A 115,031-nucleotide genomic window follows, 5' to 3' on the forward strand; every position below is an offset into this window, starting at 1 on the left:
CAGTGGGGCGGAACCTCGGCGCGCAGGCGCGCATCGTTGGCGCTGCCGCCGCCCGACACGTCCTCCCTGCGGGCGCGGGCCTCGCTGAGGGCATCGATTCCACGGCGCCGCGCATTCTCGGCATCCTCCTCAGTCATCTCGCCACGCGCCACCCGCGCGGCGTCCTGAGGGGAGAGCAGGACCACTCGGCGCCTGCGAGGCCGGCCGGCCGCGGAGGCGCTCATCGCCCCCGCCGCACGGCGTTGCCGAGAACGGCGTCCACACCGGTCCCCCGGCGGGTGAGGGCGAGCGCATCGCGGAGCTCTACGAGCTCCTCCTCCTCGCTGCGCGCCAGCCCATCGGAGCGGATCCAGGCGACGAGGTCATCGAGCTCATCGTCGGAATAAGCCTGGAGGGGCAGCCCTTGCGCGATCGGAGGGCGAGCCGTGCGGCCCTGCGCCCGGGCGGCCCCCGCGGGCGCGCCTGGGACAATGGCGCTGGCGGGCGAGGCCTGCCGGGGAGCGGGCGCCGCCTCCGCCTCGCCGGCCACGGCGGCGCCCTGGCCTCCGGCATCATCGATGCGCTCGGGGAGCTCGGGAAGCTCGGGGTCCTCCGGGCGGGCCTGGGCGGCGGAGCGCTCATCGAGGATCTCAGCGATCATGATCTCGATGGTGCGGGCCTCGGCCTCCGGGTCGACGAAGACCCCGGCGGAGAAGGAGCGGTGGACCCGCCAGCCGCGGTGCTCGAGGCGCTCCACCCAGTGCCGGTCGCGGCGGCGCAGGCTCGGCTCGGCCACGTAGTCGTCGTCATCGGTCAGGACGGCGACGAACAGCTCCTCGGGGTAGTCGGGGTGGCCGATGGCCAAGGGGATGCGGGGGCCGCCGTCGGCGCCCCACTGGGGGACCACCACGAGCCCCTTGCGCCACAGGTGCCAGGCGAGATCCACCAGGAGGCGATCGGGCTCGCCGTTCTCCGCCGGGCCCACGGGGGTCCCTCCCCCGGCGGCGCGGGCGAGCACCTCGCGCAGCAGTTTGGCGCCGGGCGCCCGCAGCCGATCGGGATCGAGGTCCTCGGCCCCGATGGAGGAGATGACGGTCGTAGCGCCCCGGGAGGCGCACAGGGCCTCAACGAGAGCGACCATGCCGCCCTGCTCGCCAAGCTCACCGAAGGTGTGAATGGTGCGCCCGTGCGGGGTCTTCGCGAAGCCGACGGAGAGGATGACACGGTCGCGGCGCAGGGATCGGGCCTCACGCAGGTCGATGACCGTGAAGGGCTCCTTGACGCCGGCGGAGAAGAAGTCGTCCAGGGCTGGGTACTCGGAAGCCGCCACGGCCACCGCGCGGCGGATCTCGTCGGAGTGGCGGGTGTTGAGGGCGATGACTCCCAGGCTCTCGCCGGGGCGGGTGAGCGCGTGCTCGACAACGACGTCGACCACCTGATCCACCTCGTCAGGCACGGTCTCCACAGCACTCTTGCCGGGCGCCGGCATGCCGCGACCATCGACGCGGATGAGGGACAGGGTGGACTCGCCCGGCGGCCCCGGGATCACCTCGACGATGCCCTCATAACCGTTGGAGGCGAGGAAGGAGGCGATCCCGGCATCGAGCTGGTTGCGGCCCGTGGGGAGGGTCACCGAGGGCAGGAGCGGCCCGAGCTCAGCAGCGAGTCCCCTCTCCGCGCGGCGCGGATCCCCGATGACGAGGACCTGCTCGGCGCGCACGAGGGCCGGCAGGGCCTGGGCGACCGGCATGCTCGCGGAGGCGTCGAGGATCGCCAAGTCCACGACGGCGCTGGGAGCGAGCACCTGCGGCACGAGGGTCGGCGGGACGATCCAGATGGGGCGAGCCAGCCAGGCCACCGGATGGGCGTCGAGGATGTCGCGCAGAGGGACGCCGTCGTCCTTGGACAGGGCGATGTACAGGGAGCGGGCCTGCTGCTTGTCGGCCTCGACGGCGGCGCGCACCCGGTGGGCGCAGGCCTGCGCGACGGGGCCGGACAGGGAGGCGGACTGGGCGGCGTCGAGCCGGCGCAGGCTCTTGGAGAGCTCATCGAGGGCCTTGGCGTCCAGCCCTCCCATATCCGGGTCCTCCCGGAGAGCCTGGGCGAGGACGGAGGACCACCAGCAGTAGGTGAGCTCGTCGTCGAGCTCGTCATCGCTCACCTGGCGGGCGCGCAGGTCCGCAACGAGCGGGCCCATGCCCAGCTCGTCGATGGCGATGGTCGTCCGGTTGCGCTCGGGCTGGGCCTGCGCGGTTTCCGGATCATCGGCGAGGGCCCGCACACGGGCGGTCAGGTCCGCGAGAGGCGTGTCCACGAGCGCCGGGGAGCCGTCATGGCGGTCGAGGAGGGGCTGGAGCTCGGTGAGGGCGTTCATGGCGCGCTCACAGGTACGGCGCATCTCGTCCAAGCCCTGCGGAAGGGTGGGCCAGCCGCCGTCGGGATCGTGGCGGCGCCACTCCTCGCGACGTCGCTGCACCTTGACGAGCTCGGCGTGCAGGTCCTCGACGACGCGGCCGGGGCGCACGAGGTCCTTGGCCTGCCGGGTGAAGCGACGGCGCGCGGAGCCGCTCATGACGATGCTGCGCTCCTCGCGCCACCGCTTGGTGGCCGTGGCGATGACGAGATCGGCGGCGGAGCGCTCGAAGACCTCGGGGAGGAAGACGTCGAGGGAGTCGCGCACGCCGTCGAGCATGTCGAGCTGCTCGGACCACATGGCCAGCGTCGTGGCGCGCCGCAGCCCGGTGCAGGAGGAGACCTCGCGGCTGTGGGTCTCGACGGCGGGCAGCATGTCGTCGGCGAGGCGCCCCAGGCGCCCCAGGGCGTCTGTGACCTCGTCGAGATCGGTCAGCGCCAGGCCGCTCCAGGGCGAGGGCGCCTGGACCGGGTTGAGCATCCCGAGGGAGTGGGCGCGGTGGAGGATGCGGGAGGCGCGCTCGCGCCCGGCGTCGTCGAGGCGCTCGAGTCGTCCGGGGACGATCTTCGCGGTGGTGCGGGCCCTCGAGCGCGACGAGGTGAGCTCGGCGAGTGTCTGAAGGGCCTCGTAGGCTGAGACGTTCCAGGGCGCGCGCTGCGCGTGCAGCGCCGTCACATAGCGGGACAGGCGCTTGCGCACGGCGGTGAGGCGCTGGCGGACCCGCAGGATCTCGGGGACGTCGAGCTGGGGCGGCTGGGAGCCGAGCCCGGATTGGACGGCCTCGGCGGCATGACGGCGCCAGCTGGCGTCCTCAGTGAGATCGACGACGAGGTCCCCCAGGCCGAGGTCCTCCAGGGCCCGGGCGACGGCGTGGCCGTCCCCGCTCGTGGCCGGGACGTGGATGGCGGTGCGGCCGGTGGCAGCGGCATCAGCGAGGACGGCGGCCAGCGTGGCGGCCACATCCGATCCGGGGGGCGCGTCGAGGAGGAGGGAGGCGCCCAGGCTGACGGATTCGACGACGTCGAGCTGACCGGGGTCGAGATCGCCCACGCCGCGCTCGGCGTCGGGGGCGCGGTCATCGCGCCAGGGGGCGGGAAGGTCGACGGCGAGGGCCCGCCGAGCGGGCTCGACGCCGGCCAGCGCGGCCACGATCGCGGAGAGGCGCGCGCGGTCGACGACGGCGTCGAAGTCCTCGACGAGCGCCTGGCCCGGGTGGACGAAGGCGCCGACGACGAGCCGCTCGTGCAGTTCGAAGCCGGGCAGGTAGTCGCGGCAGGCGGCGGCGATGCGGGTCAGGGCGGCGCGCGGCGTGAATCCCTCCGCGGTCAGGGCGCCGCGGGCCAGGGCCTGGATGTCGGCTGTCGATCCGTAGCGTCGCAGGGCGCGTGAGAGAATCGGGTTGACCTCGATGGAGGGGTCGACGGCGATGGTCGCGTCCGCGGAGGCGCTGGACAGGCGGACCGGTCGCATGAGCACGGGGGCGTTGACAGTGCGGACGGTTCCCGGGGGGCCCGCCGGCCGTGAGGAGAGCGCGCTCTCCAGGGCCGAGGCGAGGACGGGGTCGGAGATCTCATGGCGGGGCGTCTCGGCATCACGGTCGGCGTCCAAGTCGCCGGACCCGCCTGGAGCACCGCTCTCGGCGCTCCCAGCGCCGTCGGCCGCCGCGGCACCGGTGCGCCGGGACTCGTCCCGGATGGTCTCAGTCCAGGTCGCGACCCCGATGGCGAGGTACACGGGGGCGACGCCGAACTGCCTGGCCAGGACGTCGGTGCGCCCGGCGACCTTGCGCACGGACGTGCGGGCGGCGGCCAGGGCGGTGGGCTCCCGGATGAGGCTGGACAGGGGGGTGGGGCGCCCGGCGTAGAGCTGGGCGAGTCCCGAGGGGTGGGCGGCGGTGAGGTCGACGGCGCCGTCGAGCAGGGAGACGTCGTCGAGACTGGCCACTCCCCCGAGGCCGACGAGCTCCTCTCTCCAGCCCGCGAGCGCGGCTTCCACGCGGGCCCGACTGGCGTCGTCGAGGTCCGTGGGGGACGCGGGGACGGGAGCCTCCGGCGTCATCGGCGCTGGCTGGGGGGTGATGGTGCTGGAGATGCGCGACTCGCGCCCGTCCCCGTTGGCGCGCCCCTCGGCGGTGCCCACACGATCGCCTGTTGCGTGGCCCGCGCGGTGCCGAGCGCGGCCGAAGGAGAAGAGTGAAGGCGCCATGCTCCGACAATATCCGCGCCCGGCGCGCTCCTGCCCGAGGCGCCCCGGGGTGGCGCCGCGTCAGCGCACGAGCAGGTGCTCGGCGATGGCGATGACGGAATGCGGACGCGGCTCGTGGTTGCGGACGCGCCCCCGGAGCACGTCGGCAAGTCCTGCGGCGGAAGGCAGGCTTTGAGCCAAGGAGATGCGGAAAAGCACGGATCGAGGCCGCGAGCGCTTCCGCGACTCGAGACCCCGATCCGTTACCCCTGGTAGAGCAGGGTTTCACGTGCCCCCGGCGCGATTCGAACGCGCGACACCCGCTTTAGGAGAGCGGTGCTCTATCCCCTGAGCTACGAGGGCGGGGCGCGGCAAGCCTACCAGCGTGCCGTGCCAACCGGGGACCGGCGTGCCCTGCTCGCTCAGGCGCGCTCCCAGGGGACATTCGAGCGGGTGACCGCCGAGTCGTCGTCCTTGGCGCGGGCGGGCACCACCATCACCGGGCAGGCCGCGTGCGAGAGCACCGCCTGGCTCGTCGAGCCCAGGAGGAGTCCCGCGAAGCCACCGCGGCCGCGCGAGCCGACGACAACGAGGTCGACGGCCGTGGAGAACTCGGCGAGGAGCTCAGCGGCATTGCCGTCCAGCGCGTGGCGGCTGACCGCCACCCCGGAGTGGCCCTCGAGGGCCTCGGCGACGGCGTGGTCGAGGCCGGCTCGCACGTCGGCGAGGACTTGCTGGCGGTCCACGGCGGCCGGCAGCCATGCGAGCGCCCCGCTGCCGGTGCTCATGGGCACGGCGGCCACTGCGGTGAGCTCGGCGTCCCAGGCCTCGGCCTCGCGCACGGCCCGGCGCACGGCCTTGTGGGCGGAGCCGGAGCCGTCCACGCCGACGACGATCCTCTTGACCGGGGTGAAGGCTGCGCCGGTGGTGTGGCGGGGAACGATAACGGTGGGGCACTTGGCATGTGCGGGGAGGGCGGAGGAGACGGTTCCGAGCAGGCGGTCGGCGAAACCGCCGCCACCACGGGTGCCGACGACGGCCAGGGCGGCATCGGCGGAGAGGTCCACGAGCACACCGGCGGGGTCGCCCGTCTCGAGCGAGCTGGTCACCGCGACGCCGGCCTGTTGGGCGCGGGCGACGGCCTCGTCGACGACCGCCTGGGCGCCGGCGCGTATCGCTCTGTCATCCAAGGCCGCATAGCCGCCGTCGAGCGAGGCGGCGGTGAAGGACGGAAGAGAGTAGGCGCACAGGATGTGGACCCTCCATCCCTCGCGCGCCGCGCGGGCGACCGCCCAGTCGACAGCGCCGAGAGACTCGGGCGATCCGTCGACGCCAACGAGGACGACTTTGTCTTCAGCCATGGTTCCCTGCCTTTTCCATCGGACGTCCCGGTCCTCCGGGGTCCGGCGAACCAGGTGCCCCCAGCATACCTGTGGCGCAGCACACGACGGGGAGGTTCAGCAGCCGTGGCACGCCAGGCGCGCCGAGGGGGGCGACCGCCGTGGCGGTCGCCCCCCCTCGAAGTGGTGGCCGAGATCCGAGCCAGCGTCAGCCGATCCGGATGAACGAGGTCGGGCTGCCCCAGATCTCGCGGTACACGACGCCGGTGGACTCGTTGCCGGCGTCGATCATCATGCCGTTGCCGGCGTAGATGCCGACGTGGTAGCCGTAGTAGACGATGTCACCGGGCCGGGCCTCGGCCATGGAGACGGCGGTGCCCGCAGCGGCCTGAGCGCCGGAGGTGCGGGGCAGGCTGATGCCGGCCCGGGCGTAGACGTACTGGACGAGGCCGGAGCAGTCGAAGCCCGAGGGCGAGGAGCCGCCGTAGACGTAGGGAGTGCCCACGTACTGCATGGCGATGGAGACGATGCTGGAGCCGGAGGCGGATGCGGCGGGAGCAGCGGGCCGTGCCTGGACGGCCGGGGCCGCCTGAGCGGTGGACTGCTGGGCCGGGGAGGCCTCCCGGGCCGCACCTCGCTCCGGCTGGGCGGCCGGCGCCTGGTCGGCTTCGGGGGAGGGAGCCTCGACGACGGGCTTGGGGGCCTCAGTGGCGACGGCCTCAGCGGCCTCGGAGGCGCGGTTGAAGGTGTCGGCCTGGACATCGGTCCCCACGACGATCGCAGCGTTGGTCGTCACGGCGGCGTGAGCGTCAAGGGCGAGGTAGTTGAGACCGGAGGGGTCGAGGGATCCCGCGGAGGCCTGGGCGGGCTCTGCGACCGAGGCGGTGGCGGCACTGGAGGCGACCATGGTCAGGGCCAGGCCGGAGGAGGCGGCCAGCGCGAGACCGCGGCGGGTGGCGGGCGCGACCTCGGCCAGGGGAGTCGCGGGACGCGTGGCGGCGCGGTGGCGCGCCTGGGAATGGGTAGTCATATTCCTCTCCTATGGCCGCCGAGGTTAGCTGTCGGGTTCGGGCTGGAGACGCCCTACCCGCGCCGAGCGGGACTCACCCCGAGGGCCGCGATCAGGGTCGCGACCCATGAAACGGTTCCCCCGTCCCCATCGCTGGTTGTTCGCCAGCCCGGGCCGGACGATGGGACTGGGCCCCGGCTCGGGCGCCGCGAGGGGGAAGCCCCGCGACACCTGAGAGGCTACCGGAGCGCTGACGGGCGAGTCACGGGAAGATCAACAACATGATCGTGACCTGCCGCACAGGAACATCCCTCTTTCCCTACCATTCCAAGGGATTCTGACCAGCTCAGGGGCACATTCAGGCACTCCGGCATGACCTGCTTCGCTGTGAGAGCGTCGCCGCATGAGACGTCTCGGCCCCACTCCCACGGGAGGAGCGGGGCCGAGACGGAGGATGTGAGCCGGGATGGCCCGGCAGGCAGGACCGCTCAGAAGCGGAGGTACGTGGCGCCACCGCGGACGGCCAAGTACTGCACGCCGACGCTCTCGGACTCGGCCGAGACCATCATGCCGCCACCGGCGTAGATCGCGACGTGGCCGGGCCACCAGAGGACGTCACCGGGCTGAGCCTCGGAGGCCGAGATGACGGTACCGGCCGACCGGAGAGCGCCGGAGGAGTGCGGAAGGCTGACGCCCGCGACGTTGGCGTAGACGTAGGAGACGAGGCCCGAGCAGTCGAAGGCGCTGGGGCCCCCGGCGCCGTAGACGTAGGCCTTGCCGACCTGGGCCATCGCCAGACCCACGATGGAGTTACCGGAGGTGGGGGCGGCCGGGGCGGCGGCCTCGGCGGCAGTGGCCTTAGCGGTCGCGGCCGGGGTGGCCTCGGCGGTGGCGGTCTCTTCAACGGCGGGGGCCTTGGTGGCCTCCGAAGCCGCCTCAGCGGTCGGGGTCGGAGCCGGGGCCGGGGCCTCGGCGGCGACGGCCTCGGCGGCGTGGTTGAAGCCGTCGACCTGGACGTCGCTGGCGACCTCGACGGCCGCGTTGGCGATAACGGCCTCCTGCGCGGGAGCAGCGAGAGCGGCGGTACCGACATTCTCACCGAGGGAGCCGGCGGACTCGTCGAGCTGGGCGGAGTCGCTCGCGGCGTTGGCGCCGGAGGCGATCATGGTGAGGGCCAGACCGGAGGTCGCGACGACGGCGAGGCCGCGACGTGCGGCCGGACCGGTGCTCGACAACGGGGTGATCGGTCGAGTGGCCTTGCGGTGGCGTGCCTTGACGCTGGAAGTCACTGGTATTTCTCCTGGAAGCCGTCGAGGTTAGCTGTCGGGTTCGGGCTGGAGACGCCCTACCCGCCGAGGCGGGATTCACCCCGAGGATTGAGTTGAGCGATGCTCGTCTCATCCGGGAAATGGTTCCCCCGTCCCTGCCGGTGATCTGGGTGGGAATCAGGAGTGAGAGGCGCCGACAGGGTTTGGCTCCGCCCATCTCTCCGCAACCGGGGCATCGGCTGCACCGCCGACACTAGTCGAAGTTCCGCGCAAGAGTGAAGCCTTGAGGGCCGCAGCCCCGTGTGGCATCCCTCTCCTAGGGGTCTCATAGGCGCATTCACCCCGGTCGGGCCCACTGATGGCCCGATCGACGACGGCCGGGGGCGATCAATGGCCCGGGCTCAGCGCGCGGGAGCGCCCTGCTCCAGGAAGAGGTGGCGGGCGACATCGGCCGGCAGCACGATCGGCATGCCCGTGGGCCCCACGATGCGCACGCCCCCGGCCGATCCGCGCAGCTCCACGCGGGCGCCCGCGCGGATCTCCGCGTCCTCCATCAGGCCCAGGAGCTCGGCGTCGGCCTGGATCGGCTCGCCGATCCGGCGCACGACGGCGGATCCGACGCCGTCGCGGGCCACGCGGTCGGCGCTCGCCTCGTCCTCCCCCGGCGCGGGGTGGTCGGCCCGCCTGCCGGGGATGGGATTGCCGAAGGGATCGGAGGCCACGTCCCCGAGGATCTCGGCGAGCCGGTCCTCGACCCTCTCGCTCATGACGTGCTCCCAGCGGCAGGCCTCGTCGTGGATGTAGCGCCGATCGACGCCGACGACGTCGAGCAGCAGCCTTTCAGCAAGGCGGTGCTTGCGGATCACCTCCGTGGCCCGGCGCCGACCCTCCTCGGTGAGCTCCAGCGAGCGGTCCTCCGTGACCCTGATGAGCCCATCGCGCTCCATGCGCGCCACCGTCTGGGAGACCGTGGGGCCCGAGTGGTCGAGACGATCGACAATCCGCGCGCGAAGAGGGGTGACGCCGTCCTCTTCCAACTCGTAGACGGTCTTGAGGTACATCTCGGTGGTGTCGATGAGCTCGCTCATATGCGCTCGCGCCTCCTGCGACGACGGTTTCCCGCCCACACGGGCGGCCAGGCCCTCGCGCCGCCCCTCTCGTCGGGCGCGGGGACTGGGAGAAGGATATCGGTCACTCGCGCGCGGACCCCGGAGCGCCGCCCGCCGGGGGCTGCTCGGGGACGCCCCCGGCGGCGGAGCGCTCGCGCGGACCCGTCATGCGCAGGTAGGGGCGTGTCGATGAGTGGGCCAGCTCCAGGCGCCAGCGGCGGCGCGTCCACACCAGCGCCGCCACCGAGACCAGGACGGCTGCCGCTCCCCCGACGAGCAGGGAGGCCCGAGGGCCCCAGGCGTCGGCGAGGCCTCCCATGATGGGGGCGCCGATCGGGGTCGTCCCCAGCTGGGCGATGATGTAGATGCTGATGACCCTGCCGCGCACCTCATCGGGCACGGAGAGCTGGATTGCCTGGTTCGCGCCGGTCAGAACGGTGAGCACGCACAGGCCCACCGGGATGGTCGCCACGGCGAAGGCGATATAGGTGGGCATGAGCGCCATCACGATGGTGAACAGCCCGAGGAAGAAGGAGCCCGTCACCACGGTGCGCACGCGGGGGGAGCGACGCCTGGCCGCCCACAGGGCGCCCGCGAGCGATCCGATTGCGAAGACCGAGGAGACCGTGCCGTAGGCGTCGGACTCCAGGTGGAAGACACTGCGCACCATGGCGGCCATCGTGAGCTGGAAGTTGAGGGAGAAGGTCGACACGACCGTGACGACGCCGATGATGACGAGGATGTCGGTGCGGTGCCGGACGCAGGCCAGGCCCTCGCGCAACTGGCCCTTGGAGCGAGGGACCCTGGCGACGGGCCGGAGCTCGTCACCGCGCATGAGGATGAGGGCGAGCGCGGGGAACAGGAAGCTAGCGGCGTTGATCTCGAAGACGACGCCCGCTCCGACCCAGGCGATGACGACGCCCGCCGACGCCGGGCCCAGGAGTCGGGCGGCGTTGAAGGAGGCGGCGTTGAGGCCCATCGCGTTGGCCCGCGAGCCAGCCGGGACCAGCTGCGCCACGAAGCTCTGGCGGGCCGGGGCGTCGTAGGCGGCCGCGGCGCCAGAGGCCAGGGCCGCGAGGTAGACGTGCCAGAGCCGGGCATGGCCGAAGATGACCGCCAGCCCCAGGACGAGGGAGACCAGCCCCATCGCCGACTGGGTGGCGATGAGGAAGCGCCGCTGATCGACGCGATCCGCGACGAGCCCGGCGTGGGCGGACAGGAGGAGGGCGGGGAGGAACTGAAGCGCGGTGGTGATGCCGGTGGCGGTGGCCGAGTCGTCGGTGAGGATGCGCAGGACGAGCCAGTCCTGGGCGACCCGCTGCATCCAAGTGCCCGTGTTGGCCACGAGGGCGGCGAAGAACCAGATCCGGTAGTTGTGGAATCGCAGGGAGGCGAAGGTACGGCCCTGCTCGGACCAGGCGGGGTCCTCCGCGAGCGCGGAGGACCCCGGGGTCGTGCTGGCAGTGCTGGCCGGCTCAGGCAAGGCCGAGGATCTCCTTGATGGGCGCCATCGTGAAGTAGACCGCGAACAGCGCCGCGGTCAGCCACATGAGCGGATGGACCCGGCGCGCACGGCCGACGGCGATCTCGACGAGCGCGTAGGTCAGGAAGCCCGCCCCGATGCCATTGGTGATCGAGTAGGAGAACGGCATCATGATGATGGTCACGAAGGCGGGGATGCCCAGCTCGGGCCGCTTCCAATCGATGTCTGCCACCTGGGTCATCATGAGGAAGCCGACGACGACGAGCGCGGGGGTGGCCGCCTCGTAGGGGACCATCGCGACGAGCGGCGACAGGAAGACCGAGGTGAGGAACAGGGCCCCGGTGACGACGTTCGCCAGGCCCGTGCGCGCGCCCTCTCCGACGCCCGCCGCGGACTCCACGTAAGAGGTGTTGGAGGACACTGCGCCGAGGCCGCCGACGATGGCACCCACGGAGTCCACCACGAGGATCTCGCGGGTGCGCGGAGGGTTGCCGTCCTCGTCGAGGAGGCCCCCCTCGGCGCCGATGGCCACCATCGTGCCCATCGTGTCGAAGAAGTCGGCGAGCATCATGGAGAAGACGAGCAGGACGATCGACACGGCGCCGGCCTTCTCGAAGGAGCCCAGCAGGGAGAAGTGGCCCAGGCCCGACAGGTCCGGCACGGAGACGGGGCTGCCGCTCAACGAGGGGACGCTCAGCGCCCAGCCCGTGGGGTTGGAGCCCTCCTCGAAGGCGCCCAGGCCCTGGACGGCCTCGATGATGACGGCCAGGAGCGTGGCGCTGACGATGCCGATGAGGATGGCGCCGCGGACCTTGCGAATGTGCAGGATGACGGTCAGGAACAGGCCGAGCAGGAAGACGATGACGGGCCAGCCCTTGAGGGAGCCGCCCAGGCCGAGCTCGAGGGGCGTGCCGCCGGCGCGCACGACCTTGGCGTCCACCAGCCCGATGAGGGCGATGAACAGGCCGATGCCCACGCTGATGGCGGTGCGCAGGAAGGGCGGGACGGCCCGGAAGACGGCCTCGCGGAAGCCGGTGAGGACGAGGATGAGGATGATGACGCCCTCGATGACGACGATGCCCATGGCGTCGGCGAAGGTCATGCCGTGATTGCCGACGATCGTGTAGGCGACCATCGCGTTGATGCCGAGCCCGGCGGCCATGGCCAGCGGGTAGTTGGCGACGACGCCCATGAGGATCGTCATGACCCCGGCGATGAGCGCGGTGCCGGCGGCGATCTTCGCCTTGGCGCTGGTCACATCGCCGTCGCCCGCGAGAGCGCTGCCGAGGATGAGCGGGTTCAGCACGAGGATGTAGCTCATCGTGAAGAAGGTGACGACGCCGCCGCGGAGCTCGCGGGCGACGGTCGAGCCGCGCTCGGTGATGCGGAAGAAGCGGTCGAGAGCCGGCAGGAAGGCGGAGGGGGCGGGGCGGGAGGGCGCGGTGCGCCCGGGCGAAGTGGTGCTCACGCTGCCCCATTGTCGCAGACCCCGGAGGCGGCCACGACACCGTGTCAGGAGCCGACGGCGGCGCGGGCGAACCATAATGGACCCATGAAGATCCTGCTCACGGCCACCTCCCACCTCGATCCATCGCCTCTGAGCGCCGACGGCCACGAGGTGGTCGTCTTCGATGAGACCGCTCCGGTCCCTCCCGAGCACCGCGATGCGGAGGCGATGATCCTGTGGGGAATGGGCGGCGCTCGGGCCTTCGCGACTCTGCGGGAGATGGCCGGTTACATGACGAGCCTGCGCTGGATCCAGACCCTCGCCGCCGGGCCGGACGCCATCCTCGCCGCGGGCTTGCCCGACTCCGTCGCGATCACCACGGGGCGGCACTTCCACGACGCGACGGTGGCCGAGCACACGCTGGCCCTCGCCCTGGCCTGCGCGCGATCCCTGCCCCGGGCGCTGGCGGCGCAGCACGAGCACCGGTGGGCCCATGAGCTCGGCGGGGCGAAGCCCTTGCACGATCCCGACCGCCTGACCACCCTCATCGGCGCCCGCGCGCTCATCTGGGGCTTCGGCGCGATCGGCCAGGCCACCGCGCGGCTGCTGAGTGCCGTCGGCGCCCACGTGCGCGGGGTGGCCCGCAGCGCGGGAACGCGGGCGGGCTACAAGGTGATCGCCGTGGACGACATCGACGCCGCCCTGCCCACCACTGACCTGCTCGTCATGATCCTGCCCGCCACGCCGTCCACGGCCGGGGCCCTCGATGCCCGGCGGCTGGCCCTGCTGCCGCGGCGCGCTATCGTGGTCAACACGGGACGGGGATCCACGGTGGACGCATCGGCCCTGAACGCCGCGCTGCACGAGGGGAGGATCGCCGCCGCCGGCCTGGACGTCACCGATCCGGAGCCGCTCCCGGCCGATTCCCCGCTCTGGGACGCCCCGAACCTCATCCTCACCCCGCATGGCGCGGGCGGACGACCCGTGGGCGCGATGGAGCGGATCGTGCGCAACGCCGGAATCGTGGCCGCCTCACCCGCGGGCGAGCCGATCGAGGGGCTGGCATGACGCCGTCGCCCGCGGCCCCCGCCCGGCGCCCCTCCGCCCGGCCGGTGCGCGTCCAGCGCCATGACCCCGCCCAGCGCCCGATGCTCGTCACCTGGGAGGCCACTCGCGCCTGCGCCCTGGCCTGCCGCCACTGCCGAGCCGAGGCCGTCCCACTGCGCAGCCCCCTCGAACTGGGCCTGGATGAGGCGAAGGCGCTCATGGACGAGGCGGCCGCCTTCGGCAGGCCCGCCGTCATCTTCATCATCACCGGGGGCGACTGCTTCGAGCGGCCAGACCTGGCCGAGCTGGCCGCCTACGGGACGGAACTGGGACTGCATGTGGCGCTCTCGCCGTCGGGGACGGACAAGCTCACCAAGGAGGCGCTCTCCGAGCTGCAGGAGGCAGGTGTCGGCGCCATCTCCCTGTCCATCGACGGCGCCACGGCCGCCACGCACGACGCCTTCCGGGGATTGGAGCGCACCTTCGACCGCACGATCGCCGGCTGGGAGGCCGCCCGCGAGCTGGGGATGAAGGTGCAGATCAACTCCGTGGTGGCGCGCCACAACGTCCATGAGCTGCCGGATATCGCCGCCCTGGTGCGCGAGCACGGGGCGATGACCTGGTCCGGATTCCTCCTGGTGCCCACGGGGCGCGGCATCGACTTGGGCGCTCTGGACGCCGATGAGGTGGAGGACGTGCTCGGCGCCTTCTACGACATGGGCGAGGCCGTCCCCGTGCGCACCACCGAGGGGCACCACTTCCGGCGCGTGTGCCTCCAGCGCCAGGTCCTCGCCGATCGGGGCGTCACCGACGAGGAGATGATGCGGATCATGGGGTACGGGCCCCTGTACCGCCAGTTGCGTGAGCGCATCGCCGAGCTCGGGCTCGACTCGGGGCCCCGGCGGCGGCGCCCGCCGATCACCGTGAGCTCGGGCAGCGGCTTCGTGTTCGTCTCCCACACCGGGGAGGTGACGCCCTCGGGCTTCCTGGAGAAGAGCGCAGGGAACGTGCGCGACTCCTCGCTAACTGAGATCTACCGCCGCTCCGAGGTGTTCACCGGCGTGCGCGACCCGGGTCTGCTGAAGGGCCGCTGCGGGGCCTGCGAGTACAAGGCCGTGTGCGGCGGCAGTCGGGCGCGCGCCTACAACATGACCGGCGATCTCCATGCGGAGGACGCCTCCTGCAACTACCGCCCCGGCAGCTTCCCCTTCCCCGACGACGTCGCCGCGCTCATGAGCGGGGTCGGCGGGGGCTCAGGCACGGGTGGGCATGAGGGCCTCGAGGTCGGCAAGGCTGGTCAGGGCGGTCACTGAGTCAGCCGCCTCATCCTCGGCATCGGGCCCGCCCGAGGGCCCGGCGGGCGCGACGGGCCCGGTGGAGCGCTCCGCGCCGAGCTCGGCGGCCAGACCCGCGACGGCGTCGCGCGCGGAGACGGCGCGATCCTCGCCGGTGCCGGCGGGCCCCGGCTCATCATCGCCCACGGGCGCCCGGGTCTCGGCCCCGGGTGCGACGCCGACGGGGCCCGGGGCTTGCGGGGCCTCGTCGGCGGCGGGCCCGGCCGCCTCCTCGGCGGATCGCTCGGCGACGGGCCCCGCCGTTCCCCCAGCCGGAGGGCCCTCCTCGGCCACCTCATCCAATGGGACACCACCGCGCAGGTCCCGGCCGTCGGAGGCGACGACCTCCATGCGGCCCTCGTCGACGCGGGAGGGCGCCACCGGCCACTCCGGCCCCTGGTCGGGCACATCGGTCTCGGAGTGGGCGCCGCAGCCGTGGTCGAGGGAGACGACGGCGCCGTCGTCGGGGGCCCACTCATTGGCGCAGATCCCGAAGGCCTGCCGGAAGGGCCCCGTCATGGGGATGAAGAAGCCGCATGTGGAGCACGTGGCGTGGGCCTTGCGGACGCCGTCGGCGTGGGGGCCGTGGTCGCCGTCGTACCAGCGCTGGGCGGCGCGCTGGACGCCCTCGGGGCTGAGGACCCGCGCGCGCCCGAGGTCCAGCTCATCGAGAGCGACCCTGTCCCCCTCCTCGTCGCCGGTGGCCTCCCAGCCGGGCTCGAGACGCTCGTCGGTCTCTCGCAGAGGGAGCCGGTCGGAGCGGCCGACATCCCCGGGGGCCAGGCGGTCCGCCCAGGGCACCCACACGGGGGCGAGGAGCGCGTCCTCGCCGGGCAGCAGCTCGAGCTCGACCACGGTGGCCGTCCGCGAGCGCGGCGAGCGGCTCATCGTGACGGCCCAGCGCCAGCCGCGGTAGCCGGCCAGGGTGCACTCGAAGAGATGGGTGACGAGGCGCTCGGCGTCCGCGCGGGCGGCCGTGTGGGCCCCGATGGTCTCGGGGATCGTGATCTCCATAAGGGCGGCCCGCGCGAGTTCGACGGCGGTCGCACTGGTCAGCGTGCGGTCCTTGGCGGCGAGAGCGGCCTGGGACGCCGTGGGCAGCGAGCCCCCGCGGACCAGGGCCGCGGTGGCGGGGTCGCTGGCGGTCCCGATGCTTCCCCGGGGGACCTCGGGGGCCTCGGGGCTCTGCGGAGTCGCGCTCATCTCGGGGGAGGTCGCACCGGCCACGGCGCTCTCGGTTCCAGTCACGCGCCCCAGTGTAGAGGGGGTGTCCACGCCCCGCCCGCCGGCGGGCCCGTCGCGGGGCGCCCTCCCAGGGACGTGGGCGCCGGTCAGTCCCGGCTGATCGGCTCCACGGAGACGATGCGGTGGATGGCGACGGTCACCTCGGTCTCGCGCACGACGTCGGCGAGCCTGACCCGCCCGGGCTCGACGGCGCGCACCCGCACCGTCCTCTCCTGGACCTCACCGTCGGGTCCCGCCAGACGCAGGCGCAGCAGGGAGCGGTTGGCCTGCCCCTGCCGCAGGACGGCCAGGGCGTGGACGGGGTCACTCGCGACAACGGTCGGCCCGGCGGCGGCGAGGGCCTCCTGGCCGGCGCGCATCCTGCCGACCATGACGGCGAGCTCCCGGTTGGTGGGGGCGCGGCGTCGGGAGGCGATGACGTGGCCCGGCCGGGTGGGCTCGGGCGCGGCGCCCCGGCCGCGCGCACCATCGGCACCGCCCGGGGCGAGAGCGGCGCCGTCGATGACGAGGCGGCCCTGCCCGTCCTCCATGACGGGCGCGAGCCCCGCGGCCCGCAGCTCGCGCAGGACCTGCCCGGCACTGGCGGTCGCGGTGATGATCCCGGGGGCGGCCTCGTTCAGGCCGAGGCCGGCCAGCCGGAACTCGGTGAGGAGGCCCGCAGCGGTGGCCGGGTCGGGGATGCGCAGGATCGAGGCGATGGGCCGCACGCGGATCGCCCCGTGGCGGCGGGCGGCGTCCTCGACAAGGGCCTCCAGCGCCCCCGGCAGGGGGACGGGACTGTAGGCGCCGAGCGCGTCGAGGAGCTCGGTGGCGCTCAAACCCGCGTCGAGGGCGCCGCGCACGGAGTCGGGGGTGAATCGGAGGGTGAGGGCGCCGCCGCGCGATTCGACAACGGCGCTGCGTTCGAGCAGGGCGGCGAGCGGCGCGACGGGACGGCCCGGAACGATCGCGGTGAGGTCGGACTGGACCAGCAGCATGGGCACCGGCTCGGGCAGGTCGGCGGCAAGCGCGTCCTCCAGGACGCCCAGGGAGGCCGGATCCGCATCGGCGCCCGGGAACGCGTGCTCGGCCAGGGCGCGGCCCGCGCGCGAGAGCGCTCCGGCACCTGTGATCCCCAGGAGCTCGGCCTCAGCGAGGATCGCGGTGATGGCACCCTCGGGGATGGGGCGGCGGGGGCGGGCCGCGGTGAGGGCCGCGCGCACGAAGCCGGGAGTGGCGGAGGCGCCGTCGGGCAGCGTGGCCAGGAGGTGCAGGATGCGGTGCCGCAGGGAGCGGGCCCAGGGGGCCTCGGCGGCGTCGCCGAGCACTGCTCTCAGGACGCCATCCTCACTGCGGCTGCCGACCAGCCACGGAGTGCGGGCGCTGGAGGCCCATGCGGTGGCGAGGGCGGCCCAGCGCTCGGGCAGGGGCGGGGCGTCGCCATGGGAGAGCCAGACCAGGGCGGGGGCTGCGGGGAGCCAGGCAGCCCCGTCGTCGTCGAGGCCGAGGAGGCCCGCGGCGGCGGCGATCTCGACAATGGTGGCGACCTGGGCAGGGGCCAGGCCGAGGGCCCCGGCTGTGCGGGCCAGGGGGCGCACGCCGACGCCGCCGGTGCGCAGGAGGGGGCCCGGCTCGCGCAACCACTCGCGCAGGAGCGCGGTGACGAGGCGGACGGCCTCCTCGGCGTGCTGGGCGGACTCGGCGGCGATGGTCCGGGGCTCGATGATGGTCAGCGAGTCGGGGCTGGGGCCGGTGAGGTCTTCGGCGGGCGGGGGCCAGGAGGCGGTGCCGGGCGCGAGGGCCTCGGCGAGGCCGGGGGCGGGCCGGTTCGAGATCGTCAGGGCGAGGCGGGAGAGCTGGGAGAGCCGGTCGGCGACGGTCTCGAGGGGCAGGGACAGTCGATCGGCGAGGAGTGCGGCGAGGTCGTCGGAGCCGGCAGTGCCGACGGGCCCTGCTTGCCCGAGGACGGGGATGACGAGGCCCTCGGCGACGGCGATGGCGGCCGCGTCGAGCTGGGCGAGGGCGAGATCGGTGCTGGTTCGCCCGGCGGCGCGGGCCGCGAGCGCGGTGAAGGAGGGCGACGACGGGGCGAGGAGGTCGGGGCGGGCCAGGAGGAGGTCGGCGATCTCGCGATCGGGCAGGGCGGTCAGGCGCGCGGCCAGGTCCTCCACCGTCGCCGGGACTGGTGCGCTCGCCGCGCGCCGCCGCGTCTCCTCACTGCTCATCCCACCAACGGTACAGCCCCGCGCCACCCCACCCCGCGTCCCCGACGTCTACAGGAATATTGACACGTATACACATGTATGTACCCGTATACACGCGTATCTGAACACACTATACTCACCTAGTAGGCCTACAGATTCGGAGGGCGTCATGGACCCCGTGCTCAACCCCTACGTTCCCGGAGCAGGCCGTCGTCCCGCCGCGCTCGTGGGACGCGATGACGTCATCGGCGTCTGGGACGTCATGCTGCGCCGCGCCGAGCGCGGGACGACGGACCAACCGCTCGTGCTCTACGGGCTGCGAGGAGTCGGCAAGACCGTCCTCCTCACCCGCCTGCGCCACGATGCGGACAAGCGCGAGTGGATCACGGTCCAGGTCGAGGCCGGAACCAGCAGGGGCCTTCGCGAGATCGTCGGCGAGGGGCTGTACGGCCCCCTGAGCGACCTCGCGCGCCCCGCCGCCGGCACGCGCCTGCTGCGCGCCCTCAAGACCGCCCTGTCCTTCAAGGCCTCCTACGACCAGACGGGCTCATGGTCCTTCGGCATCGACCTGAGCGGGCAGAGCGGCGGCGGCGCCGACTCGGGAGTGCTTGAGACCGATCTCAAGAAGATCCTCAAGGATGTCTCGCTCGCGGCCGCGGAAGAGGGCGGCGGGCTCGCGCTCCTCATCGATGAGGCGCAGGACCTCTCAGCCGAGGACCTCACCACGGTGGCGGCCGTCTCCCACGCCGCGGCCCAGGACGACTGGCCGGTGCTCTTCGCGCTCGCGGGTCTTCCCAGCCTCCCGCAGACGCTCTCAGAGGCGCGGTCCTACTCTGAGCGGTTCCGGTTCGTCAAGGTTGAGCGCCTCGACCCGGATGGCGCTGCCGCAGCGCTCGCCGATCCCGCCAAGGCGGAGGGCGTGACGTGGGACGACGACGCCTTGTCGCACGTCGTGGACCGCTCCGGGCGCTACCCGTACTTCATCCAGCAGTTCGGGCAGGAGGCGTGGGACGCCGCATCCGACAGGCGCATCGACCGCCGAGCGGCCGAGCTCGGCGTCGCCTCGGGTCTGACCCAGCTCGACAACGGGTTCTTCCGCGCCCGCTGGGACCGCACGACCCAGGCGGAGAAGCGCTACCTGCGGGCCATGTGCCCCGAGGGCGAGGACGGCATCGGCAGCGGCGAGGTCGCCAGCCGGCTGGACCGGACCATCCAGAGCCAGAGCGGGGTCCGCAACTCCCTCATCCGCAAGGGCATCGTGTACGCGCCCGACCACGGCGTCATCGCCTTCACCGTCCCGGGCATGGCCGGATTCATCTCCCGCCAGCACGGGGAGTAGCGGCCGGCGCCGCCGCCGTCGGTGAGCACTCGTCCCCTCTACGGCGCCGGCAGGGCGATACTCCCCCCATGCCCGCCACACCCGACCTGCCCGACGGACCCCTCATCGTCCAGAGCGACAAGACCGTCCTGCTGGAGGTCGCCCACCCGGCCGCCGACGAGGCCCGCCGCGCGATCGCCCCCTTCGCCGAGCTCGAGCGTGCCCCCGAGCACGTCCACACCTACCGCATCACGCCACTGGCGCTGTGGAACGCCCGCGCCGCCGGGCTGGACCCCGAGACGGTCGTCCACGTCCTCATCAGCTACTCGCGCTTCCCGGTCCCCCACTCCCTGCTCACCGAGGTCGCTGAGACGATGGGCCGCTACGGCCGCCTCCAGCTGCTGTCCGACCCGATGCACGGGCTCGTGCTGCACGCCATGGACGTGCCCGTGCTCGAGGAGGTCATGCGCTCCAAGCGCACTGCGGGCATGCTCGGCGAGCGCCTGTCCCCCGAGGACGTCGTCGTCCACCCCTCCGAGCGCGGCAGCCTCAAGCAGGCGCTCATCAAGCTGGGCTGGCCCGCCGAGGACCTCGCCGGCTACGTCGACGGCGAGAAGCACCCCATCACCCTGGCGGACGACCCGGCCGCGGCCGCCGCGCACGCCCCCGGCGCCTTCGCCCTGCGCCCCTACCAGGCGCAGGCGGTGGACGCCTTCTGGGCGGGCGGCAGCGGCGTCGTCGTCCTGCCCTGCGGAGCGGGTAAGACCCTCGTGGGCGCCGCCTGCATGGCGCGCAGCTCGACGACGACGCTCGTGCTCGTCACCAACGCGGTCTCGGCGCGCCAGTGGAAGGAGGAGCTCATCCGCTTCACCTCCCTCACCGCCGATGAGATCGGCGAGTACTCGGGCTCGCGCAAGGAGATCCGCCCGGTCACTATCGCCACCTACCAGGTGCTCACCACCCGCCGCAAGGGCGTCTACCCGCACCTCGACCTGCTCGACGCGCACGACTGGGGCCTCATCGTCTACGACGAGGTGCACCTGCTGCCCGCCCCGGTCTTCCGCATGACAGCGGACCTCCAGGCGCGCCGTCGTCTCGGGCTGACGGCGACGCTCGTGCGCGAGGACGGGCGTGAGGACGAGGTGTTCAGCCTCATCGGCCCCAAGCGCTACGACGCGCCCTGGAAGGACCTGGAGAACCAGGGGTGGATCGCGCCGGCCGTGTGCACCGAGGTGCGCCTGAGCCTCGACGCCGGCGAGAGGATGGTCTACGCGACGGCGGAGGCGCCCGACCGCTACCGGCTGGCCGCGACCGCGCCCGCCAAGGTCGGCGTCGTCGAGGCGGTCCTGGCGCGCCACCGCGGTGAGAGCGCGCTCGTCATCGGCCAGTACGTCGACCAGCTCGAGGAGATCGCCGAGCACCTGGGGGCTCCGCTCATCACGGGGGCGACGACGGTGCGCGAGCGCCAACGCCTCTACGACGCCTTCCGCGCCGGTCAGGTCACCACGCTCGTCGTGTCCAAGGTCGCGAACTTCTCCATCGACCTGCCCGGCGCCTCGGTGGCCGTGCAGGTCAGCGGCTCCTTCGGCTCGCGCCAGGAGGAGGCGCAGCGCCTGGGGCGCATCGTGCGGCCGAAGGAGGACGGCCGCCAGGCCCACTTCTACACGGTCGTCGCGCGCGATACGAAGGAACAGGAGTTCGCCGCCCACCGCCAGCGCTTCCTCGCCGAGCAGGGATATGCCTACGAGATCATCGAAGTCGACGACCTGTGAGAGAAGGGCCGGTCGGGGCGCGCAGGATGATGACCGGCATCGGGGTTCTTCGTCCAGATGCGCTCGATGATGGTCCCGGGTCCGGTGGGTCTCGGGGCTCGGCAGCGGCCGAGCCCTTGAGCCCATGAGCAGATCGCTCAGGCGTGGGCGAAACGAGTTGCCTCAGGCGCTCCGCAACGGCGACGATGGGCCGCGATGCTATCGACACCCCGCCCCGCGCGCCATCCCTGCGACGCCCGGCGCCCGACCATCCCGCTCCTCCTCGTCTTGCTCATCTCGGGCGCGGGAACCCTCGTCGCACCCACCGCCGATGCCCGGTCATCGGCACCGGCATCCACTGCCATCGGCGATCCCGCCGCGATGACGGCCGGGGCACCGACATCGGGCTCTCCGGCCACGGGGGCGGCCGCTCGCGTCGTCGACGGCGCGAGCATCCTGGACAACGCCGCAGCCGCCTCCGCCGTCGAGAGGGCCGCGAAGGATGGCATCACCCTGTCGATCCTCACGGCCACCGATGAGACGAGCAGGGCCGAGGCCCTGGCCAAGAAGGAGTGGAGCGCCAAGGGCATGGGCGCCTCGGACGCCCTGCTCGTCATCAACATGCCGGCCTCGGGATCAAACTCCTACTACCTGGCCACCGGCAGCGACATCCCGGCCTCCAAGCGCAGCGAGCTGGGCAGCGCCATCGGCTCCTACATGCGCTCCCACGACTTCGACGGCGCCGTCGCCGCTCTTCCGAGGCTCCTGGCCGAGGCCAAGGGCGGCAGCAGGAGCGGGGACGAGGGCTCATCGGGTATGTCGGCCACGGGCCTCGTGCTGCTGGCGGGTGGGGGCGCGGCCGCTGCGGGGGCGGCCGCCTACGCCATCTCGCGCCGCCGTAAGTCGGACCCCTCATCCACCCAGGAGGACACCGTGTTCTGGAATCGCAAGAAGAAGGCGCCTGAGCAGGCCGGCCCGGTGCCCCTGGACCAGCTCATCGCCCAGGCGGGCGCCGCCCTCGTAACCGCTGATGACGCGATGCGCGCCGCTGACGAGGAGCTGTCCTACGCCCAGGCGCAGTTCGGCCTGTCCGCGACCGACTCCTTCACCGAGGCGCTGGGCCAGGCCAAGGCCCACCTGAGCCGCTGCTTCGAGCTGCGCAAGATCCTCGACGACGATATCCCCGAGACCGAGCCCCAGCAGCGCCAGATGTACGGGGAGATCCTCGACCGCTGCCAGCGGGCCATGGGCGCGATCCAGGCGCAGAAGCAGCTCTTCGAGGAGCGGCGCGGCATCGAGTCCGCCCTGCCGACCTCCATGTCCGAGACCGCCCAGCGCGCTGACGAAACCGAGCAGGCCATCACCATGGCCAAGACGCTCCTGGTGACGCTGCGCGCCACCTACCCCGCCTCAGCCCTCACCTCGGTCTCCGAGGCGCCCGTGCGCGCCGAAAGGCTGCTGGCCGCGGGCCGCACCGCCCTGAAGCAGGCCGGGGCCAGCGCCGACGCCGGGCAGCAGTCCACCGCCGTCGAGCAGGTGCGCATCGCCCAGGGATCGATCGCCCAGGCCGGCGCCCTGGCGGCCCAGGTGGCCAGCGCCAATGAGCGCTTGAGCACGGCCTCGACCGACCTCGCGGCGGCGATCGCCTCCCTGTCCTCCGATCTCGTGGACGCCAAGCGCCTGGCCGACCAGGTGCCCAGTGCCACCCTCGCCCCGCTCGTGGCCGACGCCGAGGCCGCCATCGCCGAGGGCCGCGCCGCCTCCGGGAGGGCCAGCACCGACCCGTCCGCCCCGGTCAGCGGCGATCATGTGGTCGGCGACCCCCTGGCCGCGCTGGACCACCTCAGCCGCGCCGAGACCGCGATCGATGCCGCCCTCGCCCCGGCACGGGCGAGGGAGGAGAACGACTCGCGAGCCCGCAGCCAGTTGGGTTCGCGCCTGTCGCGCCTCAACTCGCAGGTGCAGTCCGTGACCGCCTACATCACCACGCACCGCGGCGCTGTCGGCTCGTCGGCCCGCACCGCCCTGTCCGAGGCGGCCCGCCACGCCTCGGCGGCCACTGCCATGCAGCCCACGGACCCGCAGGCGGCCCTGGCCGAGGTAGCCGCCGGCGAGCCGCTGGTGGCGCAAGCGCAGGCCCTGGCGGAGGCCGATGTGCGCGATGCCGGTGACGCCTGGGGCTCCTATTCCAACTACTCCGGGGGGTACGGCCACCGCGGCGGCGGCCTGGACCTCGGCTCGCTCGTGCTCGGGGGGATCCTCATGGGCGGGCTATTCGACGACGACCGTCCCCACCACATCGGCGGCTGGGGCGGCGGCGACTTCGGAGGTTTCGGTGGAGACTTCGGCGGCGGCGACTTCGGCGGCTCCGGCGGGGACTTCTGAGCCCCTCACCACTGTTCAACCCCATCACCTCAACCACCACCCGAAGGGAACTCCAACATGGCTGAGAAGCAGTCGATCCTGGGCCGTATCGCCCAACTGACCCGCGCGAACATCAACGCCCTCCTCGATCGCGCTGAGGACCCGGAGAAGATGCTCAACCAGCTCGTGCGCGACTACACGAACTCCATCGCCGAGGCCAAGCAGGCGGTCGCCCAGACCATCGGCAATCTGCGCCTGACGGAGAAGGACTACGAGGCCGACGTCGCCGAGGCCAGGGACTGGGGGGCCAAGGCCCTGGCAGCCTCCCGCAAGGCCGACGAGATGCGCGCCGCCGGTGACATCGCGGGCGCCGATAAGTGGGACTCCCTGGCCAAGGTGGCCATCACCAAGCAGATCACGGCGGAGAAGGAGGCCAAGGAGGCCGAGCCGATGATCGCCTCCCAGCGCCAGGTGGTCGAGCAGCTCAAGACGGGGCTGAACCAGATGGAGGTCAAGCTCGGCGAGCTGAAGTCCCGTCGCGACCAGCTCATCGCCCGCCAGAGGACCGCCGAGGCGCAGGTCAAGGTCCAGGGGGCGATCAGCTCGATCAACGTCATGGACCCCACTTCCGAGCTCTCCCGCTACGAGGAGCAGGTGCGCCGCGTCGAGGCGCAGGCCGCCGGGCAGATGGAGCTGGCGGGATCCTCCCTGGAGTCCCAGTTCGCCGAGTTGGAGGCCTCCGACACCCAGATCGAGGCCGAGGCCCGCCTGGCCGCGCTCAAGTCCGGCGGCAAGGGGGCGCTGCCCTCCGCGTCCGCCGCCCCCGCCCAGATCACCGACGGGGACGAAGCCATCAACGCCGCCTTCGAGGCCCTCAAGGCCCAGAGCAGGCCCGCCGCCCAGCGCGTCACCGACGAGGACGCCTCCTCGTACTGACGCGCCCGGCGCAGCGCAGGATGCGGCAGGATTCGATCCGCAGGGCCGGCATCGGGCCCGGCGGAAGCGCCTGAGGGCGCCCAGCGCCCGATGGCCCGGGCGACCGGCCCGCGGATCGAATCCCGCCGCCCCACCCGCCTCGCACTGCGCTTACCCCCGCGCCGCCCGGCTACGATAAGCGCATGAGCGCCCCTACCTATCTCCTCATTGATGGTGAGAACATCGACGCCACCCTCGGCATGAGCGTGCTCGGACGTCGCCCCGAGCCCGATGAGCGCCCCAGGTGGGACCGCGTCCTGTCCTTCTGCGACTCCTTGTCGGACACGACATCGTCGGACGGCCAGGGCGAGGACGCCCACGGTCTGTTCTTCCTCAACGCCACGAGCGGTCACATGCCGATGGGCTTCATCCAGGCGCTTATGGCGATGGACTACCGCCCGATCCCGCTGTCCGGCTCCGGCTCCGTCGATGAGAAGGTGGTGGACACCGGTATCCAGCGGACCCTCGATGCCTTGGCCGAGCGTCTCGCCGCCCAGCGCGAGGAGGATGCCTCCGCCCGCCTCCAAGTGCTCCTGGGCAGTCACGACGGCGACTACATCCCCCAGGTCGAGCGGCTCCTCGACGGCGGCGCTCAGGTCGGCGTCCTGTGCTTCCGGGAGTTCCTCAACTCCCATCTGGCCGCCCTGGAGACCAGGGGCCTGAGGATCCACGACCTGGAGTACGACGTCGACGCCTTCACCTCCGTGCTGCCGCGCATCCGGATCATCCCACTGCAGGAGTTCGACCCGCTGCAGTTCATCTGAGCGGCGGGCCCGGCGTCCCGAGGCGCTCCCGCCCCGCCATCCAGGATTCCCAGCGCCCGTTCAGGCAACTTCCAGGAATCTTGCGACAATGGGCGCATGGATCTCGACACGCGCACCGGCACGCCTCAGGCATCGACCGAGGCCAAGCTCCTCGTTGTCGACGACGAGCCGAACATCCGCGACCTGCTCGCCTCCTCCCTGCGCTTCGCGGGGTTCGAGGTCGTCACCGCCACCGATGGGAATCAGGCACTGCGCACCATCGAGTCCGACGATCCCGACCTCATCGTCCTGGACGTCATGCTCCCGGACATGGATGGATTCACGGTAGCCAGGCGCGTGCGGGAGAGGGACAACGCCACGCCAATCCTGTTCCTCACCGCCCGAGACGACATGGATGACAAGATCCAGGGCCTGACGGTGGGCGGGGACGACTACGTCACCAAGCCCTTCGGCCTGGAGGAGGTCGTCGCCCGAATCCGCGCCATCCTGCGCCGCACCCACGCCGTCGACGAAGGGGACGACGGCACGCTGCGCGTGGCCGACCTCATCCTCGACGAGGACGCGCACGAGGTCCACCGCGCCGGCGTCGAGGTGGAGCTGTCGCCCACCGAGTTCAAGCTGCTGCGCTACCTCATGATCAACGCGGGGCGCGTGGTCTCCAAGACCCAGATCCTCGACCACGTCTGGGAGTACGACTGGAGCGGGGACGCCGCGATCGTGGAGTCCTATATCTCCTACCTGCGCCGGAAGGTGGACCAGATCGAGGCGCTCGACGGCACCACAGTGGTGCCTCTCATCCAGACCCGTCGCGGCGTGGGCTACATGCTGCGCGAGCCCAAGGGTGAGTGATGCCGCCATCCCGGAGGCGGGACCGCTTCCGCCCCATCGTCGACTCCAGGCGCTACTGGCACTCCCAGCCGCTGCGCACGCGACTGGCGCTCATCACCACGGGCCTGCTCACCGTCGGACTCCTGGCCACCTCCCTGGTCACCACCCAGCTGCTGCAGACCCATCTCATGGGGCAGGTCGATGACCAGCTCAAGGTGACCTCCCGGACGATCGGAGACCGGGGCCTGGAGTACCTCCGGCAGGACGGCAGGAGCTCGCAGGCCCCCACCACCTACTACATGGAGGCGCAGTACGCGGGCGGCAAGATCGGCCGGATGGTCAATGAGAAGACAACGGCGGAATACGGGATCCCATCCCTGGGCACGCTCTCGCTGGGCGACGGCAACCCCTTCACCGTCGCCTCCTCGCTGCCGGGCCACTACTGGCGCGTCCTGCCCCTGGAGATCAAGGATCAGGACGGGAACTACACCGGCGTCGTGGCCATCGCTCTGCCGCTGCGCAATGTCCAGGAGACCGTGGAGCAGACCAGGCTCGTCGTCGCTGTGGCGGACGTCGTCGTCGTCCTCGTCGGCGCAGGACTGGCCACCTACCTCGTCCACCGCTCCTTCGGCCCGCTGCGGCAGATCGAGGGCGTGGCGGGCCGCATCTCCCGGGGCGACCTCTCCGCGCGCGTGCCGGTGACCGAACCGCCGATGACGGAGGTCGGCTCGTTGCAGCAGGCCCTCAACACGATGCTCCAGCAGAACGAGCATGCCTTCTCCGTACAGGTCACCGCGCAGGAGCGCATGACCCGCTTCGTCTCCGATGCCTCCCACGAGTTGCGCACACCGCTGTCGGCGATCCAGGGCTACGGCGAGCTCTACCGCATGGGCGGCGTGCCCGTGGAGCGCACGAGCGAGGTCATGGGGCGCATCGAGTCCGAGGCCACCCGGATGGGCCGCCTCGTCGAGGACCTCCTCCAGCTGGCCCGCATGGATGAGGGCCGCAAGATGGACACTGCCCCCGTCGATCTCACCGCCGTGTGCGCCGGAGCGCTCACGGACATGGTGGTCCTGGCCCCCGAGCGCGACTGCGCGCTGCTGAGGCTCGACGGTGCCCCCGCGGACCCCCAGCCGCTGACGGTCATGGGGGACCGCGACCGGCTCGCCCAGGTCGTCACCAACCTCCTGGGAAACGTAGTGCGTCACACGCCCGCGGGGACCCCGGTGGAGATCGCGCTGGGGCCGATCGGCGGCCGCTCGGCCATCATCGAGGTGCGCGATCATGGCCCGGGGATCGCCCCTGCGGACGCGAGCAAGGTGTTCCAGCGCTTCTACCGGGCGGACACCTCCCGTAACCGGGAGACCGGCGGATCGGGCCTCGGCCTGTCGATCGTCGCCGCGATCGTCCAGCGCCACCACGGGACGATCGGCATCACCCCCACCCCGGGCGGCGGCGCCACCGTGCGCATCGAGCTCCCTCTGGCCCACCCCGAGCAGGCCCCCGCGTCGGCGGGCGACGGGCCCTGGACCGCGTGAGGGCAGGCGCGGAACGAGGCACGGGGCGCCGCAGCAGGTCGGAGGCTCCAGCGCGGGCCCCGATGGGGAGCACTGCCCGGGGTGGCGGGTGGAACACGATCGCGCTTCGACTTTGCCGCCCCGCAGTCCTACGATGGCAACTGTTCTGTTATCTCCTGTGAGGCATCGGAGGCATGGCATGGCCGTCAGCGACGCGCCGCAGTGGCTGCTCCCCGCCTTCGTGCGCAGCCTCAAGGCCCTGGGCACGACGGCCGATCCGGAGCGGCTCCGCGCTGCCGGTCAGGCACTGATCGAGCGCTGGTCCACATCGGACCGCCGCTTCCACAACCTCAAGCACGTCATCGACATGCTCGCCCGCGTGGACGAGCTCGCGGACGAGTCCCACTACCCCGATGTCATGCGCATCGCGGCCTGGTACCACGGCTGCGTGTTCTCCGCGGAGACCAAGGAGACCTACCAGCGCAACGGCGGTGAGGACGAGGTCGCCTCGGCCGCCCTGGCCGCCAAGGAGCTCGCCGCCCTGGGTGTCCCGGGCGCCACGGTGGATCGGGTCTGCGCCCTCATCCTCAACCTCAAGAGTCATACGCTCCCGGCCAACGACATGGACGCCAGCGCCCTCAATGACGCGGACCTGGGAACTCTCGCCGTCGAGCCGCAGCTGTACAAGAAGTACCGGATGGCAGTGCGCGAGGAGTACGCCCATATCCCCGACGAGCGCTACTACGAGGCGCGCCTGGCGATCATCACCCGGCTCCTGGATCGCGACCGCCTCTTCTCCTCGCCTCTCGGTGAGCGCTGGGAGCTGCCCGCCCGGCAGAACCTGGCCGCCGAGAAAAGCAGGATCGAGTGCGCTCTGGCGAAGATGGCCGCTGGAGGGGCTCCGCCGAGCAACGACCTCCGCTCCCCCGGGACCGCCGACGGCGCCGCGCGTGGGATGAGGGCCGTCCCGGCTCCCACCGAGGCGGCCCCCGCGTCCACGACTCCGAGCGCTCCGGTGCCCTCGACGGCGGCCCCGGAGCGCATCCAGCCCACCGAGCCGATGGAGGCCCCGGCGCCTCCGTCCCCCACCCGGCCCGCCGCGCAGACGCGCCCCGAGGTCCTGCCCCCCTCGATCCCGCCGACGCCCCCAGCGGAATCGGGCTCCATCCCATCGGCGCCGTCCACGCCCTCGCCGCAGACGCCCGCGCGGGGGATCCCGCGCGCCCATGAGAGACAGCGCGAGCATGACGAGCACGCCACCTCGATGGAGACCTGCGCCGAGGACATCGACCGCCTCCTGTCGTCTCCCCGTGCCGCGGAGGGGCCTGAGCCGCGCGACCGCCAGGCGATGGTCCAGGCGGAGCGCGAGCGCATGGCCGAGCGCCTGCGTCTCAAGACCGAGGAGGCCAAGATCGCCCGCGAGGCCCGTACCGGTGAGTTCATGCCGATTCTCGATGAGGTCGTCGACGACGGGGCCGGGGACCTCTGAGCCACCGCACCCTTCTATCGTCGGCCCTCTACTGCTGCGACCCCGGGCCCCGCACCACAGGCACCGCTGCGCGCAGCGCTCGGGCAGGCCTGTGCGCGGACGACTGAGGGGTCTTCGGCGGGCGCCTACCGTGGAATCGACGGCGCCGCCCGGCGCTGCCCCCCCCCACGCAGGAAAGGCCCCCATCATGCCCGTCTTCTCCGTCGACACCCAGGCGGTCTCCGATACCGCCAGCCGGACCGCCACCCGCATCTCCACCATCCAGGCCGAGGTCGACGCCATGAACAGCGACATCGCCGCGCTGGAGACCACCTGGTCGGGCACTGCGTCCATGTCCATGAGCGCGGCGGCGGCAGCCTGGCACCTCACCCAGTTGCGGGTCCAGGACAGCCTCGACATGCTCCGCGCCGCCCTCGGCCTGTCGGCCGACTCCTACTCCCGCGCCGAGTCCGGCAACCAGGCTCTCTTCGTCCCCGAGTGAGCCGCTCCGCACGACGGTGGGCCGCCCCACTGAAAACCCAGTGGAACGGCCCGCCGTCGATGGGCCCAGGGACAAACGCCCCTGAGAAGTCCCCTTGAGGGGAGGAGCGGATCAGTACATGCCGCCCATCTCGTCGCCACCGGCGGCCGGGGCGGCCGGGGGCTCCGGCTTGTCCGCCACGACGGCCTCGGTGGTGAGGAAGAGACCCGCGATGGAGGCAGCGTTCTGCAGGGCGGAGCGAGTGACCTTGACCGGGTCGGCGATGCCGGCCCCGAGCAGGTTCACGTACTCGCCGGTGGCAGCGTTGAGGCCCTCACCGGTGGGCAGGTTGCGCACGCGATCCACCACGACGCCGCCCTCGTAGCCGGCGTTGACGGCGATCTGCTTGAGCGGGGCCTCCAGGGCGACCTTGACGATCGCGGCGCCGGTGGCCTCGTCGTCGGAGAGCTCGAGGCCCTCCAGGGCGGCGGAGGCCTGAATGAGGGCCACCCCACCACCAGCAACGATGCCCTCCTCCACGGCGGCCTTGGCATTGCGCACGGCGTCCTCGATGCGGTGCTTGCGCTCCTTGAGCTCCACCTCGGTGGCAGCACCGGACTTGAGGACGGCGACGCCGCCGGCCAGCTTGGCGAGGCGCTCGGAGAGCTTCTCGCGGTCGTAGTCGGAGTCGGACTTCTCGATCTCGCCGCGGATCTGGGCGACACGGGCCTCGATGGCCTCCTTGTCACCGGCGCCCTCGACGATCGTGGTCTCGTCCTTGGTAACGACGACCTTGCGGGCCTGGCCCAGGTCCTCGATGGTGGCGTTCTCCAGCTTGAGGCCGACGGTCTCGGAGATGACGGTGCCTCCGGTGAGGATCGCCATGTCCTGCAGCATCGCCTTGCGGCGGTCACCGAAGCCGGGGGCCTTGACGGCCACGGACTTGAAGGTGCCGCGAATGCGGTTGACGACGAGGGTGGCCAGGGCCTCGGCCTCGACGTCCTCGGCGACGATCGCCAGCGGCTTGCCGGCCTGCATGACCTTCTCCAGCAGCGGCAGGAGGTCCTTGACGTTGGAGATCTTGGACTCCACGAGCAGGACGTAGGCGTCCTCGAGGACGGCCTCCTGGCGGTCGGCGTCGGTGACGAAGTAGGGGGAGATGAAGCCCTTGTCGAAGCGCATGCCCTCGGTGACCTCGAGCTCGAGGCCGAAGGTGTTGGACTCCTCGACGGTGATGACGCCCTCGTGGCCGACCTTCTCCAGGGCCTCGGCGATGAACTCGCCGATCTGGGGGTCGGCGGCGGAGATGGAGGCGGTGGCCGCGATCTCGTCCTGGGTCTCGACGTCCTTGGCGTCGGCGAGGAGGCGCTCGACGACGGCGGCCACGGCCTTGTCGATGCCGCGGCGCAGGGCGATCGGGTTGGCACCGGCCGCGACGTTGCGCAGGCCCTCGCGCACGAGCGCCTGGGCGAGCACGGTGGCGGTGGTGGTGCCGTCGCCGGCGACATCGTCGGTCTTCTTGGCGACCTCCTTGACGAGCTCAGCGCCGATCTTCTCGTAGGGGTCCTCGAGCTCGATCTCCTTGGCGATGGTCACGCCGTCATTGGTGATCGTGGGGGCGCCCCACTTCTTGTCGAGCACGACGTTGCGGCCCTTGGGGCCGAGGGTGACCTTGACGGTGTCGGCGAGGACGTTGAGGCCGCGCTCCATGCCGCGGCGGGCCTCCTCCTCGAAAGCGATGATCTTGGGCATTGTGTTCCTCCACTGCGTGGTGGGTGGCTGGTCCGCGCCCGCGACGGACGGATCGACTCCGGGCGTTCACGTCACGCCCAGCGCCGGTCCTCACGTCCCAGCCGGGTCGATTGTCACTCGAAGGCTCCGAGTGCTAACGGCAATGCTGGCACTCTCGGTGCCCGAGTGCAAGACGCCCGCCGCGCCACGCGCCCGGCTTCCCCCGACGGCGAACCAGCCCCTCCAGTGGATGCGCCGGACGGGCATCCCGACGGCCCCGAGTCTGTCAGCCGGCGAGCTCGCCGGCCGCCAGCAGCACGAGCGCACAGGTCCATGCCAGGGGCGCGGGGCCGGCGGGCCGCCCATCCGACAGGACTTTCTCCGCCAGGGCGCCCGCCGCTGTGCGGTGCGATTCCAGCCAGGTCATGAGCTCCTCGGCCTCGGTCCGCTCTCCCAGTGCCGCTGCCGACCAGGCCAGGAGGGCTGTCTCCGGAGTCCAGGAGACGCCGTCGTCGCGCCAGCCCGAGCCCGGGGCGAGGCCGCCCGCCGCGCGGGTCATCCGCGCTCGGGCGCCGACGCGAACTCGCGCGCTGCCGGCAAGAGCCCGGGTGAAGGGCGGGCCGACGAGCGCGATCGCGGCGTCGACGTCGTCGTCGCGCACGTGGCGGCCCCAGCCGGGGTGGAAGGAGAACTCGATGGCGGCCCGCACCTCCTCCACCCGCCGGACAAGCGCCTCACGGCTCGAGATGACGGGGGACGGGCCGGTGGCGGGTGCGCCCGTCGGCGCGCCCTCCACCGGGCCGACGCGTTCAGCCAGGAGCGAGTCCGCGAGCGCGAGCGCCCCCTCCAGTCCCAGGAGGACGGGCGCGGCCAGGCCGAGGGTGGTCCGCCTCTCGGGCACCTCCCAGTAGTCGGGGCCGGCCGGGGGCAGATGTGAGGGCGTGGACGTGAGGGTCATCAGTCGGTCGGCGGCCCGGCCGGCGGGATCGGCCAGGTCTTCCAGGTCGGCCGGGTTGACCGGGCCGGCTCCGCCGGTCGGGTCGCCCCATCGCCCCGCGATGATCCGACCGAGCGCCCAGAGGAACCAGCCCGCTCCATCCTCTTGGCGGGGACGGCCATCCGGCACCTGGCCGACGGCGTTGTAGCGGGCCTCGAATCCGCCGTCGGGGAGCTGCAGCGCGGCGAGCCTGCGGAGGATGGATAGGGCCTCCGCCCTCAGGCCCACGGCGTCGAGGGCGACGGCCGAGAAGGAGGCGTCGCGCGGCCACACGTAACGCCATGCGCTCACGGGACCGGCGACGACGGCACCCACCGGGAAGCCCTCGGCCCGGGCGGATGGGACTGCCGCATCCGTGGCGGGCGCGGGCTCAACGGCGAGGGTGGGGCTCGTGAGGGCGAGGAGGTCGACCAGAGCGTCCGCGGCGAGGCCCTGCCACCGGCCCTGCGGAAGGCGGGCGCCGGAGGCGCGCCGCTGGAAGGAGGTACGGGCCGCGGCGCGTGCGGCGTCGTCGAGGGCCAGGGGATCGGCGGCCGAGGAGGGCACGCGAGTGCCGGGGAGGTAGTCGATGGAGGTCCCGGGGGCGAGCGGGAGGACGAGGCCGCCGGCCCCGACGGCGAGCCCCTCGCTGAGCAGGGTTGGCTCGGGGCGCGCGGTCAGGCGCGTGATCGCGGGGATGGCCGCGAGCGCGCCCCCGACGAGGAGGGGCAGGGAGATGGCGGTCCGGCGGCGCAGGGCCCCCGTGCCCGTGCCGCGCGACGGCGCCTCAATCGGGGCGGCGGGGTCGGGCGCGCGTCCGTCGCCCATCAGGCGCTCATCAGCGGTTGTTGCCCCTGCCGTTATCGATGCCGCCGTTGTGCGCCTCGGGAGTGGCGCCGTTGGGGCCATTCTCTGAGGTGGTGGCGGCGCCGCCCTCGGAGGCGCCCGGGTAGTCCTCGCGCAGGATGATGACGATCGGGTTGGACTGAGCCTGCCCCGGGTCCTCCACGGCCTCGCCGCCTCCGAGGGCGGCGACGACCGCCTGGGCCGTGGCGGCCTGCTCGGCCGAGTTGTAGTACACGGTGGTCTTCGTGGGCTGCTCGACGGTGTAGGCGCCCGGCGAGACATTGACCTGCGTGTATCCGGCGGCGGTCAGCCTCTCGCCAGTGCGGCCCGCCAGGCCCTGGATGGAGGTGCCGTTGTAGAGCGTGATGCCGGTGGACATGTCGGCCTCGCCCGTCGGCGCGGCGGAGGCGGAGGCGTCACCCGCGCCGTCGCTGGGGGTGGCGGAGCCCCCCGGGGCGGGTGCGCCGGTGTCGGCGGGGGTCGCCGTCGTCGTTCCCGCCGTGCTCGCGGAGTTGTTGCTGGAGTGGCCCAGGAGCTTGACGGCCCCCCAGGCCAGGATCGGGACCAGGATGAGCACAGCGAGAAGGGATACCCAGCTCCGCCAGGCGGGGAGCTCGGCACGGTGAACGCCGATCGGCGCGGGTCCAGCGCCCCTGCCGTCGTCGAACTCGTCGTCGGGGTAGTCGTAGTGGCTCACGCGGGCAGAATACCGGCCCGCCGCCCCCGGCGCAGCGGACACGACGAGGGCGTGGTTATATCTGCCCGCTGATCCATGGGCGCGAGCGGCCCGGCGGGCTCCGGAGCGGGTTGGCCGAAGCGTCCATGCCGGATCTCGCTCATGCAGACTCGACGGCGATAACGCTCTACGCTCGGGGCATGAGCGAGTCCCGTGAGCCCCAGCCACTCGACCGGATCATCGACCCCTCGTGGGCGCGCGCCCTGGCGCCCGTGGAGCCGACGATCCATGGGATCGGCGCGCGCCTGCGCCAGGAGATCGCCGAGGGGCGCGGCTACTTGCCGGCGGGCACGGATGTGCTTCGCGCCTTCACCTATCCGCTCGACGATGTGCGCGTCCTCATCGTGGGGCAGGACCCGTACCCGACGCCGGGCCACCCCATGGGGCTCAGCTTCTCCGTGGCGCCGGGCGTGCGCCCGCCCCGGAGCCTGGAGAACATCTTCACCGAGCTCGTGAGCGATCTCGGCGTGCCGCGGCCGACCTCCGGCGACCTCACCCCGTGGTCCTGCCAGGGGGTCATGCTGCTCAACAGGGTGCTGACGGTCCGGCCGGGCTCGCCGGCCTCGCACAAGGGATGGGGCTGGGAGCAGGTGACACAGCGGGCGATCGAGGCGCTGGTGGAGCGCGGCGGCCCGCTGGTGGCGATCCTGTGGGGTCGGCCCGCGCAGTCGCTGACCCCGATGCTGGGATCGACGCCGATCATCGCCTCGCCGCATCCCTCGCCGTTGAGCGCCTCCCGGGGGTTCTTCGGCTCGCGGCCGTTCTCGCGCGCCAACGCGCTGCTGGTCGAGCAGGGCGCCGCCCCCGTCGACTGGCGCCTCCCCTAATCATCGAGACCGGTCGAAAACGGCGACGAGACCGGTCGATATCAGGAGCGAGACCGGTCCGCCCATGGCGCCCCGCATCCCGCCCATCGCGGTCAGGACGGAACGCGGTGCAGATGCATGCGGCGGCCGGGGCCGATGCCGGGCAGGACATCGAGCATGCCTGCCTCCAGGCCGCGGTCCGCTACCCAGCCGGTGATCGTGTCGACGCCGAGATCGAGGAAGAGGGGGTGCATCGGCGTCGACGGCCCCACGAGGACCGTGTGCGCTCCCCCGCCGACGGCGAGCTCGATGAGCCGGGGCATCGTCTTGTTGACGAGGCTCGACGACGAGACGAGGACGGCGTCGCAATCCGCGAGCAAGTACTCGCAAGCGGTATCGGGGTAGTCACCGGGACGCGGGTCGCGCTCCAGGATGAGGACCTCCGCGGCGCGGGTCAGCGCTCCCCGGGCGAAGGGGAAGTGCCCGATGATGCCGATGCGGCCTCCGGCAAAGCGCTCGTTGTAGGGGTCGAAGACCTCTCTCCACCCCACTCCTTCCCCCGTCGGCGCGAAGCCATTGGCGACGGCGGTCTCCTGGCGGGAGTACCAGGAGTTGATCGCGGCGAGGCCCACGCTCGCCTCGGCCAGGTTCCAGGACTTCACCAGCGAGGCGACGTCACGGAGCAAGCGGCCCTCCGCTGGGGAGCCTGCGCTGAGCGCCGGGCGCGAGTGGGCGTCGATGGTATAACCCGCGCCGCAGCCGCCGCCGTCGTTGAAGACGCGCGTCCACTGCGGGCCGCGGTGGACGGCAGTCACGCGAGCGTCATCGGGGAGGTCGTCGATGAGCGCGTCGTAAATCTCCCAGGGGTTGGTCATGCGGGCTCTCTCCACCGGTCGGCCGATTATCAGGTGAACCTCACCATATCGACAGGCTCGTGCCGGGCACGAGGACGACCGCCTTGCGGGATCACCGCGTCACCATCCGATGCGGTGCCGCAACCGCCCGGCACTTCGATCGCTCCCGCCGCCCGGCCCCGAACCGGTCTCGCTCCTGTTTTCGACCGGTCTCGGCGCCTGATCAGGGGGCGGAGGGAAGCTCGAGCATTCCCCAGGCGGCGAGATCCCGGCACTGGGCCACGAGCTCACCGGTGAGCGCCTCGGCGTCGGCGTCCAGGAGCGCGGCGACGGCGCCCGCGATCTGAGCGATGGACAATTCGCCGTCGGCCACGCCGATGAGCGCGGCCAGGGCGGTACCCGCCTGGACGGAGCGCCCCAGTCCGCCGCCCTGGCGCAGGAGGATGACGCTGGGGTCGGCGCGCCCGGGCACGAGGTAGCGCTCCTCAGTCACGTCGGCGGCGACGATCGGCCTCAGGGCGGCGACGTCGTCGTCATCCAGGAGGGCCAGACGTCCGCGGACGGCGATCGACGCCGCGACATGCGCCCCCAGGGCCCCGGACGGGCTCGTGCTCACCTCCTCCAGGACGCGCCAGGGTCTGCGATGGGGACCCGCGGCGTCCGCGGCCTCGGGACGATGCGCGAGGAGGTAGCCGAAGCCGATCGCCTCGACGCCGCGCGCCTCGAAATCACCGATCCAGGCGCCCAGGGCGGCCTCGAAGGCATCCCGCTCGCGCTCAGGGGCCAGGCCGCCGTCGCGCAGCCACATGGTGGCGTACTCGACCGGGTCCTGGGCGTCGCGCTCGATGACCCAGGCGTCGACGTCGTCGGGGAACCACTCCCCCACGCTCGCCCGCCAGTCGGCACCGGCCCCGTGCTCCCAGTTGCCGAGCATGACCAGGGTGCCGCCGTCGGCCAGCCTCCCGGCGAGGCCCGGCACGAGGCGCGGCAGAACGGGCCCACCGGCGTCGCGGTACTCCATGAGCGGCAGACCGGCCTCCCGCACGGCGGGCGGGGTGAGGACGAAGGGCGGGTTGGAGACGATGAGGTCGTACCGGCGTCGACCGAGCGGCTCCAGGAAGGAGCCCGCGAGGAGCTCGAGGCGCTCGGGGACGATGCCGGCGAGCGCGGCGTTGAAGGCGGTGAAGGCCAGGGCGCGCTCGGAGATGTCGGTGGCGGTGATGCGCTCGGCGTGTCGGGCGAGGTAGAGGGTCTGGATGCCGCAGCCGCACCCCAGGTCGAGCGCGTCGCCCACCGGCCGCCGCGGTGCGAGCCCGGCCAGGGTGAGGCCGGCACCGCCGATGCCGAGCACGTGATCGGGGGCCAGGGCCCGCCCCGAGACGAGCTCCCCGACGTCGGAGGCCACCCACCAGCGCGCCTCTCCAGTGTCGTCGCGCGCCTCGTGAGGGCGCAGGTCCACCAGGGCGCGCGCGAGCGCGGCCCGTCCCGGGCAGTCCCCGCGGCCCTCGGCCCCCTCGCGCCCCTCCAGCGCGACGAGGCCGATCCGGGCGGCGCCGAGCGCCCCGGTGCGCGGGAGGGCCCTATCGAGCTCTCCCACCCTCACGGGCTCGCCGAGCATGAACAGCGCGGTCAGAACGGCGACCGGGCCGGGCCCGGTATCCGCCGAGCGCCCCACCTCCAGGGCGGCCCGTGCGGCGCGCAGGGCGGGCAGGCGGATCTCCCGGCGCAGGGCGGCCTCGGCGACGCTTCCGATGAGGCCAGTAACGGCGTCGATATCCCATCCGGACTCCTCCAGATCCGCTCGCAGATCGGCGGCCTGGCGCGCGGTGAGAACGGGAGCGGGAGGGGATGCCGACCGTGCTGGGGATGCGGGGTCGGGCGGCGTGGCCTGCCCGCCCGGGGCGGAGGAGAGGAGCGAGTCGTGGGAGCTCATGGGCCCATCCTCCCGCGTCACCGCCTCATGCCCGGCATCCGGCGCCGGAGTCGAGGGGACCCGAGTGGGTGAGGCCCGCAGGCGGCGCCCTACATCCAGGCGCTGGGATCCGCGGCGCCCCCCTCCTCCAGCTCGGGGCGCAGCACCTCGGTCAGCGGGGAGAGATGGCCGCCGAGCACGACGACGGGGATGTCGAGGATATTGATGGCCGCTCCCAGGCCCACGCCCAGGGCGCGGGCCGCGCGCCTGTCGGGCGTCGATGTGCGCAAAGTCGATTTCCTGCTGTTCGTCAACATGGGCTTCCTCGCCTCACTGGCGGCCATCGTGACGACCTCCCGCGCGGGGGCCGCGGTCTCCACGGCCGGCAACCTGTATGAGATGGATGCGATCGCGGCCGCCTACATCGGGGGCGCCGCGGTCTCAGGGGGTATCGGCAGGGTGTCCGGGGCGATCATCGGAGCGCTCATCATGGGCGTGCTCAACATGGGACTGTCGATCATGGCGGTCGACTCCGCATGGCAGCAGACCATCAAGGGGCTGGTCCTCCTGCTCGCCGTCGCCGTCGACATCATCGGCAAACGGCGCACGGAGGCATGACCCGCAGCACCGGCCGGCCCCGCGGAGTCGCGCCCCTCCCGCGCATCGACGCGGGAGGGGCGCGCCGCGCGTCCCGATCTGCGTGCCGCTCAGGGACGATGGGCATGGAGCCGCGTGCCGGGTTCGAACCGGCGACCTGCTGTTTACAAGACAGCTGCTCTACCAGCTGAGCTAACGCGGCAGCGCGGGCCTCGGTACGAGGCCCGGGCGCAAGTGTGGCACATACGCCGAGGATCGCGGGACGCTCTCAGGAGCCGGGTGTCGCGGCGGGCGCGGTCGGCGCTGCGCCCTGCTGGCTGTTGACGTAGTCGGCCAGGCTGTTCTCGGCCTGGAGCAGCCCCAGGTCGACCTGCTGCCCGTTGTACACGATCGTCGGGGTGCCCTGGAAGCCGCCATCTCTGAAGGCCTGGGTGGAGGTGTCGATCCACTTCTGGTAACCGGAGGATTTCACCGCCTCCTTGATGGCGCTGCGGGTATCCGAGGACAGTCCGGCCTGAGAGGCGACGTCGTCGATGGCACTCCCGGTGAGCATGCTCGCGTCCTGCTGGGAGAAAGCGGTCTTGAGGCGGGAGAGCAGGGCGTTGTGGTAGTCGAGGGCCTTGGCGGGCTCGTTGTCGAGGACGGCGCCCATGGCGTTGTAGGCCATGTTGGTCCAGTCCTGGCCGAGGGTCTGCGCCGGGTGGATGGCGAGGGTGATCTTTCCGTCGGAGACGAGTGTTCTCATCTCCTCGGCGTGCGTCGTCTCGAAGACGGCGCAGAAGTGGCAGGAGTAGTCGAAGTAGACGTCCAGGACGGGGGCGTCGGCGTTGGAGGAGCCCACCGCGAGATCGGACCCGTAGGTCCAGGAGCCGTCGTCACGGACGGCGGAGGGCAGTTTGCTGTTCTTCTTGGCCTCCTCAGCGGACTTCGAGTACCAGATGGTCCCGCCGACTCCGCCGACGACGGCGACGGCTCCGGCCCCGATGAGGGCGCGGCGCGTGAGAGCGGCACGGCGTGCCTTGCGGACCTGCTCCTCGCGCAGGGCCTGAGCCTTGGCGCGGGCGTTCTCGCGGCGCTCGGCCTTAGTTGGGCGGGGATCATTCGAGGCCATGATCGACTCCTCCGACTCTGCATGGATATCGTTACGAGTATCGTTGCACGATAGTTCACACCGATGATAATTGAATATTCACTCTTCGGGAAGGGGCGGCGAATTGCCGCTGCCCCGGGGCGCCGGGGCCGCGTCCCCGTCAGTGAGGCCCGCCCCCGTCCCGCGCCGGATCCCCCGACGATCGCCGACGCCGCCGCCCCCTCACGGGAGAGGGCTGAGCGTCGCCGGCGGGAGGCGCATGAGCATCTCCAGCACGAGACACCCGACGCCGAGGGACAGGAGCACGACGGCCCACAGCACGCGGATCGGCCGACCGGGCATGAAGGCGGACACGATCTTGGCGCCTCCGCGCCGAGTGGACGCACCCCAGGGGACGAACCACAGGATGAGCAGGAAGACGAGCTCGCAGCCCGCCAGAAGAAGGGCCCTGCGATGGCGCAGATGCATGCCCGTGAGGATCGACGGGTCCATACCGACCTCCACGCCCATCGGATCCCGGAGCAAGAAGTAGAGGCCAGCAGCGACGACGCCGGCGAGCAGGATCGCGGGCAGCGCCGCCCCGGCGGAGCGCAGCAGGTAGAGCGGGCTCGAGGCCCACATGCGGGCGGTGTCCGCCGCCGTCGCGCTCCCCTTCTGGAGCCTGCGCCAACGCCGGTCGTCATCCCCACGGCCCGCGGCGCCCGCGAGCACTACGAGAATGGATGCGACCAATGTCACCCAGACAGGCACCCACATGGCGAGCATGACGAGGAGGAAGCCGACGCACAGGATCATCGTGCGACGGCGCCGGGGCTCGCGAGCCCAGTCGGGGAGCACGGCGGTCGGGGCATCCGCGCCTCCGGACGTCCCGACCGGGATGGGACGGGCATCGGGGCCAGCGGGGTCGAGCGCCCCGGCGGAAGCAGTCCGCACGCCCATCAGTCCGGTGTTGACGGGACCAGTCGGCCGGCCCGATGCGGTCGGGCCGGGGACGGGGGCCCCCACCCCCTGGGCCTGGGGAAAGATCGCGGCCGGCATCGGCCGGGCGGCCTGGGCTGCGGCGCGGCCGACGGCTGCCCCGCCGATCGCGCCGCCGGAGCCCGGGGCGTAGAAGACGGGCAGCACCGTCCCGCCGGCCCGCGCATCGACAGCAGCACCCTCGAAAGGACTCAGCGCGGGGCCGCTCCCATAGGATCCCGGGGTGGCGCCGTCACCGGAGGCCGCAGGGGCCATCGTGGGACTGCCCCCCGGACGCTGGACCGATGTCGGGCTCGGCCCGTTCGCCGTCGGCATCCCATAGGCGCCGTCCGACGCTCCCGAGGACGGCAGCGGCCCGGCGCTGCCGGCCCCGGGCAGGACCACGGCGAGCGCCCGGGAGCCATCCCCGCCGTCGGCGATCTCATCGAGGACGGACAGAAGCCCATCGATCGAGAGGCGGTCCGCCGCCTTGGGCTCCAGGGCGGCGCGGAAGGCCCGCGCCAGGGCGGGGCACTCCTCGGGAAGATCACCGAGCTCGGGCGTGCCGGCGTAGACGCGGCGGAAGACCACCTGCCAGGGGCCGGAACCGAAGGGCGCGCGCCCGGTGACCGCGAAGAGGAGCACACCCGCGCAGGCGTACCAGTCGACGCCGGGGCCGGGCTCGCCGCCGTCGAGCATCTCGGGCGGGATGAATCCCGGGGTCCCGGTGACCTGGCCGGTCTGGGTGAGGCGGACGTCGTCGGCGACCTGGGCGATGCCGAAGTCGATGAGGACGGGGCCCTGCGCGCCCAGCATGACGTTGGAGGGCTTGAGGTCGCGGTGGATGACACCGGCGTCGTGGACGGCGCGCAGGGCGTCGACCAGGCCATGAGCGAGGTCGGACAGGTCGCGGGCGTCGGTGGCGAGGTCGTAGGCGCCCTCGCGGTCGACCTCGCACTGGAGGGTGGGGCCCTCGACGAGCTCGGTGATGACGAAGGTCATGCCGTGGGCGGACTCGGAGTCGCCGGTCTCGATATCGAGGATGCGAGCAACACCGGCGTCGCGCACCCTGGCCAGGACCTGGGCCTCCCGGTCGAGACGGCGCCGCGCCATGGGGTCGACGGCGATCTGCGGATGGAGGATCTTCATGGCGACGCGGCCGCCGGCTCCATCGACCGCCTCCCAGACCGCGCCCATGCCCCCGGCGCCGAGGCGCCGCAGGAGCCGGTAGCCGCCGACGGTAGCGCCCGCCCGCAGTCCGCCGATCAACGGAGAACGAGGGGCAGAGGGCTGCGTCATGCGGCCAGGGTACCGGCCGAGCCGGATAGACCAAGCATGTGAGGCAGTTCACACAATGTTTGCCAGGTCTCGTCCTGACAGGTGTCGCGCTCGGGAGTGCGCCATGACACTATGTCTTCTGTCGGGGGCTTCCGCCCCGGCACCGCACCAAGGACGCCACGCGCTGCCCGGCTCGACCGAACTCCGTCAACCTCCGTCAACGCTGACATCCCGGCACCTCTCCACCACGGATCGTCCGGCACGTACCTGCCGGTGAAGGGAATAACTCCATGGCTACCGTGACCTTTGATCACGCCACCCGCATCTACCCGGGCAATGACCGCCCCTCGGTAGACCAGCTCAACCTCGAGATCGCCGACGGCGAGTTCCTCGTCCTCGTCGGCCCGTCCGGCTGCGGGAAGTCAACATCGCTCCGCATGCTCGCCGGCCTGGAGGACGTCAACTCCGGCCGCATCCTCATCGGCGACCGGGACGTCACCGATGTCCAGCCCAAGGACCGCGACATCGCCATGGTCTTCCAGAACTACGCCCTGTACCCGCACATGAGCGTGCACGACAACATGGGCTTCGCCCTGAAGATCGCCGGCACCCCCAAGGAGGAAATCGACAAGCGCGTCCGCGAGGCCGCCAAGATCCTGGGCCTGACCGAATACCTCGACCGCAAGCCCAAGGCCCTGTCCGGTGGCCAGCGCCAGCGCGTGGCCATGGGCCGCGCCATCGTGCGCAAGCCCAAGGTCTTCCTCATGGACGAGCCCCTGTCCAACCTGGACGCCAAGCTCCGCGTCCAGACCCGCACGCAGATCGCCTCCCTCCAGCGCTCGCTGGGCGTCACCACGGTCTACGTCACCCACGACCAGACCGAGGCCCTCACCATGGGAGACCGCATCGCCGTCCTCAAGGATGGCCTCCTTCAGCAGGTCGGCACCCCTCGTGAGATGTACGACAAGCCCGCCAATGAGTTCGTGGCCGGCTTCATCGGCTCCCCCGCGATGAACCTGGGGCACTTCACCGTCAACGGCGATGTCGCCTCCATCGGCTCCGCCAGGATCCAGTTGAGCCGCGCCACCCTCGACGCCATCAAGCCCGAGGACGGCGGCAAGATCACCATCGGGTTCCGCCCCGAGTCCCTCGAGGTGGTCTCCGCCTCCGATGAGCACTCGATCCCAGTGCGCGTGTCTTTCGTCGAGGAGCTCGGAAGCGACGCCTACATCTACGGCGAGCTCGTGGGCGCCGAGGGTTCGGAGGACAAGCTCGGCAGCGGCGAGGACTCCAGCCAGATCATCGTCCGTGTTCCCCCGCGCACCGCTCCGGGTGCTGGCGAGACGGTCCACGTGCGCATCAAGCCCGGCCAGGAGCACATCTTCTCCGCGGCCACCGGCGAGCGCCTGCCCGCTTGATCGCGAGCCCCACGACCCTCTCGCGGGTCATCGTCTGAGCCCCGTTCCCGCCACGGCGGGGGCGGGGCTCCGCCGTAGTGGAGCGGAGAGCGCCGGCGCGATTGCCGGTGGGGCGGCGCCGGACGGCGCAGAGCCGGCTCCCGCGCAGCGGCGAGCGCCTCTTCATAAGTGCCGCCCACCCCGAGCGGTGCTAGCTGCGCCCAGTGGCGTCCCACCCGCACCAGTCGGGGATTTCCGCCCCAGTGGGCGCGAAAACACTAGTTGTTGCGAGTCATGAGGTTGCAGACGCCGCGACCAGCCGCCCGACTCACCGCCCGGCCGGCGTCATGATCTCATGCACCTGGGTGCCCGGCGGCACGGGATTCCTGCAAGAATCGTCGCATGCTCATGTCCATGCAGATCTCGGCCGCGACGATCGATCCGGCCCTCCTCGACCTGCCCTGGGAGATCCCCCTGGAGGAATGGCCCCCGGATGTTCTCGCCGCCCTGCCGCGCGGGCTGTCACGCCACGTCGTGCGCTTCGTCAACCTCTCCGAGCGCGTCATCGCGGTCAAGGAGATCGGCGAGGCGGCGGCGCACCGCGAGTACGAGCTACTGCGCGACCTCGTGCGACTGGGCGCCCCCTGCGTCACCCCGACCGCAGTCATCACCGGCCGCATGAGCGCCGACGGCGAGCGCCTGAACTCCGCCCTCGTCACTGAGCACCTGTCCTACTCCCTGCCCTACCGGGCCCTGTTCAGCCGATACATGAGCGCCGACACGGCCACGCGCCTCATCGATGCCCTCGCGGTGCTGCTCGTGCGCCTCCATCTGCTGGGCTTCTACTGGGGGGACGTCTCCCTGTCGAACACGCTGTTCCGCAGGGACGCGGGATCCTTCGCCGCCTACCTCGTGGACGCCGAGACGGGAGAGCTCTACCCCGAGGGGGGTCTGACGGAGGGCAAGCGCCTGTACGACATCGACGTCGCCCGCACGAATATCATCGGTGAACTCATGGACCTGCAGGCCGGGGCACTCTTGGAGCCGAGCGTGGACACGATCGGGGTCGGGGACCGGATCGTCGAGCGATACCACGATCTGTGGGAGATCCTCACTGGTGAGGAGTCCTTCTCCATGAGCGAGCGCTGGCGGGTGCGCCGTCGTATCGAGCAGCTCAACGATCAGGGATTCGACGTCGGAGAGCTGACCATGCGCACGGATGAGACCGGGGAGCACCTGGTCATCCAGCCCAAGGTGGTCGATGCCGGCTACTACCATCGCCGCCTGCTGCGCCTGACGGGACTGGATGTCCAGGAGCGCCAGGGCCGCCGCATGCTCAACGATCTGGAGGCCTACCGGGTCACACACGGGATGCGGGATCGGCCGCTCGAGCAAGTGGCGCATATCTGGCTCGCCGAGGTCTTCGAGCCGACCATCCAGTCCGTGCCGATCGAGCTGCGCCGCAAGCTCCAGAGCGCGGAGATCTTCCACGAGGTGCTGGAGCACCGTTGGTACATGTCCGAGGCGCAGCGCCGGGATATCTCCATCGATGAGGCCGCTCAGGACTACATCGCCCATGTGCTCCCCCAGCACTGGGACGAGGAGTCCTACCTGTCGCTCGGGGACAGCCAGGAGATGGAGGCGATCTTCACCGATGACGACGAGCCGCCCATCGAGGATGACGCCGAGTTCGCGGCCCGCGATGAAGAGACGGCCGAGGCCTACAGCGCCAACCCCTTCGGTTTCACCGCCGACATGAAGTTCAAGGGCGAGTGATCACTTCCCCCAATATGCGAGACCGGTCTCGGTGGATCAGTCGGAGACGAGCTGGGTCTCGACGAGGCGCGTCTCCTCGTCCGCGCGGCGGCGCAGCTCACGATGACGCACAACGGAGGCCAGCGAGGCCTGGAGGACCGCGTCGACGAGCACCATCGCGCCCACCGCCGCCACCCCCTTGTGGGTCCCACCGCGACGGCGCAGCGCCGCTCCGAGCAGCGCCCCGCCGATCCCGCCCTCGAGCACGAGCGCGGCGCGCACCGTCCACGGCTTCTCCGTGACGGTCTCCACGTAGGCCTGCCGGATCGCCCGGCCGGGTGTGCCCGGGTCGCTCACCATGAGGCCGACGGAACGGGTGACTGCATTGGCCAGACCACGGGGCTCGTGGACGACGACGCCCGGAACCTCCACGGGCGCCAGCGCCCCGGAGAGCACTCTGTCCACCCAGCCCGGCAATCCCAGGGCATTGATCATCGCGGTCAGGCCCGCGGCGCCCGGAGTTGCCAGGGCCCTGGCAACGGCCTCGGCATCGGCTCCCGGGACGGCGGCGGCGATCGCCGACGCGTCCATGACGTCGGTGAGGAGGCCGTCCACCACGGCGCTCAGCGCGGGCCCGGGCTCGGCGACCCCGCCCCACACGTACTGGGAGGTCATGCCCCAGGAGAAGACGGCGTCGTCCTCGGAGTCCCCGGTGGTCACGGCGCGAACGGTCATGTCGCCCTCGTCGACCGTCAGGACGAGCGCGGGCAAGGACTCCTCGTCCCAGCCGAACATCCCGAGCGACAGGCCCTCACCGGAGTGCAGGACGATGCGCCGATCGATCTGCGGGACAGTGGCCACCGCCAGCGGCCGCTCGAGAAGCGTGGCCTGCAGAGGCACCATGTAAGCGCTGATCGGGGAGACGATGACGGTGCGGGCCGTCGGCGTGCCATGGCGGGCGAGCCCGGGCAGCTCGGTATCAGCGGGGAGCGCGTCGAAGGAGGCGGGGCCGATCGTCGCCGAGGCGTCGAAGGCGCGCGCCAGGGACTCGGCCAGCTCGCTGACCCCCATGCCGGGAACGACGCCGCCGCGAGTGGGCGGAGTGACGGCGACCCGCGCCTCGGCGTCGGCGAGCAGGGTGATGGACAGCAGGTGGGGTGTGCTCGGGTACCACTCGAGGCGCGCGACGACGCGCTCGGAGTCCAGGCGCTCGGCCACCTCCTGGGGCGCCGTGCCGGGGGCGATGACGACGCCCTCCGTGCGGTTCCAGCGCTGCGATGCGTCCTGTGCCATGGCGGTCTCCTCGGGGTTGGCTGCAGCCCATTGTGGCAGCAATATGGTCCGCGTGTGAATGAGGGCGGCTCCAGGCCCCGCGCCGGGGCGCGGCGCAGAGCGCAGAGCCCGAGCGCGGTTGCGGCCGCCGGGGGCGCGATCAGCCCGGGATGGCGAGACCCGACCCGCCCGCTCAGCCCTGGGCCACCGCGCGGCGCAGGCGGTCCACCTCGTACAGGGTGATACCCGTGGCCACGGCGGCGTTGAGGGACTCCACGCTCGCGGAGATCGGGATCGAGGCGATGACGTCGCAGGTCTCGCGCACGAGTCTGGACAGCCCCGCGCCCTCGGCGCCAGTGACGACGACGAGGGGGGCATCGGCCAGGGGGAGCCCCCCCACCGGTGTATCGCCCCCGCCGTCGAGCCCGACGACGAAGCACCCCTCCTTCTTCAGCTGCCGCAGGGCCCGCACCAGGTTGGTCTCGCGGGCCACGCGCACGCGGGCGGCCGCGCCGGCGGACACCTTCCAGGCAGTGGCGGTGACCCCGGCGCTGCGGCGCTCGGGGATGATCACGCCGTCGGCCCCGAAAGCCCCGGCAGAGCGCAGGACTGCCCCCAGGTTGTGAGGATCGGTGACCTGGTCGAGGGCGACGAGCAGGGGCGTGCGACCGAGCGAGCGAGCGCGGTCGAGGAGGTCGGCGGCGGCGGTGTACTCGTAGGCGGGGACCTCGATGGCCACCCCCTGGTGGGCGGCACGGTCGGTGAGGGCGTCGAGGTCGAGCCGGGTGGTCTCCAGGACGGGGGCGCCCAGCAGGGCCGCGCGACGCACGACGACACCGAGCCGGTCATCGGAGGCGGCCGAGACGGCCATGAAGACGCGGCTGATGGGCACGCCCGCGCGGGCGGCCTCGGCCACGGCGTTGCGACCGCAGACGATCTCGAATCCCTCGGGCACGCGGAAGCCCCTCTTGAGGCGCTCCATCTGGTTGACCCGCTGATTGGCCCCGGAGGCGCGGGCCTCAGCTCGGGCCTTGGCGAGCGCCTTGGGGTGGCCGACGCGGTTCTCGGCCTTGGGCGTGGGGCCCTTGCCCTCCAGGCGCTGGCGGCGATTGCCGCCCGAGCCCTTCGTGGGGCCCTTCTTGGATCCGGGGCGGCGCCGGGGACCGGGGTACTGCTCGTTGCCGGGCATCGCATGCCCTCCTGTCTACGTTTCGTGGGGTTGCGGCGCGGGCGGCGATCCGCCCCCGAGCCGGGATTGGGTCAGGCGGTGATCACGCGAGGTGCCAGCGGGCGCCGCCCGCGGAGTCCTCGACAACGACGCCCGCCGCGGCGAGCTGGTCGCGCAGGGAGTCGGCGCGAGCCCAGTCCTTGGCGGCGCGCGCGGCCGAGCGCTCGTCGAGGAGCGCGGTCACGAGGTGGTCGAGGGCGCCCATGGCGGCGTCGGGGCCGTCGGACCCGGCGCCGCCGAGCACGCCCGCCCTCCAGGGCTCGGAGAGGGGGTCGAGGCCGAGGACGTCGAGCATGGCGCGCAGGTCGAGGGCCGCGGCGGCGACCGCCGTCGGCTCGGGGGACGGCGCGGCGAGCATGGCATTGAGGGCCTTGAGGGTGGCGTGGACGCAGGCCATGGCCCCGGCGAGGTTGAGGTCCTCATCCATGGCCGCGGTGAACTCGCCCGGCAGGGACCGCGAGCGCAACTCGCGGGCGGGGGCGTCCACGGGGCCGGCCGGGCCGTCCGCCTCACCGGGGAGAAGCTCGAGCGCACGGGTGATCGCGCCAGCTAGGCGCTCCCAGAGGGCGGCGGCGTCTGCGAGGGTCTCCTCGGAGAACTCGACCGTGGAGCGGTGGTGAACGGTGCCCAGCGCCAGGCGCAGCACGGGGGCGGGGTAGGCCTTGAGCAGCTCGGCCACGACCAGTGAGTTGCCCAGGGACTTGCTCATCTTCTCGCCCTTGACGGTCACCCAGGCGTTGTGGACCCAGTGACGGGCGAAGCCCCAGCCGGCGCCGTGGGACTGGGCCTGCTCATTCTCATGGTGGGGGAATCGCAGGTCGATGCCACCGCCGTGAATGTCGAACTCGTCACCCAGGTAGTGCCGGCTCATGGCGGAGCATTCCAGGTGCCAGCCGGGGCGGCCGCGCCCCCAGGGGGCGTCCCAGGCGGCGTCGTCGGGCTCGCCGGGCTTGGCGGCCTTCCACAGGGCGAAGTCGCGCGGGGAGCGCTTGTCCGCCTCGACGTCGGCGTCGATCTGGGCCTCGTCCTCCGTGGTGGACAGGTCCTCAGGGCGCTGGTTGGTGAGGGAGCCGTAGTCGGGCAGGGAGGTGACGTCGAAGTAGACGTTGCCGGGCGAGCCGACATAGGCGTGCCCGGCGTCGATGAGACGGGAGATGAGATCGATCATCTCGGGGATATGGCCGGTAGCGCGCGGCTCGTAGGTGGGGGGCGCGATTCCCAGGGCGCGGTAGGCGGCGTCGAACTCGCGCTCGAAGCGCTGCGCCCAGGCCCACCACTGAACCGGCGGCTCGGCGGCGGCGGACTTGGCCAGGATCTTGTCGTCGATGTCGGTCACGTTGCGGATGAGGATGACCCTCTGCCCGCAGCGCTCCAGCCAGCGGCGAAGCACATCGAAGGCGATGCCGGAGCGCATGTGACCGATATGCGGGGAGCCCTGGACGGTGGCGCCGCACAGATAAATTCCGACCACCCCGGGGGTGACGGTGGGGGCCAGGGGGACGACGTCGCGCGCAGCGGAGTCGTACAGGCGCAGGGCCAGTGCCGGGGCGTCGGTGGTCTCGGTGCTCACGGGGGCAGCCTATCCGGTGGGCCCGTCGAGGAGCGGGGCGACCCGGATCGGTGGCCCGGGTCAGGGGCGCGCGGGCGGGTCGACGGGGTGGACGAGGGCGGTGGCGATGGCGAGCAGCCCCTCGGCCCGTCCGAGGAAGCCGAGATGGTCGGTGGTGGTGGCGGAGAAGTGGACGGGCGCGGCAGCGGCCCGGCTGAGCGCGGCGGTGGCCTCGGCCATGCGGGGGGCGATTCGGGGGCGCTCGCCGACGAGCTGGACGGCGATATTGCCGATCTCGAAGCCGGCGGCCCGCACGCGCCGCGCCGCCTCGGCCAGGAGCGCGCTGCCCGCGGCGCCCTTCCACTGCGGCTCGGCGGTGCCGAAGTTGGAGCCGAGATCGCCCAGGGCGGCGGCGGAGAAGAGGGCGTCGCAGCAGGCGTGGGCGACGACGTCGCCGTCGGAGTGTCCCGCCAGCCCGATCTCACCGGGCCAGTCCAGGCAGGCCAGGCGCAAGGGCGTGCCGGAGTCGGCGGCGGCGAACGCGTGGACGTCAGTGCCGATCCCGGTGCGCGGGAGCACGAGGAGGGCTGCGGCGGGGACAGCGGTGGCGGGCGGGGCACTGGGGGTGGCGTCGGATGGGCTCATGAGAGCAGTGTGCCGTGCGCGGGCGAGGCGGGCGAGGCCAGCGGGGTCGGCATTGATTCGGCATTGATGTCGACTCTGATGCCGGCGACCGGGATATCCTCGGGCGTGCCCATTGACCGTATTGCCGACCGTATTGCCGGCGCCCCCGGCCCGGATGCGCCGCCCGCGCCGGCAATGCCGTCGGGAACCTCGTGCGCACTGCACGACTCGGGCGCCTGCCGCTCCTGCCCGCGAATGGGCATGGCGCTTCCCGATCAACTGACGGCGAAGCAGGGCGCCGTCGCCCAGCGACTGGGCGCGCATGTTCCCGACGCCGTCTGGGAGCCCCCGGCCATGAGCGAGCCTCTGCACTTCCGCAACAAGGCGAAGATGGCGGTCAGCGGGATGGCGGGCACGCCGGTCCTGGGCCTGGCGGATCGTTGGGGCGGCGCCGTCGACCTGCGCTCCTGCCCTCTCCATGTGCCGGCGATCGAGGAAGCCCTGCCGGTGCTCGCCGGGTTCATCGGCCGGGCGGGGCTGGAGCCCTACTCCATCCCGAGTCGTCGCGGCGAGCTCAAGCACCTCCTTGTCACCGCCTCCCCTGACGGTGACCTCATGGTCCGCTTCGTCCTGCGCAGCCGGCGCCTGGTGGGGCGACTGCGCGACGGGCTGGCACACCTACGGGGACTCCTGCCAACGCTCGCCGTGGCCAGCGCGAATATCCAGCCCATCCACCAGGCCATCCTGGAGGGGGACGAGGAGATCGTGCTCACCGAGGAGGACAACCTGCTCATGCGCCTGTCACTGCCGGGTGGGACGCGGGCGGCATCGGGAGGGCCAACGGCATCCGCTCCGCGCGAGCTGGCGCTCCATCTGCCGACGCGCTCCTTCTTCCAGACGAATACCGCCGTGGCTGAGGCGTTGTACGCGACCGCCCGCGACTGGGCGGCCGACTCCCCCGATGGCGCGGGACCGGCGCGGCGAATGTGGGACCTGTTCTGCGGAGTGGGCGGTTTCGCGCTGGCGCTCGCGGGAGCGGCGGGTCAGGGCGGGGATCGCGGACCGAGCGTGCTCGGGGTGGAGATCTCGTCCGCGGCGGTCGACGGCGCGCGGGCCTCGGCGGCGCTGGCGGGACTGCCCGCTGATCGGGTTCGGTTCGAGACCGGCGATGCCCGCGTGCTCGATCCCTCGGCAGCGCGAGAGCTCGGCGGGCTTCCGGATCTTCTCGTCGTCAACCCGCCGAGGCGCGGGATCGGGGAGGAGCTGGCGGGGCGGATCGAGGCCTCGGGGGTGGCGCGAGTGCTGTACTCCTCGTGCAATCCGGCGACGCTCGCCGTCGATCTGGCGAGGATGCCATCGCTGCGCGTGCGCCGCGCGCGCCTGTTCGACATGTTCCCGCACACCTCGCACGCCGAGGTGCTCGTCGAGCTCGCGCGCTGAGGCGGCGCCACCCGCCCTGAGCGGTGCCGCCTGTCCCCAGCGGCGCGTCCTGCTCGCACCGATCGGTGATTCGCGCACCCGTCAGCGCGAAAAGTGCTAGTCGACGCTCAGCACAACTCAGCGCAACTCGGCCAGGGCGCGTCGCACGGCGGTGATGCGCTCCTGGATCTCAGCGGCCAGCGCGGGGATCTCCAGATCGCGGATGGCCCCCGCCAAGTCCGCCAGGTCGCGCGCCTCGGGGAAGCCATCCCCGATGAGGGCAGCGGCCCTCCGCGCCGCCTCGCTCTGCCCCGCATCCACCGCAGCGGCCTCGGTCAGGAGCTCGGTGAGCGGCCCCCGCGTGGCTGCGAGCTCCTCGGCGACGGCGTCGAGCTCCCCGCCGACGAGTTCGCGCCTGGCCTCCAGCAGGGCCCGGTGGTCGGTGAGTCGCGAGATGCCCTCGTTCAGGGCGCTCGTCAGCTCCTCGAGGGAGCCGACGGCGTCGTTCTCGGCCACGTCATCATCCCCGGCGAGGATCTGGGCGGCGAAGAACCCCGAGGCGAGGTTGTGCAGGCGCATGAGGGCGATGGCGAAGCGCACGGAGTAGGCGTCGCCGCGCAGCTCGGAGACCTGCCCGGCCAGCGGCCGGAGCTCCTCGGCGCATTCCAGGACGAGGGCGTCCACCCTCCGGTAATGCTCCTCGAAACCCTGAGCCCCGCCGTCCGCACCCGCGCCCTCCCCGGCCCGCGCCGCGCCGAGGCGCGCGACCTCATCCCGCGTGGCGCGCAGGGCGGCGCGCAGCTCGGCCAGCCTCGCCGAGAGCGCCCGGATCTCGGTGGCGCGGCGCTCCAGGAGGCGCACGAGGCGGGCGAGCTCGTCGAGCAGGGCGAGATGGCCGCTGGTGGCCTCCTCGATCGCGTGCATCTCCGCCAGCACGCGGGCCACTGGCCCCTCGGCGCCCTCCGCGCTCGGGATGCCGACCCCGGCGGCCACGAGCGCGGCCACCTCGGAGGCCACTGCCCGCCGGGTGAAGTCCACGGTGGACTCGTACCCCAGCGCCTCCAACTCGCGACCCAGCGCCGCCTGTCCCGCGGCCGCGACCTCCCGGCGGGTGGAGCCGAGCGCGGCCGAGGCCGCCTCGACCTCCCTCACGCGGCCGTAGGCCCTCTCGAAGGCGTCACGCTGCTCGGTGAGCTGGGGGAGGGTGCGGATGGACAGGTAGCCGCTGCCCGAGGGGACGATGGTGGCGAAGACCCGGTATTGCCCGCCGTCGGAGGCCCGATTGGTGATGTAGGCGCTTGCCGCGTGGCCAGCCTCGATGTCCTCCCACACCCCACGGAAGAGTCCGGCGGGCATGACGGCGTGGCGCACCACGTTGTGGGCCCGGCCCACGAGCGCCCCGCGCGGGTAGCCGGACAACCTCATGAAGATCGAGTTGGCACGGCGGATGCGACCGGCCGCGTCGGTGGTGGAGAAGAAGATCTCATGGGCCTCGAAGGCGCGCTCCGGGGCGGGCGGCGCGCCGCCCCCGGCAGGATCGCTCAGCCCAGTCGCCTGGGTCGGCTCGGTGCGCTCGGTCATGGCGGGGCCTCCTCCGGCTGGATGCTCGTCCCAACGGTGCCGCGCTGGGTCCCCCGAGACTACTCCCGATGCTGACGCCGTGTGCCCGGCCTGCCCGCGCCCCGGGCCATCGCCGCTAGGCTCAGGGCATTCGCGCCGGCCCTCACGCGGCGCGCATCCCACGGCAGTCACGCAGAGAGGCATCACGATGTCCACCGAGATCGTCACCCAGGCCGGACCCGAGCTCGTCGAGGCGATGGAGCGCCTCATCCCCCAGCTCTCCCGAAGCGCCCCCGCGCTCACCGCCGAGCAGTGCGAGGCCCTTCTGGCTCAGGACGGCGTCTACCTCTTCGCCTTCCGCCCCGATTCCCCCGCCGGGGAGGGCCCCGCCCCGATCCTGGGCATGCTGACCCTGGCGACCTTCACGATCCCCACGGGCCTGCGGGCCTGGGTGGAGGACGTCGTCGTCGACGCCGAGGCGCGCGGACAGGGCGCCGGCAGGCAGCTCGTCGAGGCAGCGGTCGCCCACGCCCAGGAGCTCGGGGCCCGCACCGTCGACCTCACCTCGCGCCCATCCCGCGAGGCGGCCAACCGCCTCTACCAGCGCTGCGGCTTCGAGCTGCGCGAGACGAACGTGTACCGCCACAGCGCCTCCAAGAGCTGAGCCCCTCTGAAGCACCCGCGGCATTCGGATCTCGCTCCAGTCGTAGAACCAGTGGGTCCTGCCGCCGGTGCTCCGGCTGCCGGTGGCCATGATGCCGCTGGAGGGGTCCGTGTAGTACCACTCGTCCAGGCCGAGCCACCCGGTGGAGGGGTGTAGTAGTGCCAGCCGACGTCGTCCTTCCAGCAGCCGGTGCGCATGTAGCCCTCGGCGCCGAAGCAGTAGATGGCGTAGTTGATGGGGACGCGCTGGGAGGAGCGGCGGCGGGCGTGGAGGCGGCGCGGCATGCAACCCTGATACCAGGGCGATGACGGCCATCACATCTCAGGGAAGCGGCGGAGCCTGACCGAGGAGGCCGTCGATGAGCTCGGCCATGGAGCCGACCACGCGCTCGCAGGCCCGGCTCACCTCGGGCGGGGCCCAGGGCAGGGTGATGGGGTGGTCCGCGAGGGCGTGCATGGAGACATCGTTGTAGGAGTCCCCGATGGTCCATACCTCGAGACCCTCCGAGGCGCGGGTGTCCGCCAGGGGACCGGCGAGGAGCTCGGCGAGCCCGTGCCCCTTGGAGGATCCGGTCGGCACGATGTCGAGGAACTCGAGGTTGCGATGGCACTCGATCCCCGTCCCCCAGCGCTCGGCGGCCTCGATCTCGATGCGCTCGCGCAGGAAGTCGTCGGTGACGCGCAGCGGCACTCCGATGAAGCGATGCTCGCCCATCTGCGCGGCACTCATGGGTTCGAAGACCTGGAGGATGGGGGATGCGTCACCGTTGTTGTCAGCCAGGATGTAGTCCTGTGCAATCGTGGTGGCGTAGGTGGTCACACCCGGCAGTTCGGCGGTGTCCTCGACAATGGCGCGGGCGACTCCATCGGGGAGATAACGGGCCGCGAGGACCCGGTAGTCGCTGTCGATGAGGACGGCACCGGTGAAGACGATGCCGTAGTCGAAGCGCACGCCTTCGGGCTCCAGGACGCCGCGCGCGGCGAAGATGGATTTGCCGGTGTCGATGGCGAGCAGGTTGCCGGCGGCCCGCCAGCGCGTCATGGCCTCGCGGTCCGCCCGGGAGACGCCGCGGTTGAAGATGATGGTGGAGTCGAGGTCGGTGACGATGAGGCGTCGCATGGGCCCTCCGTTGGGCTTCTGGCTGGACTGGCGGATCTCCGGGCTTGCTCGGGCCTGGCGCGGGCACGGCGCCTGTACGCGCGAGGGGCGCGGGAGCGGTGCTCCGCGCGCCCCTCGCAGCCTAGGGCATGGGGCCCGGTTCGGCTCAGCCGAGGAGGCCCGTCCAGGCGCCGAGGATGCCGACGACGAACATGCCCAGGATGATCCACAGCGCGTTGACCTTCTTGTTGAGCAGCCACATGCACAGGAAGGTCAGGCCCAGCGCGGCCAGTCCCGGCAGCAGCTGATCGAGGATCATCTGCAGCGTCGTGTCGGCCACGACGCCGGTGTCCCTGTCCTCGACCGACGCGACCACGGCCGGGAAGTTGATCGTCGTCCACTTCGAGACCAGGGCGCCCATGACGAAGAGCCCCATGACGGCGGCCATCTGGGTGATCTTCTTGAGCTGGCCGCCGCCGACCTCGGTGACCATCGCGGTGCCCCGCTCATAGCCGAGCTTGAGCCCGTACCAGCGCGTGGCCACGCGCAGGACGTTGATGCCCAGGAAGAACAGCAGCGGCCCCACGATGGAGCCGTCGAGCGCCAGCGAGGCGCCCAGGGCCGCGAGGACGGGCCGGGCGGTTCCCCAGAAGATGGGGTCACCGACTCCGGCGAGCGGCCCCATGAGGCCGATCTTGACGTTGGTGATGGTGTCGTCGCCGATGGGCTCGCCCTTGGCGCGCTGCTCCTCCATGGCGGCGGTGATGCCGAAGACGACGGAGGACACCCACGGGTGGGTGTTGTAGAACTCCAGGTGGCGCTCGAGGGCGGCGGCCTGGGCGGCCTTGTCGCCCTTGTAGACCTTCTTGATCGCGGGCATGAGGGTGAAGCAGAAGCCCATCGCCTGCATGCGCTCGAAGTTGAAGGAGCCCAGGAGCGTCGTCGAGCGCCAGTACATGGACTGCAAGTCCCTGTTGGTCAGGGCGCGCTCAGGGGCGGCGGTCGTGGTGGAAGTCATGATCACGTTCTCCATTCACTCAGTCGAGCTCGTCGTCGAGGTCATCGTCCGCCCAGGCGCCACCGGCGGGTGTGGGAGCCGGCTGGGGTGCGGGGGCCGGCTTGGCGAACTCGGGGTTGAGCTGGGTGTAGATGACGGCGAGGCAGGCGCCCACGATGCCCAGGCCCACTAGCGTCACTCCTGTCGGCATGACCTGGAGGACCCAGTTCGCCATGTCTCCGGCGCCCTGGGGGTCGGAGACGGAGCCCCTGCCGGCGATCGTCGTGGCGAAGGTGGCGAAGACGAAGCCCAGGAAGAAGAAGGGCATGAGCTTGCGCGCCTTCATCATGTTGATGACCATCGCGTATCCGACGACGACGATGAACCCGCCGGCGATTCCCAGGCCCTTGGTAATGACCTCGGGGATGGCGTCCAGCGCCTTGTGGACGGCGTCGCCGGAGGCCAGCGCCGCGACGATCGCGGTGGGGATGGCCACGCGCAGGCCCTGGAGGCCCAGGGCGGTGAAGTGCATGACCACGATGCCCCGGTAGTTGGCCTGCTTGGCGTATCGATCGGCTTGGTGGGCGAAGAACACTGCGATTGTTCGCACGAAGATCGTCAGGGCCTGACCAGCGACGGCGAGTGGGACGGCGACACTGATGGCGGCGTCGATGGCCGCCTTCGTACCGCCGTCGCCGCCCATGGAGGCGACGGCGATGACGGTGGAGACGGTCGAGGCCAGGGCCGCGTCGGGGGCCATGGCGGCGCCGACGTTCAGCCAGCCCAGCGCGATCAGCTCCAGGGTGCCCCCGACGACGATGCCGACGGTGGGCTGGCCCAGGGCGAGTCCCGTCAGGGTGCAGGCGACGAGGGGACGGTGGAACTGGCGCTCGTCGAGGACGCTTCCCAGCCCCGCGACGAAGGCGACGATGGTGACCAGGATGATCTGGATTGTGGAGATGTCATGCATGGGAGAACCTTTCGCATGGGCTCAGCGCGAGGCCGGCCTCATAGCAGCCCCTTCGACTTGAGGGTGGGCATGAGGTCGGAGCGACCCGTGGAGGGGACCTGCTGGATGTACTGGAGGATGCCGCGCGAGTCGATCTCGGCGAAGGCGGCGACATCCTCGGGGGAGGCGTAGACGGCCTGGGATACCTGCGAGGTCCCCTGCTTGAAGGTCATGCCGCCCACATTGACCTCGCCGGCCTCGAGCCCGAGGTCGAGGAGGCGGACGATGTCCCCGGGCGTCTCGACGACGATGATGGCCTTGAGGGCGGCGTACTTGGGGTTCTTGTAGACCCTGGCCGCCTTCTCCACGCCCAGGACGTGGACCTTCACCTTGCCACCACCGGTTTGAAGGAGGAGGGACTTGCGCAGCTCGTCGTTGGCGGCGCTGTCCGAGACCGCGAGGATCGCCTCGGCGCCCAGGGAGCCCGCCCAGTTGTTGGCGACCTGTCCGTGAACCAGGCGGGAATCGATACGCAGGAGCTTGATGTCCATCAGAGCTCGTCTCCTTCGTCGTCAGAGATGGTGGGGGTGGTGGGGGTGTACTCCTCGGAGAGGATCTTGATGCCGGCCCTGCCGGCGGTGCGGGCGACCTCGACGAGTTCGGGCAGGCTCGCGCCGGCCATGCGGCGGGCGAGGACCTCGACGAGCATGGGCAGATTGGCGCCGGAGACGACGTCGGCGTCGGGGCGCTCCGCTGCGAAGCGCGCCGCGGCGTTGTAGGGGCTCCCGCCGAAGAGGTCGCACAGGATGAGGTGCTGCTCGGACGGCGAGGCCTCAACGGCCGCGGCGTACTTGGCGAGGAGGTCGTCAGGCCCCTCCGATTGCTCGAAGGTGATGGCGACGACGTCGTCGCTCGGGCCGACGATCATGGCGGAGGAGCCGAGCAGCCCCTCCGCCATACGCCCATGAGCAGCGATGATCACGGATACCACGGATAACCGCCTTCCAGTCGGGCCGACGGCGAGCGGGCCCGACGTCGGCAAACGATGTGGCGACAGGGACAATAGGCGCTCTCACCGGCCGATAGGGCTCGTTGGGCCCCGGTATCACCGGAGATAACTTGCGTTAGCAACGCGCGAGCCCAAGTGTTAGCAATGAGATGCCCGCCACGCCATCGATATTGCATGGCTCACATGAGGCCGCCGCTAACATGAGCGCTAGATGTAATCTTTGTCACATTTATGTCGATCCGACCGCCGTCCGCCCCCTCCTCGCCGAGACCGGTCGAAAACAGCACCGAAACCGGTCGCAAGTGCTGGCGCGAGCGGTCCAGCACCAGGCAGCACCGGCCCCTGCGCCTCGCAGCCCACCGCTCAATCGCCCCATGAAGATCACGGCTTGATAACAGGAGCCCTCCGGCGATGCGATCGGCACCCCCGCGCGCCCCACTTCGCCAGAATGGGTCTGAGCTGGGCGCATGCACAACCCAGCCCTGCCATCGAAGGAGATGCCATGAGACGATCGCCCCTTGTCGTCGCCCTCACCGCTGCGCTCGCCCTGATGCTCTCCGGGGTTCTGCTCGGCACCACCCCATCCCCGGCAACGGCCGCCGACGCCTCCCGGAGCGAGGCCTGGCGGCCCCGGGCCCACTACACCCCCGCCGCGAACTGGATGAACGACCCCAACGGCCTCGTCTATGAGAACGGCACCTATCACCTCTTCTACCAGCACAACCCCTACGGCCTCGCCTGGGGCAACATGTCATGGGGCCATGCGATCTCGCTCGACCTCATCCACTGGACCGAGCAGCCAGTCGCCATCCCCGCGACGGATGCCTACGGAGTCTTCTCCGGCTCGGCCGTCTACGACGCGACCAACACCTCGGGCCTCGGCACCCCCGAGGCGCCGCCGCTGGTGGCACTGTGGACCCGCGCCGACAATGCCACGGGCATCCAGGCCCAGTCCCTGTCCTACTCCACGGACCACGGGATGACCTGGACCAATCTCAATAACGCCGCCCCTGTGCTCGACATCGGCTCCAAGGAGTTCCGCGACCCCAAGGTCTTCTGGGACACGGTGTCCCAGCGCTGGGTGCTCGTGGCCGTCGTCGCCACAGAGCACAAGGTGCGCTTCTACTCCTCGCCCAACCTCATCGACTGGAGCTTCGAATCCGAGTTCGGCGGCGTGGGCGACACGACCGCCGTCTGGGAGTGCCCCGACTTCTTCCCCCTCGCCGTCGACGACGACCCCACCGAGGTCAAGTGGGTGCTCTCCCTGTCCGTAGCGGGACAGGTCGGGCAGACCAAGTACTTCGTCGGTGATTGGAACGGCTCCGCCTTCACCGCCGACCCCCTGCCCTCCTACGACGGCAGCGAGGGCACGGTCCTGGCCGGTTTCGACTCGGGCGCCTGGGACGGCTGGAGCGTGACCGGCAACGCCTTCGGCACCGCCCCGTCCACCGGCGCCACGCCCGGCCAGCAGCCGTTCACCGGGCAGCAGGGCCCCGGCCTGGTCAACACCTTCTACGACGCGTCCACCGGCCAGGGCTCCGATGCCGCGACCGGCTCGGCCACCTCCGCTCCGTTCACCATCTCCGCCCCCTACCTCAACATGCTCGTGGGCGGCGGCAAGCACCCCTACGACGCCGCGGCCACCGGCGACGACGGGGGCGGCACGCTCCTGACCGGCTTCGACTCCGGCACCTGGGACGGCTGGACCGTGACCGGCAACGCCTTCGGCACCGCCCCGTCCACCGGCGCCAACCCGCCTCAGCAAGCGGTGATCAACCAGCGCGGCCCGGGCCTGCTCAACTCGTACTACGACTCGGCCAGTGGACGGGGCACAGATGAGACCACCGGCACTGCGACCTCACCTGCCTTCACGATCGACGCCGACCACATCAACCTGCATATCGGCGGCGGCTCCGCCACGGCCGCCTCGGGCGCCGGGCAGACCACGGTGGACCTCGTCGTCAACGGGCAGGTGGTCAGGAGCGCCTCGGGCCGCGACCTCGAAGAGCTCAACTGGCAGAGCTGGGACGTCTCCGACCTGCGGGGCAGCCAGGCAACGATCGTCGTGACCGACACAGCGACCGGCGGCTGGGGCCACATCCTTCTCGACGAGGTGCGGTTGTCGGATCGGGCCGCCACGCCGTCGGCCTCGAACACCTCGGTCAACGTCGTGGTGGACGGCACCGTCGTCGCCTCCGCCACGGGAAGTCAGAGCGAGTCATTGGACTGGACGAGCCTTGACCTGCGCTCCTGGCAGGGCAAGCAGGCGACGCTCGTCATCGAGGACAATAACGCGACCTCCGAGTACGGGCACATCCTCGTCGACTCGATCACCGCGTCGAGCACGGCTGGCTTCTCCCAGCGCGATGTCATGCCGATCCTCGACCAGGGCCGGGACAACTACGCGGCGGTCACCTGGAACGGCGCCCCCAACGGCAAGCGCTACGGAATCGGGTGGATGTCGAACTGGTCGTACGTCAACGGCACCCCCACGAGCACATGGCGCACCGCGATGACCCTGCCCCGGACGTACAAGCTGCGCACCGTGGGCGGGCAGCTCCGCGTGGTGTCCACCCCGGTGGAGGCGCTGGCCACCCTCCACTCGGGCCAGCCGGTGACGGCATCGGGGCTCACCGTGGACGGCGCCGTCGATCTCCCCTCCGCAGCGGGCTCGTCCTATGACCTCAGCCTCACGCTCGATCCTGGTTCCTCGGCGCGCGCGGGGGTCAAGGTCCTCGTGGGCGACAGCCAGGAGACGATCGTCGGCTACGACGCGCAGATCGGGCAGGTCTACGTCGATCGCACCCATTCCGGGGAGGTCGGATTCAGCCCCGCCTTCCCCTCGATCTCGCGCGCTCCGGTGAGCCTGGGCGCCGATGGTCTGCTGCGTCTGCGCCTCGTGGTGGACCGCTCCAGCGTGGAGGTCTTCGCAAACGACGGCGAGGCGGTCATCACCTCCGCCGTCTACCCCTCGCAGGACGCCACGGGCGTGAGCCTGTTCTCCGAGGGCGGCGTGGCGGTGGCCACAGGCCTCACCTCGCAGGCGCTGGCCGACTACCGCTCCCCGGCGCCCAGTCCCGACCCGGACCCGGCTCCGTCAACGGGGTGGGTGTGGACCGGTAGCGCGTGGACCTACATCGACCCGGCCACGGGCCAGGCGGTGAAGGGCTGGCTCAAGGACGACGGCTCCTGGTACTACCTCGACCCCGCCACCGGGGCCATGGCCACCGGATGGGCGAGGGTCGGCAACCTGTGGTACTACCTGCGCCCCGACGGCACCATGGCCACGGGATGGCAGGCCGTCAACGGTCACTGGTACTTCCTCGAGCCGGCCTGGGGTCACATGCTGACCGGCTGGATCGCCGTGGCCGGCCACTGGTACTACCTGGCCCCCGACGGGGCGATGACCGCAGGCTGGCAGTGGATCGACGGTGCCTGGTACTACCTGGATCCCGTCACCGGCCGCCTGACCCCCTAGCCCTCTCGCCGAGACCGGTCGAAAATGGGAGCGAGACCGGCCCAATATCCACAGACAGGGCTGGTGCGTGGACGCCGGCCATCATCCCTGTGGATGGCGGACCGGTCTCGCTCTTGATATCGACCGGTCTCGGCGAGGGGAAGGCGGGCGGGACGGAGGAGGACTAGGACTGGGGGACGTTGCGCTCGAGCTCGGCGATCCAGGCGGTGCCACTCACATCGGAGGGCATGCGCCAGTCCCCGCGGGGGGACAGCGATCCCCCGGCAACGACCTTCGGGCCGTTGGGCAGGGTCGAGCGCTTGAACTGGTTGGCGAAGAAGCGCTTGAGGAACAGCAGTTCCCAACGCCGGATCTCCGGAAGCGCGTAGGCGACCCGGTCCGCCTCGGGCAGGCCCTGCGGCCAATCGCCCTCGGAGGCGTTGGACCAGGCCTTCTCCGCCAGGAAGGCGATCCGGCTGGGCCGCGAGCCCCTGCGCAGCACGTGCCACAGGGTGAAGTCCTGGAGGGCGTAGGGGCCGATCCGCGATTGAGTGGACTGCATGGGCTCGTCCTGACTACCGGGCACCAGCTCGGGGCTGATCTCGGTGTCGAGGATGGACAGCAGCGTGCGCCCGACGGCCTCGTCGAAGATCCGCTCGGCCACCACCCAGCGGATGAGGTGCTGGATGAGGGTCTTGGGGATCCCCGCGTTCACCCCGTAGTGGGCCATGTGGTCGCCCACGCCGAAGGTGCACCAACCCATCGCCAGCTCGGAGAGGTCCCCCGTGCCCAGCACGATCCCGCCACGGGCGTTGGCGATACGGAACAGGAAGTCGGTGCGCAGTCCTGCCTGGACGTTCTCGAAAGTGACGTCGTAGACCTCGGGACCGCGCTCGCCGCGCCCGTAGGGGTGCCCCATCTCCGTGAGCATCTGCGTGGCGGTGGGGCGGATGTCGAGTTCAGAGAAGGCGCAGCCGAGCCCGACGGCGAGGTCCTCGGCGTTGCGGCGGGTGGTGGCGCTCGTGGCGAAGCCGGGCATCGTGTAGGCCAGGATGTCGGAGCGGGGGCGGCCCAGGCGGTCCATGGCGCGGGCGGCCACGATGAGAGCCTGGGTGGAGTCGAGCCCCCCTGAAACGCCGATAACGATCTTGGGGTTGCCGATGGCGCGCAGGCGCTGGACGAGCGCCTCGACCTGGATGGAATAGGCCTCGTAACAGTCCTGGGCCAGGCGCGCCGGATCGTCCGGCACGAAGGGGAAGCGGTCCACGCGCCGCCGCAGCCCAATATCCGTCCGAGGCGCGCGCAGATCAGCAGCAGGGATCTCGATGCGCTCGAAGGCCCGGGGGTTGGCGAAGGAGGCGGGACCCGGTGCGGGCGCAGCACCGGCGGCGCGCGCCAAGGTGCGGGCGTTGTCCTCGAAGGTCCCCTGACGCAGTCGCTCGGCGCGCATCCCCTCGATATCGACGTCGGCAATGGTGGCGCGCGGCCCGTCCGGGAAGCGCTCGGAAGAGGCGAGCAACTCGCCGTTCTCGTAGATCATGGTCTGGCCGTCCCAGGCCAGATCCGTACTCGACTCGCCCTGCCCAGCGGCCGCGTAGACATAGGCGGCCAGGCCCCGGGCCGAGGAGGAGCGCGCCAGGAGGTGACGGTCCTCGGCACGGCCGACGGTGATCGGCGAGGAGGAGATGTTGAGCAGCACCGTGGCTCCCGCGAGCGCGGCCACGGACGACGGCGGGACGGGCACCCACATGTCCTCGCAGACCTCCACGTGGAAAACGAGGCCAGGGACGTCGGCGACGTCGAAGAGCAGGTGGGGACCGAAGGGCACGGTCGCGTCAGCGGTTCCCGTGACTCCCGGCCCCCCGGGCCCCCGCACCCCCCGCAGGCGCGCGCGGCGCTGGTCGACCTCAGGAGCGTCGCCGGCGGCGAAGTGCCGGGCCTCGTAGAACTCGCGGTAGGTGGGCAGGTAGGACTTGGGGGCGACGCCGCGCACGGCCCCTCCGGCGATGACGACGGCGCAGTTGAACAGGCGATCGCCCACGCGGATCGGGGCCCCGATGACGATCGCTGGAAGGAAGTCCTCGCTCGCGGCCCGGATGGTCTCGATGGCGGCCAGCGCCGCATCGAGGAGGACATCGGCGTGGAGGAGGTCGTCGATGGCGTAACCGGTTAGGCACAGCTCGGGGAAGGCGGCGAGGCAGACGCCGTCCTCCCCGAGCGCCCGGGCCTGGTCGATGATGGCGGCGGCGTTCTTATCCGGGTCGCCGGGCACGGCAGGCAGGGTGACGGCGGCGACGCGAGCGAATCCCTGGTCGTAGGCGGAGCGGAAGACGATGCTCGGGCGGCCCGCGGCCTCGTCCTGCGGGTCCGCCCAGTGCTGGGTGTCCTGGGTTGCCATGCCATGATCCTGCCATGATCCAAGCCGGCTCGGGCCCGGCCCGGCCCACGTCGCCCCGGACCGGCGCTCAGATGGAGGCGCGGCGCACCAGCCGCCCTGGCAGCAGGGTCCGGGCCGGCACGCTCTCACCCCTCAGCATGGCCGCCAGGCGCTCGACGCCGACCCTGCCCATCTCCTCGAAGGGAAGCGCCACGCAGGTCAGGCCGGGGCGGAGCTGCACGGGGGCGAGGTCCTCGTCGTCGATGCCGATGATGGCGACATCGTCGCGCACGCGCAGGCCGCGCTCGCGCACAGCGTCGTAGGCGCCGATCGCCATCCTGTTGTTGCCGCACAGGAGGGCGGTCGTCCACGGGTTGGCGTCGAGGAGCTGGCCCGCGGCCCGGTAGCCGCCCTGGATGGTGCCGTACCCGACGGCGGTGGCAACGCCATCCCAGTCGATCCCGGCGCGCGTGAAGCTGGCCCGGTAGCCGTCACGCCGGGGCCGGGCACCGACGTCGGCCCCGGAGACCTCGATGACGCCGATGTCCCGGTGCTCCCCGGTAAGGAGCGCATCGGCCTCGAGACGGGCGATGCGCTCCTCATCGGGTCGGACGCTGGGACGCCCGCTGTCCGATGACTGGCAGTTGATGAGGATCGTGGGGATGTCACGGACCTCGGCCGGCAAGGTGACCTGGGCGCCACTGGCGCGCGCCTGGAGGACGGCGCCCACCCGGTGCTCCAGGAGCGAGGCGACGGCGCGGCGGTCGTCCTCCGCGCGCCCCGTGGTGGGGATGAGGAGTAAGGGCATGCCCTCGCGCAGGGCGGCGTCCTGCATGCCGCGGATGATGGAGGAGGCCTGCGGGCCGGTGAGGATGTCGGTGACCACGCCTAGGGCGCTGCTCGACCGGGGGTGGGCGAGGCGCGCCGTCCCCTGCGGCCGGTAGTCGAGCTCCTTCGCGGCCCGGAGGACCCTCGCCCGCGTGGCCTGGGGGATGCGCGAGTCCGGGCGGTCGTTGAGGACGAAGGAGACGGTGGTCCGCGACACTCCGGCGGCGCTCGCGATATCCGCCATCGTCGCCCGGCGCTCCATACGGCTCACGGGCGGGCCTCCTCCCGGATCGATGCTCCGTGCCCACGATGCCACAGGGAGGCCCCGTGGGCACGCGCCGCGCGCTACGCTCATGGGATGGCGGTCACAGTTCTTCCCTCCCATCCGGGCTTCACGATCCGAGCAGTCCTGTGGGACATGGATGGCACTCTCATAGACTCCCAACCGTTCTGGGATGAGGCCTTCGTCACCCGCACCCGCGAGGCCGGGGGCGCTCCCACCCGGGGGATCGTGGAACGCCTCACCGGAGCGTCCATCGAGACGGCGCGGCGACTCATCGCGGAGACGGGCGCCGTCTCCGACTGGACGGACCCGGCCGCTGGGGATCTCTTCACCGCGATCGCCGACGACGTCGGGGCACGCGTGGCGGCCTCCCCTCCCTTGCTCCCCGGCGCGGAGCGGATCACCTCGGCCTTGGCGCAGCGCGGAGTCGCGCAGGCGATCGTGTCCGCTTCCCCCCGCCGGATCGTCGAGAGCGTGGCGCGCGCCCTGGGGGACGTGTTCGCCGTGACCATCACGGGGGACGACGGCGCGGGTGCCAAGCCCGACCCCCTCCCCTACGCCACGGCGGTCGAGCGACTCGGCCTGACCCCCGCGGAATGCGTCGTCGTGGAGGACTCGGCGACGGGCGTGGCCTCGGCCCGTGCCAATGGGATCCATGTGGTCCAGATCGGCGCGACCAAGGTGTTCCCCGCCGATCCCGGGCTCGTCGTCGTGCCCGACCTGACCTCGGTGACGCCCCATGCCCTCCTGCGAGAGGACCGGCGGGATGCCCCCACAGGCGGTGCCGCCACTGCCGGCACCGCGCCGTCTCCGGATCAGCACCGGGGGGCACGATAAACACCGTTGAACCCCCTCCCCCTGTTGCTCCCTGTCCCGGGAGGGCCTGGAGAGGGGACTGGTCGAGGAGATCCGCGCCCTGGGCCACGGGGTCAATCCGGACCGCCAATTCGCGAGCGCGCTGTGAAGGTCTTCTCATGAGGATCGTCAGGCATATTCACGGACCGATCCATGAGCTCCGACATCTCGTTACGGAAATGTGATCCCGCGGGCGCCGGGGCTCCGATCTGGCGATTCTCCGCCGTTTCGAACGGATCGGGACTCGGCGAGATCCCATTCCACGACAACTTCTGAGCGACGAATGTGCTTCGCGGCGATCAAGTCGCATATGATGACGCCGTCGGGAAACGCCCCGGCACGAGGAGATCAGGGACTCCGATGACATGCCGCGGCGCTCGGGACTCGCGCGTTTCAGGGACCGCGCCCCCGTACCCGACCGGGGCCCCGCACTGAGGTGCGGGGCCCCTTTTTCGTTCCTCACGGACGACACATGTGAAATCGGGCATACTATACCCACGTCCTTCAGGATCGCTTCTCACATAAATAGTAACAGAAAAATAACATCCTGAAATAGGAGCCGCTCTTAGTGGGATATCGCCATCCCTACGGTCATCCGACATACATGGTTGGCATTCAGGATCACCCGCAACCCATACCCCTGCAGGTACCCGATGCTCGTCCACCCGCCCTCTTTGCGGGGCGCGGGGAGCGGCACCACGAGCGCTATGCGCGATGGCGCGCCCGACCTTTTCCTGGCCGGGCGCGCCATCGCGATGCGTCGCTCTATGCGGGCGGCCCCGCTGGCGCGCTTGACGCGCTTGGGGCGCGCCCCGCGCCCACGGCCCGCAGGGCGAGACCGGCAGCAGGCCCGTCCTCGCTGAGGTCTGCGACGATCTCCTGGCCATCCAGGACCTCCCCGGCCAAGATGAGCCTGGCCAGGCGGTCCCCGATCTCCCGCTGGACGAGGCGGCGCAGGGGCCGCGCCCCGAAGGCAGGGTCGTAACCCTCATCTGCCAGCCACTGGCGGGCGGCGTCGGTGACGATGAGCGTGAGGCGCCGGTCCGCCAGTCGCTCAGCCATCCGGGCGAGCTGGATCTCGACAATCCGGCCCAGCTCCTCCTTGGTCAGCGGGTCGAAGACAAGAGTGTCGTCGAGCCGGTTGAGGAACTCGGGCTTGAAGTGGGCGCGGACCCGCGCCATGACCTCACTGCGCTTCTCGTCGGGGCTGAGCAGCGGATCGATGAGGAAGTGCGAACCGAGGTTGGAGGTGAGCACGAGGATCGTGTTGCGGAAGTCCACGGTGCGCCCCTGGCCGTCGGTGAGCCGACCGTCGTCGAGCACCTGGAGGAGCAGGTCGAAGACCTCCGGGTGGGCCTTCTCCACCTCATCGAGCAGCACCACCGAGTAGGGGCGGCGACGCACGGCCTCAGTGAGGTGACCGCCCTCCTCGTAGCCGACGTACCCGGGAGGCGCGCCCACAAGCCGGGCCACCGAGTGCTTCTCGGAGTATTCCGACATGTCGAGTCGCACGATGGCGCGCTCGTCATCGAAGAGGAAGTCCGCGAGCGACTTCGCCAGCTCGGTCTTGCCCACGCCCGTGGGGCCGAGGAAGAGGAAGGACGCAGTGGGGCGGTCCGGGTCTGACACGCCGGCCCGCGAGCGCCGTACGGCATCGCACACGGCGGCGACGGCGGCCCTCTGACCGATGAGGCGCTCACCGATGACCCCCTCCATACGGAGCAGTTTGGCGGACTCGCCCTGGAGCAGGCGCCCCACGGGGATGCCGGTCCAGGCGGCGACAACCTCGGCGATCTCCGCGGCGCCGACCTTCTCGGCGATCATCGGCTCGGTGCCCTCGCGCGCGAGGCCGTCGGGGCCGGCGACGGCGGAAGCGGTCTCAGCGGCCTCGGCCTGCCGGATCTGGGTCTCGAGGGAGGGCATCTCCCCGTAGCGCAGGCGCCCGGCCTCCTCGAAGCGGCCCTCGCGCTCGGCGAGGTCGGCCTTGGTGGACAGCTCGTCGAGGGCGGCTCGCAACTCGCCGATGCGGTTGTGACCGGCCTTCTCGGCCTCCCAGCGGGTGATCAGCGCGGCCAGCTCCTCAGAAGCATCAGCGAGCTCAGCGCGAAGGCGCTCGAGGCGCTCCACGTCGGCGGCGGTCTCGATGGAGTCGGCGCCGCCCGCGGAAGGTCCCTCCCGGCCGTCGGCCCCGAGGGACTCGGCGAGGTAGGCCTCCTCCATGCGCATGCGGTCCACGCGGCGGCGCAGCTCATCGATCTCGACCGGGCTGGAGTCGAGCTCCATGCGCAGCCGCGAGGCGGCCTCGTCCACCAGGTCGATGGCCTTATCGGGTAGTTGGCGGCCAGAGATGTAGCGGTCCGACAGGGAGGCGGCAGCGACCAGGGCGCCGTCGGAGATCGTCACGTGGTGGTGGGCCTCATACTTGGGGGCGATGCCGCGCAGGATCGCGACTGTGTCCTCCACACTGGGCTCACCGACGAGGACCTGCTGGAAGCGCCGCTCCAGGGCGGGGTCCTTCTCAATGCGCTCGCGGTACTCGTCGAGCGTGGTGGCACCGACCAGGCGCAGCTCGCCACGGGCGAGCATGGGCTTGAGCATGTTGCCGGCGTCCATGGCGCCCCCGCTCCCACCGCCCGCGCCCACGACGGTGTGCAGCTCGTCGATGAAAGTGACGACCTCGCCGTCGGAGTCCTTGATCTCCTTCAGAACGGCCTTGAGCCTCTCCTCGAACTCTCCGCGGTACTTGGCCCCTGCGACCATGCCGGCCAGGTCGAGGGAGATCAGGCGCTTGCCGCGCAGGGAGTCGGGAACGTCGCCGGCGACGATGCGCTGAGCGAGGCCCTCGACGACGGCGGTCTTGCCGACACCGGGCTCACCGATGAGGACGGGGTTGTTCTTGGTCCTGCGGCTGAGGACCTGGATGACACGACGGATCTCGGAATCGCGGCCGATGACGGGATCGAGTCTGCCCTCGCGGGCAGCCCCGGTGAGGTCGGTGCCGTACTTATCGAGGGTGTTGTAGGTGCCCTCGGGGTTGGCGGAGGTCACTCGCCCGGAGCCGCGGACCTCGGGAAGCGCGGCGGCCAGGGCCTCCGCGGTAGCGCCCGCCTCCCTCAGCGCGCCGGCAGCGGGATCGGCGGGGTCTCCCTCGGCGAGGGCGATGAGAAGGTGCTCGGTGGAGACGTAGTCGTCGCCGAGGGCCCCGGCCCGGGTGGCGGCCCTCTCCAGGGCGGCGAGCAGGGCCCGGGAGGCCTGGGGGCGGCCAGTGGTGGCGCCGGAGGACGTGGGCAGGGCGAGGAGGGCGCGCCGCGCGGCAGCGCCGACGGCCGTGCGCTGCTCAGCGCCGACGGCCGCTACCAGCAGCGCCGGTGCGACGCCATCCGCCTGGGAGAGGAGCTCGCTGAGGAGATGGCTCGTCTCCACCTGCGGGTTGCCGCTCGCAGCAGCGGCCTGCGCAGCCCCGCCGATCGCCTCCTGGGCACGGGTGGTGTAGTTGGTGTCCATATGCGGGCCTCCTTGAGGACCTGAGTGCGACGCCGCCGGACGGTCCGGGCATCTTCGACGGGAGCAACCCCCGCAAGGGTGAGTCTATTCCACTCAACTCTGCGTGATCCTCGCCCGTCCTCCCCCGCGGGCGCCGGATCCCGCCGAAGGAGAGCCGTGAGCGGTCCCGCACCACGAGGTGGTCCCCACCGCCCCGGTATTCGGGGCGGTGGGGACCACCGGCTTCGAGCGGTCGACCGGAACGGCCCGCTCAGCCGCGCCTCACTGCTCGCCGCGGTCCCCGCCCTCGGACTCCTGGGCGTCCGGACGGCGGCGCATGACGAAGTAGGTGCCGGCACCGGCAGCCACCAGGGCGACAGCCCCACCACCGATCCACAGCGGACTCAGCCCGTCGGAGCCCGACACGGCGTCGTCGCTCCTGGCCCCGCCCGAGCCCTTGTTGCTGCCGTCGACCACTCCCATGATCCACTCACGCTGCTCCGCCACCTGGGCGTAAGCGGCGTTACTGGAGCGCGTGTCATCGCCCTCGGTGTCAAGGCTCGCGGAGAGCACGCCGACGAGCTCGCCGTTGACGAACAGGGGAGCCCCGGAGTCGCCGGCCTGGGTCTTGGCGCCGTCCTGCGCCGTGACCTGGATGGAGGGGGCGCCCTCGTAGAGGGAGATCTCGCTGAAGCCCTCGATCTTGCCGCGCGCTGTGGGCAGGCGGGTCTGGCCGCCGGAGCCGTCCTCGGACCAGCCGTACATGGTGCCCTCACCGGAGTCAGGGGTCTTGGAGGCGAGCGTGGGGTAGCTGGACAGGCCCATGTCCTCCACGGTGTGCAGAAGGGCGAAGTCACCAGCGGGAGCGACCTCCCACCGGTCGATGGCCACCGTGCGCTGGTTGCTTCCCTGGCCGAGGCGCACCGACCCGGCGGGGTTGGGGTACGTGTCGACGCAGTGGCGGGCGGTGAGCACCCAGTGGGGAGCGATCGCGGCGCCGGTGCAGCCACCCGCCTCACTACCCGTGCCGAGCTCCTCGGAGACGACGGCATTGGACTCGTCATTCTCCTCGGCGAAGGTGCTGGACTCCAGCGCCTGGGCGGCTGTCGCCGGGAGCAGGATCGTCAGGGCGATGGCCGAGGTGGCCACGACGGCGCGAATGGGGCGCAGGATTTTCATGGTGTTCCTTTCAGTTCAGGTCGGTGGCAGTGTGCTGTGCGGTGGACGGGGAGCGGAGGGCTCCGGAGCGCCCGAGGGCGGGCCGGGGCGGCAGGGTCGTGCAGGAGACGGTCTGCACGATGCGGCGCACCGCCCACTCCAGGGGGCCGTGGTTGAAGCGTGTGCGGATGATCATGGCCACTGCCATGCTCCCCAGGACCGTTCCCACCGCCAGCACCGGGAAGTGCGTCGGGCCGGAGGCAGTCAGGACGGCGCCCGCAGTCAGCACGTGGACGACGTACACGGTCAGGGACATCGACCCCATAGCCTGCAGCGGGTACAGCCACCGTCCGGCCCTGCCGGCGATGAGGCTCAGGCTGATGACCACCAGAGCGCCGCCGGTGGCCGAGACGAGGTCGACAAAGCTACCGGTGTGGGTCTCCGGGTTGATCAGCGCCAGGAGGAGCAGCCGGTCGCGGCTTCCCTGGAAGGCGGAGTCGATGTTCACGACGTCGCTCAGGTAGGTACCGGTCACGGCGGCCAGGAGACCGGCCGCGGCGACCATCGCCTGGGCAGGCACCGACGCGACGACCAGCAGACGGTGCACCAGCACGCCCACCACCATGTAGGCGGCCCAGGTCACCGCCGGGTAGGGGGCGACGAGGAAGGGAGGCAGGACAGTCATAAAGGACACGGCGTGCACGACGGCGGAGGCGACGGCAAGCCACAGCAGCAGCACGGCCAGGGCGCGGTTGGTCCACCGCGGGACACAGGCGAGGGCGATGTAGCAGATGCCGAAAGCCTGCAGCACGACGGAGATGTCCCCTGAGAAGGGGTCGATGAGCTGGTGGATGACGATGAGCAGGGCGCCGCGGACCATGAGTGCGTGCCGGGAGGAGGCCAGGGCCGTCCCGCCCTCACGGACGCCGCGGGTGGACATGATCGACAGGGAAACGCCCGCGAGCACGGCGAACAGCGCGGAGGGGAAGCCGATGAAGAGCACCCCTGCCTCTCCCTGCGGCATCATGATGTGCGCGATGATCATCCCGATCAGGGCGATCGCGCGAGCGATGTCGAGCCCGACGATACGCGCGGCGCGGGATGCAGCAGGCGCTGCCGATGACGTTGTTGGCGATACTGACATGGCTGCGACAATATGAGCCTCTTTGTTGTCGTAGCGTAAAAGCCGGGCGCAGACGGGATAACACCACTCCCGGCGCCGGCGTGAGCGGCAAGGCCCCTTCGAGCAGTCGCAGGACGCGTGAGCGGCAGGGCCCGGCCCCATCCCGGGAGGATGCCAGGCCACCGCGTAAGATTTGGGAGGGATGATGAGGAAGGCTGAAGGGATCTCATGCGTGTCCTGGTGGTTGAGGACGAGTCCTACCTGGCAGAGGCGATCGCCCGGGGCCTGCGCCGCGAGTCGATGGCCGTGGACGTGATCGGCGACGGGCTGGAGGCCCTGGAGGCGATCAGCACGACCGACTATGACGTCGTCGTCCTGGACCGGGATCTGCCGGGGATGCACGGCGATCAGCTCTGCGCACGCCTGGTCACGGACTTCCCGCGCACCAGGGTTCTCATGCTCACGGCCGCCAGGTCCCTGGACGAGCGCGTCAGGGGCCTGTCGATCGGCGCGGACGACTACCTCACCAAGCCCTTCGAGTTCCCCGAGCTCGTGGCGCGCCTACTGGCCCTGGGCCGGCGCAGCCAGCCGGCCCGCACCCCGGTGCTCCAGGCCAACGGCGTGCGCCTGGATCCCTTCCGCAGGGAGGTGGCGCGTGACGGGCAACAGGTACAGCTCAGCCCCAAGGAGTTCGCGGTCCTGCGGGTCCTCATGGAAGCCGACGGCGGCGTACTATCCGCCGAGACCCTCCTGGAGAAGGCGTGGGACGCGAACGCCGACCCCTTCACCAGCTCGATCCGGGTGACGATCTCCCACCTGCGCAAGCGCCTGGGGCAGCCGTGGGTGATCCAGACGGTCCCAGGTGCCGGCTACCGCTTCGGGAGCTGAGGAGCGGTGCGGAGGACCAGCACGTGGCGCCGTCGCCGTCTGACGCTGCGCACCCGCCTGACCCTGAGCTACGCGGGCCTGGTGACGGCCTCCGGCACGGTCCTGGCCGCCGTCGTCTACCTGTACATGCGGCTCGTACCGGTCAGCTTCGAGCCGATCCTGCCCGAGGAGGGGGACGACGCCGTCGAGATCCAGCTGTACCTGGCGCTCATGATGTCCGAGTTCTTCAGGACGATGCTCGTCATCTCCCTCGGCGCCCTCCTGCTGCTGTCGCTGCTGTCCGCCGTGATCGGGTGGGTCGTAGCCGGGCGCATGCTGGCGCCGCTGTCAGCCATGAGCGAGGCCTCCAGGCGTGCGGCGCACGGTGACCTCGGCCAGAGGCTGGACCTGCACGGCCCCCACGACGAGATCCGCGACCTGGCGGACACCTTCGACCACATGCTGGCATCGCTGGAGGCCTCGTTCACCGCGCACCGGCGCTTCGCCTCCAACGCCTCCCACGAGCTGCGCACGCCCCTGGCCACGACCCAGGCGATGATCGACGTGACACTGGCGGACCCCGAGGCCTCGGTCGAGCAGCTGCGGACCATGGCCGAGCGGGTGCGCGAGACCAACCGCGCCAACGTGGAGACGGTAGACGCCCTGCTGGACCTGGCCCAGGCGCAGTCCGGCACCCTGGCCCACGAGCGCGTGGACCTGGCGGGGATCCTGCGCTCGGTGCTGGCGGACGCGGCCGAGGAGGCCCGCTGCCACCAGGTGAGCCTGCCCCGCCCGCCGCGCGCGAGCGCCGTGGTCGAGGGCGACCCGGTACTGCTGCGTCAGGCCGTGTCCAACCTCGTGCGCAACGCAGTGCGCCACAACCGGCCGGGTGGCAGCGTGTCCACGACCATCAGCGGCGCCGAGCCTCGAGCAAGCTCACCGGGGCAGGGCGGGACGGTCGAGGTCTCAGTGGCCAACACCGGCCCGCTCGTATCCGAGGAGGACCTGGAGACCCTGTGCGAGCCCTTCGTGCGCGGCGCGGGCCGAGGTCGCACACGCGGCAGCGGTCATGGACTCGGCCTGGCGATCGTCTCAGCCGTAGCGGTTGCCCACTCAGGCAAGCTGAGCCTGGCACCACGACCGGGCGGAGGGCTGGTCGCCGCCCTGGAGCTGCCGTCGGCGCCGTGCCAGGAGGATGAGTAGCCCTCCCGTCACCGCCGTGGCGACAGGCATGATCAGCAGTTGGCCGACGGCGACGATCCGACCCGGCTCCACGGACGTACCCTTCGGACATGGCATCCACCGGATCCGCCCTGGAGCGCGCCTCGGAGCTCCTCGACTACGCGGCCACGCTTCCCGGGGCCTGGGTGGGGCACAAGCCCGAGTGGGGCACGAGCGTGGCGAGCATCGGCCCCCGGCTCTTCGCGCTGCTCCTGACCCACACCGACGGCAGGCTCATCGTCAACGTGAAGCTCGACCCGGAGGATGCCATCGCCGTGCGACACTCCATCCCCTGGACCGAACCCGGCTTCCACCAGTCCAAGAGGCACTGGGTGAGCATCGACCTCACCGCACCCGGGTACGATGCCGATACCGCCCACGAGCTCGTCGAGGACTCCTACAGACTCGTCCACTCGCTGCTCCCCCGCGCTGTCCAGCAGGCCCTGCGCCTGGCCGCCACTACCGCGGAGGCGTCGCGCCCCACCTGGCAGTGGTGATCCGGGAGTCCTGGCCGAGGCGGGGCAGGGCCCGGCCTCAGGCATCTGTTCGCGCTTGCCGCACCCTGTTGTGGGGATCATCAATTTGCCCTGCGGGACTGTATCTGATTTCATCATGCCGGGCACGCGCCGTCCGGCGCGACGTCCCCTCACGGAAGGGAGAGCACCATGGGGATCGACGACCTCAGGGACAAGGCCAGCGAGGCCCTCAAGAGCGACAAGGCCGAGACCATCAGCGACAAGGTCCTCGGCGCCGCGGCCGGCGCCGCCAAGAAGGTCACCGGCGGCAAGTTCGACGAGAGGATCGATTCCGCCGTCGAGACCGTCGACTCCAAGCTCGGCAACGAGTGACCATCAGCGGCGCAGCGCTGCTGCGCCGCGCTCGCTCCGACGAGCCCGGCATCCCGGCCGCCGTCGTGTGGGGCCCCACGCCATGCGCGTGGGGCCCCACACGTGCAGTGCGGTAGTGCGAGAGGCTCGCCGCGTGCCGTCGCGTCACGGCGCGGGGACGGCGCCCTCGCTCAAGTCGTTGATGGCACGGACGATCGCCTCGGGGGCGTCGAGCATCATCAGGTGCCGCGATTGCGGCAGTCGCCGGATCTCCAAGCGGGAGAAGACCGTATCGAGAGCCTGCTCCTGGTAGCCGGAATGGAAGGGCATGCCCTCCAGGACGATCACAGGGGCCGCCACGGGCCCGCCCCGCTCATCGCGCAGCGCGGTCAGATCGGCTGCCTGAGCGCTGTAGGACGCGAGCTCGGCGGCAGCGGCGGACAAGGCCTCGCGAGTTTCATGGCAGGCGCGCCACAGCGGGTCGTCTACCGCTTCCGGGTGCGAGGTCTCCCGCCGCATCCCGAACCGGACCACGGCGGCTGCCGCGCCGCGCAGCGGGTCGAGGCGGAGGGCGGCGCCCACCGCGCCGGCCAGCGCCTTTGCCGCTGCGCGGCGCAGATGGCCGATGCGGACACCCACCTCCACTGCCGGGTCGGCGAGCACGATCCCCGCCACCGCATCCGGGCGCAGACGCGCCAGGGCCTCGGCCTGGAAGGAGGACATGGAGTGGGCCACGATGATCACCGGCTCATCGCCATCGATGATCCGGGCCAGGATCCGTGTCCCGCTGAGGAGGTCGGGAGCACCCTCATTGACGGAGCCGCCGCATCGTCCGGGACGGTCGACGGCGATGATGGCGCGCCCCGGCAGGGCCTTGACCACGGTCTCCCATGCCACCGAGGCCATGCCGCACCCGTTGAGGAAGAGCACGGCAGGTCCGGATCCCGGGCGGCGGTGGACGGCGTGCTCGGCGATCCGGCCCTCCCAGCGGCGCTGCGCATCAGTCATGCTGCTCCCGAGGCAGGCGCCACGCCAGGTGGGCGATCCAGAGCGAGCACAGGAGGATCTGCACGATCTGGACGGGTCCCTGCGCGCCTGGGAGCACGTAGGGAGCCGCCACGCTGATGAGCAGCAGCACGGTCACCACCGCGGCCAGCCAGACCACCTGCCGGACCCGCCGGTTCCACCCCCTGCAGGCAGCGAGCGCCAGGGCGACGATGACGATCATGGCGACCTGCGCCGTCGAGGTGAAAACAGAGGCCGCCTCGTGCAGCCGCCGTCCCATGCTCGGCACGGCGGCGCAGGCCTGGTCCCTGCTCTCGGCGCAGGGCAGGTTGAAGATCGCATCGAGGGCCGTGCCGACCGCCACCCCGAGCAGGGCGAGGCAGAGACGCTGACTCCAGCGGGCGCCGATCCACCCCGCCCAGCCTCGTCGGCCGAGGAGGGCGATCGCCGCGAACACGGCGGCGGCGGCGATGTCGGCGGCGCGGAAGAAGTCGTGGAAGGGCTGGTCGGCGGCGGCGAGCTCGGAGACGTATCCCAGGAGGGCGTCGGGGCTGCCGTTGAGGGGCCAGGCCAGCCACGTGTTGTAGAGGACGACGGCGAGGATCGCCAGGATCCGCCCGCTCATCGTCCGGGCCTGACCAGCGGGAAGGCGATAGTCTCGCGGATAGAGGCGCCTGTGAGCATCATGACGAGCCGGTCCAGGCCCATGCCCAGGCCGCCCGAGGGAGGCATGCCCTGCTCCAGGGCTGCGAGGAACGACTCATCGAGCTCCATTGCCTCCAAGTCCCCCCCTGCGGCGGCCAGGGACTGCGCAGTAAGCCGCTCGCGCTGGATGACGGGGTCGACGAGCTCGGAGTAAGCGGTGCCAACCTCCGAGCCGAAGATGATGAGGTCCCAGCGCTCGGCCAGCCTCGCGTCGCGCCGATGCTGGCGGGTCAGCGGCGAGGTATCGGCCGGGAAGTCGGAGAAGAAGGTCGGTTCCACCGTCGTGCCCTCGGCCAGGTGCTCGTAGAGCTCCTGCATCAGCATCCCCCACCCCCACTTGGGGTCGTAGGGCATGCCGACACCCTGCGCGTGGCGGCGCAGCTCGGCCACCGAGGTCTGAGTACCGACCTCCTCGCCGAGCCCGGCGGAGACGGCCTCGGCGATGGTGACGGTTCGCCAGGGCGAGGCGAGATCGATCTCGTGCTCGACGCCGTCGACGCTGCCGCGCACAATCGTCGATCCGGTGGCGGCCCGGGAGGCAGCGATGATCATGTCCCGCATGACGTCCTTCATGACGTTGTAGTCGGCGTGCGCCTGGTAGGCCTCCAGCATCGTGAACTCGGGGTTGTGGGTGCTATCCGCGCCCTCGTTGCGGAAGTTGCGCCCGATCTCGAAGACCCTCTCCAGACCGCCCACCATGAGACGTTTGAGGTAGAGCTCAGGGGCGATGCGCAGGTAGAGCCCAAGGTCATAGGCATTGATATGAGTGCGGAAGGGGCGAGCGTTGGCACCGCCGTGGACGGGTTGGAGGATCGGAGTCTCGACCTCCAGGTAATCGCGCCCCAGCAGTGTGGAGCGCACGGCCTGAATGGCGGCCGAGCGGGACCGCACCATGGCGCGCTGACGCGGATTGACGATGAGGTCCACATGGCGCAGGCGGACCCTGGCCTCGGGGTTCTGGATGCCCCGCCGCTTGTCCGGCAGGGGGCGCAGCGCCTTGGAGGTCATCATCCAGGAGACGGCGAGCAGGCTGCGCGTTCCCGTGCGCGACATCCCGATGGTGCCGGTGACGGCGATCTGATCACCGCCGCGCACCAGGCGCCGGAAGGAGGCGAGGGCCTCGTCGCCGACGCGCTCGGTCTCCAGGAGGATCTGAATGTCGCCACTGGCGTCGCGCAGGGTGGCGAAGATGACACCGCCGTGATCGCGGATCGTCAGCACTCGCCCGGCCACGGAGCAGGTTCCCTCGGCGGTGGCGCAGGCGGCGTCAACCGTCACCGACGCGGGGTAGGGATCGATGCCGTCCGCAAGCATGGCCGCGCGCGCGGCAGCACGGCCCACGATCTGGTCGGAGGGCTTGGGCGCCGGACGAGCGACGGTCGAACCGGCGGTGGTGGCGAGGAGGAGGGCGGACTCCTCCGCACTGCGCTGATCCTGATCGGGGACGGGGCAGAGCCATCGGGGCACGTTGACGAAGCCCTCCGCGACGGCCATGGCCGCGGCGACCCGGGTGAAATCACTGGGCTCGGGGTAGCAGATGAGGCGCGGCACCCATTCGGGGTCGTACTTGGCGTTGGAGCGGTAGAGGGCCTCGAGCTGCCACCATCTCGAGGCGAACAGGAGGACGCGCCGCCACAGCCGCTGGATGGGGCCTGCACCGATCCGGGAGCCCTCGGTGAAAGCCGAGCGGAACACGGCGAAATTGAGGGAGACGCGATGGATGCCGAGCTCGCGGCCGTCGTTCATGAGCGCGGCGACCATGAGCTCGGTGATGCCGTTATCCACCCGGGGATGGCGGCGCATGAGATCGAGGCTGACGCCATCGGCGCCCCAGGGGGCGAAGGACAGCAGGCCGGCGATCTCCCCACGCTCATCGCCCTCGGGGAAGAGCGCCTCCACCATGAGGCACTCGCCGTCGGAGGGGTCGGCGAAGCGGCCCAACGCCATGGAGAAGCCGCGCTCGGGCTCGCCGTCGAGCCAGTGCCCGGCCAGGCGGAATAAGTGCTCCAGCTCGGAGTCGGGGATGGAGCGGTGGCGCCGGATGCGGGTGGTGTATCCGAGCCCGGTGAGCTTGACCACGGCACGGCGCACCTCCGGCAGGTTGTTGATGCCGAAACTCGCGGTGGACAGCACGGCCTCATCGCCCAGCCGCAGAGCGTGCAGCCCAGCCTCGGTGTAGGCCCGGGCGCCGGCCTCGGAGGCGCCGATCACGGCGGGCACCCAGCCGTAGGACTCAGCATGGCGCTTGAAGGCCAGGGCGGAAGCAGACCAGCCGGCGGGGTCGCCAAGGGGATCGCCGGAGGCGAGAGCCACACCCAGGCCGACTCGGTAGACGACACCGCCGTGCTCGCGCAGGAAGACCGACTTGTCCCGCCGGGTGGCGAAGTAGCCGAGAGAGTCGTTCGGGCTGGCGGCCAGGAGCTCGCGCACCCGCATTTCCTCGTCGACGCTCAGGCGCGCCTCGCTGCGCTGGGAGCGCAGCATGACCGCGACGGCGGCGAGGAGGCTGAGAGCGAGCCCCAGACCGACAAGAGCGAAGAGCCAGTCCGGCACGGGCGATGAGGCATCGGGATCACTGAGGAGTTTGATAATGAATCTCTTGGCCTGCCTGATGCCGAATCCCCCGTATAGGAAGGAGCCGAGGATACCGAGCTGGAGGACGATGACGGAGCTCACGACCAGGACCAGGACGGCGCGCCCCCCATTGCCGCGCGGCGAGCGCACCGTGAAATCCCGCCGTCGGAGCAACAGGATGATGAGCAGTGCCACGAGGATGAGCACGTTGACGACGAGCATCCAGGGGGACTCCTCGGCGAGGACGACATCAGCCGGAGCCCCCTCGAGGACGACATCAGCCGACTCCTCGGCGACGACTTCGGCCGGGGCCAGGAAGACGGAGGCGGTCAGACCGGAGAAGACGAGCAGGCTGAAGCCCAGGCCGATGACCATAATGATCCACGCCGCGCGCTTGCGCCGGGCGATGCCCGAGCCCAGCAGGAGCAGGAGCACTCCTGAGACCCAGTCGACGATCGGCAGGGGGATGAGCCACGTGAGGATGAAGCCTATGGCCTCACCGACCACCGGCACGGAGAACAGCGGCGTGCTGTAGAGCAGGGAGATCGCACCGGCGGCGAAGAGGTAGCGGGACAGGAAGCGCACGGCCAAAGCGGGGCGGTTGGTCACGGCGTTACCTCCTGAGGGAGCGGGGTGGAAATGGGAGGGCATGGGGGCATTCTTCTCTCAGGAGGGGAGCGGACATCTCGTCCACGAGGAGGAACCGCTTCAGGAAACGCTCAACCGCTGGGTTGCAGACGGGGCACCCTCACTCATAGGGGATCCCGATGGTCAGCTCCCGCTCAGATCAATCCTGTGGGCCCCTGAGGGATAGGTGACGCGCGATCTCCAGGATCAGGCGGAACAGGAGGAGCTGGGCGAGGACGCGGGCACCGTCGCCCAGGAGCGTGGAGAACAGGAAGCGCATCCAGGCCGCGGATGCCCCGTATTCGATTCCCGCAGTGATGGCCAGCCCGGTGATGACGTCGAGCAGCCAGCCACCCCCGTAGCACAGGGCCGCGACAAGGAAGATCTGGTGGGCGTGCTTGCCCGCGAAACCGACGGAGCCGTTGAACAGGGCGCTGAGCATCGAGTCGCCCGCGGGCCTGGCCGGGGCCGGCTGACCGGGCATCTGCTGGCCCGGAGCGTACTGCGCCGGCTGGGGATGCTGGTACTGGGCCTGATAGCCGCCGGGGGTACCGGGAGCGGAGGGCGCTGACTGCCGGTGATAGGGCGGGCCGGGGGTCATCGGCTGAGACATCGTGGGATCTCCTTGATATGGGGGACCGCATCAGACTACAAGATCGTCGGCAGGACGGGGCATGACGGTCCGCAAAGCACCGGGAGGAGCGCCTGTGAACACGGGCACGAGGCTCCTCTCCTGAGGCGGGAATCCTCCCGGGCGGACGATCGTCTCCCGAGGGCGGCGCCTCATCGGCCCAGAGCGCCCGGCACCTGCCGCTCGACCCGGATGGGGCGCCCTCCCCTGGAGGGGACTACCTGGACCTCTCCGTCGGCGGCCGCGGCGAAGACCCTCTCGAAGGCGGCTTGCCGGAGGCGCAGGAGCCGATTCTCGTCCTCCAGGCCCTCCACGCGGGACTCGAGGGCGAGGATGCGGGCGATGCCCTCCAGGTTGACGCCCTCCCGACTGAGAGCCTGGATGCGGCGCAGCCGCTCGACGTCGTGGTGGGAGTAGCGCCTCCCCCGCCCGGGGGTCCGAGCAGGGCGAACGAGTCCGAGGCGATCGTACTGGCGCAGGGTCTGGGGGTGCATGCCGGCGAGCTCGGCAGCCACGGAGATGACGTAGACGGCGCGGTCGGCCGCGTCCTCGGCGAGAAAGTCAAGGCTCTGGCCGGTGGCGCGCGAGACTCGCCGGGCGTTCATCTTGCGGCCTCAGCCCTCAGCGTGGCGCGCGGATCGGTGCCCTCCATAGCGGCGTCGAAGTCCTGAAGGGCCTTCTTGGCGCTCTTCGAAAGCTTCTTCGGCACGGCGACCTCGACGGTGACGAGCAGGTCGCCCGTGTGCTTGGCGGTGGCGATGCCCGCGCCGGGGATCCGCAGGACGGTCCCCGAGGGCGTCCCCGGCTTGATGCGGACCCTCTTGTGGGACCCGTTGAGGAGCGGGACCTCGACGTCGGCGCCGAGCGCGGCCTCGGCCAGCGAGACGGGCAGGTCCATGCGCAGGTTGGCGCCATCGATGGAGTAGACGGGGTGCTTGGCCACGGAGATCGTGACGATCATGTCCCCGTTGGGCCCCCCGTGGTTGCCGGGGCGGCCCTTGCCGGCCAGGCGGATCCTCTGGCCGTCATGGACACCGGCGGGGATGCGCACGGTCATGGTGCGCTTGTCCGCGGTGAGCTCGACAGTGGCGCCGGCCACGGCATCGCGCAGGGACAGCGTCGCGCTGGTGATGACGTCGGAGCCCTTGGTGGCCTCTGGCGCACCGCCGAAGCCCCCGAAGTTGAAGGCGCCAGGGCGGCCATTGCGCCGGGTAGGGCTGGGCGTACCGCCGAACATGCGCAGAAGCTCGTCGAGGTCGGGCTCGGTGCCGCCGGCAGAGAAGCGGACATTGCCGCCCCCGCCGAACATGGAGGAAAGGATGTCCTCGAAGCCGCCCCCGCCGCCGGTGCCCCCGGCGGTGAACCGGGCACCGCCGCCGGTCATGTTGCGGATAGCGTCGTACTGCTCACGCTCCTTGGCGTCGGACAGGACCGCGTAGGCCTCGCCGACCTCCTTGAAGCGCTCTGCGGCGACGGCGTCGTCGGGATTGCGATCGGGGTGGTAGTGCTTGGCGAGCTTGCGGTAGGCCTTCTTGATGGCCGCGGAGTCGGCGTCCTTGGCGACGCCGAGGACCGCGTAGAAGTCCTTGGTCATCCAGTCCTGGCTGGCCATGGGTCACCTCCTCCTCACTGGGGTGATCGTTGGTTCGTTCCTTGCGGCTGTGCACTTGTTCCCGCTCGCCCCGCCGGGCGGGGCGAGCGGGGCCCGGCTGGTGGCGCGGGCCCGTTCGGGCCGGGCCCACGCCACCAGTCCCGCCCGGCGGTGCTGGGTCAGGCCGGGTTGGAGACCTGCACGCGGGCGGGCCGCACGACCCGCTCGCCGAGACGGTAGCCGGGCTGGAGGACGAGGGCGATCGTCGGCTCGTCGACCTCGGTGGACTCCACCGCCATGAGGGCCTCGTGGATGGTGGGGTCGAAGGTCTCGCCCACAGCGCCGAAGCGCTCCAGGGCGAACTTGTCCCCCAGGATCGTCTCGAGCTTGGTGACCGTGGTCTCGAAGGGACCGGTGAGGTCGCCGTGCTGGCGGGCGAGCTCGGCCTCGTCGAGGACCGGGATGAGGGCCTCGACGACGCCGGCGGCGCCGGCCTCCTGGTAGGCCGCCACCGATTCGCGAGAGCGGCGCACGAAACCCTGGTACTCCTGCTGGAGGTTGTACAGGTCCGCGCGGGCGCGGGCGAGCTCGTCGGTCAGGCGGGCGCTCTCGGCCCTGGCCTCGACCAAGGGATCGGGCTGGTCCTGCGCCTCCTGCTCGAGGCGCCCGGCGCCCTCGTCATCACCCGCCGCCTGGGCGGTGCCACTCGGGGCGGTGTCGAGGTCGACGCCGTCGAAGGCGGACTCGACCGCCTCGGCGAGGCTCGGGTCGATGGGCTCGCAGTCCGCGCCGTCGCCCTCGGAAGCGCTGGGGCCCGCACTCACTTGGACTCCTCGTCGACGATCTCGGCGTCGACGATGTCCTCATCGCCGGCCGAGGCACCGGCGGCACCGGCGGAAGCGCCCGCCGCGCCGGAGTCGGCCTGGGCCGCCTGCTCGGAGGCGTAGAGGGCCTCGCCGATCTTCTGGGAGACGCTGGACAGCTTCTCCTGGGCGGTCTTGATCGCCTCGGCGTCAGTGCCCTCCAGGGCCTTCTTGAGATCGTCGACAGCGGTCTTGACCTCGTCGTGGACCTCGGCCGGCAGCTTGTCCTTGTTCTCGTTCAGGAGCTTCTCGATGGAGTAGGCCTGCTGCTCAGCGAGGTTGCGGGTCTCAGTCTCCTCGCGGCGCTTCTTGTCCTCGGCGGCGTGCGCCTCAGCCTCCTTGACCATGCGGTCGATGTCCTCCTTGGGCAGCGCGGAGCCGCCGGAGATCGTCATCGACTGCTCCTTGCCGGTGCCGCGGTCCTTGGCGGAGACGTGGACGATGCCGTTGGCGTCGATGTCGAAGGTGACCTCGATCTGCGGGATGCTGCGGGGGGCCGGGGCGATGCCGGTGAGCTCGAAGGTGCCCAGCGGCTTGTTGTCGCGGGCGAACTCACGCTCGCCCTGGTAGACCTGGATGAGCACGGAGGGCTGGTTGTCCTCGGCGGTGGAGAAGGTCTCCGAGCGCTTGGTGGGGATGGCCGTGTTGCGCTCGATGAGCTTGGTCATGACGCCGCCCTTGGTCTCGATGCCCAGGCTGAGCGGGGTGACGTCGATGAGCAGGACGTCCTTGCGGTCGCCCTGGATGACACCGGCCTGCAGGGAGGCGCCCAGCGCCACGACCTCGTCCGGGTTGACGCCCTTGTTGGGCTCCTTGCCTCCGGTGAGCTCGCGCACGACGTCGGAGACGGCCGGCATGCGGGTGGAGCCGCCGACGAGGACGACATGGTCGATCTCCGACAGGGAGACGCCGGCGTCCTTGATGACGTTGTGGAAGGGGATCTTGGTGCGCTCAAGCAGGTCCGCGGTCATGTCCTGGAACTGGGCGCGGGTGAGGCGCTCGTCGAGGTGGATCGGGCCGGCCTCGCTCATGGACAGGTACTGCAGGTTGATGTTGGTGCTCATCGCACTGGAGAGCTCCTTCTTGGCCTGCTCGGCGGCGTCCTTGAGGCGCTGCATAGCGATCTTGTCCTTGGACAGATCGACCCCCGAGGAGTCCTTGACGCGCTTGACGAGCCAGTCGACGATGCGGGCGTCCCAGTCGTCGCCGCCCAGGCGGTTGTCACCGTTGGTGGCGCGCACCTGGATGGTGGAGAAGCCATCCTCGTCCTTGCCGACCTCCAGCAGGGAGACGTCGAAGGTGCCGCCACCCAGGTCGAAGACGAGGATGAGCTCATCCTCCTTGCCCTTGTCCAGGCCGTAGGCGAGAGCCGCGGCGGTGGGCTCGTTGACGATGCGGTCGACGGTCAGGCCCGCGATGGTGCCGGCCTCCTTGGTGGCCTGGCGCTCGGCGTCGTTGAAGTAGGCCGGGACGGTGATGACGGCGTTGGTGACGCTCTCACCGAGGTAGGCCTCGGCGTCGGCCTTGAGCTTGGCCAGGATGCGGGCGCTGATCTCCTGGGCGGTGTACTTCTTGTCATCGATGTCGACGGTCCAGTCAGTGCCCATGTGGCGCTTGACGGAGGAGATAGTGCGGTCGACGTTGGTGACCGCCTGGCGCTTGGCCACCTCGCCGACGAGGACTTCACCGGACTTGGAGAAGGCGACGACGGAGGGCGTGGTGCGGCCGCCCTCGGCGTTGGGGATGATGGTGGGCTCGCCGCCCTCGAGGACGGCGATGGCGGAGTTGGTGGTTCCGAGGTCGATTCCGACGGCGCGTGCCATGTGGCGCTCCTTGATGCTCGTGGGCTTGCGGGGCATGGGCCCCTGATTGAGTCGTATGCGCTCAAGGATTGTGATTGAGTCAGTCATTGTCAACTTCCCAACCGCTTGTCTTGAGCCCGACTGACTCAACCCCTGAGCACCTCAAGGCATTCCCACCCCCCAGTGATGCCCGCCACTCCATGGAGCCGGGGCCGCGCCGCACCCCGGGCGCGCCCAGGCATGCCTTCAGGTTTCTTTCAGGTGACATGGGTTCAATGGCCTCACCGTCGGACGATGCGCGACGCGAGGGTTGGGGAACCCGTTGACCCGAGAGGCATCGAGGCCGGCAAGGGTCCTAGGGAGCCCGCGCCGGTCGTTTCGACGAAGGAGGCTGCCTCCTCCCCTGTCATGGGAACCGGGGGAAGTCGATCAGCCTCATGAACGAAGGGCCCGCGGCCCCGGGAATCGCCACTCGGGGCCGCGGGCTCCTGTCATGCCGAACGCGCCCCCGGATCAACCGCTAGCATGAGGCCGTGATCTTCAAGGCCGTGGGGGAGTCCGCGCCCTACCCCGATCACGGGGCGAGGGAGCAACGCGTGTGGGCGACGATCGCCCCCCGCCAAGTGCGGCTCGACCAGCTCATCACCACTCGCGCCACCCTCGACCTGCGCGATCTGCTCGATGAGGACTCCACCTTCTACGGGGATCTGTTCGCACATATCGTGTCCTGGCGCGGCGGCCTCTACCTGGAGACGGGCCTGCACCGTGCCCTGCGCGCGGCCCTCCACGGGCGCACCATCATCCACGGCAGGATCCTGGAACTCGACGATTCAGGGCGCCCGCTCCTGGCACCGCCCCCGCCGGCCTGATCGACTCCCCGCGCCACGTAGCGGACCACCCACTATCATGGGCCACAGCCCGCGCTCCTGGCACCGGTCCATTAGTCTGGGGAGCATGAGCGCTTCGGACCCTCGATCTGAGTACCGTCGACACCTTCAGCACCGGCAGAAGGTCGTCATCGGCTCGGTGCTGGTTGCCCTCGCCATCGTCCTCGTGACCAGCATCGGCGTGCACACGGGGCTGCTCCCCTCCTACGACCCGGGCTTCTCAGCCGATCCCAAGGCCTCCGCGACCTCCGTCGCCCAGCCCTGCCCACCCGCCGGGGCGACCACGGTGGACCTCACCACCATCCAGGTCAGGGTCTACAACGGCACCCAGAACGCGGGGCTGGCCGGCGTCGTCGGCGACTCCCTGGAGCGGGCGGGCATGACGATCCTCGAGCGCTCCGACTGGCCCAACGGCGACTACAACGGCGATGTCGCTATCTCCACATCCCGCGCGGGGCTCACCAACGCCTACTCCCTGGCGCGCGCCTTCAACGGCATCGTCATCGTCCTGCTCGACACCAATCGGGACCCCACCGACACCTCGGTCTCCGTGATCATCGGCACCGACTACACCTCCGGCCTCATGTCCCCCAATGCCATAGGCGAGCTCACCGCCGGGGAGTCGATCAAGGCGCCATCATCCTGCACATCCGTGGCCCCCGAGGAGCCGGTGGCCACCGTCCACTGAGCCGCTCCGCACGCACGCGAGCAGCCCCCAGCGGATTCGCGCCGTCGCTCGCAGGACTACTGCGGACGACGGCGCGAAGTCGTTGATGGCACGGGGCCGGGGAGCTCTTATTCGGGGCCCGGACCGGCAGCGCGGGTCGTGGCCTGCTTCTTGACGCTGCGCCGGGAGTAGGCGGGGCCCTCCAACTCGGTGCCCGCGGGCGCGGAGGCGGGCGAGACCTCCTCGAGGCTCGTGCCCCGCGCCTTCGAGATGGCTCGCATGGAGTGGTAGACGACGATCGCGGCGCCGGAGCCCAGCGCGATCCCGGAGAAGGTCATATCGCCGATGACCCAAGTGTAGTCGGCGATCGCCACGACCATCGCGACGGCGGCGGTGTTGAGGTTGACCGGGTCGGAGAAGTCCACGCGGTTCTGCACCCAGATGCGCACGCCGAGCATGCCGATCATGCCGTAGAGGATCGTGGCAGCGCCGCCGAGCACGCCTGCGGGAATCGTGTTGATGAGGGCGCCGAACTTCGGCAGCATCGACAGGCCCAGCGCGCCGATGGCGGCGACGACGTAGGCGGCGGTGGAGTAGACGCGGGTGGCGGCCATGACACCGATGTTCTCGGCGTAGGTGGTGGTTCCCGAGCCGCCGCCGGCCCCGGCCAGGATCGTGGACAGGCCGTCGGAGATGAGGGCGCGACCGGTGAGGCCGTCCAGGTTCTCCCCGGTCATCGCGGAGACGGACTTCACGTGGCCGATGTTCTCAGCGATGAGGACGAGCACGACCGGCACGAACAGGCCCATGAGGCTGAGGTCGAAGGAGGGGGCGCGCAAGTGCGGGGCGCCCACCCAGCCGGCGGCGTCGATGGCGGAGTAGTCCACCTCGCCGCGGACCATCGCGGTGGCGTAGCCCACGAGCACGCCCAGCAGGATCGCCAGTCGCCCCATGATGCCCTTGAACAGGACGGTGATGAGCAGGATCGCCACGATGGTGACGACGGCGGTCACCGGCGCGGTCCTGACATTGCTCCAGGCAGCGGGAGCCAGGTTGAATCCGATGAGGGAGACGATGGCGCCGGTGACGATCGGCGGCATGAGACGATCGATCCAGGTCACGCCCGCAACATGGACGATGGCGCCGATGAGCAGCAGCGAGGCGCCCGCCATGATGATGCCGCCCTGTGCGAGCGAGGCCCTGGCCTGGTCGAGGGGCGCCCCGCTCTTGGCGTCGAAGCCGGTGACGGCGGCGATCGGCGCGATGAGGGCGAAGGAGGATCCCAGGTAGGAGGGCAGGCGCCCGGAGGTCACCACGAGGAACAGCAGAGTGCCCAGTCCGGTGAAGAACAGCGTCGTCGCCGGGTCGAAGCCGGTCAGGAGGGGCACGAGGAAGGTCGCGCCGAACATGGCGACGATGTGCTGCATGCCGATGCCGACGGTGCGCGGCCATGAGAGGCGCTCCGAGGCGGTGACGACGGCGCCGGGCCTGATGGATCGTCCGTCCCCATGGAGGGACCAGCCCCGGAAGAGCGGGGATGAGGACGATAGGGGCGATGAGGGCACTGCGCTTCTCCTGTCGCGGGTTGGGGAAGGACTAGCGGCGTCGCCTCCCGTGGGTTCGGGGGCGCTCGCGGGTTCCTCCGCCAAGAGGATGCGGGCGGCGGCCCGCCGGGGTGAGGATACTGCCATGGCCTCGCCGCGCGCCCCGTTCCCGGGAACCGAGTCCCTCGATCCGACGCAGATCCTCTCCGGACCCGGCTACCAGGCGCCCCCGGTGCGCACCGACGGCGTCGCCACGGCGGCGCTCCTGTGCGCGATCCTCTCCTTCATCCCCCTGGTGGGGCTGGCCGCCGCGGGCCTGGGCATCTGGGCGCTCCGGCGGCTGCGGCGCTCCTACGGCACCGGCCGGACGCTTGCGCGCCTGGCCATCGTCGTGGGGGCAACGGCGTCCGTCCTCCAGCTGTGGATCCTCGTGGCCATCGTGGCGACCGCAGGATGAGCGCGCCCGAGCACGGGCCCCGCCCGTTCGGGCAGCGGCCATGACATCTGCCCGTAGCGAGGCCTGGCCTAGGGTGGATCGCATGAAGCCCTTCATCATGGTATCGACGCGTCCCGAGATCAGCGCCGCCGAGGACGAGTACGAGTCCTTCCTGTCCCTGGGCCGGATCGATCGCGCGGACCTGACCCATGTGCTGCTCGAGGAGGTCGACTTCCTCGGCTCCTTCAACGCCGAGGACGTCTCCGGCGTCCTCATCGGCGGAAGCCCCTACAACGTCTCCACGCCCGAGGCCTCCAAGAGCCGCTCCCAGCTGCGCATCGAGGAGCAGGTGAGCGAGTTGATCGCCGTCGCCCTGACCAAGGGGGTTCCCGTCCTGGCCACCGGGTTCGGCCTGGAAGTCCTGGCCGCCCACCTCGGCACGGCCACGTCGGCCGAGTTCGGTCAGACCCTGGGCACAGCGGAGGTGTTCCTCACCGAGGAGGGGCGCCACGACCCGCTCCTGGAGGGGATGCCGCCCTCCTTCACCGTGCTCGTGGGGCACCATGAGGGCGCCGTGGGCGTGCCCGAGCACGCCGTGCTGCTCGCCTCCTCCCCAGACTGCCCCGTGCAGATGCTCCGGGTGGGCTCCTCGGTCTACGGCACCCAGTTCAATCCCGAGCTCGATGCCGACCGCTTCGCCCAGCGCATAAGCATCTACACCGACGCCGGCTACGGGCATCCCGGGCAGGTCGACGAGCTCCTGCGCGTCGTGCGCGGCGGGGAGCACGTGGCGGGCCGGATCATCGCCCGCTTCTTCGAGCACTTCGCCCGGGACTGACTGGCGGCCGCCCACGGGCCGGAGGCGCCCCCTGCGCTAAGCCCGCGGATCAGCCCAGAGTGGCCAGAGCGGCCTCGATGACGTCGCAGATCACGACCGGCGCGGGCCTGTGAGCCACGGGCATCCCGACCGGCGGGGTGACGGCGGCGCGGCGGCCCGCCGCCCGGGCGGCGCTACGACGGCCCGAGCCCGGGCGCGGGGGCGCGCCCGCGATCGAATCGACGTAGAGCAGGCCCGCTACCTTGACCCCCCGCACCGCCAGGGCCATGGCCTCGGCGACCGTATCCATGACAACGACGTCGGCGCCGAGCCCCCCGAGGACCGCGGCCTCGGCGCGGCCGGGGCGCACCGGCCCGGGGACGAGTGCGGCGACGGCGCTGCCGCTGACGCCGTCGACACCGGCGACGACCTCCGTGAGGGGCTCATCCCAGGTGGCCTCGACGGGGCCGGTGGCGGGGAAGAGAGGGGTGCCGGAGAGGTTGAGGTGGTCGCCCATGGCGAGGAGGTCCCCGAGCTGCTGGGATCCCAGTGAGGAGGCGCGGCCGACGAGGAGGGCGGCGCGAACGCCGGCGCCCGCGGCGATGCGGGCGAAGGCGGTGGTGCGGCGGGCGGCGCGGCCCTCGAACAGGCAGGTGCGGCCGCGGGCGACGAGCACGCCGAGACCCCCGCGGTCGTAGGACATGAGGGAGTCCTCCTGACCCGAGGAGCCGGGCGCGGAGACACCGGGGAGGAAGGAGAGGCGGACGCGGGAGGACGGGCGCCCCCAGGCGTCGTCGAGGTCGGTCAGGAGCGCGGGCTCGGCGATGACGAGCAGGTCGTGGCGGGCACGGCCCGTGGCGAGAACGATGGAGGCGCCTGCGGGGTCCTCGTCCCATGTTCCGGCGGCGGGGGACGTTGCCACGGGGTCTCCCTCCAGTTGTCTCCGAGTGCTCCGGGTCCAGCCTACCCGTTCACGCTGTCAGGACCCTATGAGACCCGTCGCCGCCGTGCCGCCGGGCGGACCGCTGATCAAAGCCGGCGGCAGGGAGGGATCGTATTTCCCCTTCTCGATCGAGTTGACCGACTGGCGGGGCAGGCGAGCGCGCGGAGCGGCGCGAGGCTGCGGCCGAGTCCGCGGGGCGCCCTGGGGGACAATGCCCCCATGACACCGGCCGATCGCACGAGTCCGGGCGCACCCGGGCAGGCCGCCCTCGAGGCGCTCCTGGCCTCGCCGCCCGCCCTCCCCGTCGTCGCCGGGTTGTCGCGGCTGCGCTCCATGCTGGCCTCCCCCGCTCCCGACGGCGGGGCGCCGGCCCTCGTCGTCACGGCCCCTCCCGGAACGGGCAAGACCACGCTCGTGCCGCCGCTCGTGGCGCGGGCGCTCTTCGAGGCCGGGGAGGGCGGGGCCGTCGGGCGCGTCATCGTCACCCAGCCTCGCCGCGTGGCCGCCAGGGCCGCCGCGCGGCGCCTGGCCGACCTGCTGGGCGAGGAGGCCGGAGGAACCGTCGGCTACGCGGTGCGCGGAGAGCGCCGCACCGGGCCGGACACCCGCATCGAGGTCGTCACGGCGGGCCTCCTCCTGCGCCGCCTCCAGACCGAGCCGGACCTGCCGGGCGTGGGCGCCGTCATCCTCGACGAGGTCCATGAGCGGGCGCTCGACGCCGATCTCCTCCTCGCACTGCTGCTCGATACGCGCGCGGGGCTGCGTGAGGACCTCACCCTCATCGCGATGTCGGCGACGCTGGACGCGGGTCGTCTGCGCGAGCTGCTCGGCGGGGCGACTGGGGGCACGGGCATCGAGAGCGCCGGCGGCGGAGTGGGGGAGGCCGGAGCGCTCGCCCCGCTGCTCGATGTGCCCGGCGCGCTCCACCCCATCACCGAGCACTGGGCGCCGCCGCCCACGACCACGGCGCGGCTGGGCCCGCGCGGGGTGCCGAGGGACTTTCTCGCGCATATCGCCGCGACCACGGTGCGGGCGCTGGCGGAGCACGACGGCGATGTTCTCGTCTTCCTCCCCGGCGCGCGGGAGGTCGACGACGTCGTCACCCGCCTGCGCCAGAGCCCGCCGGGGGCCGGGGGCAGCGCGGGAGGAGCGGATGTGCTGCCGTTGCACGGGCGGCTTCCCGCGGCGGCGCAGGACGCGGCACTGGCACCGAGCCCGCCGGGGCGGCGTCGGGTGATCGTGTCGACGAATGTCGCCGAGTCCTCGCTGACCGTGCCGGGGGTGCGGATCGTCGTCGACTCGACGCTCGCGCGCGAGCCGCGCCTCGACGTCGCCCGCTCGATGAGCTGGCTGACCACGGTGGGAGAGTCGCGGTCGGCGGGGGCTCAGCGGGCGGGACGCGCCGGCCGCGAGAGGCCGGGCGCGGTCTACCGGTGCTGCACGGCCTCGGACTGGGCGCGCGCAGCGGCCTCCCCCACCCCGGAGATCCTGTCCGCCGACCTCACCGGGCTCGCCCTGGAGCTGGCGGCCTGGGGCGCCCCCGGCGGGGTGGGGCTGCACTCGCCGGCCTGGATCGATCCACCGCCGGAGGCGGCGATGCGGGCCGCCGAGGAGGCACTGGTCTCACTCGGGCTGCTTGAGCCCAGTGGGAGGGGCGGCGACGTGGGAGACGACCACATCGACACCGATGGAGGCCGGGCACCGGGCATGGGCGCGATCACCCCGCTGGGCCGGGCTGTCGCGGCGATCCCGGCGCCGGCGCGTCAGGCTCGGGCTCTTCTCGTGGCGGCGGGCATGATCGGGGCTCGGCCAGCCGCTCGCGCCGCGGCGCTCCTCACCTCTGACCTGCGGGCGCCGGGAGCGGATCTGACGGCGCTGGCGAGGTCGGTCCGCGAGCGCCGGACGGGCGCGCGGAACGCCGGGCAGTGGAGCCAGGAGGCCGCGCGTCTTGAGCGATCGGTCATGCGCGCGCTCGCCGACGCGGGGGCCGCGAGGGGCTCGGGCGCGGCGGCGGGCGCCCAGGAGGCGCTGCGCGCCCCGGGCCACTTCAGTGCCCTGAGCACTCCGGGGACCGACGGCGCCCGGGCTCTTGGCGGCCTCGACAGGCTCAGCGGACTGGGCGGACTGGGCGGCGCCGAGGAATCGGTTGCGCTGGTGGCGGCGCTGGCCCACCCCGAGTGGATCGCGCGTCGCCGCGACTCGACGGGCTCAGCCGGTCCAGCGGGCTCGACCGGTCAGGCCGCGCCCGGTGGCTCTTCGCGTCCCGTCGGCCCCATCCCCGGGCGGGCGCGGGCGGAGGTCGCCTACGCGAGCGTGGGTGGCACGGGCCTGCGTCTGCCGGCGGATTCCCCACTCGCCTCCTCGCGCTGGCTGGCGGTGGCCGACGTCGACCGCTCCCCGGGCTGCGGCGATGCCCTCATCCGGGCGGCGGCCCCTCTTGACGAGGAGGTGGCCCTCGCCGTCGCCGCGGATCGGCTCAGCGAGGAGGCCCGGACCATGTGGGCTGATGGCCGCCTGCGCACGGAGCGCGCCCGCTGCCTCGGTGCGATCGTCCTGGCCACCGCTCCCGGCCCGCCGCCGAGCCCGGACGAGGCCGCGAGCGCCGTCGCCCGGGCAGTACGGGAGGAGGGCCTGGGAATCCTGCCCTGGAGCGACGGGGCGCGTGAACTGCGCGGCCGCCTGGCGCTGCTGAGCACCGAGATCGGCGAGCCCTGGCCGGCGATGGACGACGAATCGCTGGTGGACGCTGCCGAGACGTGGCTGGGACCGGCCGTCCAGGCGCTCATGGCGGGCGGCGGGCGCTTCGTTCTGCGGAGACTGGACACGCTGGCCGCGCTGCGGTCGCTCCTTCCGTGGCCCGAGGCGGCGCGGCTCGATGAGCTCGCCCCGGAGCGCCTGGAGGTGCCGTCCGGCTCGCATGTCCGTCTGGCCTATACGGGCGACGACGGCGAGTCACTGCCCCGCCCGGTGCTGGCGGTGCGGGTGCAGGAGTGCTTCGGCTGGGCGAGCACGCCGCGCGTGGCGGGTGGGCGGGTCCCGGTGCTCATCCACCTGCTCTCCCCGGCGCGCAGGCCCGTCGCGGTGACGGACGACCTCGCCTCCTTCTGGGCCCAGGGGTACCCCCAGGTGCGCGCCGAGCTGCGCGGACGCTACCCGAAGCACGCCTGGCCGGAGGACCCGTGGTCCGCCCCGGCGACTCGAGGGACGGGGCGGCGCCGCTCCCGGGCCTGAGGACGGAGCGCCCCGACTCGCGACTCCGCCGCGCTCGCAGCCCGCAGGGCGCGGCGCCGGGGCTTGAGCGGGGACTGCCCGCCTCGCGCCGGCCTGCTGCGCGTCGGTGCCCGGGCGTGCCAGGCTGGCCCCATGAGCGCGAGCGTGTTCCGCAAGGTTGATGAGGGGCCGGTCTCCACGGCGGTGGAGGCGCAGGGCCTGAACTGGCTCGCCGAGGCGATGCCCGACGGCGGCGCGCACGTCGTCCCGGTGACGCAGGGCGAGGGATGGATCGAGGAGCCGCGGCTCAGCCACGGGGGCACCACGGCCGAGGCCGCGGAGGCCTTCGGCCGCGCCTTGGCGGTCACCCACGCAGCGGGCGCCCCGTTCTTCGGGGCATCTCCCCCGGGATGGGACGGCATCGGGCAAATGGGGCGCTCGCGCATCCGGCTGCGTCCCCATGATTCCTCCGATCCGGCGGTCATCAGCCGACCGTGGGGAGCCTTCTACGCCGAGGACCGCATTGGCGCCTACATCGCCGACTGCCGGGACTCCGGAGCGCTGAGCGAGAGGGGCGCGCGGGTGCTGGACAGGGTCTGCTCGCGGCTTGCCGACGGCGTCTTCGACTCCCCGCAGCCGGCGCTCGTCGAGGCGGGGGCAGCGGCGCGGGGGCAGGCGCGCGCGGTCTCCCGCACGCATGGGGACCTGTGGTGCGGCAACGTGCTGTGGGTGCCGGTCGGGGAGACCGACTGGGCGCCGTCGGGCACGGGGCTCGGGCCGCGGCTGACCGGGGGCACGGCGCGAGCGGCGGCAGCCGGCTCGGGTTCGAGCGGCGGCCTGCCGGGCGATGTCGGCGTCCTCATCGACCCGATGGCGCAGGGCGCGCACGCGGAGACAGATCTGGCAGCGCTGGGGATGTTCGGGCAGTCGCATCTCACGCGGATCATCGGGGCCTACAACGAGGTCTCACCGCTGGCCGCCGGGTGGCGCGAGCGGGTGGGACTGCACCGCCTGCACATGCTCATGATCCACGTGTTCCTCTTCGGCGGCGGCTACGGGATGGAGGCGGTCAACCAGGCGCGCCAGTACGTGTGAGCCGCTGGCGCCGCTCTGGGCGCAGACGGCACCACTGGGTGCGGAGCACGACCAGCGCAAAGCGCCCGACGAGCCACGAATGAGGGCCCCGATCACGCGGATCGGAGCCCTCACTTACTGGCGGTAGCGCTGGGATTCGAACCCAGGGTGGCTATGAACCACACAGACTTTCGAGATCTGCACCTTCGGCCGCTCGGACACGCTACCTCAGGCGTCGAGGGTACACGCACGTGAGCTTCCGGCCCAACCGACCGCCCCTGCGACCTCCCTCACCCTCCCCTGCGCGAGACCGGTCGAAAATAGGAGCGAGACCGGTCGGCGGACCGGTCTCGCTCCTATTTTCGACCGGTCTCGATGGGCGGCGGGCGGCCTCAGGAGGCCGGGATCTCGCGCAGAACCACAGCGGGGACTCCGCCGACGATGACGCCCGCGGGCACATCCCGCGTGACGACGGCGCCCGCGGCGACGACCGACCCGTCACCCACGGTCACGCCCTTGGTGATGACGGCCTTGGCGCCGACCCAGACATCGTCTCCGAGCCGGATGGGGGCGGGGTAGGTGGTGGCGCGGTCGACGACGGCGAGGCCGTGATCGAGGGTCGCCATGACGACGTCGTGCCCGATGAAGCAGCGATCGCCGATCCAAATGCCGCCCTGATCCTGGAAGCGGCACCCGGAGTTGATGAACACGTCGTCGCCGAAGTGGGTGTTGGCGCCGAAGTCGGTGGTGAAGGGCGGGAAGAGCCGCAGTGTTTCGGGCACCGGGCGGTGGGCGATCCGGGACAGCAGATCGCGGATCCCGTCGGGATCGTGGAAAACGGAGTTGAGCTCGGCCGTGAGGCGCTGCGTCTCGATGGCGAAGGCGCCCTGGAAGGCGCCCTCGGGAGTTCCAGGGCACACCGGCCTGCCGGCGTCGACATGGTCCAGGAAGGCCTGGAGGGTCATCTCGCCGCTCATTGAACTCTCCTCTGCCGCTCGCCGACCGCCCTGCCCTTATCCACCAGGGCGCACACGCTAATGCTACGCGCCCGCCTGTGGAGAACCGCCCGGTTTCGATGCTGTTTTCGACCGGTCTCGACGAAATGAGAGAGGTTCAGCGGCGGGGGGCGAAGAAGTCCTGGAGGAGGGCGGCAGAGGCCTCGGCACGCAGCCCGGCGACGACCTCTACCCGATGGTTCGCCCGGGGGTCGCGCAGCACGTCGCGGATCGAGCCGCAGGCCCCGGTGCGCGACTCCCAGGCGGCCAGCACCACGCGGGCGAGCCTCGCCAGTTGGATCGCACCGGCGCACATGGTGCAGGGCTCCAACGTCACAACCAGCGAGCAGCCGTCCAGGTGGGAGTCGCCCAGTACCTTCCCGGCAGCGCGCAGGGCCCGGATCTCGGCGTGGGCGGTCGGGTCGCACTCGGTCCGGCGGGCGTTGGCCGCCCCGGCGAGGACCTCGCCGCCGGCATCCAGGACGACGGCGCCCACGGGCACCTCCCCGGCCCGCGCGGCCCCCTCCGCCAGGGCGAGTGCGCGGTCCATCGCGGCGCCGTAGCGCTCCTCCAGGAGCGCCGGGCACCGGGTGCCCGAAGCGGCCCCGGCGAGAGCGCGGGGCGTGGGCGAGGATGGATCGGTCACGCCCCAAGCCTCCCACAAGCCGCAGGACCCGCCGGCGCGCGATCGCCGCTCGCGCTGCCCGCGCCGCCCCGCCCCCTCGACGGCGGTGCTCCCATCGCCGCCACCTCGGACCGTCATCGCTCCGATCTGCCATTCCCAGGATCCTCCCAGCATCGGGAGGGTGAATGACCTACAGACGTGACGCCTTTGGGACTCGGGGAGAAGGAGACAGCAAGTGAGCACTCAGACGGATCGGCCCCCTCTCGCACCCCAGGACTCCCCCGGGGCCAACGACTCCGAAGGGGCCCCTGACAAGAGCCTCAACACCACTGTGTTCGTGATCTCGGGAGGAGTCATCGGCGCCCTCGCTCTCACGGCGATCCTCGTCCCGCGCACCATCCAGGGCATCTTCGACACCGCCGTCGCCTGGGCGTCGCGCTGGTTCGGCTCGTTCTACATCCTGGAGATCACGGCGGTCCTCGTGTTCGTCGTCTTCCTGGCGCTGTCGCGCTACGGCACCACGCGGCTGGGGCCCTCCAACTCCACCCCGGAGTTCTCCACGTTCTCCTGGGCGGCGATGCTCTTCGCGGCGGGCGTGGGCACGGGGATCATGTTCTTCGCCGTCGCCGAGCCCGTCTCCCAGTACCTCGCGCCGCCCACGGGGGCTCCCGAGACCGAGGAGGCCGCTCGCAACGCGATCGTCCTGACCCTCCTCCACTACGGGGTGTCGGGCTGGGGCCTGTACTCCCTGTTGGGGATGTCACTGGCCTACTTCGCCTACCGGCGCCGCCAGCCGCTCGCGGTTCGCGCCACGCTGCGCCCGATCCTGGGCCACCGCACGGATGGGATCCTCGGCGACGTCGTGGACGCGGCCGCACTCATCGGCGGTGCGATCGGGATCGCGGCCTCCCTCGGTGTGGGGATCGTCCAGCTGAATGTCGCGCTGACGATCCTGTTCGGCATCCCGCAGGGCACAGCGGCCCAGATCGGGCTCGTGGCGCTGTCAGTCCTCATGGCGACGGCGTCGGCGGTCTCGGGAGTGGACCGGGGGGTGCGCATGCTCTCGAACATCAACGTCCTACTGGCGATCGCCCTGGCGCTGTGGGTGCTGATCACGGGGGACACGGCATTCCTGCTGGATGCGCTGGTGGGCTCGATCGGCGACTATGTCACCTCGTTCCCGGGCCTGACCCTGGAGACCTACGCCTGGAACCGCCCCGCCGAGTGGCTCAACGGCTGGACCCTGTTCTTCTGGGCGTGGTGGATCACGTGGGCCGCCTTCGTGGGGGTGTTCCTGGCGCGCATCTCGCGCGGCCGCACGATCCGCCAGTTCGTGCTCGGCTCGCTGGCGCTGCCGCTGACCTACGTCATCATGTGGGTGTCGATCTTCGGCAATCACGCCCTGTCCATTGTGCGGGGCGGCGACCGGGCCTTCACCGAGCTCACGGCCTCCGCCCCGGAGCAGGGCTTCTACGCGCTGCTCAAGGCCCTTCCCGGGGGCCCCGCCCTGGTGGCGCTCTCGCTGTTCATCGGGATCCTGTTCTACGTGACCTCGGCGGACTCGGGCGCCCTGGTGATGGCGAATCTGTCCACGCGCACGCACACCGGGGATGAGGGCGACGCCCGGCCGTGGCTGCGGATCTTCTGGGCGGTACTCGTGGGCGTGCTGACGATCGCCATGCTGCTGGCGGGCGGCATCCCGATCCTCCAGCAGGCGACGATCGTCATGGCGCTGCCCTTCAGCGCTGTTCTACTGCTGGTCATGTACGGGCTGTGGAAGGCGCTGTACACGGAGGCGAGCCACCGCGATGCCCGCTCGCACGTCTTCCGGAACCGCGCGCTGGGCCTGACGGGCACGGCCGCGGGCCTCAAGCGCATCTCGTGGCGGGATCGGCTGTCGCACACCTTCGAGTCGGTCTCCCCCGCCCAGGCCCAGCGCGCCCTGGGCACCAGGATCGTGCCGGCCCTGGAGGCGGTGGCCGCTGAGCTGCGCAAGGAGGACCTGGTAGCCGAGGTGTACGTGGAGGGTCCGGAGGCGCAGGACCCCGACGACGAGCGCAACTTCCTGGGCCGCGCCACCCTCCTGGTCACAGCGGGGCCCGAGGCCGGCTATGGCGAGAATGCCGCCGAGCTGGCCGTGACCCCGACCTCCGAGGGCGCGGCGGAGGGTGGAACAGTGGCGCCCGCGGTCGAGCGCTCCAGCGGGCTCGACTCCTTCCGCTACGTGGTTCGGATGGTGCAGGCCCCGGTGGCGGCCTTCGGCGTCGTCGTCCATGAGGCGGATGACCTCACGGTGCGACTGGAAGTGCGCCCGCGCGGCGGCGGCCAGGGCTACGACGTCATGAATTGGACCGCGGACCAGGTGGCCCACGACGTGCTGGACCACTACGAGAGCTGGCTGGACTATCTGGGCAACGCCTGAACCGGGCCCCGCAGCAGCCGCGCCGGCGCCCCGAGCGCCGTAGGCTGATCCCATGCATCTCATCGACGTCGACCACCCCCTCATCGATCACAAGCTGGCGGTCCTGCGGGACCGGACGACGAACTCGGCGGTGTTCCGCCAGCTCGTGGACGAGCTCGTCACTCTGCTGGCCTATGAGGCGACGCGCCATGTGCGCACCGAGCCGGTGGAGATCGCCACACCGGTGGCAATGGCGCAGTGCCACCGGATCGCGGCGCCGCGGCCGATCGTCGTGCCGATCCTTCGGGCGGGCCTGGGAATGCTGGAGGGCATGACGCGCCTCCTGCCCACGGCCGAGGTGGGGTTCCTGGGGATGAAGCGCGATGAGCAGACCCTGGAGGTGGACACCTACGCCAACCGCCTGCCGGATGATCTCTCGGGGCGCCAGTGCTTCATCGTCGACCCGATGCTCGCCACCGGCCACACACTCACGGACGCCACGAACTACCTGCTGGACCGGGGCGCGCGGGATGTGACGGCTCTGTGCCTGCTGGCGGCGCCGGAGGGCCTGACATACCTGGAGGAGACCATCGGGGACCGCGCGAATGTCACGGTGGTGACGGCCGCGGTGGATGACCGCCTCAACGAGCTGGGCTACATCGTGCCGGGCCTGGGCGACGCCGGGGACCGCCTCTACGGCATCGTGGATTGAAACCACCGGACAGGGCGCGGATCCGCACATCGCACCTCTGATAGTGGGCTCGTCGCCCCATTCGCCGATCCCGTGAACGGATCGCGGCGACGGTGATACCCGCCTTGGCATCCGCAGCCTCACACCCCGCAACGGCCATGTCGGGGAGGCCATCGCCGGATCATCACGGTTCGGTTGCTATTCTCGTGGCCATGCACGATGGTCGCCGCCCCTGGGGCAGTGACCAGAGCACTTCCACAGCGAACTGACTGGTCCGGTCGCGCGAGCGCGCGACCGGACCAGTCAGTGAAGGCCGGGGCCGGGGAACCGCGGACCCGGTGAGGCCGAGGACCCGGGCAAGGCGATCAGAAGGCCGGGCGAACGGAGCCGTCGGCCCAGGTGCTCTCGATGTAGGACTTGAAGCCCGCGGAGTTCATGATCTCGGCGAGCTTCTTGAGGGACGCGTTGTCCTTGTCCTCCGAGCGCACCACGAGCTGGTTCGCCGGGGCGGCGTCGACGGACTCGAGCTTCAGGGCGTCGACAGCGGGCGTGAGCCCAGCGTCGAGGGCGTAGTTCCCATTGAGGACCACGGCGGCGGCGTCCTGCATCGTATTGGCGACCTGGGCGCCGTCGACCGTCGTGAAGGTGAAGTTGTGCGGGTTGTCAGTCACATCGGAGTCGGTGGGAAGCTTGGCGGCGGGGTCGAGGGTGAGGAGGCCTGCGGCCTCGAGCAGCTTGAAGCCGCGGGCGGTGTTGGCCGGGTCGTTGTTGAGGACGATCTGCCCGCCCTCGGGGATCTCCTCGATCGTGGTGGCCTTCTTGGAGTAGATGCCCATGGGCTCCACGTGAACGTCCGCGATGGACACGAAGTCGTAGCCGTGCTCCTCGATCTGCTGCTTGAGGTAGTTGGGCGTCTGGAAGAAGTTGGCGGCGATGGAGCCGTCGTTGAGGCTGATGTTCGGCGTCGTGTAGTCGTTGATCTCCTTGATGTCCAGGTCGATGCCGGTGCCGGACAGGAGGTTGTCCTTGATATAGGTGAGCATCGTGACGTGGGGCTGAGGGGTGGCCCCGATGGAGATGACGACGGTGTCACCGTCCTTCTTCGCGCCCTTGAGCTGGTTGCCGGAGTCTGAGCCGCAGGCGGCCAGGGTGGCGGCGACGGCGGTGGTCAGGGCACCGGTGGCGAAGGCGCGCCGGGAGATCGGGGAGGGCAGGAGCGTGATCATGGGGTTTCCTTTCGATGGAGGGGCTGTGGTGCTGGGGCGGGTTCGATCGTGTTCCAGCGATGCGCGCCGTCGTCAAAGCGCTCGGTGCCGACTGGCGGGGCCTCAGCGGTGGTCCACCAGCCGGCTGAGCATGTCGCCCGCGAGCTGGATGATGCCGACGATGAGGACGATGAGGACGACGGTGACGATCATGACGTCGATCTGGTTGCGCTGGAAGCCGTACTGCACGGCCAGGTCGCCCAGCCCGCCGCCACCGACGGCGCCCGCCATCGCCGAGTAGCCCAGCAGCGTGATGAGCGTGACCGTGGCCGACTGGATGAGGGTGGGCAGGGCCTCGCGCACGAGCACGCCCCAGGTGATCTGATTGCCGGAGGCGCCCATCATGAGGGCCGCCTCGACCTTCCCGGCCTCCACGTTGTTGACGGCGGTCTCCACCAGGCGCGCGTAGAAGGGGATGGCCCCCACGGTCAGGGGGACGCAGGCCGCCTGCCAGCCGAGCGAGGAACCGGCGATGATGCGGGTCAGCGGCAGGATCGCCACCATGAGGATGATGAAGGGCAGCGAGCGGCCGATGTTGACGACCTGGGAGAGGACCTCGTAGACGACGCGGTTGGAGTGCTGACCGCGCTTGCCCGTGGTCACCAGGGCCAGCCCCAGCAGGAGGCCGAGCAGCACCGCAAGTGCCCCGGAGATGAGGGTCATCTCGAAGGTCTCCACGGTGGCGGGCCAGAGCTTGTCCGTGATGGCGGGGTTGTCCAGCCATCTCCTGTCCCGCGCGCCCGTGGGCAGGACGCCGAGGGGCTCCAGGTGGGCAGCGGCTTTCAGGGCGATCATGAGCGCACCTCCGCAGTGGCGCCGACGGCGGCCAGGGCGTCGACGACGCCGGGGGCCCTCTCGGCGGGGACGGTCAGGGCGAGGCGGCCGACCTGGGCCCGCCCCAGGGTCTCAAAGACTCCCCCGACCACGTCCGCGCCGTGCTCGGAGGCGATGGCGAGCACGTGCGCGGCTGCCGGCTGGCCCGGGTGGGCGGTGAGCGCGACGTCGATGACGGCGTCGCCCTCGGCCGGCGAGCCATCCGGGATCGCGGGGACGGGCACGAGCTCGTGGGACAGGCGCGAGTCGACGTCGGAGACGACCTCCTCGATCGGCCCGGACTCCACGATGCGGCCGGCCTCCAGGAGGCTCACGGAGTCGCAGACCTGGCGCACGACGCTCATCTCGTGGGTGATGATGACGACGGTGACGCCGAGGCGGTCGCGCACATCCTTGATGAGGTCGAGGATCGAGCGGGTGGTCTCGGGATCGAGAGCGCTGGTGGGCTCGTCGCACAGGAGCACGGCGGGCTGATCCGCCAGCGCACGGGCGATACCGACGCGCTGCTTCTGGCCACCGGAGAGCTGGCTGGGGTAGGAGCCGCCGCGATCGGCGAGGCCCACGAGGTCGAGCATCTGGGCGACCGTCTCGTGGCGCTCCCCCTTGGCAACGCCGGCCAGGGCGAGCGGGTAAGCGATGTTCTGCGCCGTCGTGCGCGAGTCGAGCAGGTTGGCGTGCTGGAAGACCATGCCGATCCTGCGGCGGGCCTCGCGCAGCTCGCGGGGCCGCAGGGCGGTCATGTCCTGGCCGGCGACGCGCACCTCGCCGTGGGTGACGGGCTCGAGGGCGGTCAGGCAGCGGATGAGCGTGGATTTGCCGGCGCCGGAGGTCCCCACGATCCCATGGATCGAGCCCGCGGGCACATTGAGGGTGAGACCGTCGAGGGCGCGGACCTGCGTGCCGTCGCGCAGGGTGTAGACCTTGACGACGTCGCGCAGGGAGATCATCGAGCCCTCCGCCGATCCGGCGTCGGCGAGCGCGTCAGCGCCGACGGCGCCAGCCTTGATCGGCTCGGTACCCGGGTTCGGATCGCTCATGAGTCCTCCATCGGTCCTGGCGGAAGCACCCTCACCCTCTCAGGGGGTTGCTGCAGCGTCGTCGAGCCAGGTCTCTCAACTGCTCTGGATGGTCAGGAGAACGGTATAAAGCCGAGTCGCCGGCGCGCAAGCCGGGCGGCGATTCCGGGACCAAGGTCACGGAATGGCGACGCGGCACGGGAGGGGCCACCCGGATCTACGATGCCTGCATGACCATGATCATCCCGGACCTCCTGGGCGGGCCCTGGGTGGCGCGCCATATCCCCGTCACCCCTTCCGAAGCCGCGCCCGGGGCGGATCACGCGATCCTCGTCCACCAACGCGGCGCCGGGGCCGCCCGGCACGCGCGGGCGGTGCTGTACATCCACGGCCGGACCGACTACTTCTTCCAGACGCACCTGTCGGCCGCGCTCGATGGAGCGGGCTACGAGTTCTACGCCCTGGAGATGCGCGGCTGCGGGCGGGCGAGCGCCGACCTTCCCGAGGGCTCCTTCCCGCACGACACCACGGACCTGCTCGTCTACGACGAGGAGATCACCGAGGCGGTGCGGATCCTGCGCGAGGAGAAGGGGCACGACGCCGTCGTCCTCAACGCGCACTCCACGGGCGGGCTGTCCGCGGTGCTGTGGGCGGCGGACCACCCGGGACGGGTCGCGGCCATCACACTGAACTCGCCGTGGCTGGATCTCAACGCCTCGGGCTTCATGCGCTCCTACGGCACTGCGGCGGTGGACCTCATGTCGCGGTGGATGCCGGGGCGGGTCATCACGAACCCGGCAGCGCCGGAGGCGGATGACGAGGACGCCTTCGAGGCCGACCCCTACACCCGCTCCCTGCACGCCAGATGGGGCGGGGAGTGGGACTGGGACCTCGCACTCAAGCCCTCGCCCGGTTGGCCGGCGCGAGCGGGCTTCCTCACGAGCGTGCGCCGCATGCAGCGGCGGGTGCGCCATGGCCTGGGGATCGAGGCACCGGTGCTCCTGTGCTGCTCGACGGCGTCGGCGGCCCCCGGCGCCGGTCGCGAGGCGGTGCTGCGGGCGGACGCGGTGCTCGACGTCACGCAGATGGTGGAGCGCGCGCCGTTCCTCGGCGAGGATGTCACCGTGCGGCAGATCCCCGGCGGGGTGCACGACCTCGCGCTCTCCCCCGAGCCCGCCCGCGGCGAGTACCTGGCGACCCTCACCGGCTGGCTGAGCGCCCGCCTCCCCCGCCCCTCCCACTGATCAATCCGTGCGAGACCGGTCGAAAACAGCACCGAGACCGGTTCGCCGCCCACAGGCCCTCCTCCACTCTCGCGGCGGGGAGAGCCTGTGGAGAACCGGCCGGTCTCGATCGCTATATCAACCGGTCTCGCATGAGGACGGACAGGGCGGGGGCGAGCTCATCGACGACGCGCTCGACCATCGCCAGGGTGTCCTCGAAGTCCTCCATCCCGCCGTACCAGGGGTCGGGCGCGTCGAGCCGCGACCGGGAGACCAGCCCCTGCGCGATCGCCGCCAGATCCGCCGCGCTCTTGGGGTCGAACTCGCGGAACATGCGGATGCGCCGCCCCGCGCTCCGGGGCCCCTCCGGCTCGTCGATGATGACGACCGCCCGCTGCGCGCGGCGCATCAGCTCGCGCTCATGCGAGGCGGTCATCGCCAGGATGAGATCGGAGCCCGCGATTTCGGCATCCGTGATGCGGTGGGCCCGGTGCGAGGCGATGCGCGCCGCCACCGCTCCCCCGCCGTCGCAGCCCTCGCCGTAGCCGCTGGCGAGCAGAAGACGCCTGGCCCGCGAGTCCATCGGGTTGCCGCGCTCCTCGCCGGAGACCCCGGAGGAGGCCACCTCCACGCGCCCGGCCAGGCCCGCCGCGCCGAGCCGATCGAGGAGGACAACCTCCGCCATCGCGGAGCGGCAGATGTTGCCCGTGCACACCATTATGACCCGGTAGGGACCGTCGGGGTCGCGCGGGACGGGCAGGACGCGGGGCTCGCCGGGGACGGAGCCGGTAGGATTCGAGATCATGACCCGATCGTGCCAGGTCCGCCCTTAGGCTCGCCCCCATGACTGATCCCCGCGCGTCCTACGGGACCCCCGCGCATCCCGCGTCCCCTCGCACGCCCACCGCGGTCGACGCCGTCGCCGAGCGCTATGCGGAGCGCCTGGCAGCACTGTCCCCCGAATTCGCCCTCTACTCCGGCCTGCCCGGCCGACTCGGCGCCCTGGACGACTACTCCCCCGCCGGCTTCTCGGCTCTAGCCGATCTGCGCGCCCAGACCCTGGCCGCGCTCGATACCGCCGCCCCCGTCGACGACGTCGACCGTGTGACGATCGCAGCCATGCGCGAGCGCTTCGGCGTCGAGGACGAGTTGCATGAGGCCGGCGAGGACCTGCGGGCGCTGAACAACATCGCCTCTCCGATCCAGACGATTCGCGATACCTTCGACAACCACCCCATGGCCACCGCGGGCGACTGGGAGAGCTTCGCCTCCGCCCTGCGGGCGGTGCCCGGGGCTCTCGCAGGGCACCGCGAGTCGCTGCGGGTGGCGGCCGCGCGCGGGCTCACCCCCGCCGCTCGGCAGGTGCGCGCCTGCATCAAGCAGGCCCAGGACCAGGCCGGGAAGGCGTCGTCATCCTTCACGGCACTGATCGAGGGGGCGCGCCTCGCCGACGGCGGCGCCCTGCCAGCCGCCCTCACAACGGACCTGCGGGCAGCCGCGCGCGAGGCCCGCGCCGCCTACGCCGAGGCGGCCCACTGGCTGGCCACCGATATCTCTCCGCTCGCCACCGGCGACGACGCCGTGGACCGCGAGCGCTACGAGAGATTCAGCCGGGAATTCCTGGGCACGCGCATCGACCTGGACGAGACCTACGAGTGGGGCAGGGAGCGCCTGGCGGCCATCGACGCCGAACAGCAGGACATCGCAGCCTCGCTCTACGGGCCGGGCACCACCGTGGCCGAGGCCCTGGAGCGGTTGGGCGCCGACGCCTCACGGCAGGTGCGCGGCACGGAGGCGCTGCGGGCCTGGATGCAGGAGACCTCGGACGCGGCGATCTCGGCGCTCGACGGCACCCAGTTCGACATCCCCGCCCCCCTGCGCGCCCTGGAGTGCCGGATCGCGCCGTCGTCCACCGGCGGCATCTACTACACCGCGCCGAGCGACGACTTCTCCCGCCCGGGCCGCATGTGGTGGTCCGTTCCGGCCGGGACGGAGGACTTCGCGACCTGGCAGGAGCGCACCACGGTGTTCCACGAGGGGGCGCCGGGGCATCACCTTCAGATCGGCATGCAAACTCTTCTGCGCGATGAGCTCAATTCCTGGCGACGCCACGGCTGCTGGGTCAGTGGGCACGGCGAGGGCTGGGCCCTGTACGCCGAGCGGCTCATGGCGGACCTCGGCTTCCAGGAAGACCCGGCCGACCGCATGGGGATGCTGGATTCCCAGCGGCTGCGGGCGGCGCGCGTCGTGCTCGACATCGGCGTGCACCTGCGCAAGGAGCGGCCCGCTGAGCTCGCCGCCCTGCCGGGCGTGGGCGAGGGGCACTGGGACGCGGGCTCGGCATGGGCCTTCCTGCGGGCCAATGCCGCGATGGGCGAGTCCTTCCTGCGCTTCGAGCTGGACCGTTACCTGGGCTGGCCGGGGCAGGCGCCGTCCTACGCCGTCGGGCAGCGCCTATGGGAGGAGGCGCGGGACGCCTCGTTGGCGGCGGCGCGCGCGGCAGGGGCCGATGACTCCCTCAAGGCATTCCACGCCAGGGCGCTGCGCCTGGGCAGCGTGGGTCTGGACGTCATGCGCGAGGCACTGGCCGCCTGAGGCCGGCCGGGAGCCCGCGGGCGACCCTCAGTCCCGCGCAGCTGGTACGGCAGTGGCCCCCGAGAACTGTGACCGGTTTCGATCGTGATTTCGACCGGTCTCGCTCAGGAGACGGGGGCGATAGCCACGTAGGAGGCGGCGGCGCCGGCGGCGAGGACCGCCGTCGAGCCGGCGCGCATGCCCTCGGCCACGGCCGAGGCGAAGCCGTGCCCCGCGGCGAGCGCAGCGGCGAGCACGCCGACGCTCGCATCCCCGGCGCCCGTCGTATCCACCACGGGCCCCAGATCAATGGCCGGCATATGCCCGCTGCCCTCGGCGCAGGCCCACACCGCCCCGGCGGCGCCGAGCGTGACGAGCACGCCCGCGATCCCCCGCTCGCGCAGGGCGGCCGCCGCCGCGAGCGCCTCCTCCGGACTACCGGGCGCGGGCGAGCCCAGTACGAGCCCGCACTCGGTCTCGTTGACCACGAGCACATCGACGCCGGCCAGGGTCTCCGGCGCGATCGAGTAGACGGGCGCGAGGTTGAGGACCACACGGGCCCCGGCCCGGTGGGCCCATTCGATGACCTCCTCATTGGTCACTGCCGGGACCTCCCCCTGGAGGACGACGACGTCGTCGACGCCCACGTCGATCGCCTCGGCGGCCTGCGCGCCGGTGACGCGGGCGTTGGCGCCGGCGTCGAGGATGATCGTGTTCTCCCCGGTGGCGCTGACGGTGATGAACGCGATACCGGTGGTGTTCTCCTCATCCGTGCGCAGCGCGCTCACGTCCACGCCGTGGCCACGCAGCTCCTCGCGCAGGGTGATGCCTGCGGCATCCCCGCCCACACGGCCGACGAGCAGGGCCTCGGCGCCCCCGTGAGCGGCGGCCGCGGCCTGGTTGGCTCCCTTGCCGCCGAGCCTGTAGCTCGTGGATGTCCCCGCCAGGGTCTCCCCCGGCGCGGGGAAGCGCTCGACGGTGACGGTGATGTCCTGGTTGACCGATCCGACGACGATGACGCGCCCCATGGCATGAGCTCCTTCGCTTGGGCGGACGGGCTATCAGGGTACCGCCCGTTCCCCTGCCATCCCCGCCTTTTCCGATGATCGATGGCCTAGAATGGGAGTCGCCGATCAGGGGCGCCGGCCCACTCGCCCCTTGTCCGGCGCGCCCTCCCTGGCAGTCACGCTGACGAAGGAGTCGAATGTGGCCACCACGATGATTCTCGACTGCGACCCGGGTCATGATGACGCCATCGCGATCCTCCTCGCGCTGGGCAGCCCCGAGGTCGACCTGATCGGCATCACGACGATCGGCGGCAACCACGGCCTGGACAAGGTCACCCATAACGCCCGCGCCGTCTGCGAACTCGCGGGCCGCCCGGAGACGCCCATCCACGCCGGCTGCCGGCGCCCCCTCATCCGCCGGCCCATTGACGCCGCCTACATCCACGGCGAGACCGGTCTCGACGGCGTCGACCTGCCCGAACCGTCCCGACCGCTCGCCGCCCAGCACGCCGTCGACTGGCTCATCGAGACGATCATGGGCCGTGAGCCCGGGACGATCACGATCGTCCCCACGGGTCCGCTGACGAATATCGCGATGGCGGCCCGCCTGGAGCCGCGCATCGTCGCGCGGGTCAAGGAGATCGTCCTCATGGGCGGCGCCTACGGGGTCGGCAACGCGACGCCGGTGGCCGAGTTCAACATCCTGTGCGATCCCGAGGCCGCCCAGATCGTATTCAACGAGTCCTGGCCCGTGACCATGATCGGGCTGGACGTCACCCACCGGGCGCTGTGCACTCCCGAGGTCCAGGCGGACCTGTGCGAGGCGAACCCGCGCCTGGCCGATGCCGTCGGCGGGCTGATGGACTTCTTCCGCTCCACCTACCGGGATCAGGAGGCCTTCCCGGATCCGCCCACGCACGACCCCTGCGCCGTCGCCCGCGTCATCGACCCGAGCCTCATTCCCACCAGGCGCTGCCCGATCGACGTCGAGCTGCGCGGGACGCTGACCTACGGGATGACCGTGACCGACATGCGCGCGCTCGTCGACGACTCCGACCCCGCCTGCACCACCCGGGTGGGGACGGGACTGGACGCCGAGCGCTTCTGGGAGCTCGTGGCCGACGCGCTCGCGCGCCTCGGTTGACTCATCCCCTCCCCGCCCCCGAGCGTCTCTCGAAGGAACCGATCATGTACTTGGCCATCAACGTCCTGGGCATCGCCGTCTTCCTGGCGGCGGGCTGGCTGCTCTCCCATGACCGCAAGAGGATCCCTTGGCAGTCCGTGGCGATCCTGACCGCCCTCAACCTCGTGATCGCCTGGGTCCTCACGAGCTTCACCTGGGGGCGCGCGGCCATCGAGGGCGCGGCCGCGGGCTTCAACGAGCTCGTCTCCGTGGCCTGGAAGGGCATCAACTTCGCCCTGGCGAACTGGGTGGGGGCCGAGGGAGTGGACCCGATGCCCGTGAACTTCGTGGTCAGCGCCCTGCTGCCGATCCTGCTGGTGGTGCCCGTCTTCGACATCCTCACCTATATCGGCTTCCTGCCCTGGCTCATCAAGTGGATCGGCTGGGGACTCAGCGCGGTCACCCGCCAGCCCAAGTTCGAGGCCTTCTACTCCATCGAGATGATGTTCCTGGGCAACACGGAGGCCCTGGCGGTCTCCAAGCTGCAGGTGCAGCGGATGAGCCCGGCGCGCAACGTCGTCATCGCCATGATGTCGATGAGCTGCGTGACGGCATCGATCCTGGCGGCCTACATCCAGATCGTTCCGGCGGAGTTCGTACTGACAGCGGTGCCCCTCAACTGCCTCAACGCGCTCATCGTCACCTCCATGCTCTACCCCGTCCACGTGCCGCCCGAGGAGGACATCATCGTCACCTACGAGGGTGTCGACGACTCCGAGGACGCCGACGGCGCGCAGAGCAGAGCGGCGAAGGAACCGTTCTTCTCCTTCCTGGGCGACTCGATCCTGGGCGCCGGCAAGCTCATCCTCATCATCACCGCCAACGTCATCACCTTCGTGGCCCTGGCGGCCCTCATCAACAAGATCCTCGGAGCGATCTGGGAGCCGCTCTCCCTGGAGTCGGCGCTCGGCGTCGTCATGTACGGACCCGCGCTCCTGCTGGGCCTGGACACCTCCACCGCCTGGGACATGTCCCGGATCATGGGCCTCAAGCTGGTCACCAACGAGTTCGTGGCCATGGGGCAGGTGCAGCCCCACATCGGCGACTACGCGCGCCACTACCAGGCGGTACTCACCGTCTTCCTGACATCCTTCGCGAACTTCGGGACGCTCGGCATGATCATCGGCTGCTTCAAGGGCCTGGTGGACAAGGAGCGCAATGACCTCATCTCCAAGAACGTGGGCCGGATGCTCCTGTCCGGGATCCTCGTCTCGCTGCTGTCGGCCGGAATGGTCGGTCTGTTCGTCTGGTGAGGGAGGAGCGAATCATGACCCGTAAGCTCATTCTGGATCTGGACACCGGCATCGACGACGCCCTGGCGATCGCCTACGCCCTGGGCAGCCCGGAGGCCGAGCTCATCGGCATCACCACCACCTACGGCAATGTCCTCGTGGAGGACTCGGCGCGCAACTGCCTGGCGGTGCTCGACCTGCTCGGAGCGCCGCATGTGCCCGTCTACCCCGGCCTGCCCCACGCCCTGGCCCGCGACGGCTTCGAGGTTCTGGAGATCTCCGCCTTCATCCACGGCCGCAACGGCCTGGGCGATGCGGCACTGACTCCCTCGCCCCGCGCCGTGGAGGGGACGAGCGCCGTCGACTTCATCATCGAGGCCTCCCGCGCCCACGGGGAGGATCTCGTGTACGTGCCCACTGGTCCGCTGACCAACCTGGCAGCCTCCCTGAAGAAGGACCCGGGCCTGGCTGAGCGGCTGACCGTGGTGCTCATGGGCGGGGCGCTCACGGTGAGCGGGAATGTCAGCCCGTGGTCGGAGGCGAATATCAGCCAGGACCCGGAGGCCGCCGACGCCGTCCTGCGCTCGGGGGTGAGCGCCACGATGGTCGGCCTCGACGTCACCCTCCGGACCCTGCTCACCTATGAGCACACGCGCCGCTGGCGCGAGCTGGGGACGGCCGCGGGAGATTTCCTGGCGGATATGACGGACTACTACATCCGGGCCTATGAGACGACGGCGCCCGGGCTCGGCGGCTGCGGCCTGCACGATCCGCTGGCGGTCGGCGTCGCCGTGGACCCCTCCTTGGTGACGATGCTGCCCATCAACCTCGCGGTGGATCTGGAGGGCCCGACCCGGGGGCGCACCATCGGGGATGTGGAGCGCCTGAGCGCCCCGAGGACGAGCCGGGCGGCCGTGGCCGTCGACGCCGAGAGGTTCCTCACCGAGTTCATGTCCCGCGTCACCGCCCTGGCGCGGACCCGCTGAGCGGCGCGGCCCGGGAGTCGGAGTCGGAAGCACTGCTCATTTCCAGGCCTGCTGCGCGAGGAGCCTGTGAGGGGCGCGGGGTCGACAGGGCGCGAGGGCCGGCGCCCGCCTCACCGGCGCGGAGGCGGTCAGCCTTGCTGGGGCATCACGTAGGAGCAGCCCAGGGCGAAGGGGAAGCCGGGCTTGAGCAGGCAGGCGACGACGGGCTCGGCGAGCTCGATGAGCAGGCCGGCGTCCAGGCCCCGCTCGGCCTCGGGACCGGCGCCGGCCAGGAGGGACTCGTAGGGGATGGACAGGTCGAGCAGCGACATGCCGCCCCGCCGATCCGCCTTGTCCCATGCGCCCCCCTCCATCTCCATGAGCGTTCCCAAGTGGAAGCGCATGACGCGCTGGGAGTCCACCTCGGAGGGCACGGAGAGGATGTGGTGGGCCTCGGGGTCGCGAGGAGCGCGCAGGGTGAAGACGAGGATGGCGCCGTCGCGAGCCGCCCTCAGCATGAGCCGGGCGATGTGGACGGCGAAGGATGCCGTGTCGAAGCCCCCGCTCATCGCCTCGGGCACGCTCAACGGCCCGTCGAGGGGGATGAGGACGCCCGTGCCGGCGTCGTTGATGGCGCGCCGCCCGGTGGGGCCCTCGGCGCGCAGGCGCAGGCCGCCCTCCTCCAGCGTCCCGACCTCGACGCGCTCAGCCCACCCCCCGGGCACGCAGGAGGGCCCGGGCTCGGTCTCCACGTGCCCCAGCCCCAGGACATCGGCGAGATCAGTGCCATCGGCGGGCCGGTACCAGGCGATCTGGTCGCCGTCGAACCACAGGGGGACGACCCCGTTGAAGGGGATGCCGAAGCGCACATGCGCCGGCAGCGGCGGGATCGTCGGCGCTGGGGCGGGCTCGCCGGCGGGGCCCACGAGGTAGTCGCTCATGGGGCCAGGGTAGCGGGGCTCGCCGACCGGGCCCGGTGGATGGGGTTGGAACGGGCCCGAACGGGAGGGCGGCCCGGGCGCCGTCCCCCTTCAGCGCCCGGGCCCCGGACCGGATCGGCGGGCTCGCGGCGCGCCTAGGGCCGCTGGACGCGCTCGGGCCGGCGGGCGGCGCGTCGCTCGGCCTTGCGCGCCCGCTCCCAGCGGTGGACGGGGCGCGCGGTGAGTGCCAGGAGGGCGAGGACGGCGAGCGCGGAGGTGGTGAGGATCCAGGCGGGCGCGTGGCGTACGCCCAGGGCCGCCACCTGGGACATGTCAATGCTCACGCTCAGGGCGAGCACGATGAGCAGGCCGATCCGACTTCGCGGGTGACCGTTCCAGGCCGCCCACCCCAGGCCGAGGACCACGAGCGTGAGGATGACCGAGATGGTGCCCACCGCCGCGTAGACGACGGTCCGCGCATCGCTGACCCCGCTGGACCAGAGGAGGTCGATCGTCGTGGACAGGGCGGCTGAGGCGATCGTCGAGCCGATCCTGGCGGCGACGAGCAGCGCGATGAGGCCGAGCGCGATGACGAGCTGGCCCGGCCTGTGCCGCGAGGCGCGCTTATCGGCAGCCCTGGCGCGGGCCAGCTCCACGGAGTGCTGGGAATCGGGCACGACGTCGTGGAGGTCGAGGACGTAGAGGTCGCCGTCGGTGATGACCTGGTCGCCCCCGCCGTTCTTGTCGTGGTAAGCAGTGAAGAAGTCGGGCCAGATCTGGAGGGTGGCGGCTGGGGAGGCCCATCGGATGTCGTCGACGACGTAGTCGCGCTCGACGTCGATATCCGCATCGATCTTGTGGGTCACCTGGAGGGTGAGGGTGGACAGGCCGACGGCGCGGTCGTAGGTGGCGGCGGCCAGCCAGTCAACGGCGCGTCCGCCGGGAAGCACCCAGTTCGCGGGGGTGTGCCACAGGCGCACGTGGTGGCGCTGGGAGGGGTTGCCCTCAACCTCCTTCTGGTAGGCGACGTCCTGGGCGCGGCCGAAGAGCTGGAGGGTGGACACCGGCGCGCCGGGGTAGGAGCGGCGCAGGAGGGAGGAGATGATGATGCGCCAGCTCGAGCGCGGCGTGATCGGGTCGGCCCGCACCCAGCCGGCGCTGCGCATGGCCTCGTGGAGGTCCTCCTCGTCGCCCAGGAGGGCGAGGTTGACGGGGTCGCCGAGGAGGCCGTCGGGCGTGCGGGTGCGCCCGATGAAGTAGTCGGGGACATAGAGCCAGGTGAGGACCTGGTGGATACGGGGGATCGCGAGGTAGGCGAGCAGGCCCCAGAAGGCTATTCCTGCGAGGAGGGCCCAGGGGGTCGGGTGCCATCCGGCGCCGATGACGAGCCAGGCCAGCCAGAGGGCGGCGCCCGCGGCGAAGGCGAAGAAGGCGGCGTCGATGACATCGTCGAGCCCCCAGTTGCGGGCGCGGGCCTGCGTCACCTTGCTGGATCCCCGGTAGACGGGCGGGACCGTCGGCCGGGGCCTCATGGGCGCATCCGCCCCCTCGGTCACATCAGAAGTCCCAGTCATCATCTTCGGTGGCCTCGGCGGTGCCCATCACGTAGGAGGATCCGGAGCCGGAGAAGAAGTCGTGGTTCTCATCCGCGTTGGGGGACAGGGAGGCGATGATCGCGGGGTTGACATCGACGGTCTCGGCGGGGAAGACGGCCTCGTAGCCCAGGTTCATGAGGGCCTTGTTGGCGTTGTAGCGCAGGAACTTCTTGACGTCCTCCGTCAGGCCCAGCTCGTCGTAGAGGTCCTCGGTGTACTGCTCCTCGTTGTCGTACAGCTCCATGAGCAGGTCGAGAGTGTACTCGCGCAGCTCCGCCTGGCGCTCCGGGGAGGACTCGCGCACCGCCAGCTGGTACTTGTAGCCGATGTAGTAGCCGTGCACGGCCTCGTCGCGGATGATGAGGCGGATGAGGTCGGCGGTGTTGGTGAGCTTGGCGTGGCTGGACCAGTACATGGGGGCGTAGAAGCCGGAGTAGAAGAGGAAGGACTCCAGCATGGTGGAGGCGACCTTGCGCTTCTCCGGGTCGTCGCCCCGGTAGTAGTCGAGGATGATCTGGGCCTTGCGCTGGAGGTTCTGGTTCTCCTCGCTCCATCGGAAGGCCTCGTCGATCTCCGCCGTCGAGATGAGGGTGGAGAAGATCGAGGAGTAGGAGCGGGCGTGCACGGACTCCATGAAGGCGATGTTGGTGTAGACCGCCTCCTCATGGGGGGTGCGGGCGTCCGGGATGAGGGAGACGGCACCGACGGTGCCCTGGATGGTGTCCAGGAGGGTCAGGCCGGTGAACACGCGGGTGGTCATGTTCTTCTCGGCCTCGGTCAGGGTGGCCCAGGACTGGATGTCGTTGGACAGCGGCACCTTCTCGGGCAGCCAGAAGTTCCCGGTGAGGCGGTCCCAGACCTCGAGGTCCTTGTCGTCGACGAGGCGGTTCCAGTTGATCGCCTGAACGCGGTCGATGAGCTTGATGGGATCGTGCATGTTCTTCCTCCGAAAGGGATGGGCCCACCGCGGCCGGCCGCGGTGGGCCCATGCTAACGACAGCGCCCGACGACGGCGATGATGCGGACGACGACGTCGCCCGCCACGCCCCCGGAGCCGTATCCCACCTTGCTGCGCCACGTGAGGCATCCGCGCTCCTCGGCGCTCGATGGGTCCTGAGGGCTCTGCGCGCTCCTCACCGGTTCTCCTCGCAGCTCGGACGGAGGGTGAGGGTCAGGGCGAGATCGCGCTCGGCCACCCGGTAGCGCTCGGCGAGGACGGGCCCGCAGCTGTTCGACCCGATGCCCGCCATGGCGGCGTCGAGGGTGAGGACCGTGGAGCCGCACTCGACGAGCTCGGTGTTGTGGCGGCGGGCCGCCAGCTCCTCCGCGGTGTAGGGGGAGGCGTTGAAGGAGAAGGGGCTGCGGCCGATGGCGGTCAGGCCGGGGCGCGGCCCACCGGGCGCCGCTCCTCCCGCCCCATCGCCGCTGACGACGGCGACGTAGTCGCAGTCGGTGTGACTGCCGTTCTCCTGGGGCTTGATGTGGTCCTCGTGCAGCTCGCGCAGGGCGGCGGCGAACTCGCCGTGGCGGCTGGCGCGGCGCTTGTCGATGTAAGCGCCGCCGGGGCCCAGCCCGTAGTAGGACACCCGGTCCATCCTCTCGGGGAGGAAGAGCCGCAGGCCCAGGCGCGGCAGGGCGGGGAAGCCCTCGGTGCGGCTCATGTCGAGCGCGAGGTCGATATCGCCGTCGGCCCGGACGGTCCAGGTGATGGTGCCGCGCAGGGCGGGCTGGAGGGCGGGAGCGACCATGGCTATCCCAGCTCTCAGGACCACGCGGCCCTCCTCGGAGGGCTCCACGACCCGCAGGCCCTCGGCGCGCGCCGTCGCCCAGTGGTAGCCGGCGCGCTCCCATTCGGCGCGGATATGGCAGTCGTTGTCCGTGGGAGCGCGCCAGATGATGAGCTCGGCCGGGCGGTCCAGGAGCTCGGCGGAGCCGGCGCGGATGCTCGTGGGCAGGGCGGTACGCGTATCGAAGGAGCAGGTGAGCCCGGGGGCGACGACGTCGATCCGCCCTCCGCTCCGCATGGCGGTCACGGGGCCCCGGGGGGCGGGGCGCTCATCCAGGGCGGCCACCGCCCGGTGGCGGCGATCCGCACCGGGCAGGGCGACCTCATCGAATCCGAGCTCGTGGCCGGCGCGGAGAAGGGGCTCGTCGCGGGCGAGGCGGTAGGTGATGAGAAGGTGGCAGCGCCCGGTGTCCGGGATGCTCAGGGGCAGCGGGAGGCAGGCCTCGCTGTGGGGCGGGATGGGCGCCGTCAAGGGAATGTCCCCGCTGGCCAGGCTCTCGCCGTCGCGGGTGAGCTCGTAGGTCGCGCGGGCGTAGGAGGCCAGGTCGGTGTGGTCGAGCTCGTTGCGCAGGGTGAGGGTGCCGGCCTCGGCGTCGTAGGAGACCACGCGCGCGGGGCGCTGGACGTTCTTGAGCTCGGCGAGCCCGGAGTGGGGCGCGCGATCCGGTGAGACGAGGCCGTCGACGCAGAAGTTGCCGTCATGGATCTGCTCGCCGCTGTCCCCGCCGTAGAGGTAGATGACGCGCCCATCCGGGTCGGTGCCGGCGGCGACTGCGTGATCGCACCACTCCCAGACGAATCCGCCGCACATGCGCTCATCGGCCCGGATGATCTCCCAGTAGTCCTCGAGGTCGCCGGGGCCATTGCCCATGGCGTGGCAGTACTCCACGAGGAGGAAGGGCTTGTCCGGATCGGAGTCGAGGTAGGCGCGGATCTCATCGAGGCCGGGGTACATCCGCGAGTAGAGGTCGAGATCGGAGTAGTCGTAGGCGCGCCTGGAACTGCGGTGGAAGGCGCTCTCGTAGTGGGTCAGGCGCGTGGGGTCGAAGCCCTTGACCCAGGCCAGCGCCGCTTCGAAAGTGCATCCGTAGGCGCACTCGTTTCCGGCGGACCAGGCGATGACGCTGGGGCGGTTCTTCTCCCGGTGGACGCACAGGCGCATGCGGTCGATAGTGGCCCCGGTCCACTCGGGATTGTCGGCGATGGGCTCGTTCCAGTGCTCGGCCCGGTTATCCCAGGAGGGGTCGGCGAGGAAGCGGGTCTGGGCGCCATGGCTCTCGTTGTCCGCCTCGGACATGACGTAGAGGCCGTATTCATCGCAGAGCTGGTAGAAGCGAGGGTCGTTCGGGTAATGGGAGGAGCGCACCGCGTTGATGTTGTGCTCCTTCATGAGCCGCAGGTCGCGCCGCATATGGGCGAGGTCGATGGCGGGCCCGGTGACGGGATCGGAGTCATGGCGGTTGACGCCGCGCAGGGTGATGGGCCGGCCGTTGAGGCGCACGACGGCGCCGTCGGCGCTGACCTCCCTCAGGCCAACGCGGTCGGCGATGGACTCGCCGGGAGTGATGAGGGTGACGGTATAGAGGTAGGGGTCCTCCGCGGTCCAGGGGTGCGGATGGGGAACCTCCAGTCGCAGCCGGTGGGTGTAGGGGGCGTCGGCCCGGTCGTCGGCCGCCTCCGTGCCAGCGGCGCCCGCTGCCGGGGCGGCCTCGGGCTCGAGGGCGCCCGAGGCCACCGTGAGGCCGTCGCGGTCCGTCAGCACTGCCCTGGTGGGGACGGCCCCGCCCCGGTAGGAGGCCCGGATCTCGACGGCGGCGGGGGCGTCGGCAGCGCCCCCATCGCCGAGGGTGGTGGTGACGGCGTAGTCGAGGAGGGAGGCGCGCGGGCGGGCCAGGAGGTAGACGTCGCGGAAGATGCCACTGGTGCGGAACTTGTCCTGGTCCTCCATGTAGGTGCCGTCGCACCACTTGAGGACGAGGACGGCGAGGCGGTTGGCGCCGGGGCGGATGTGCTCGGTGACGTCGAACTCGCTCGTGGCGTGGGAGACCTGGCT

91 protein-coding genes, 3 tRNA genes and 3 riboswitches (1 of these 97 cut by a window edge) are annotated in these 115,031 nt (G+C 71.4%); of the genes, 36 read left to right on the forward strand and 58 right to left on the reverse strand.

The genetic code is table 11. The features are described 5' to 3' along the window. Positions 1-220: 220 nt before the first annotated feature. The 9 genes from B1H50_RS05705 to B1H50_RS05740 all read right to left on the reverse strand — a co-directional run bounded on the left by B1H50_RS05705 (position 221) and on the right by B1H50_RS05740 (position 12,253). On the reverse strand, positions 221-4,597 hold the full coding sequence (locus B1H50_RS05705; protein ID WP_080462821.1) for a DNA helicase: 4,377 nt from the start codon (positions 4,595-4,597) through the stop codon (positions 221-223). Positions 4,598-4,657: 60 nt separating this feature from the next. Beyond that, positions 4,658-4,795, reverse strand: a complete 138-nt coding sequence (locus B1H50_RS09735; protein ID WP_158082830.1) for a hypothetical protein — start codon at positions 4,793-4,795, stop codon at positions 4,658-4,660. Between the two features lie 71 nt (positions 4,796-4,866). Continuing rightward, positions 4,867-4,939: transfer RNA gene (locus B1H50_RS05710), tRNA-Arg, on the reverse strand. Between the two features lie 59 nt (positions 4,940-4,998). Beyond that, positions 4,999-5,937, reverse strand: coding sequence for a universal stress protein (locus tag B1H50_RS05715; protein WP_080462822.1), 939 nt, complete (start codon positions 5,935-5,937; stop codon positions 4,999-5,001). Between the two features lie 187 nt (positions 5,938-6,124). Beyond that, positions 6,125-6,946, reverse strand: coding sequence for a C40 family peptidase (locus tag B1H50_RS05720; protein ID WP_080462823.1), 822 nt, complete (start codon positions 6,944-6,946; stop codon positions 6,125-6,127). After that, positions 6,946-7,101: riboswitch (cyclic di-AMP (ydaO/yuaA leader) on the reverse strand. It overlaps the preceding gene by 1 nt. Before the next feature lie 312 nt (positions 7,102-7,413). After that, a complete protein-coding gene (locus tag B1H50_RS05725; RefSeq protein WP_080462824.1) occupies positions 7,414-8,214 on the reverse strand; it encodes a C40 family peptidase in 801 nt (266 codons plus the stop codon). 1 nt (position 8,215) lies between these two features. Then, positions 8,216-8,375, reverse strand: a riboswitch (cyclic di-AMP (ydaO/yuaA leader). A gap of 219 nt (positions 8,376-8,594) precedes the next feature. Then, positions 8,595-9,281: a metal-dependent transcriptional regulator gene (locus B1H50_RS05730; RefSeq protein WP_080462825.1), complete on the reverse strand. Its 687-nt coding sequence runs from the start codon at positions 9,279-9,281 to the stop codon at positions 8,595-8,597. Positions 9,282-9,384: 103 nt separating this feature from the next. Further along, entirely contained in the window at positions 9,385-10,689 is a 1,305-nt protein-coding gene (locus B1H50_RS05735; protein WP_229657847.1) for an MFS transporter, read from the reverse strand. An 88-nt stretch (positions 10,690-10,777) separates the two neighbouring features. After that, positions 10,778-12,253, reverse strand: a complete 1,476-nt coding sequence (locus B1H50_RS05740) for an NCS2 family permease (RefSeq protein ID WP_080462827.1) — start codon at positions 12,251-12,253, stop codon at positions 10,778-10,780. 84 nt (positions 12,254-12,337) lie between these two features. Here B1H50_RS05740 and B1H50_RS05745 point away from each other — a divergent pair, with 84 nt between their 5' ends. Continuing rightward, complete coding sequence (locus tag B1H50_RS05745) at positions 12,338-13,300, forward strand: NAD(P)-dependent oxidoreductase (protein ID WP_080462828.1); 963 nt, start codon at positions 12,338-12,340, stop codon at positions 13,298-13,300. Next, entirely contained in the window at positions 13,297-14,592 is a 1,296-nt protein-coding gene (locus B1H50_RS05750) for a TIGR04053 family radical SAM/SPASM domain-containing protein (protein ID WP_229657806.1), read from the forward strand. The genes B1H50_RS05745 and B1H50_RS05750 overlap by 4 nt, the downstream gene beginning before the upstream one ends. On the opposite strand, the gene B1H50_RS05755 is transcribed toward B1H50_RS05750, so the two are convergent. Together B1H50_RS05755 and B1H50_RS05760 are read right to left on the reverse strand one after the other, a co-directional pair. Further along, positions 14,533-15,861 (reverse strand): DUF3027 domain-containing protein, encoded by a 1,329-nt coding sequence (locus B1H50_RS05755; protein WP_080462829.1) that lies wholly within the window; start codon positions 15,859-15,861, stop codon positions 14,533-14,535. The two genes, B1H50_RS05750 and B1H50_RS05755, sit on opposite strands and share 60 nt — an antisense overlap. A gap of 83 nt (positions 15,862-15,944) precedes the next feature. Further along, positions 15,945-18,062, reverse strand: coding sequence for a helicase-associated domain-containing protein (locus tag B1H50_RS05760; protein ID WP_080462830.1), 2,118 nt, complete (start codon positions 18,060-18,062; stop codon positions 15,945-15,947). A 148-nt stretch (positions 18,063-18,210) separates the two neighbouring features. On the opposite strand from B1H50_RS05760, the gene B1H50_RS05765 reads away from it, so the two are divergent. From B1H50_RS05765 to B1H50_RS05805, 9 genes are all read left to right on the forward strand, one after another. Next, positions 18,211-19,380, forward strand: a complete 1,170-nt coding sequence (locus tag B1H50_RS05765) for an ATP-binding protein (protein WP_080462831.1) — start codon at positions 18,211-18,213, stop codon at positions 19,378-19,380. Between the two features lie 68 nt (positions 19,381-19,448). Continuing rightward, positions 19,449-21,131: a DNA repair helicase XPB gene (locus B1H50_RS05770; protein WP_080462832.1), complete on the forward strand. Its 1,683-nt coding sequence runs from the start codon at positions 19,449-19,451 to the stop codon at positions 21,129-21,131. 195 nt (positions 21,132-21,326) lie between these two features. Beyond that, a complete protein-coding gene (locus B1H50_RS05775) occupies positions 21,327-23,495 on the forward strand; it encodes a coiled-coil domain-containing protein (RefSeq protein ID WP_080462833.1) in 2,169 nt (722 codons plus the stop codon). 57 nt (positions 23,496-23,552) lie between these two features. Beyond that, positions 23,553-24,410 (forward strand): PspA/IM30 family protein, encoded by an 858-nt coding sequence (locus B1H50_RS05780; protein WP_080462834.1) that lies wholly within the window; start codon positions 23,553-23,555, stop codon positions 24,408-24,410. 182 nt (positions 24,411-24,592) lie between these two features. After that, complete coding sequence (locus B1H50_RS05785; protein ID WP_080462835.1) at positions 24,593-25,213, forward strand: NYN domain-containing protein; 621 nt, start codon at positions 24,593-24,595, stop codon at positions 25,211-25,213. Positions 25,214-25,309: 96 nt separating this feature from the next. Then, positions 25,310-26,062 (forward strand): response regulator transcription factor, encoded by a 753-nt coding sequence (locus tag B1H50_RS05790; protein WP_080462836.1) that lies wholly within the window; start codon positions 25,310-25,312, stop codon positions 26,060-26,062. Then, complete coding sequence (locus B1H50_RS05795; RefSeq protein WP_080462837.1) at positions 26,062-27,579, forward strand: sensor histidine kinase; 1,518 nt, start codon at positions 26,062-26,064, stop codon at positions 27,577-27,579. The genes B1H50_RS05790 and B1H50_RS05795 overlap by 1 nt, the downstream gene beginning before the upstream one ends. Positions 27,580-27,757: 178 nt before the next feature. Continuing rightward, positions 27,758-29,047, forward strand: a complete 1,290-nt coding sequence (locus tag B1H50_RS05800) for a hypothetical protein (RefSeq protein ID WP_080462838.1) — start codon at positions 27,758-27,760, stop codon at positions 29,045-29,047. 187 nt (positions 29,048-29,234) lie between these two features. Then, positions 29,235-29,528 (forward strand): WXG100 family type VII secretion target, encoded by a 294-nt coding sequence (locus tag B1H50_RS05805; protein WP_080462839.1) that lies wholly within the window; start codon positions 29,235-29,237, stop codon positions 29,526-29,528. Between the two features lie 111 nt (positions 29,529-29,639). On the opposite strand, the gene groL is transcribed toward B1H50_RS05805, so the two are convergent. The 3 genes from groL to B1H50_RS05820 form a co-directional block, all read right to left on the reverse strand. Further along, the gene (groL, locus tag B1H50_RS05810; protein ID WP_080462840.1) at positions 29,640-31,259 is read right to left on the reverse strand and encodes a chaperonin GroEL; all 1,620 of its coding nucleotides are present in this window, start codon (positions 31,257-31,259) and stop codon (positions 29,640-29,642) included. Between the two features lie 265 nt (positions 31,260-31,524). Beyond that, entirely contained in the window at positions 31,525-33,042 is a 1,518-nt protein-coding gene (locus B1H50_RS05815; protein WP_095532495.1) for a glycoside hydrolase family 15 protein, read from the reverse strand. A 10-nt stretch (positions 33,043-33,052) separates the two neighbouring features. Continuing rightward, complete coding sequence (locus B1H50_RS05820) at positions 33,053-33,757, reverse strand: LytR C-terminal domain-containing protein (RefSeq protein ID WP_080462841.1); 705 nt, start codon at positions 33,755-33,757, stop codon at positions 33,053-33,055. A gap of 179 nt (positions 33,758-33,936) precedes the next feature. Here B1H50_RS05820 and B1H50_RS05825 point away from each other — a divergent pair, with 179 nt between their 5' ends. Then, the gene (locus B1H50_RS05825) at positions 33,937-34,623 is read left to right on the forward strand and encodes a uracil-DNA glycosylase (protein ID WP_080462842.1); all 687 of its coding nucleotides are present in this window, start codon (positions 33,937-33,939) and stop codon (positions 34,621-34,623) included. Positions 34,624-34,715: 92 nt separating this feature from the next. Here B1H50_RS05825 and B1H50_RS05830 read toward each other — a convergent pair whose 3' ends face one another. The 3 genes from B1H50_RS05830 to B1H50_RS09540 form a co-directional block, all read right to left on the reverse strand. Beyond that, positions 34,716-35,477 (reverse strand): Rossmann-like domain-containing protein, encoded by a 762-nt coding sequence (locus B1H50_RS05830; protein ID WP_080462843.1) that lies wholly within the window; start codon positions 35,475-35,477, stop codon positions 34,716-34,718. A 202-nt stretch (positions 35,478-35,679) separates the two neighbouring features. Further along, positions 35,680-37,389 (reverse strand): DUF7059 domain-containing protein, encoded by a 1,710-nt coding sequence (locus B1H50_RS05835; RefSeq protein ID WP_080462844.1) that lies wholly within the window; start codon positions 37,387-37,389, stop codon positions 35,680-35,682. An 89-nt stretch (positions 37,390-37,478) separates the two neighbouring features. Then, positions 37,479-37,658, reverse strand: a complete 180-nt coding sequence (locus B1H50_RS09540; RefSeq protein ID WP_198939980.1) for an ROK family protein — start codon at positions 37,656-37,658, stop codon at positions 37,479-37,481. On the opposite strand from B1H50_RS09540, the gene B1H50_RS05840 reads away from it, so the two are divergent. Next, entirely contained in the window at positions 37,651-37,986 is a 336-nt protein-coding gene (locus B1H50_RS05840; RefSeq protein WP_229657807.1) for an ABC transporter permease subunit, read from the forward strand. The two genes, B1H50_RS09540 and B1H50_RS05840, sit on opposite strands and share 8 nt — an antisense overlap. Before the next feature lie 105 nt (positions 37,987-38,091). Here the strand turns inward: B1H50_RS05840 and B1H50_RS05845 are convergent. The 3 genes from B1H50_RS05845 to B1H50_RS05855 all read right to left on the reverse strand — a co-directional run bounded on the left by B1H50_RS05845 (position 38,092) and on the right by B1H50_RS05855 (position 41,311). Next, positions 38,092-38,167, reverse strand: a tRNA-Thr gene (locus B1H50_RS05845). A gap of 66 nt (positions 38,168-38,233) precedes the next feature. Further along, a complete protein-coding gene (locus tag B1H50_RS05850; RefSeq protein ID WP_080462845.1) occupies positions 38,234-39,076 on the reverse strand; it encodes a DsbA family protein in 843 nt (280 codons plus the stop codon). A 201-nt stretch (positions 39,077-39,277) separates the two neighbouring features. After that, entirely contained in the window at positions 39,278-41,311 is a 2,034-nt protein-coding gene (locus B1H50_RS05855; RefSeq protein WP_080462846.1) for a serine/threonine-protein kinase, read from the reverse strand. A gap of 269 nt (positions 41,312-41,580) precedes the next feature. On the opposite strand from B1H50_RS05855, the gene B1H50_RS05860 reads away from it, so the two are divergent. Both B1H50_RS05860 and B1H50_RS05865 read left to right on the forward strand, forming a co-directional pair. Continuing rightward, positions 41,581-42,708: an ABC transporter ATP-binding protein gene (locus B1H50_RS05860; RefSeq protein WP_080462847.1), complete on the forward strand. Its 1,128-nt coding sequence runs from the start codon at positions 41,581-41,583 to the stop codon at positions 42,706-42,708. Between the two features lie 381 nt (positions 42,709-43,089). Continuing rightward, positions 43,090-44,463: a DUF4032 domain-containing protein gene (locus B1H50_RS05865; protein WP_080462848.1), complete on the forward strand. Its 1,374-nt coding sequence runs from the start codon at positions 43,090-43,092 to the stop codon at positions 44,461-44,463. Between the two features lie 36 nt (positions 44,464-44,499). Here the strand turns inward: B1H50_RS05865 and B1H50_RS05870 are convergent, their stop codons facing one another. The 4 genes from B1H50_RS05870 to ispF all read right to left on the reverse strand — a co-directional run bounded on the left by B1H50_RS05870 (position 44,500) and on the right by ispF (position 49,136). Further along, positions 44,500-45,735 carry a hypothetical protein gene (locus B1H50_RS05870; RefSeq protein WP_080462849.1) on the reverse strand — a complete coding sequence of 412 codons (1,236 nt, stop codon included), beginning with the start codon at positions 45,733-45,735 and terminating at the stop codon, positions 44,500-44,502. 172 nt (positions 45,736-45,907) lie between these two features. Further along, on the reverse strand, positions 45,908-46,903 hold the full coding sequence (gene rlmB, locus B1H50_RS05875) for a 23S rRNA (guanosine(2251)-2'-O)-methyltransferase RlmB (RefSeq protein WP_080462850.1): 996 nt from the start codon (positions 46,901-46,903) through the stop codon (positions 45,908-45,910). Positions 46,904-46,985: 82 nt separating this feature from the next. Beyond that, on the reverse strand, positions 46,986-48,512 hold the full coding sequence (cysS, locus tag B1H50_RS05880) for a cysteine--tRNA ligase (protein WP_080462851.1): 1,527 nt from the start codon (positions 48,510-48,512) through the stop codon (positions 46,986-46,988). A 60-nt stretch (positions 48,513-48,572) separates the two neighbouring features. Next, positions 48,573-49,136, reverse strand: a complete 564-nt coding sequence (gene ispF / locus B1H50_RS05885; protein WP_080462852.1) for a 2-C-methyl-D-erythritol 2,4-cyclodiphosphate synthase — start codon at positions 49,134-49,136, stop codon at positions 48,573-48,575. 174 nt (positions 49,137-49,310) lie between these two features. Between ispF and B1H50_RS05890 the strand changes: the two genes are divergently transcribed. Beyond that, positions 49,311-50,555 (forward strand): methyltransferase domain-containing protein, encoded by a 1,245-nt coding sequence (locus B1H50_RS05890; RefSeq protein WP_080462853.1) that lies wholly within the window; start codon positions 49,311-49,313, stop codon positions 50,553-50,555. A gap of 117 nt (positions 50,556-50,672) precedes the next feature. On the opposite strand, the gene B1H50_RS05895 is transcribed toward B1H50_RS05890, so the two are convergent. Next, positions 50,673-52,115: a chemotaxis protein gene (locus B1H50_RS05895; RefSeq protein ID WP_080462854.1), complete on the reverse strand. Its 1,443-nt coding sequence runs from the start codon at positions 52,113-52,115 to the stop codon at positions 50,673-50,675. A 187-nt stretch (positions 52,116-52,302) separates the two neighbouring features. Between B1H50_RS05895 and B1H50_RS05900 the strand changes: the two genes are divergently transcribed. Beyond that, on the forward strand, positions 52,303-52,758 hold the full coding sequence (locus tag B1H50_RS05900) for a GNAT family N-acetyltransferase (protein WP_080462855.1): 456 nt from the start codon (positions 52,303-52,305) through the stop codon (positions 52,756-52,758). A gap of 321 nt (positions 52,759-53,079) precedes the next feature. Here the strand turns inward: B1H50_RS05900 and B1H50_RS05905 are convergent, their stop codons facing one another. From B1H50_RS05905 to B1H50_RS05925, 5 genes are all read right to left on the reverse strand, one after another. Continuing rightward, positions 53,080-53,877, reverse strand: coding sequence for an HAD family hydrolase (locus B1H50_RS05905; protein WP_080462856.1), 798 nt, complete (start codon positions 53,875-53,877; stop codon positions 53,080-53,082). A 145-nt stretch (positions 53,878-54,022) separates the two neighbouring features. Then, positions 54,023-54,874 (reverse strand): PTS system mannose/fructose/sorbose family transporter subunit IID, encoded by an 852-nt coding sequence (locus tag B1H50_RS05910; protein ID WP_095532502.1) that lies wholly within the window; start codon positions 54,872-54,874, stop codon positions 54,023-54,025. 19 nt (positions 54,875-54,893) lie between these two features. Next, complete coding sequence (locus tag B1H50_RS05915; RefSeq protein ID WP_080462857.1) at positions 54,894-55,823, reverse strand: PTS mannose/fructose/sorbose transporter subunit IIC; 930 nt, start codon at positions 55,821-55,823, stop codon at positions 54,894-54,896. 38 nt (positions 55,824-55,861) lie between these two features. Then, positions 55,862-56,353 (reverse strand): PTS sugar transporter subunit IIB, encoded by a 492-nt coding sequence (locus B1H50_RS05920; RefSeq protein WP_080462858.1) that lies wholly within the window; start codon positions 56,351-56,353, stop codon positions 55,862-55,864. After that, positions 56,353-56,793: a PTS sugar transporter subunit IIA gene (locus tag B1H50_RS05925; protein ID WP_080462859.1), complete on the reverse strand. Its 441-nt coding sequence runs from the start codon at positions 56,791-56,793 to the stop codon at positions 56,353-56,355. Before B1H50_RS05925 ends, B1H50_RS05920 begins: the two co-directional genes overlap by 1 nt. Positions 56,794-57,313: 520 nt before the next feature. Here B1H50_RS05925 and B1H50_RS10085 point away from each other — a divergent pair. Continuing rightward, positions 57,314-60,289, forward strand: a complete 2,976-nt coding sequence (locus tag B1H50_RS10085; protein WP_158082831.1) for a glycoside hydrolase family 32 protein — start codon at positions 57,314-57,316, stop codon at positions 60,287-60,289. 163 nt (positions 60,290-60,452) lie between these two features. Here the strand turns inward: B1H50_RS10085 and B1H50_RS05935 are convergent, their stop codons facing one another. Next, positions 60,453-62,666, reverse strand: coding sequence for an NAD(+) synthase (locus B1H50_RS05935; protein ID WP_080462861.1), 2,214 nt, complete (start codon positions 62,664-62,666; stop codon positions 60,453-60,455). A 67-nt stretch (positions 62,667-62,733) separates the two neighbouring features. Then, positions 62,734-63,735 carry a LacI family DNA-binding transcriptional regulator gene (locus B1H50_RS05940; RefSeq protein WP_229657849.1) on the reverse strand — a complete coding sequence of 334 codons (1,002 nt, stop codon included), beginning with the start codon at positions 63,733-63,735 and terminating at the stop codon, positions 62,734-62,736. A gap of 96 nt (positions 63,736-63,831) precedes the next feature. Between B1H50_RS05940 and B1H50_RS05945 the strand changes: the two genes are divergently transcribed. Continuing rightward, positions 63,832-64,593, forward strand: a complete 762-nt coding sequence (locus B1H50_RS05945) for an HAD family hydrolase (protein WP_080462862.1) — start codon at positions 63,832-63,834, stop codon at positions 64,591-64,593. Between the two features lie 783 nt (positions 64,594-65,376). On the opposite strand, the gene B1H50_RS05950 is transcribed toward B1H50_RS05945, so the two are convergent. The 3 genes from B1H50_RS05950 to B1H50_RS05960 form a co-directional block, all read right to left on the reverse strand. After that, positions 65,377-68,115: an ATP-dependent Clp protease ATP-binding subunit gene (locus tag B1H50_RS05950; RefSeq protein WP_080462863.1), complete on the reverse strand. Its 2,739-nt coding sequence runs from the start codon at positions 68,113-68,115 to the stop codon at positions 65,377-65,379. Positions 68,116-68,376: 261 nt separating this feature from the next. Further along, positions 68,377-69,273, reverse strand: coding sequence for a S1 family peptidase (locus B1H50_RS05955; RefSeq protein ID WP_080462864.1), 897 nt, complete (start codon positions 69,271-69,273; stop codon positions 68,377-68,379). Positions 69,274-69,283: 10 nt separating this feature from the next. Then, positions 69,284-70,279: a DUF418 domain-containing protein gene (locus tag B1H50_RS05960; RefSeq protein ID WP_143231764.1), complete on the reverse strand. Its 996-nt coding sequence runs from the start codon at positions 70,277-70,279 to the stop codon at positions 69,284-69,286. 324 nt (positions 70,280-70,603) lie between these two features. Between B1H50_RS05960 and B1H50_RS05965 the strand changes: the two genes are divergently transcribed. From B1H50_RS05965 to B1H50_RS05980, 4 genes are all read left to right on the forward strand, one after another. After that, positions 70,604-71,263: a response regulator transcription factor gene (locus B1H50_RS05965; RefSeq protein WP_080462866.1), complete on the forward strand. Its 660-nt coding sequence runs from the start codon at positions 70,604-70,606 to the stop codon at positions 71,261-71,263. Positions 71,264-71,269: 6 nt separating this feature from the next. Further along, positions 71,270-72,445, forward strand: coding sequence for a sensor histidine kinase (locus B1H50_RS05970; protein ID WP_080462867.1), 1,176 nt, complete (start codon positions 71,270-71,272; stop codon positions 72,443-72,445). Positions 72,446-72,534: 89 nt separating this feature from the next. Then, positions 72,535-72,960, forward strand: coding sequence for an MmcQ/YjbR family DNA-binding protein (locus tag B1H50_RS05975; protein WP_080462868.1), 426 nt, complete (start codon positions 72,535-72,537; stop codon positions 72,958-72,960). A 168-nt stretch (positions 72,961-73,128) separates the two neighbouring features. Next, a complete protein-coding gene (locus B1H50_RS05980) occupies positions 73,129-73,311 on the forward strand; it encodes an Rv0909 family putative TA system antitoxin (protein WP_080462869.1) in 183 nt (60 codons plus the stop codon). Between the two features lie 144 nt (positions 73,312-73,455). Here B1H50_RS05980 and B1H50_RS05985 read toward each other — a convergent pair whose 3' ends face one another. The 8 genes from B1H50_RS05985 to dnaK all read right to left on the reverse strand — a co-directional run bounded on the left by B1H50_RS05985 (position 73,456) and on the right by dnaK (position 83,109). Continuing rightward, positions 73,456-74,298, reverse strand: a complete 843-nt coding sequence (locus tag B1H50_RS05985) for an alpha/beta fold hydrolase (protein ID WP_080462870.1) — start codon at positions 74,296-74,298, stop codon at positions 73,456-73,458. Next, on the reverse strand, positions 74,291-74,920 hold the full coding sequence (locus tag B1H50_RS05990; protein WP_080462871.1) for a DUF998 domain-containing protein: 630 nt from the start codon (positions 74,918-74,920) through the stop codon (positions 74,291-74,293). The genes B1H50_RS05985 and B1H50_RS05990 overlap by 8 nt, the downstream gene beginning before the upstream one ends. Beyond that, positions 74,917-78,225: a bifunctional lysylphosphatidylglycerol synthetase/lysine--tRNA ligase LysX gene (lysX, locus tag B1H50_RS05995; protein WP_229657808.1), complete on the reverse strand. Its 3,309-nt coding sequence runs from the start codon at positions 78,223-78,225 to the stop codon at positions 74,917-74,919. The genes B1H50_RS05990 and lysX overlap by 4 nt, the downstream gene beginning before the upstream one ends. A 136-nt stretch (positions 78,226-78,361) precedes the next feature. Next, positions 78,362-78,814, reverse strand: a complete 453-nt coding sequence (locus B1H50_RS06000) for a hypothetical protein (RefSeq protein WP_143231765.1) — start codon at positions 78,812-78,814, stop codon at positions 78,362-78,364. 170 nt (positions 78,815-78,984) lie between these two features. Then, a complete protein-coding gene (locus B1H50_RS06005; protein ID WP_080462874.1) occupies positions 78,985-79,437 on the reverse strand; it encodes a heat shock protein transcriptional repressor HspR in 453 nt (150 codons plus the stop codon). Continuing rightward, positions 79,434-80,444 carry a DnaJ C-terminal domain-containing protein gene (locus B1H50_RS06010; protein WP_080462875.1) on the reverse strand — a complete coding sequence of 337 codons (1,011 nt, stop codon included), beginning with the start codon at positions 80,442-80,444 and terminating at the stop codon, positions 79,434-79,436. The genes B1H50_RS06005 and B1H50_RS06010 overlap by 4 nt, the downstream gene beginning before the upstream one ends. Before the next feature lie 158 nt (positions 80,445-80,602). Beyond that, positions 80,603-81,247, reverse strand: coding sequence for a nucleotide exchange factor GrpE (locus B1H50_RS06015; protein ID WP_080462876.1), 645 nt, complete (start codon positions 81,245-81,247; stop codon positions 80,603-80,605). Then, the gene (dnaK, locus tag B1H50_RS06020) at positions 81,244-83,109 is read right to left on the reverse strand and encodes a molecular chaperone DnaK (protein ID WP_080462924.1); all 1,866 of its coding nucleotides are present in this window, start codon (positions 83,107-83,109) and stop codon (positions 81,244-81,246) included. Before dnaK ends, B1H50_RS06015 begins: the two co-directional genes overlap by 4 nt. Positions 83,110-83,621: 512 nt before the next feature. Between dnaK and B1H50_RS06025 the strand changes: the two genes are divergently transcribed. Both B1H50_RS06025 and B1H50_RS06030 read left to right on the forward strand, forming a co-directional pair. After that, the gene (locus B1H50_RS06025; RefSeq protein ID WP_080462877.1) at positions 83,622-83,957 is read left to right on the forward strand and encodes an antitoxin VapB; all 336 of its coding nucleotides are present in this window, start codon (positions 83,622-83,624) and stop codon (positions 83,955-83,957) included. A gap of 85 nt (positions 83,958-84,042) precedes the next feature. Then, entirely contained in the window at positions 84,043-84,663 is a 621-nt protein-coding gene (locus B1H50_RS06030) for a LytR C-terminal domain-containing protein (RefSeq protein ID WP_158082832.1), read from the forward strand. Between the two features lie 107 nt (positions 84,664-84,770). Here the strand turns inward: B1H50_RS06030 and B1H50_RS06035 are convergent, their stop codons facing one another. Continuing rightward, a complete protein-coding gene (locus B1H50_RS06035; RefSeq protein ID WP_080462879.1) occupies positions 84,771-86,207 on the reverse strand; it encodes a uracil-xanthine permease family protein in 1,437 nt (478 codons plus the stop codon). A 124-nt stretch (positions 86,208-86,331) separates the two neighbouring features. On the opposite strand from B1H50_RS06035, the gene B1H50_RS06040 reads away from it, so the two are divergent. Both B1H50_RS06040 and B1H50_RS06045 read left to right on the forward strand, forming a co-directional pair. Continuing rightward, the gene (locus B1H50_RS06040) at positions 86,332-86,643 is read left to right on the forward strand and encodes a DUF4190 domain-containing protein (RefSeq protein ID WP_095532497.1); all 312 of its coding nucleotides are present in this window, start codon (positions 86,332-86,334) and stop codon (positions 86,641-86,643) included. An 82-nt stretch (positions 86,644-86,725) separates the two neighbouring features. Beyond that, complete coding sequence (locus tag B1H50_RS06045; RefSeq protein WP_080462880.1) at positions 86,726-87,460, forward strand: glutamine amidotransferase-related protein; 735 nt, start codon at positions 86,726-86,728, stop codon at positions 87,458-87,460. A 49-nt stretch (positions 87,461-87,509) separates the two neighbouring features. Here B1H50_RS06045 and B1H50_RS06050 read toward each other — a convergent pair whose 3' ends face one another. After that, on the reverse strand, positions 87,510-88,361 hold the full coding sequence (locus B1H50_RS06050) for a nucleoside phosphorylase-I family protein (RefSeq protein WP_080462881.1): 852 nt from the start codon (positions 88,359-88,361) through the stop codon (positions 87,510-87,512). Between the two features lie 240 nt (positions 88,362-88,601). On the opposite strand from B1H50_RS06050, the gene B1H50_RS06055 reads away from it, so the two are divergent. Both B1H50_RS06055 and B1H50_RS06060 read left to right on the forward strand, forming a co-directional pair. Continuing rightward, on the forward strand, positions 88,602-91,613 hold the full coding sequence (locus tag B1H50_RS06055) for an ATP-dependent RNA helicase (protein WP_080462882.1): 3,012 nt from the start codon (positions 88,602-88,604) through the stop codon (positions 91,611-91,613). Between the two features lie 132 nt (positions 91,614-91,745). Continuing rightward, complete coding sequence (locus B1H50_RS06060; RefSeq protein WP_080462883.1) at positions 91,746-92,687, forward strand: fructosamine kinase family protein; 942 nt, start codon at positions 91,746-91,748, stop codon at positions 92,685-92,687. A 118-nt stretch (positions 92,688-92,805) separates the two neighbouring features. Here B1H50_RS06060 and B1H50_RS09740 read toward each other — a convergent pair. The 3 genes from B1H50_RS09740 to B1H50_RS06070 form a co-directional block, all read right to left on the reverse strand. Continuing rightward, a tRNA-Ser gene (locus B1H50_RS09740) sits at positions 92,806-92,894 on the reverse strand. A gap of 164 nt (positions 92,895-93,058) precedes the next feature. Further along, positions 93,059-93,643 carry a DapH/DapD/GlmU-related protein gene (locus B1H50_RS06065; RefSeq protein ID WP_095532498.1) on the reverse strand — a complete coding sequence of 195 codons (585 nt, stop codon included), beginning with the start codon at positions 93,641-93,643 and terminating at the stop codon, positions 93,059-93,061. A gap of 136 nt (positions 93,644-93,779) precedes the next feature. Further along, positions 93,780-94,211, reverse strand: coding sequence for a nucleoside deaminase (locus tag B1H50_RS06070; RefSeq protein WP_080462927.1), 432 nt, complete (start codon positions 94,209-94,211; stop codon positions 93,780-93,782). A gap of 310 nt (positions 94,212-94,521) precedes the next feature. Between B1H50_RS06070 and betT the strand changes: the two genes are divergently transcribed. Together betT and upp are read left to right on the forward strand one after the other, a co-directional pair. After that, entirely contained in the window at positions 94,522-96,708 is a 2,187-nt protein-coding gene (gene betT / locus B1H50_RS06075) for a choline BCCT transporter BetT (protein WP_080462884.1), read from the forward strand. Between the two features lie 52 nt (positions 96,709-96,760). Continuing rightward, positions 96,761-97,399 carry a uracil phosphoribosyltransferase gene (gene upp, locus B1H50_RS06080; RefSeq protein WP_080462885.1) on the forward strand — a complete coding sequence of 213 codons (639 nt, stop codon included), beginning with the start codon at positions 96,761-96,763 and terminating at the stop codon, positions 97,397-97,399. Positions 97,400-97,743: 344 nt separating this feature from the next. Here upp and B1H50_RS06085 read toward each other — a convergent pair whose 3' ends face one another. The 3 genes from B1H50_RS06085 to B1H50_RS06095 form a co-directional block, all read right to left on the reverse strand. Next, on the reverse strand, positions 97,744-98,604 hold the full coding sequence (locus B1H50_RS06085) for a MetQ/NlpA family ABC transporter substrate-binding protein (RefSeq protein ID WP_229657809.1): 861 nt from the start codon (positions 98,602-98,604) through the stop codon (positions 97,744-97,746). 102 nt (positions 98,605-98,706) lie between these two features. Beyond that, positions 98,707-99,438: a methionine ABC transporter permease gene (locus B1H50_RS06090; RefSeq protein WP_229657810.1), complete on the reverse strand. Its 732-nt coding sequence runs from the start codon at positions 99,436-99,438 to the stop codon at positions 98,707-98,709. Further along, on the reverse strand, positions 99,435-100,514 hold the full coding sequence (locus tag B1H50_RS06095) for a methionine ABC transporter ATP-binding protein (protein ID WP_080462886.1): 1,080 nt from the start codon (positions 100,512-100,514) through the stop codon (positions 99,435-99,437). The genes B1H50_RS06090 and B1H50_RS06095 overlap by 4 nt, the downstream gene beginning before the upstream one ends. Before the next feature lie 4 nt (positions 100,515-100,518). Beyond that, positions 100,519-100,609, reverse strand: a riboswitch (SAM riboswitch). Positions 100,610-100,723: 114 nt separating this feature from the next. Here B1H50_RS06095 and B1H50_RS06100 point away from each other — a divergent pair. Next, on the forward strand, positions 100,724-101,737 hold the full coding sequence (locus B1H50_RS06100) for an alpha/beta fold hydrolase (protein ID WP_080462887.1): 1,014 nt from the start codon (positions 100,724-100,726) through the stop codon (positions 101,735-101,737). A gap of 112 nt (positions 101,738-101,849) precedes the next feature. Here B1H50_RS06100 and B1H50_RS06105 read toward each other — a convergent pair whose 3' ends face one another. Next, positions 101,850-102,521: a low molecular weight protein-tyrosine-phosphatase gene (locus B1H50_RS06105; protein WP_080462888.1), complete on the reverse strand. Its 672-nt coding sequence runs from the start codon at positions 102,519-102,521 to the stop codon at positions 101,850-101,852. Between the two features lie 38 nt (positions 102,522-102,559). Between B1H50_RS06105 and B1H50_RS06110 the strand changes: the two genes are divergently transcribed. Next, positions 102,560-104,311 (forward strand): DUF885 domain-containing protein, encoded by a 1,752-nt coding sequence (locus tag B1H50_RS06110; RefSeq protein WP_080462889.1) that lies wholly within the window; start codon positions 102,560-102,562, stop codon positions 104,309-104,311. Between the two features lie 104 nt (positions 104,312-104,415). Here the strand turns inward: B1H50_RS06110 and B1H50_RS06115 are convergent, their stop codons facing one another. Further along, a complete protein-coding gene (locus B1H50_RS06115; RefSeq protein ID WP_080462890.1) occupies positions 104,416-105,318 on the reverse strand; it encodes a PfkB family carbohydrate kinase in 903 nt (300 codons plus the stop codon). A gap of 178 nt (positions 105,319-105,496) precedes the next feature. On the opposite strand from B1H50_RS06115, the gene uriH reads away from it, so the two are divergent. The 3 genes from uriH to B1H50_RS06130 are packed head-to-tail and all read left to right on the forward strand — an operon-like array spanning position 105,497 to position 108,698. Then, positions 105,497-106,441, forward strand: a complete 945-nt coding sequence (uriH, locus tag B1H50_RS06120) for a uridine-preferring nucleoside hydrolase UriH (protein ID WP_080462930.1) — start codon at positions 105,497-105,499, stop codon at positions 106,439-106,441. Between the two features lie 44 nt (positions 106,442-106,485). Further along, on the forward strand, positions 106,486-107,733 hold the full coding sequence (locus B1H50_RS06125) for a NupC/NupG family nucleoside CNT transporter (RefSeq protein WP_080462891.1): 1,248 nt from the start codon (positions 106,486-106,488) through the stop codon (positions 107,731-107,733). Positions 107,734-107,747: 14 nt separating this feature from the next. Next, positions 107,748-108,698: a nucleoside hydrolase gene (locus tag B1H50_RS06130; protein ID WP_080462892.1), complete on the forward strand. Its 951-nt coding sequence runs from the start codon at positions 107,748-107,750 to the stop codon at positions 108,696-108,698. Positions 108,699-108,826: 128 nt separating this feature from the next. On the opposite strand, the gene B1H50_RS06135 is transcribed toward B1H50_RS06130, so the two are convergent. From B1H50_RS06135 to B1H50_RS06150, 5 genes are all read right to left on the reverse strand, one after another. After that, complete coding sequence (locus B1H50_RS06135) at positions 108,827-109,618, reverse strand: hypothetical protein (protein ID WP_229657811.1); 792 nt, start codon at positions 109,616-109,618, stop codon at positions 108,827-108,829. 134 nt (positions 109,619-109,752) lie between these two features. After that, positions 109,753-111,129 (reverse strand): LssY C-terminal domain-containing protein, encoded by a 1,377-nt coding sequence (locus B1H50_RS06140; protein ID WP_229657812.1) that lies wholly within the window; start codon positions 111,127-111,129, stop codon positions 109,753-109,755. Positions 111,130-111,154: 25 nt separating this feature from the next. Then, a complete protein-coding gene (gene nrdF / locus B1H50_RS06145; protein ID WP_080462893.1) occupies positions 111,155-112,129 on the reverse strand; it encodes a class 1b ribonucleoside-diphosphate reductase subunit beta in 975 nt (324 codons plus the stop codon). A gap of 53 nt (positions 112,130-112,182) precedes the next feature. Next, positions 112,183-112,329 carry a hypothetical protein gene (locus B1H50_RS09745; protein WP_158082833.1) on the reverse strand — a complete coding sequence of 49 codons (147 nt, stop codon included), beginning with the start codon at positions 112,327-112,329 and terminating at the stop codon, positions 112,183-112,185. Beyond that, positions 112,326-115,031, reverse strand: partial view of a glycoside hydrolase family 2 TIM barrel-domain containing protein gene (locus B1H50_RS06150; protein ID WP_080462894.1) — the 3' portion only. 486 nt of this gene lie beyond the right edge of the window; the window shows 2,706 of its 3,192 coding nt (coding positions 487-3,192); its start codon lies beyond the right edge, outside the window; the stop codon is at positions 112,326-112,328. Before B1H50_RS06150 ends, B1H50_RS09745 begins: the two co-directional genes overlap by 4 nt.

Source organism: Actinomyces gaoshouyii (assembly GCF_002072175.1).
Lineage (GTDB): Bacteria > Actinomycetota > Actinomycetes > Actinomycetales > Actinomycetaceae > Actinomyces > Actinomyces gaoshouyii.

Excerpts from the sequence above, each read along its gene's own strand:
- B1H50_RS05705 (WP_080462821.1), bottom strand. The coding sequence starts at position 4,597 with ATGGCGCCTTCACTCTTCTCCTTCGGCCGCGCTCGGCACCGCGCGGGC.
- B1H50_RS05715 (WP_080462822.1), bottom strand. The coding sequence starts at position 5,937 with ATGGCTGAAGACAAAGTCGTCCTCGTTGGCGTCGACGGATCGCCCGAG.
- B1H50_RS05720 (WP_080462823.1), bottom strand. The coding sequence starts at position 6,946 with ATGACTACCCATTCCCAGGCGCGCCACCGCGCCGCCACGCGTCCCGCG.
- B1H50_RS05730 (WP_080462825.1), bottom strand. The coding sequence starts at position 9,281 with ATGAGCGAGCTCATCGACACCACCGAGATGTACCTCAAGACCGTCTAC.
- B1H50_RS05745 (WP_080462828.1), top strand. The coding sequence starts at position 12,338 with ATGAAGATCCTGCTCACGGCCACCTCCCACCTCGATCCATCGCCTCTG.
- B1H50_RS05750 (WP_229657806.1), top strand. The coding sequence starts at position 13,297 with ATGACGCCGTCGCCCGCGGCCCCCGCCCGGCGCCCCTCCGCCCGGCCG.
- B1H50_RS05760 (WP_080462830.1), bottom strand. The coding sequence starts at position 18,062 with ATGAGCAGTGAGGAGACGCGGCGGCGCGCGGCGAGCGCACCAGTCCCG.
- B1H50_RS05765 (WP_080462831.1), top strand. The coding sequence starts at position 18,211 with ATGGACCCCGTGCTCAACCCCTACGTTCCCGGAGCAGGCCGTCGTCCC.
- B1H50_RS05770 (WP_080462832.1), top strand. The coding sequence starts at position 19,449 with ATGCCCGCCACACCCGACCTGCCCGACGGACCCCTCATCGTCCAGAGC.
- B1H50_RS05775 (WP_080462833.1), top strand. The coding sequence starts at position 21,327 with ATGCTATCGACACCCCGCCCCGCGCGCCATCCCTGCGACGCCCGGCGC.
- B1H50_RS05780 (WP_080462834.1), top strand. The coding sequence starts at position 23,553 with ATGGCTGAGAAGCAGTCGATCCTGGGCCGTATCGCCCAACTGACCCGC.
- B1H50_RS05785 (WP_080462835.1), top strand. The coding sequence starts at position 24,593 with ATGAGCGCCCCTACCTATCTCCTCATTGATGGTGAGAACATCGACGCC.
- B1H50_RS05790 (WP_080462836.1), top strand. The coding sequence starts at position 25,310 with ATGGATCTCGACACGCGCACCGGCACGCCTCAGGCATCGACCGAGGCC.
- B1H50_RS05795 (WP_080462837.1), top strand. The coding sequence starts at position 26,062 with ATGCCGCCATCCCGGAGGCGGGACCGCTTCCGCCCCATCGTCGACTCC.
- B1H50_RS05800 (WP_080462838.1), top strand. The coding sequence starts at position 27,758 with ATGGCCGTCAGCGACGCGCCGCAGTGGCTGCTCCCCGCCTTCGTGCGC.
- B1H50_RS05805 (WP_080462839.1), top strand. The coding sequence starts at position 29,235 with ATGCCCGTCTTCTCCGTCGACACCCAGGCGGTCTCCGATACCGCCAGC.
- groL (WP_080462840.1), bottom strand. The coding sequence starts at position 31,259 with ATGCCCAAGATCATCGCTTTCGAGGAGGAGGCCCGCCGCGGCATGGAG.
- B1H50_RS05815 (WP_095532495.1), bottom strand. The coding sequence starts at position 33,042 with ATGGGCGACGGACGCGCGCCCGACCCCGCCGCCCCGATTGAGGCGCCG.
- B1H50_RS05825 (WP_080462842.1), top strand. The coding sequence starts at position 33,937 with ATGAGCGAGTCCCGTGAGCCCCAGCCACTCGACCGGATCATCGACCCC.
- B1H50_RS05830 (WP_080462843.1), bottom strand. The coding sequence starts at position 35,477 with ATGACCAACCCCTGGGAGATTTACGACGCGCTCATCGACGACCTCCCC.
- B1H50_RS05835 (WP_080462844.1), bottom strand. The coding sequence starts at position 37,389 with ATGAGCTCCCACGACTCGCTCCTCTCCTCCGCCCCGGGCGGGCAGGCC.
- B1H50_RS05850 (WP_080462845.1), bottom strand. The coding sequence starts at position 39,076 with ATGGCCTCGAATGATCCCCGCCCAACTAAGGCCGAGCGCCGCGAGAAC.
- B1H50_RS05855 (WP_080462846.1), bottom strand. The coding sequence starts at position 41,311 with ATGACGCAGCCCTCTGCCCCTCGTTCTCCGTTGATCGGCGGACTGCGG.
- B1H50_RS05860 (WP_080462847.1), top strand. The coding sequence starts at position 41,581 with ATGGCTACCGTGACCTTTGATCACGCCACCCGCATCTACCCGGGCAAT.
- B1H50_RS05865 (WP_080462848.1), top strand. The coding sequence starts at position 43,090 with ATGCTCATGTCCATGCAGATCTCGGCCGCGACGATCGATCCGGCCCTC.
- B1H50_RS05870 (WP_080462849.1), bottom strand. The coding sequence starts at position 45,735 with ATGGCACAGGACGCATCGCAGCGCTGGAACCGCACGGAGGGCGTCGTC.
- rlmB (WP_080462850.1), bottom strand. The coding sequence starts at position 46,903 with ATGCCCGGCAACGAGCAGTACCCCGGTCCCCGGCGCCGCCCCGGATCC.
- ispF (WP_080462852.1), bottom strand. The coding sequence starts at position 49,136 with ATGAGCCCATCCGACGCCACCCCCAGTGCCCCGCCCGCCACCGCTGTC.
- B1H50_RS05890 (WP_080462853.1), top strand. The coding sequence starts at position 49,311 with ATGCCGTCGGGAACCTCGTGCGCACTGCACGACTCGGGCGCCTGCCGC.
- B1H50_RS05895 (WP_080462854.1), bottom strand. The coding sequence starts at position 52,115 with ATGACCGAGCGCACCGAGCCGACCCAGGCGACTGGGCTGAGCGATCCT.
- B1H50_RS05900 (WP_080462855.1), top strand. The coding sequence starts at position 52,303 with ATGTCCACCGAGATCGTCACCCAGGCCGGACCCGAGCTCGTCGAGGCG.
- B1H50_RS05905 (WP_080462856.1), bottom strand. The coding sequence starts at position 53,877 with ATGCGACGCCTCATCGTCACCGACCTCGACTCCACCATCATCTTCAAC.
- B1H50_RS05910 (WP_095532502.1), bottom strand. The coding sequence starts at position 54,874 with ATGACTTCCACCACGACCGCCGCCCCTGAGCGCGCCCTGACCAACAGG.
- B1H50_RS05915 (WP_080462857.1), bottom strand. The coding sequence starts at position 55,823 with ATGCATGACATCTCCACAATCCAGATCATCCTGGTCACCATCGTCGCC.
- B1H50_RS05920 (WP_080462858.1), bottom strand. The coding sequence starts at position 56,353 with ATGGACATCAAGCTCCTGCGTATCGATTCCCGCCTGGTTCACGGACAG.
- B1H50_RS10085 (WP_158082831.1), top strand. The coding sequence starts at position 57,314 with ATGAGACGATCGCCCCTTGTCGTCGCCCTCACCGCTGCGCTCGCCCTG.
- B1H50_RS05935 (WP_080462861.1), bottom strand. The coding sequence starts at position 62,666 with ATGGCAACCCAGGACACCCAGCACTGGGCGGACCCGCAGGACGAGGCC.
- B1H50_RS05940 (WP_229657849.1), bottom strand. The coding sequence starts at position 63,735 with ATGGAGCGCCGGGCGACGATGGCGGATATCGCGAGCGCCGCCGGAGTG.
- B1H50_RS05945 (WP_080462862.1), top strand. The coding sequence starts at position 63,832 with ATGGCGGTCACAGTTCTTCCCTCCCATCCGGGCTTCACGATCCGAGCA.
- B1H50_RS05950 (WP_080462863.1), bottom strand. The coding sequence starts at position 68,115 with ATGGACACCAACTACACCACCCGTGCCCAGGAGGCGATCGGCGGGGCT.
- B1H50_RS05955 (WP_080462864.1), bottom strand. The coding sequence starts at position 69,273 with ATGAAAATCCTGCGCCCCATTCGCGCCGTCGTGGCCACCTCGGCCATC.
- B1H50_RS05960 (WP_143231764.1), bottom strand. The coding sequence starts at position 70,279 with ATGATGCCGCAGGGAGAGGCAGGGGTGCTCTTCATCGGCTTCCCCTCC.
- B1H50_RS05965 (WP_080462866.1), top strand. The coding sequence starts at position 70,604 with ATGCGTGTCCTGGTGGTTGAGGACGAGTCCTACCTGGCAGAGGCGATC.
- B1H50_RS05975 (WP_080462868.1), top strand. The coding sequence starts at position 72,535 with ATGGCATCCACCGGATCCGCCCTGGAGCGCGCCTCGGAGCTCCTCGAC.
- B1H50_RS05980 (WP_080462869.1), top strand. The coding sequence starts at position 73,129 with ATGGGGATCGACGACCTCAGGGACAAGGCCAGCGAGGCCCTCAAGAGC.
- B1H50_RS05985 (WP_080462870.1), bottom strand. The coding sequence starts at position 74,298 with ATGACTGATGCGCAGCGCCGCTGGGAGGGCCGGATCGCCGAGCACGCC.
- B1H50_RS05990 (WP_080462871.1), bottom strand. The coding sequence starts at position 74,920 with ATGAGCGGGCGGATCCTGGCGATCCTCGCCGTCGTCCTCTACAACACG.
- lysX (WP_229657808.1), bottom strand. The coding sequence starts at position 78,225 with ATGCCCTCCCATTTCCACCCCGCTCCCTCAGGAGGTAACGCCGTGACC.
- B1H50_RS06000 (WP_143231765.1), bottom strand. The coding sequence starts at position 78,814 with ATGTCTCAGCCGATGACCCCCGGCCCGCCCTATCACCGGCAGTCAGCG.
- B1H50_RS06005 (WP_080462874.1), bottom strand. The coding sequence starts at position 79,437 with ATGAACGCCCGGCGAGTCTCGCGCGCCACCGGCCAGAGCCTTGACTTT.
- B1H50_RS06010 (WP_080462875.1), bottom strand. The coding sequence starts at position 80,444 with ATGGCCAGCCAGGACTGGATGACCAAGGACTTCTACGCGGTCCTCGGC.
- dnaK (WP_080462924.1), bottom strand. The coding sequence starts at position 83,109 with ATGGCACGCGCCGTCGGAATCGACCTCGGAACCACCAACTCCGCCATC.
- B1H50_RS06030 (WP_158082832.1), top strand. The coding sequence starts at position 84,043 with ATGAGCGCTTCGGACCCTCGATCTGAGTACCGTCGACACCTTCAGCAC.
- B1H50_RS06040 (WP_095532497.1), top strand. The coding sequence starts at position 86,332 with ATGGCCTCGCCGCGCGCCCCGTTCCCGGGAACCGAGTCCCTCGATCCG.
- B1H50_RS06045 (WP_080462880.1), top strand. The coding sequence starts at position 86,726 with ATGAAGCCCTTCATCATGGTATCGACGCGTCCCGAGATCAGCGCCGCC.
- B1H50_RS06055 (WP_080462882.1), top strand. The coding sequence starts at position 88,602 with ATGACACCGGCCGATCGCACGAGTCCGGGCGCACCCGGGCAGGCCGCC.
- B1H50_RS06060 (WP_080462883.1), top strand. The coding sequence starts at position 91,746 with ATGAGCGCGAGCGTGTTCCGCAAGGTTGATGAGGGGCCGGTCTCCACG.
- B1H50_RS06065 (WP_095532498.1), bottom strand. The coding sequence starts at position 93,643 with ATGAGCGGCGAGATGACCCTCCAGGCCTTCCTGGACCATGTCGACGCC.
- B1H50_RS06070 (WP_080462927.1), bottom strand. The coding sequence starts at position 94,211 with ATGGACCGCGCACTCGCCCTGGCGGAGGGGGCCGCGCGGGCCGGGGAG.
- upp (WP_080462885.1), top strand. The coding sequence starts at position 96,761 with ATGCATCTCATCGACGTCGACCACCCCCTCATCGATCACAAGCTGGCG.
- B1H50_RS06085 (WP_229657809.1), bottom strand. The coding sequence starts at position 98,604 with ATGATCACGCTCCTGCCCTCCCCGATCTCCCGGCGCGCCTTCGCCACC.
- B1H50_RS06090 (WP_229657810.1), bottom strand. The coding sequence starts at position 99,438 with ATGATCGCCCTGAAAGCCGCTGCCCACCTGGAGCCCCTCGGCGTCCTG.
- B1H50_RS06095 (WP_080462886.1), bottom strand. The coding sequence starts at position 100,514 with ATGAGCGATCCGAACCCGGGTACCGAGCCGATCAAGGCTGGCGCCGTC.
- B1H50_RS06100 (WP_080462887.1), top strand. The coding sequence starts at position 100,724 with ATGACCATGATCATCCCGGACCTCCTGGGCGGGCCCTGGGTGGCGCGC.
- B1H50_RS06105 (WP_080462888.1), bottom strand. The coding sequence starts at position 102,521 with ATGATCTCGAATCCTACCGGCTCCGTCCCCGGCGAGCCCCGCGTCCTG.
- B1H50_RS06110 (WP_080462889.1), top strand. The coding sequence starts at position 102,560 with ATGACTGATCCCCGCGCGTCCTACGGGACCCCCGCGCATCCCGCGTCC.
- B1H50_RS06115 (WP_080462890.1), bottom strand. The coding sequence starts at position 105,318 with ATGGGGCGCGTCATCGTCGTCGGATCGGTCAACCAGGACATCACCGTC.
- B1H50_RS06125 (WP_080462891.1), top strand. The coding sequence starts at position 106,486 with ATGTACTTGGCCATCAACGTCCTGGGCATCGCCGTCTTCCTGGCGGCG.
- B1H50_RS06130 (WP_080462892.1), top strand. The coding sequence starts at position 107,748 with ATGACCCGTAAGCTCATTCTGGATCTGGACACCGGCATCGACGACGCC.
- B1H50_RS06135 (WP_229657811.1), bottom strand. The coding sequence starts at position 109,618 with ATGAGCGACTACCTCGTGGGCCCCGCCGGCGAGCCCGCCCCAGCGCCG.
- B1H50_RS06140 (WP_229657812.1), bottom strand. The coding sequence starts at position 111,129 with ATGAGGCCCCGGCCGACGGTCCCGCCCGTCTACCGGGGATCCAGCAAG.
- nrdF (WP_080462893.1), bottom strand. The coding sequence starts at position 112,129 with ATGCACGATCCCATCAAGCTCATCGACCGCGTTCAGGCGATCAACTGG.